Consider the following 115,343-nt stretch of genomic DNA (forward strand, 5'->3'; position numbering starts at 1 on the left):
AGAGAGGAAAAGCGAAAATAATTAACTCATAAGAGGCTCATGAGTTAAAAAGAGAGAGGAAAAACGAAAATAATTAACTCATAAAGGGTTCATGAGTTAAAAAGAGAGAGGAAATGCAAAAATAATTAACTCATAAAGGGTTCATGAGTTAAAAAAAGAGAGGAAATGCAAAAATAATTAACTCATAAAGGGTTCATGAGTTAAAAAGAGAGAGGAAATGCAAAAATAATTAACTCATAAAGGATTCATGAGTTAAAAAGACAGAGGAAAAGCGAAAATAATTAACTCATAAGAGGCTCATGAGTTAATAAGAGAGAGGAAAAACGAAATTTATTAACTCATAAAGGGCTCATGAGTTAAAAAAAGAGAGGAAATGCAAAAATAATTAACCCATAAAGGGTTCATGAGTTAAAAAAGAGAGGAAACCCGAAAATAATTAACTCATAAAGGGTTCATAAGTTAAAAAAAGAGAACTGGACACTAATTGACCAACTCATTGAAAAAGAATCTTCGTGATGAAGATTCTTTTTGGGCAACTCTATTAAATACTAACTAAATAGATAATCTCAGATTGGAAATCACCGGATCGTTTAGCAGTCTTTTTGTTAGGACCGTTGAATTCAGGTGAAAGCGGAATACCATTGTACATTAACTCATTTCCAAAAAAAGTTTGATTTTGGCCACTTATCAAGTAGTTGCGATTTGGATCTAATCCGACCAATTTTAATTTTGGAAACTTAGGTGGATTTGGAGTTGCAAGTATTTTATACCAGCCTATAATTGATTCGCTTTTGTCTTTACTAACTATCATCCAAGCAGCTTCATTTCCTTTGAACGGATTAATTAAACGATAAAAATCACCATTTCTGATTAATGATTGATGTTCTTTGTAAAACAGAATTTGATTTTTAATTTCTAATTTTTCTGCTTCGGAAAGTACAGTTAGATTCAATTCGTAACCAAATGTTCCGAACAATGCGACATTTGCCCTCGTTGATAATGGGGTATAACGTTGAGTTTGATGGTTAGGCGATGCGGATATATGAGAACCGATACTTGAAATTGGGTAGGGGAGTGATGTACCATACTGTATTTTAATTCGTTCGATTGGATCGGTATTATCACTGGCCCAAGCTTGTGGGGCGTAATAAAGTAAACCAGGATCAAATCGACCTCCACCGCCAGCGCATGATTCGAATAAGACATTTGGAAATTCAGTGATTAATCGTTCGAATAAATCATAAACCCCTAAAATATAGCGATGGAAAAATTCATCTTGTTGATCGGAATTTAGTGAATTTGAATAAGCTTCGGTAATATTTCGATTCATATCCCATTTTATATATTCTAAATTTGTTTCTCGTATAATACTGGCCATTTTATGATAGATTTCCTCTATGACCTCTTTCTTTGAGAAGTCTAATACAAATTGATTTCTTCCTAGTGTGACTGGCCGATTTGGTGTACTAATGATCCAATCAGAATGATATTTAAACAAATTACTATTTGCACTTACCATTTCCGGCTCAAACCAAAGTCCAAATTTTAACCCTAGTTCATTAATTTTTTGTGCAAAATTTTTAAAACCATTAGGGAATTTCGCATAATTTGGATACCAATCACCTAAAGAAGTAGAAGCATTATTCCTTTTCCCAAACCATCCGTCATCAAGGACAAATAATTCAATTCCTAATTCCTTTGCATCTTTAGCTAAATTAAGAAGAGTTTCTTCATTAAAATTGAAATAAGTAGCTTCCCAATTATTAATTAAAATAGGTCGATCAGCATTTTTCCATTTTCCTCTTATTAAATGGTTACGATATAGATCATGATAGGTTTGACTCATTCCGTTTAAACCATTTTCAGAATATACCATTACGACTTCAGGTGACTGGAAGTGTTCATTTTCAGATAGTTTCCATGTAAATCGATATGGATGGATTCCCATTAATACCCTTGTTGTATCATATTGATCGACTTCTATATTGGCTAAAAAATTTGAACTATAAATGAAATTAAAACTATATACTTCACCTTGTGTTTCTGTTGTTTCTTTTCTTTTAAGAGCTATAAATGGATTATGCTGATGTGAACTCGCCCCGCGTATACTAGAGATACTTTGGGTACCTTGCTCTAAAGTTCGTTCCTTTATATGTCGTTCTCTTGCCCAAGTACCACTTAATTGAATCATAGTGAATTCTTTGTCAGGAAAATCAATGGATGCACTCATAAATCGTTCTAAATAAAATGGCTCCACCGATTGATTACATATATAGGCACTTCTAGTAATGACAGATAAATTTTTAAAAATTGTATAAGATAATATAAGTTCGGCATTAAGGGTTGAATCTTCTAAAACAATTTGAATGGTTTCTGCATCTTCTTCATTCTCCGTATAAGTAGCTGGTAAACTTTGTAAAAGGGGTTTTCCTTTTGTTATTGAATAGTATTTATAGATGAAATTTGAAATATGGCTTCCATTAAGCTGACGGATACTAAGTGCAGGTTCCCGATAATCAGAAGTTCCATAGACTGGATATTCCTGTCTTAACGTTTCAAGACTAAGTGATCGGTCACCAAAATAATAAGAAGTATAGGTTGTCGGGGTATGATCATTTAGAATCTGTGAAAAATCAGAATGAATATCAATAGCCTTTCCAAAATATAATGACCCTAGATGACCGTTTCTCATTACATAGAACAAATAACTTATTTTTCCATTTGTAAGATGAAACTGTTTTTTATCTTCATCTACAAAAATAAGCATAATAACACCTCAAAGTTTTTTAATTTAATGTTTTTCAGTAAACGTAATTGACTACATTGAAAGGTAACTTTGTCAAATTGTTATGACACAAACTATTAAAAAATTAATATATTTTACATTTCTACGAAGAAAAATAGAAATTTAAATGAAATTTTATCCTAATTTTCATGAGAATTTCATATTAGGGTTTTATTATTAATTAGTCTTAAATTTTTTCGTTTCATTTTTATAGGATTATCGAATAGTAGTTGACTTTATAAAAGTAAGATTTAAATCGAAAGTTAATTTTTCGTGTGAAATTTAAATAATTAAAAATGAAATAAGTAATTGTAAAGTGGTGTAACAAATATGAAATTTTATTCAAGTTGGAGTCAAGAAAAAAAACATTTAGTATTAGCATTCATTTTAATGCTGATCTATCTTTCTCCATTATTCATTTTAGGAGAAAACGCTCATATAAGAGTTCATGATAATCTGGATTCAAATATAGCATGGTATAAAACACTTAAAAATTCTGGTCAATTATTTGGTGGTTTAAATTCTACAATCCCACAAATCATTAATGGATTACCAAGAAATGCATATGGAACAGAATTTAGTGGGATTCAGTGGCTAAATAATATATTTCCACCAATGCTAGCATACTCATTTGCCCAAGCAATCACTAGAGTTTTTGCATTTTTGGGTATGTATTTGTTATTAAAAAAACATTTTATAACATTAAAAGAAAACTACATGATTAGAGTATGGGTTTCGCTTGCGTTTGCACTAACTCCATTTTGGCCATCAGGGATGTTAAGTACATTGGGGATGCCATTAGCACTTTGGGCATTTTTAAATATAAGAAGCGGCAAACACAATTGGAAAGATTGGATTACTTTAATTTTATTACCATTCTATTCTAGTTTTGTATTAGGATTCTTTTTCTTTTTAGCATTTATGGGCTTTTTATGGCTAAGGGACGTAATTGTCAAAAAGAAACTGAATTTAGTTTTCTTTTTAAGTATTTTATTAATGACGATAATGTATTTAGGGATCGAGTATCGTCTAGTTTATTCATTGGTTTTTCCAACTGAACCTACTAGTAGAAATGAATTTGTAAGCTCAACTTTAGGTTTTTGGCATACGGTTCGATTAGTATTCAAGAACTATTTCTTAGGACATACTCATGTTTTGACTCTTCACACTTTAGTCATCGTACCTTTATCATTTATAACGTTTTGGATAATTAGAAATAAAAAGAGAAATATTAGTGAGCGAAGATTTTATTATTTATTTGTCTTAAACTTTTTACTATCTGTTTGGTATGCATTTTGGTTTTATAAAGGATGGAAGCCGTTAAAAGACCATTATCAACTATTAAATACATTTAATTTTGCTAGATTCCATTTTTTAAGGCCATTAATTATTTATATGATGTTTGCAGTTGGTGGCTATCTTTTATGGTTAAAAGGAAAAGGCTGGCAGAAGTTTGTAAAAATATGTCTCGTTGTTCAAGTTCTTGTTATGTTTTGTGCAAATGACGAAATCGTATATCGAGTAGCTGGTAAGCCGTCATATAAACAATTTTATGCAGTTGATCAATTTACAGAAATTGCAAAATACATTGGTAAACCGAAAAATAGTTACCGAGTTGCAAGTATTGGGATTCATCCAGCGATTGCACAATATAACGGTTTTTACACACTTGATACTTATAATAATTTTTATTCTTTAAAGTATAAGCATCAATTTAGAAAAATTATAGCTCCAGAACTTAAGAAAAGTCCCTTACTTGAAAATTACTTCGATCATTGGGGTGGAAGATGCTATATTTTTGTAGCGGAATTAGGGAAAAATTATGAATTCAAAAAGAACTCGAACGTAAGAATTCATCATCTGCAGCTAAATATGAGTGTGTTTAAGAAAATGGGTGGGCAATATATCTTTTCTGCAGTACCAATAGATAATGCAAAAAGTAATGATTTAGTATTGAAAAAAACCTTTGATAATAAAAATTCAGCATGGCGAATTTATTTATATGAAGTAAAATAACGGTTGAAATGGAAGGAATAATATATATGAAAAGACCTTTATTAACAATAGTTGTTCCTTGTTATAATGAGGAGGAAGTCTTTAAGGAAACTTCTAATCAACTTTCTCTCGTATTAGAAGATTTAATAGATGACCATTTGATTTCAGATGATAGTAAAATTCTATTTGTAGATGATGGAAGTAAAGATCAAACATGGAAATTAATCGAAAATGAAAGTAATGAAAATTATTATGTTAAAGGATTAAAGCTTTCTAAAAACGTAGGGCATCAGAATGCGCTTATTGCAGGTCTTGAAATTGCTAACAAGCATTCAGATTGTGTGATTTCTATTGATGCCGATTTACAAGATGATATTAATGTCATTCGTACATTTGTTGAAGAATTTATAGATGGTTACGATATCGTTTATGGCGTAAGAGATAGTAGAGAAACAGATACTTTTTTTAAGCGTTCAACTGCGCTTGGATTCTATCGATTTATGAGTAAAATAGGGATTAATTTAGTGCCCAATCATGCAGATTTTAGGTTAATGAGTAAACGAGCATTAGATGAGTTATTCAAATATAAAGAGATTAATGTTTTCCTAAGAGGACTAGTCCCACTCGTAGGTTTTCCGACCACAAAGGTCTACTATGATCGTAAGGAAAGATTAGCTGGAGAATCTAAATACCCATTAAAAAAGATGATTTCATTTGCATTTGATGGAATTACTTCTTTTAGTATAGCTCCAATAAGATTCGTTACATTGCTAGGATTTTTATCAATAATCTTTAGTTTAATTGCTGGAGGCTATACAGTTGCACAGCATATTTTAGGAAATACCATTATTGGTTGGCCGTCATTAATGGTCTCAATTTGGTTCTTAGGTGGAATTCAGCTTATGGGAATCGGAATAATTGGTGAATATATCGGAAAGATTTACCATGAAGTTAAAAAACGCCCAAGATATGCGATTGAAACGGATTTATACTCCACGAACAATTCTTTCGAGTTTCTAAAAGAAGTGGTGCATAATGGGATGAAAGATGAATAGAACCTTTTTTCGTTTTATTGCAGTAGGAGTTCTAAATACGATTGTCGGATTATCTGCAATCTATTTATTACTACATTTACTTGGCTTGTCATATTGGTGGTCTACTTTTTTAGGAAATACAATTGGAGCATGTGTAAGTTATTTATTAAATCGCAAATTTACATTTAAAAGTCAAAGCTCAGTCTCAAAAAGTGTTCCACTATTTATCATCGTCATTTTAGTAAGTTATTTTATTGCCTATAATCTTGGGGCAAAAATAATCGATTTCTCATTAAGCAATACAGATTTTATTTCAGATAAAATGAAAACTGATTTAGCAGTTTTAATTAGCACAGGTTTATACACAATCGTAAATTACTTTGGCCAAAAATTGTTTGTTTTCCATAATAAACGGGAAAATGAAAACTTGGTTGATGAAGAAGGAATATAATTTTATTGAATAGTAGTAATTACTGGGATTAGGAAAAGATCGTACAACTTTCTCTTCTCAGTAAAACTATTATGTTTAACAAAATCAAAAGTCACTTTAAGTGGCTTTTTTTTGTTTGTCTTCATTAGAAAATACATACTATATAATCATGTTTTTTTAGTAATTTTAATAGAACATAAATTTATATAAAATATACCGAACTATAAATTGGTTTTAAGTGTATATAAAGTAAAAGGTAAAAAGGGGGGGAGATCTAGTGGCTGAAAGTAATAAAAATAGTTTAGAAGAATTGTTTAATAATCACTCTTCTTTAGTGTTTCGTACTGCTTACTTTTTGACGAAATCAAAAGAAATGGCTGATGACATAACGCAGGAGACCTTCATTCGCATATTTAAAAAAATGGATTTATTTGATGCTACTAAATCAATTGAACCTTGGATTTATAGAATAACTGTTAATGTTACGCGTAATATGATTCGAAAACACAAGATAAAACATATTTTTAGTTTGAATTCTGCAATTTCAACTGACAAAATTGTAGAAAATTCAATTTTAAAAAATGAAATGGAAGATGAACTTTGGAAAGAGATTAACTTGTTACCTTATAAGAGTCGGGAAGTGATTGTGCTTCATTATTATTTAGAACTTAAATTGGAGGAAGTGGCAACTTCATTAAATATTCCAATAGGAACTTGTAAATCAAGATTAAATTATGCACTAGTAAAATTGAGAAATCGCTTATCCGACAATGAAATTCTTAAAGTTGATCATAGACTAAAAAGGAGTGAATCTAAATGAAGGAAAACGCTCCAATTTCTGAAATTAAAGAGACGCTTAAAAACAACTTGGATGTACATAACACTACAGTCACATTTCATCAGGTGTGGAATAAGGCGCATGATAAACGAGAAAATAAGCGAACTAGGATCACAATTGCTTTAGGTGTATTCGTTTTATTGTTTCTAACGTTTTCAATGATTAATAAACTTTCTTTTAAAAATTTATTTAATGATTCTAGTGACAGTTCATCTGTACACGAAATGGCTGATACAGTTCAAAATTCTACTATGGCTTATTTACTAATGAATGGAAATGAGTATGTATTTCAAGGGCATGTTGAAACTAATAAATTTACAATTAAAGAGCAATTAGGGGTTGTTCAAAAAGCAATTAGAGGTGAAGCAGTTTTAAAAGACAATTTTTCTTCTAATATATTAAATGTAGGCGATAAAATTTATTCTACAAATGAAAATACGAAAGTTCTAATTGTAGAGCAAATGGATGGGACAAAATTAAAATTTTTAGAAAAATAATTTTTTCTCATAAATTAAGTGTTACTTATTGTCCAAATAATAGATGGGAGGCATAGCAAATGTCCAAAAGGTTAATTGTATCTCTGCTTTTTATCCTTTTTACTTTTACTGCTTGTTCACAAAATGATAGCTTGAAAGGTGATAAACCTCCAAAAACACAGATTAAAGTAGGGAATCAAACATATGAAACGAAGCTAGGAACGTATTGTTGGGAGTCAAAAGGGCAAGCAGAGTGTGTTGATACGGCTGGACCAATTGAACTTTTAAAAGATGAAAAGAAGATTCCAGTAAAAGCGGGTGAAGTTGTAAAAATCGTAATGAATTATAGTCCAAAACCGGGAGAAATCCATCTAAATGAGATTGTCAATAATAAAGAAAGCGAAGTAATAATTGAAAATAACCACTTTACTGTACCAACCAAAAAAGGAATCTATTACTATTCTTACGGAGTATATTGGAGGGATAAAAAAGATAAACATGTTTCACATGGAGACGCATTTTATGCTTTTGCTTTAGAAGTGAAATAAGTAAAAAACATACGAGTTTCATTGAAAACTAACCTAATTTAAAAAGTTATTAACTGTTTGGAAAATAGTTAAACAAGGAAAAACAATAAAACATATAGAAATTAGAATATGAACACGACTACCTAGAGGTGAAAATTATGAACTTACGATTAGACAAAGCAACTATCGCAGATGCACAAATCATTTTTGACATGCAAGTAAAAGCCTTTTTGCCATTGTTAGAAAAATATCAAGATTTTGATACAAGTCCTGCAAACGAATCAATAGATCGGGTAATTAAGAGGATTAACTATCCTGCAGGAGGTTTTTATAAAATTTTGCACGATGATGTTCTTGTTGGAGCAGTCTGTGTTTATTGGAAGGAAAAAACGCAATTTTGGATTAGCCCGATGTTCATTTTACCAGAGCACCAAGGCTTGGGATTTGCACAAAAGGCAATTCAACTAATAGAGCAGCATTTTCCACAAGCAACTACTTGGGAATTAAGAACATTACTAGAAGAAAGACGAAACTGTCATTTATATGAAAAAATGGGGTACAAACAATCAGGCGAAACAAAACGGTTAAATGAACGCACAACACTTGTAGGCTATAAAAAAATAGTAAATAACGAGATGTATATTTGAACGTGAATTTGTATGGAAATTATTATTTCGGTAATTTCGATATAGTTCTCTGGAATTTCATTTTATGTTAGCTAATTATTTTATTATAGATCGTTTTTTTAAAACCAAATAATTAGGGAGTTTAATATGCAGAAATGGAAAACGCTAAATTCAGAATATATTTTTAAGACTCCATTTGGAAATTTAAGAAAAGATAGCTGTGAGTTGCCAAATGGAGAAATTATTCAGGATTATTATGTTAATGAATACTCAGACTGGGTTAATGCTATTGTTGTAACAAAAGAGAATAAAATAGTGCTAGTAAACCAATTTAGATATGCTGGCCAAGAGTTTTTTATAGAAATTCCAGCAGGTAAGGCAGAAGTAAACGAAACTTATACTGAAGCCATTTTAAGGGAAGTAAGAGAAGAGACTGGCTATATTACAGAAACTGAACCAATTTTATTAGGTGAGTTTTTTATTAATCCATCAACACAAAATAATAAAGTAATCTCTTATTTAATTTTAGATGCTAATCATGCATTTGAACAAGAACTTGATTCTACTGAATTTATTGAAATTAAATTAGCAGATATAGATGAAGTATTCGCTAAAATAAAGAATGGAGAAATAAATCAACTCTTTACAGTAAGTGCATTTTATTTAGCTTTGCAGCATTTAACGAATTTAAAATTAGTTTAAGTTTTCGAGGGGGCAATCCTAAAGGTCAGGAAAACTGACAAATGGGTGTCCCCTTATTTAAATTAAAAATGGTTGATTTTATAGTCAGTCTAAGAAAGCTTTATTTGCTTGAAAAGTTTGTACCTAACACCTCGGTCTAAAAATGAAATGAGGGGTATCTTAGAGATGAATTTTATTTTCAGTTGTATTTTTGATCCTTTTTCATAGATTTTAAACAGATTTCGTAATTATTTTAGTTGGTTTAGAAAGATTTAGAGAAAACTTACTAATTTTCTTTTTATCAGCAGTTAATTCGAACAGTATTTACGTGATAATACCCTAACCGGTATGGGTATTACCAAATTTTTGGGGAATACAAGGAAATTTAATTGCACTTTTCCTATTTTTAATTGCAGATTTGTAAATTTTAATTGCATTTTTCATAATTTTAATTGCAGTTTCACTAGTTTTATTTGCAGTTTACCGTTTATTTGCAATATCTTATCTGTTAATTGCACATTCCAAACACTTACTTGCATGATCCATGGTTTAATTTGCACATTCCACGTTTATAAGAACACGTTCTTTCACTTCAGTTATTTCTATTTTCACGTTTTGCGGTTTAATTTTTATTTCGACTTCTAAACCACTCTTCTTGTAAAAGACATTAAAAAGAAATCCCCTAAAAGTTATACAATTTGGAATTATTCTATTTATTTTGCAAACTAACAATTCAGTAGATTTACCGATGATATAATTAAAATAGATAAGCCATGTTTAATTTAAAATATGAGTTGTGAAAATTTTGGGAGGATGTATGAGTTTAAATAGGGGTTCTAGTCTTTTTAAAAGTCGTAATTTTTTGATGTATTGGTTAAGCTATTTATTTTCTGCATTAGGTGACTCTATTTACTATTTTCTAGTTCCTTGGATGATAAAGGAACTAACAGGTTCTGGTATTATGATGGGGACTTTTTTGCTAGTAGTAGGAGTACCTAGGATTGTGTTTATGCTTATTGGTGGAGTGATTGTAGACCGATTTGATGGAAGAAAAGTTATGATCTTGTCTGATCTACTTCGTTCAATCTTAATTTTAGTTATGTTTTTCCTTCTTATATTAAATAGTATTAATATGACTTATATTTTGATTTTAGGGTTTATTTTTGGAACTGTTGACGCATTTTATTGGCCTGCAGTTACTTCGATTCGACAGAGAGTAATAGAAGACAGTAAAAATGTTCAATCAAATAGTTTATTTGCCGGAACTTGGCAAATCACAGCCTTAATAGGACCAATAATCGGTGCTTATTTATATCAATTTGATAAAGGGAAAACATGTTTTATATTTATTTGTATTACGTTCGCTGTCTCAGCATTAACTTTGATTAAGCTGAAGCTAAAGCCAATAAAGAACGTTTCCAAACCTGATAAGCAATCTACCCTTAAAGGGGAACTTATTTTTGGATTAAGATTCATTTTACATAATCGTTTAGTTCTTACGTTAATCATTACAATGCTTTTTGCTAACGCCAGTTTTAGAATGCTATTTGTTGGATTACCTTTTTTAGCACAATCGTTCGGTGCAAATGAAAATGAGTTTGGCCTGATGCAGTCAATGTTAGGAGGCGGTGGGATCATTATGTCTCTAATTCTAGCTTTTGTAATTATATTAAAAAATCCAAGTCTTAAGCTAATTATGATAGCCGTTTCTCTTCAAGGTTTGGGGCTACTTTTATTAGGATTCGCAACAAATGTTTGGGAAGCAATAATTATTATGGGATTAATTGGCATTGCTTCTGCATTAGTAAGTACAATAGTACCAAGTGTATTTCAAAAAGTTATTCCAGTGGAAGTAATGGGAAGAGTTTCCAGTGTTAATATGATTGTTGCTCAGGGAATTGTACCAATAGCACAAGCATTAGGTGGCTGGTTTATTGAGGTTAGTAGTCCAAGTGCACTTTTTATAACTGCAGGACTCGTAGAAACTTTAACAGGCATTATAGCATTAATGATACCAACGGCTGTAGTCCTAAACAATCGAAATAAAAAACATACTGCATAACTGAAAAATACGATAAAAATAGGGGACCCATGGATAAAATATTAAAAGAAATAGCTAATTTAATAAATAGAGAAAATAAAAGAATCATAATAGGTATTTCTGGTCATGGTGCATCTGGAAAGACAACGTTTGCACATAATCTATTAAAGTTAATAGGACAAACAGGCGTAAATTATATAAATACTGATCCGTATATTATTGGTTCTAGTCTCAGAAAATACACAAGTATAAACTATGAATATAATAATGAGATACATCAAGATAAAATGACTGCTTGTCATCCAGCTGCTCATAATGTAGTGGTATTAGAAAGAGATATTCTAATGTTGAGAAATGGTGTAGATTTTTATTCGATAGGCACTCGATATGCTAAGAGTGAATTAATTTCAACAAAAAATAAAATTAATATTATAGAAGGTATGAGTGTTGCTTTTACTGAACCGAGTTTGTATGATTTGAAAATTTACATCTATACAGACGGTGAAACGGAATTAATGAGAAGAAGTATTCGCGATGTTACTGAAAGAGGAACTGATCTTGACTATTTAAAAAAATCACATGAAGAGCGGAGAATTCAATACGAATTATTTATGCATCCTTATCATGGGAATTTTGATTTAGTTTTAAAAAATACAAATACAGATTATATTGTTGAAAAAGATTCTTTTAATTTAATAAAAAAGGACAATACAAAATAAAAATGTATTGTCCTTTCATATTTTTTTATCCTAATCAAAAGGATCGTTATTGCTCAAAAATAAAAGTTTCTTTAAAATGTCTTACGTTATTTTGTTCAAGCACTTTTTCCCAAGTAATATCAATTTCTAATACTGTTGCCTTCACAGAAATAGGAAAGTTTTGATGATGAAAGTCGCTTTTCCTAGAAGCTAAAACATTCTTATCCTCAGATGTAAAAAGTTCGAACATAGTTTTGGAACCTGGTTCATTTCGAAAAGCTTCAACTCTTACGTTTTGGATCTTTTGATCGCCGATATTGTTAATTTTTAAACTATAAGTATTATATACACCGGGTTTAGCCTTTGTAAGATTAGGGCCTGTTATCGCTTTATCAATACTTAATTTCCACTGATTTGTATTCTCTGTAATAGGTAGTTGTTTTAAAGATGAAGCTTGAGATTTAATTGGAAAACTAATCAACATTACAAGGGCAATAATAATTGGAATTTTTTTCATTCTATACCTCCTTTTTTATGTAGGATGTACTAATTATTAATATTTATTAATTGAACGAAACAGATTTAATTATGGATTACGGTTTTAGGGATGGATAATTTTACCAGTAATCTATTAATTTGATAAAATAAAGATAATAATTTTTTAGAATAATAGGAGATTTACTATGAAAGATAATGAAATGACTGTTTATCATATTGTTACAAAGAAAGAAATGAAAGTAGGACAGATTATTGAATTCAACAATAATCAAAAAAACACGTTATATAGCTTTTTTTTTGAGATGGAGCAGTTAAATTCAAAGGGCGAAGATTTTATCAATATATTTTACAATCATTATACAGAAAAGGGGTTAAATTTGGATGTAGAAAATACTGAAGTTGCTAGGAAATATATTAGTCAAACAACTAGAGCAATTAGAGAAGTGATTTTAGAAATGGTTAGATTACAAGAATACCCAGGATATCCTTCAAGGTTATCTTGTTTATATGCTGCAAAAAGTTATGAGGATGCATTAAAGTGGAAAGAAATCTTTGATTCTTTCAACCGAAAAGTATTACAAATTGTTAAACTTCGAGTTAATGGAAGTTCGTTTTTAGGGGATGGTAATCTTTTACCGAAAGAAGATGGTGTATCATTTGCTCAGAAAATTAATCAAGCTAAGGAATATTGGAAGGGAAATGTTATAACTGAACTTCCCGAGCTTCTAATTAATGGGAAAATTGAAGTGATTGAAATTATTGATGATTTCATGGCTTAATTAATACTCTTATTAAGCCGAAAACTTGGCATAAATAGGTTGTCAAAATAAATAAACTAGTTATAGGAAGTACAATCATTGATGGTTTTTCAATGTTAGGAGTTATTTGCAGGAAGGGTTAATCTAAATTGAATAGTCTACTGAGCTCTCGATGCTTAAGCTTTGCTATTTAGAAAGTAGCTCGATCATAGGGGAGAAGGGGGATCAGTTATGCATTTTGAAATGTATACTTGGCCACATTACATCTTAATGATTTCTCCGTTTATTATGAGTTATATTTTGATCAAAGTGATGAGTGGAAAAAGAGTTGAAGCAAAGCATTTTGTTGGTAAAATTATTGCTTTTATTTTAATCCTTTTTATGGTCATTCGAAATATTTATAATTATTTTAATGGAAACGATCTATCCGATATCATACCTCTACAGCTTTGTCATCTATCTGCTTGGTTGATTGTACCTTGGGCGATTCTTACTAGAAATAGATTTATATCTTTGATTGCTATTACGCTATCATTGCCAGCAGGTTATATTTCATTAGTTTTTGCAGATTCTTTAGTTAATTACTCGAGTTTGTTTGAAGTGGGTGCCATTTGTTATGTAATTCTTCATGAATTTATCGTAATAGGTGTATTGTACTTACTATTTATTTATCGTCCAAAATTTAATTTCAATGTTTTTTTGAAGAGCTTTGCGATATTAGTAGTTTATTTTTTAATTACGATTATAATTAATAACTTATTTATTAATCACGGTGTGCCATCTTTTTATTTTTACAGTGTATTACCAGAACCAGGTACACCATTAGAAACCTTTTATAATATGGGATCAAACGATCATGTATTAGGTTTAACGATTAATCCAATCTATAACTTATTGGTACTTGCGGTCTCAACAGCAATAATGCTAACTATGTTTGGATTGTATTTGGTTTTACAGAAAAACGTTAAATCTTAGGCTTATATTCACCAGTATGGAACGATTTTTCGTTCCTTTTTTTGTTTAACTTGTTTAATAAAGATTAACTTTTATTACAAATTGTTCATTTAAATTAAAAAACTATTAACGCTAGTTAAACAATTCCTAAATATTCATCCTTTATATTGAAAGTAAGAAATATTTCAATGAGGAGTGTTATTGATGGGAAAAAAGAAAACATTTATTAGTGCAGCTTTATCATTTGCCGCTGTTTCAACACTTGGTTTAAATCATTTTGTCGATGCAAAAGGAAACTCTAATTCTGAGAGTAATCATCATGGTAAGGCAAAGAATGTGATTGTTTTTGTTGGGGATGGAATGGGCGCAGCACATCGCGAAGCAATTAGGCTTGCTACTGTAGGACAAAAAGGTCAACTAGCGATGGATGACATGCCTTATACTGGGCTTGTACATACGAGTTCAACTTCAGTTATTACAGATTCTGCAGCTGCTGCAACTTCAATGGCTTCAGGAGTAAAAACTTATAATGGAGCTATTGGTGTTGATGAAAACAAAAAATCAGTAAAAACAGTATTAGAAATGGCAAAAGACGCAGGTAAATCAACTGGCTTAGTAACAACTAGCCAAATTACTGATGCGACTCCAGCTGCTTTCGGTGCTCATGTTACTGATCGATCAAAGCAAAGTGACATTGCTAAGCAGTATCTTGAAAATAGTAAAGTAGATGTCCTATTAGGTGGTGGGGAAGATTTTTGGTATCCTGCTGGAAATGCTGGGAAATACGAAGATCATCCTGCAAAAGACACAACTGAACAGAGTAAAGGAACACAAGGTAATCTTGTTGACGAGGCTAAAAATCTTGGTTATAACTATGTGACAAATTCAAAAGAACTACAAAATGCAAAAAGCGGTAAGTTGTTAGGACTATTTGCAAACGAAGAAATGTTTGAGCAACGTCAAGAAGGTGAAGGGGATCTTTACGAACCAGTAGTATCACTTCCAAACATGACTCAAAAAGCAATTGATACCCTTTCAAAGAATAAAAATGGTTTCTTCTTAATGGTTGAAGAAGAAGGAACTGATGAAATGTCTCATGAAAATAATGCGGAAAAAATGATTAAAGCTGGTCAAGAACTAGATAAATCAGTTTCAATCGCAAAAGAGTATGCAAAAAAACACCCTGATACTCTAGTTCTAGTTGTAGCAGATCATGAGTGTGGTGGATTAACGATTGAAGATGTTGATAGTAAAGATGAGTCTGGAGATGGAATTTCAAAAGAAGACGGTCCATTTAAAGTAGCAAATAGTAGCAATCAATTTATGATTGATTGGACAACAAGTGGACATGGTGGTGTAACGGTACCTTTAACAGCAACAGGTGCTGGAGCAGAACAATTGTCAGGATCATACGAAAACACTCATATCTATGAAGTTCTTAAAAAAGTAATGGGTTTGAAAAAATAATTGTTGAATAGAAGTAAAACGGGGCGTCTCATAAGTCAGAATTTCTGACTCATGGACAGCCCTGTTTTGTTTGTTTTCAAGACTGTTTTTACAGTCTTATTATTTTGTTAAGAGTATTTTCTATAGAAGGAATACTAAGGCGTTTTCTTGAAATGTAGATTAAGATAATAAAATAAAGGGTGAGTTAAGTATGTATGAATATTTCAATGGATTCGTCATAAGGGAAGGTAATGAAGGTATTCCTGTTGACGATGTTGAAGCACTTTTTGAAGACGCTGGGTGGGTTAGAAACACTCCATTATGGCAAAAGGAAAAATTTACATTAATTTTTAAAAACTCTTCTTGGGCATTTACTGTATGGGATCAGAACAAAGTGATTGGGATGGTAAGAGTCATTTCAGATCAAGTTATGGTGGCCAATATATTGGATTTGGTTGTTTTATCGGAGTATCAAGGCAAAGGGCTCGGGACAAAACTAGTTGAACTTTGCGTTCAAAAGCTCCCGCACGGTGATTGGTTTGCTCATACTTCTTCTAATAATTTTGATTTCTATCGAAAATGCGGTTTTGATGTAAAAGACTTATCTCAAAATGGCACTTGTGTCTATTATGGCTATAAGCAGGCACGCATTGATGGACACCGTAAGTAATTAATAATTTATCAAACTACTTTAATTTTCGTTATAATATTAATGAATAAATTTATTTCTAGCATTAACAGGTTTTTGTAAAAACTACATAAAAAAATGGAGAGTAGGGGTGAGCCAGGTGACAAAAATTGCGATTATTTCAGATATTCATGGAAATAAAACAGCATTAGAAGCAGTTTTAAAGGACATTAGATTAAGGGGAATCGAACGAATTTTTTGCTTAGGTGATATAATTGGAAAAGGTCCTCAAGGTTCAGCCTGTATTGAGCTTATTCAAAAGAATTGTGAACAAGTAGTTCGTGGAAATTGGGATGTATTTATTCAGGCACCTTCTGATAATGATTTTATACAGTGGTTCAAAGAGAGATTAACAGAAAATGATTACCAATATCTTAATTCGTTACCATTTAATATAGATCTTGAATTAAATGGACAATTAATAAGATTTTTCCATGCCTCACCAAGAAGTGAATTCGAACGAATCTTACCATTTCATCCAATAGAAAAACGATTATCTATGTTTGAAAATAGTGAAATAACAAATTCAAATATAAGTGATCAATCACCTGATATCGTCTTTTATGGAGATATACATACAACATTCCTAGAAACTTTTAAAAACGGTATTTTATGTAATGTTGGAAGTGTCGGAAATTCACTAGATCTAACAACAGCTTCATATGCAATCTTAGATGGAACATACTCCACAAATTCAATCCAATTTGTAAGGGTAGAATACGATCAAGAAGCTGAAATTGAGATTGCAAAAGAGTTGGATTTACCTTATTTAGATAAATATTATGATGAAATTATGTTTGGAAAATATAGAAATTCATAATGTACATAAAAACCAGTGGGTAACTGAATTTTTCCTACTGGTTATATTTTTAATCTCACTTTTTGACACATTCTTAATTCAAATATAGAAAATGTAAGCAACTAACAAAAAAGCATACTAATTAAATTTTCAACAATACTAGATAAATGAATTAGTAATTGAATGAATTAGATTCATACGAACATTAATGATTGGAGTTTTTAATTTGGAAAACAAACGTAATATTATCTTATACGTAGGTACTTCAATTGATGGTTATATCGCAAATCCTGATGGTACTTTAGAATGGCTAGAAACAACAGAAGTAGAAGGAGACTCTGGCTACAATACTCTATTAGAAAGAATTGACACTGTAGTTATGGGAAAAAGTACATACGATGTCGTTCGTGGATTTGACATGGATTATCCATATAGCACATATAAAAATTATGTATTCTCAAAATCTACAACTGGATCAGATGAATATGCTTCTTTTATTGATGAAGATATTAAAACTTTCGTAGAAAACTTAAAACAAGCACCGGGTAAAGACATTTGGTTAGTTGGTGGAGGAAACTTAGCACGAGAATTTTTTAAAGAAAATTTAATTGATGAATTTCAGATAGCTATTGCACCAATAGTTTTAGGGAAGGGTATCTCCCTTTATAGCGGTGATAATATTACGCAAAGCTACAAATTAATGAAAGTAGAAAAATTAGGTCAACTTGCAATGCTTCATTATGTTAAGAAATGAAGAGTATCAATTTGATTTCTAAAATATAATTATTTTTTACCTAAATTAAGGGCTGATAATACAGCCCTTTTTTGGTGAATTAGTTGAGGGATTAATACTTAATTTGAAATAAAAGATGTATTGTATTAGATAAAGGAATCAATCTTAATTTACGGAATTTAAATAATATAAATTCTATTAAAAGGGTGATTATAAACTTGCGTATCGAACAAGAATTACAAATAAGACCAATAAATGAAGAAGACTTATATACACTTTGGACTTTAACTTTCAAAGAAAAAGCTCCAGAATGGAAAAAGTGGGATGCACCATATTATGAGCATAAATCTATGACTTTTGAAGAATATTTAACTACAAAAGATCGGGTTGTGAATCAAGATTCGATGTGGATTATAGAGGTGGAAGGAAAAATAATTGGAATTGTTAGTTATTATTGGGAACATAAACCTTCTAACTGGCTCGAAATGGGAATTGGGATATATGACCCTCAATACTGGAGCGGTGGATACGGTACTAGTGCATTAAAACTTTGGATAGACCACTTATTTAATACTTTACCATTGGTGCGTGTAGGTTATACTACTTGGTCAGGAAATTATCGAATGATCAAAGTTGGTGAAAAATTGGGTATGACTATGGAAGCGAGATTGAGAAAATGTCGTTACTATGACGGACATTACTATGATTCTATTCGTATGGGGTTATTAAGAGAAGAATGGGAAGATTTTAAAAAAGATAAGATCATCGAGTTGGATAGTCGGGTTTAATCGTTTAATTATCTGTTGGTTTTTGTAAAAAAAAGGAATTTTAAGTAAAAGCTAGAAACTCCTATGTAGTAGAGTATAGGGGGAGAATTAAATGGAAGATTATAAGAATATTAATGTTGAAAATATAAATATTGTCGATAAAAATGGCACGGTAAGAATGCGTTTATTTAATAATGATCATATTCCGCCAGCAATTATGGACGGGAAAGACATTCTTCCTGGGCATAGGCAAGAGGACCCGATTGCAGGATTGATGTTTTATAATGGGGAAGGCGATGAGTGCGACGGTCTTATATTTGGCAGTAAAAAGGATGATGAAGGAAACTATGAATCTTATGCTTCATTAACTTTTGATCAGTATAAACAAGATCAAGTCGTACAAATGCATTATATTGATGAGAACGGACAAAGACATTATGGGTTTTCCGTTTATGATCGACCGAACATGACATTACCAGAATTAATGGAAAGAACACGCGATATTCAAAACTCTGACCTAACTGATGAGGAACTAGAGAAAGAGTTAGAGACTATTTGGAAAGGTAATACACAGCGTGCATTTATGGGGAAAAATTCAAAAGGTGAAGTAACCATTCAGCTATCAGATTCAAAAGGTAAACCTCGGATCAGAATGGTAGTGGATGAAAACGATATTCCACGGATGGAGTTTTTAGATGGCGATGGAAATGTAACGTATAAAATTCCACCTGAATGATAATAGATTATTGAAGTTCGATACATAAAAGCTACAGTAAAGGATTTTTTAGGTAAGTAAGAAGGGAAAGTATTATATGGTTGAAAAAAAAAATTGGAAAACTAACGCTATTGGGCACAAATTTATTACATCTTTTAGTGGTGGAAAGGATAGTGTTCTCGCTTTATTTAAAGCTATGAAAGTTGGCGATCCGGTCGGTTTAATTGTCATGCTTGAAGAAGAAGGAAATCGTTCTAGGTCTCATGGAATGCCTCCTGAACTTGTTCGTGAACAAGCTAAGTCAATTGGTTTACCGATCTATAACGGAGTAGCAAGCTGGAGTGATTACGAAAAAGTATTTATCTACCTACTAGAAAATGCTAAAAATCAAGGGGCAGAAGTATTAGTTACAGGGGACTTGGATATGCCAACTCAAGATTGTTGGCACGACATGCTCACAAAGAAGGTAGGCTTAAAGCTTGGGATGCCATTATGGGGAATGAACCATCGTGAAGCAGTCGAAGAGTTTATAAATTTAGGATTTATTACCATTGTTGTAACCGTTAATTTAAAGTTAGGAATGAGAGAAGAAGATTTAGGTCGTACAGTAACACATGAATTTATAACTGAACTTGAAGCTCGTGGAATTGACCCGTGTGGTGAAAGTGGAGAGTTCCACACGACGGTAATAGACGGTCCTATTTTTAAATACGCCATCCAAGTCAGAAAATGTGAGATTAGTAAAGACGAAGAATATGCGTATTTGCCTTTGGAGCTTGTATAAATTTTGATCTTAGAAATAAATGTATGCTGCCGTTTAATTTTAAAATATTCAATTGAATGGACGAGGTTTTGTAAAAAAATGCTAAATTTGACGAAATTCCCCCAAATTACAAAATTTAAATGTTAAGGTAAAATTAGAAGAAAATAATATTTTGGTTTTTGTTTTGGGATAATAAAAGGGGGAGTTTGACATGGGAACAACAAATAGTAAATCTATTTCTTCACTAACATTAGGAGTTTTATCGATAATAATACCGATTATCGGCTTTATACTTGGAATTATTGGTCTTTTTATTTCTAAAAAAAGTATAACTGAAATTAAATATTCAAACGAAAAGGGAAAAGGTTTAGCTGTCTCAGGTAGAGTTTGCAGTATTGTTGGAATATGTATTCAAATAGTTTTTATTTTAATCTTAATTTTAGGTATAGTCGCTTTCAATTCAATGAGTGATACCATGACGTTCTAAGGAGTTTTGAACTACATAGTAATACTAAAAAATCAAAAATTCTATTCATAATTACATATTATTTAGGAGGGAACCTATGGAAGTTTTTGCAAAGTATTTAGCAGGTATTGATAACCCAGATCACCGAGAACGAACAACTGAAGTTTTGGAGTGGATTGCAGGTAAGTTCCCAAATCTAGAATCTCAAATCAAGTGGAATACACCAATGTTTTCTGATCACGGCACATTTATTATCGGTTTATCTACGTCCAAGCAACATATGAGTGTTTCACCAGAAGAAGCGGGCATTGTACATTTTGCCGATGATATTGCAAAAGCTGGTTACAGTGCTACTAAAGGCTTGTTTAGGATACCTTGGAAAAAACCTGTCAATTATGAGTTACTTGAGAAAATGATTGAATTTAATATTCAAGAAAAAGCAGAATTAACTACTTTTTGGCGGAAATAAAGTTACACAGATATTATCGCAATTATTTATTAGTAGTGTAATTAGAGATTTATCGCTATGGAAGTGGCAGAGCATACAGTTACGTACAAATAGGTTCCAAAAAAGGATATATTGTAAGTTCACATTTAAAATAAAAGAGCCAAATGTGTGTGATTATAAGACTTAATGATAGTTTTATAATTATTTTTGAAGTGTATTGGGATTTTCTATTCAAATATACTGAATGTATTTTTGAATAGAAGCATCCGTCGATTTTTCGAGAGCTTTCAGAAGCTCTCTTTTATTTTTGGAAATTTTTTCATATATTTTGTATACTTTTTGGTTTCGTATTCGTCTAGTAAGCAGAAAGGAGGACGATGATGGATGACATAAATAAAAATAGCGAGCTCAATTCAGAACTTAATGTCGTATTTAGGTACTTAATTAAATTAGGAGTATCTAAATCGGATGCTGAGGATCTTGTTCAGGAAACTGCTTATAAATATCTACTTTATTATGATTCTATTAAGACTTCAAAAATTCGTAGTTGGTTGATAAGAGTTGCATTAAACGATTATTATGACCAATGTCGAAAGCAAAAGCGATCTCAGTTGAATTTCAATGAGATCTTTCTTGAAGCAGATGAAGTTGAGAATCCAGAAAATATTTTTCTAGAAAAGGAGCGAAACGAAGGACTCTCGATAGCACTTTCTCGATTAAAACCATATTTTAAAGAACTGTTACTTCTTAAGTATCAATCAGGACTTTCATATGAAGAAATCTCATCGTTATTAGACAAAAGTGTGAATTCGATTAAGACAAATTTATTTAGAGCTCGTAAAAAACTTGAAAAAATTTATAAGGAGGCAAATTATGAACGATAAGGATGGAATTAATAAAGAGGAAGAAATAGATTTTATTACAAGTTCCTCATTACAGAAAGTCGTTAAAAAATCAAAAAGGAAACAAACGATTAAATATATCTTTATTACGCTTCTTACAACAATGATCTTATTAGCTGCATTACTATACGGTGGTAAGTACATATTAAATAAGCGTACAAACATATTAAACTCACGTTTAGAGGCGAATCTGGATACTGAATATAGTACAATTCATGGAGCAAATTTATCAATAAGTGGAGGAGTAAATAATTACGAACTTTTCAGTGTCACAACCGACACAAGGATATACAAGACAATAGGAGATCGTACAATTCTATGGGATAAAAAGATGGAAAGAATCCCTTTATTTGGAAGAGTCAAAACGCTTGATCAAGGAAGTGGATCTGTAGAAGTCATTACACTTAATGAAGAAGCTCATCGGTATGTACGTTATAACGAATTTAATAATGAAAGAAAAATAGATTTCTATTATCCAGGTCTGTCTTATGAATACTTACCTCATGAGTTAGATATTGCTACAGATTTAGATAAGAACAAATTAATTGAAGTAGCGCTTTCTTTTAATAAACCTATGACGATAGAGGAATTAAATAAGCAGTTAGGTTACAAAAACGTCAATTGGTTATGGGTTGATACATCATCCAAAAAGCAGATGGACTATATGGAAAATGTATTAGATAGTGACGACGTAAAAACTAAAGGCGGTGGTGGTGCTTTTGGAATTACATTTTCTGGGGGAGTACCGCTTTCAGCAAAATATGGCGTGAATTCTTTCCTGAGCACATTGAACGAATTAAGCAAAAAAGGCAGTCATAAAAGTTCTGTGAAAGAAGCACTTTTAGGAATTAAAGAAAATACGAAAGAAACAAATGGAGAAATTCGTTTTAACGGTGCTGTGGTTACAGGTACAGCGGAGGAATTAAAAAGATTTAAAAGTTTAAAATTTATCCGCGCTTCTGTACTTGGTGCAACGATTGATAAATATTAAGATAAATTAAGTTTATTAGCTATTGATTGGATCATTAAAAGTTTAATATTTAAAGTATCCAATTAATTCATATCAAACTAATTATTGCATCATTAAGTTACATAATAATATAAAAGAGTTAGATATAAAAATATTTTTAAAGCACTTATTTTTCTTTCATTTATTCTGTTATTAAGAAGTTCATTTTTCACAATCCATATTTAGAGGGAACATTGGATATTTTTCTTAATGTGAACCTTAGGAGGGATTTTTAATGTCAAACTATGAAAATGAAGAAAAGCTAACAGGTGGAAATGTTTCTAACGTTTATCGCTCAGGTAACACTGTGCGACGCGAATTAAAGCCTGAAAGTACAAAAATACATCAGTTATTAAAACATTTAGAGAAGAAGGGTTACATTTATGCACCAAAGTTCTTAGGCATTGATGAAAAAGGAAGAGAGGTCTTATCGTTTATTGAAGGGGAAGCTGGAAATGACCCTTTAAAGGAATATATGTGGTCTGATGATTCCTTAAAAGAAATAGCTAAAATGCTCCGTCTATATCAAAATGCTGTAAGTGATTTTCCAATTTCAGATGATTGGGAGCCGATTGACAATACTCCTAAGAACATGGAAGTAATATGTCATAATGACTTCGCTAGATACAATATTATCTTTAATAGAGAAAAACCAGTTGGAATAATAGATTTTGATGTAGCCGGACCAGGCCCGAGACTATGGGACATAGCCTATACTCTTTATACATGTGTTCCACTAAGTAGATTTTATTTATCAGAAAATGGTGAAGAAGTTTATAATAGCCATTTACATAATGCAGATCGCATAAAACAAAGGGTTAGCCTGTTTTTTGAGTCTTACGGTGAAAAAGAGGAAGTAGATTATTTAAAGATGGTATTGTTAAGGATAGAAGGTTTATGTAAAACAATTAAAAGAAAAGCAAATGAAGGTGATGTTGCTTTTCAAAAGATGATTGATGATGGTCACTTAGAGCATTATCTAAATGATATTAAGTTCATTCGAAATCACGGTAACGAGTGGAAATAAAAAGTGGATTCTTAGAATGAAGGATGGCGATTGCTTTACTATATATATAAATTAAAAAAGGTCATTTTAACTACTAAGTAGAATAGTATAGATTCAATGTTATTAAGATAAGTGGTGATCTAATTGGAAAATAATTTACCAAAGAAAATTCATATCATTGGTTCTGTTGGAAGTGGTAAGACTACATTAGCAAGAAAAATGGCTACTAGATTAAATATTCCATATTATGAGTTAGATAATGTTGTGTGGAAAAGGCAAAATGGGCATAAAGATATAATGCGATCTGAAAAAGAAAGAGAAATACATCTAGAACAACTCTTTAGTTCGGATACATGGATCGTAGAAGGCGTTCATAATGAAGAATGGGTTGCTAATAGTTTTGAAAATGCAGAGTTAATCATTTTTTTAGATACTAAATATTCCATTAGAACTTATCGAATAATTAGAAGGTTTTTATTACAAAAGCTAAGATTAGAAAAATCAAATTACAAGCCGACTCTAAAAATATTTTTCAAAATGTTTAAATGGAATCGATATTTTGAGGAAGTAGGCAAACCGAAATTTTTTAAAAATTTATATAGAAATTACAATAAAAAAATCTTGATTTTAACGAATAAAAATGAGATTGAAAATTACTTTAACTAAGTTTCATATCCATAAGGTCGTAAAAGAGGATGTTCCAAAAGTGTAAATTTGGGGTATCCTCTTTTTAAAATTAATAGAAGTTTATTTGAATAGGGATCGTCTTTGTGTTTAGTAAAGCTAATAAATAATTTTAATGAAGTGGAATCGGTACATTTTCAACAAGTTCAGATAAAAATACAAAAGTTGCTTCTTGTTTAATTTTAGGTATGTATTCTTTAATCGCATTTGAGGTCATTTCACCTGGTTCTCCTACATGCCCAATTGCAATCATAGTTGTTTCACTTTTTACTTTTTCTAATAGTAAACGAGTTTGTTTTTCAATGTGGCTCATTGTGTATAAATCATCAAAAAATAACTTGTTTTCAATGACTGGTACACCAATCTCATCTGCAATTTTTGAAACGACGCTGCGATAGTTTGTTTTACTATCGAAAAAAAATAATCCTCGCTCTTTACAAACCGCCAAAACAATGCGCATTACTCTTTCATCGGAGGTTGCTTTTGAACCCATATGGTTATTTATCCCAATAGCAAATGGAACGTTATCAATTGCCAATTCTACTCGTTTACGAATTTCTTGGTCACTTAAGTTAGTTAAAATAGCATTTGGACCTAACCAGCTTGCTTTACCTTTTTTAGGTTCCATTGGTAAGTGAACAATAACTTCATAGCCTTTTTTATGAGCAGCGGTTGCATCTTTTTGGGTTGAAGGTAAGAAAGGCATCACTGCGACTGTTAACGGGATCGGCAGAGAAAGCATCTGTTCAGTTCCTTTCATGTTATTACCAAAATCATCAATTACAATAGCAACTTTATGATTTTTTTCAGCAAATACAGAAGAGCAAGTTGTAGAAAAAACAACTAAAGCCATGAGAATAGAAGTAATCCAAATCTTCATCGGTAAATCTCCTTTACATTAATTACTACACCCTACTATTTTCTGTGATTAAATGGAAAATAACCGTAAAATGTTGAAAAGAGTACAATTTGATAAAATATTTATTAAGTAAAATTGCAAGTTTGAAGAATAAGCCCGTAGAAATGTGAATTTGTGCTCAGTAAAAAAGAGGAAAAAACAATTAAAATTAAATATTAGTAAGAATTATAAAAATAAATTTAGGGGAATGAACAAGGGTTATGGAACAAAAGCATGCTGGGTTTTGGATTCGATTATGGGCGTTTTTAATTGACTGGGCAATAATTAGTATAGTGATCTGGATTGCAAAGCTAGTTATTGAAAATATACTTGGATTAACATTTACTAGTAGTTTATGGCCATACTACATGTCGTTTTTTATTTATCGACTTGTACTACCGATTACTTCTTTACGGGGGACGATTGGGAAATTTATGATGGGTTTAGTCATTCAAAAATCAGATGGTGAAAACTTATCAACGATCGATTCTGTAGGCCGAATTTTAGCACAAGAATTATCTACAATTACATTCGGAATCGGTTATATAATGATTGCTTTTACACGTAAGAAAAAAGGGCTACATGATAAATTGGCTAAAACTTTTGTCGTATACAAATCTACTGATCAAAATACAGTAGAACTTTAATAGATTGAATACTACGGAATATAATGTATCATTTCTTGAGTAGCCAGTGGCTACTCAATTTAATTTGTCATGGGAATTCCTCTCTTAAAAGGAACAGCTATTATTATTACCGAATTTAATAAATTAAAGTTCTAAATTAGAATTAGGAGGATATATGAAAGATTTCCATTGCTGTGCTACATGTCAGCATTTCAAAGCGGAGAAAAAGATAGAAGGAATGAAATATTATTGCAGTCGATTGGGATTTGAGACTAAAACAAATTATAAATTTAACTGTTGGAGTCCAAATGAGAAAGTGAAAAAGTTAATAAATGATATAGGAAAAGATGGCACGAATTGAAAAAATGACCTTAATCAAGGTCATTTTTAATTCTCCAAATAACGATATAATGTAGATTTACTGATTCCTGTTTCTTGTTTTATTTCTTCAAGCGTATATTTTTTGCTTTGATACATGACGATTGCACGCTTTACATTTTCATCTGGCTTTTTAGGTCTACCTGAAGTTACACCTTTTTGTTTTGCCTCATATAAACCTTTTTTTGTATTTTCACTGATTAGATCACTTTGAAAAGTAAGCAAATGCTTGACGATATCAATAAAAGCGTAGCCAGCTTTAAGACTCGTATCAATTTTTTCTTTATATGACTGTAAATAAGCCCCTTTAGAATCGATCACTTCTAATATTTCTACAAGATGGCGGGTTGAATCTGCAATTGCAAAGAGTTTTGAAATAACAATTTTATCATCTTGTTTTAGGTTAGTTAAGATTGTCTCCAGTTGAGTTCTATTTTTTGCAGATGAATGGTCTTCTGATATTATTTTTTTACAATTTAATTGTTTCAATTGAACTAGTTGTTCTTCGCATGTTGGATCTTCTTGATTTGGTCGCATATATCCAATTAACATACATAATCTCCTAACTATTATGGTGTTTATCATATCATACCATACGATATTCCCAAAAAAGGTTCCTTTTTGGGAAAAATGGTGTTAGACTATTTTTTAGATAATCGGCATCGAACTTTAAGTGCAAAAATAGATATGGGGTGTACGTTAATTGATAGAAAAAATTAAGAAAGAATGGTTTTCTAATATTAGAGCTGATATTTTAGCTGGGATTGTTGTTGCTTTAGCTCTAATTCCTGAAGCAATTGGATTTTCCATTATTGCAGGTGTCGACCCAATAATTGGATTATATGCTTCATTTTGTATTGCTGTTGTCATTTCATTTGTTGGAGGCCGTCCGGGGATGATTTCAGCAGCTACTGGAGCTATGGCTCTTGTATTAGCTGGTTTAGTAAAAAAATATGGTATAGAGTATATGCTTGCAGCAACTATTTTAACAGGAATCATTCAAGTGATTCTAGGTTTTCTAGGAATTGGTAAATTAGTAAAATTTATTCCTCGATCCGTTATGACAGGCTTTGTAAATTCGTTAGCAATTTTAATTTTTATGGCTCAATTAACTTATTTTGTTGGTCAGTCTTGGCAAATGTATGCCATGGTTGCTGGTGGATTAGTTGTAATCTATTTGTTTCCAAAAATTACAAAGGTAATACCATCACCGTTAGTAGCGATCATTACAATTAGTTTAATTGCAATTTTTAGTGGAAGTGATGTAAATAAAGTTGGAGACATGGGGAATATTTCAGGTTCGCTGCCAAGCTTTATTTTACCGAATGTGCCACTTAGTTTTGAAACGGTTAAGATTATTTTGCCTTATGCAATTTCTTTAGCTTTAGTCGGTTTAATTGAATCATTATTAACAGCACAAATAGTTGATGATCTGACAGATACGACAAGTAATAAAAATTTGGAATCTAAAGGTCAAGGAATTGCGAATATTGTCAATGGACTATTCGGCGGAATGGCTGGTTGTGCAATGATCGGACAATCGGTAATTAATGTGAAATCAGGTGGTCGAAGTAGATTATCCACATTTGTCGCTGGTTCCTTTTTAATGTTTTTAATTATGGTATTAAACAAGTTAGTTGTTCAAATACCTCTTGCAGCTCTAGTTTCAGTTATGGTCATGGTATCGATTAGTACATTTGATTGGTCATCTCTAAAAACATTAACAAAACTGCCAAAAACAGATGCAGCTGTTATGGTTGTAACAGTTGGAGCGGTAGTATCAACTCATAATTTAGCAATTGGTGTTATTATAGGGATTATATTAAGTGCTGTTTTCTTTGCAGCAAAAATCTCAAAAGTAAAAATAACTACTCAACTTGAAGCAAATAAGCGAGTTTATAAAGTAGAAGGTCAACTATTTTTTGCATCAGTTACTGATTTTGTTGCAGCTTTTAATTTTAAAGATGAAGTGAAAACAGTAGATGTTGACTTATCTAAGGCACATATTTGGGATGATTCAGGTGTATCAGCAATAGATAAAATTGTGATTAAATTCCACGAAAATGATATAAAAACAAATATTATTGGTTTAAATCCCGCTAGTAAATCAATTGTCGATTCGATAGCTTTATTTAATAAACCAAGTGGAATAAACGAAAATATTGGGCAATAAGAAATGGCTTCTTCATTTTTGAAGAAGCTTTTTATTTGTTTATATTTGGCTTGTTTCGAAAAAATACTGTAAATCTATAAACCTCTAATTTGGAATGATTAATATAGTAGTGTAATCAAATTCTTTTTGTTAAAAGCTGTCTAATACAGCTTATTTTTTTGTGAAAAATCAGGTTAATGCTAGAAGGTAAGTAAGCTCGAAAGTAGAAACCTATAAATATGATTAAAAAAGGTGTGTTAAATATGAACTTTAGTTTAGTTAATAGCCAATTGAAAATATTAGATGAAATTAATAGAATCTGTCGATCTCACAACTATAAAATATGGTTACGTGGCGGGTGGGCAATTGATTTTCTACTTGGAAAAGTTACTCGTGAACACTCAGATATTGATTTAGTGAGTTTAATTCAACATCGCGAAAACATTGAGAAGTCAATGGTTAATGCTGGTTTTGAGAAAAAACCAGTTAGCCTACTTCAGACAGATTTTCAGAAGAACGATCTAGATGTAAATTTTATTTTTGCAAAAATTTCAAACGAAGGTAACGTCATTGCGAATGGTTTTCCAGACTGGGAATGGCACAAAGATTCTCTATCAGAACATAAGTATCAATTAAACGGGATTTCCATTGCTGTTTTAAATCCACTCCAGTTACTTGAAGAAAAAAAGGTTTATGAAAAAGGCACTGGACGCAAACTTCGACCAAAAGATATTGAAAGTATGAAAATTATTCAAGATATCATTGATTCAAAAAACTAAATAATTTAAGAAAAGGTGATGTAATTAATGAGTACTTCAGAAATAACAATGAAAAGCCCTACACCAATCCTCCGTATTTTTGACGAAGAAAAAGCAAAAGAATTTTATCTATCATTTTTAGAGTTTGCTATCGATTGGGAGCATCGATTTGAAGATGATTTTCCTTTGTATATGCAAATTTCATTTAACAATTGTATAGTACATCTTTCTGAGCATCATGGAGATTGCAGTCCTGGGGCTGCAATTAGAATTGAGGTAGGAAACTTAGACGTATATCACTCGAAACTATTATCGAAGAAATACAAATATGCACGTCCGGGAATCGAAACAACACCTTGGAATACTCGTGAGGTATGCGTAGGAGATCCATTCGGTAATAGGATTGTGTTTTTCGAGAACATAAAAGAATAGAGAGAAATTTTCAACATAAGCCTTATAAATAAAGAGGATTGGCTTAGAGATTAATCTAGCTAATCCTCTATAAGAACTCGGTTTGCACTATTTCATTGTCTTTTTTCTTGAGTTTAGTGATGACCAAATGAACTGTATTAAACTAGCAACTAGCACACCTACAAGCGTATCTCTCATTCGATCCATTGCATAATGATCTGATTTGTGTTCAAATGCAAACACAAATAGTATTGTTAGAGCAATCTGGTGAAGTACTTTTTTGTCTAATTTTAAGAATTTAGCAGTATACGTACCAATTAAAATTATTAGCCCTAAATTCAATCCAGTAACTTTTAAATGACTAGCAACTATTACTGTAATGATAATTCCAATCATTGTTCCAATAACACGTTTAAAGGATAAACTGACCGTTTTGTCCATTGTCGTTTGAATAGTAAGAATTAGAGAAACCGGACCTAAATAAGGATGTTCGGAACCGAAAAATTTTGAAATTTCCCACGCTAATGTTGAACCAATCGATAATTTCCAAATTAGAGATGTTAAATTATCTGATGGGTTCTGTGATTTTAATTCTTCCATATACACCAAGCCTACGCCATTTTTCTTTATTTTCTGCTCAAAAAACTTCCTTTATGTATGATTTTGAAAAGTATAAATTAGATTTTTAATACTTATAATACTGTTTAGTTATAAAACAATATTTAGAAATGGGTTGAAGAAATGATAACCGTTTTATTTGAGTATAAGTTTGAAAAAAAATACTTAGAGGATTTTAAATCAAGATTAAAAAAATCTGCTTCTTTAAAATTTCATTCAGAGCCATCAAATATTGGAATGGATTTTATGCAAAGAGAAGATGAGCAATTTTATTACATTAATTTATTTATTAAATATAAAAGTATTGAAGATTATGAAGAAAGGACAAAGTTTGAAAGAAGCCAAGATGAATGGAATGAAACCTGGTTTAGTGAAGACATTACACATGAACTATTGTCGGTGACAATTTGGACGGATTTTAGTCCAATGTCTTAACTTGGAATATCGTTAAGGCAAGCATTTTGTGAACTTGGCTCAATATACGATAGTTAAAACCCGCAAGGATCTATTTAACCTTGCGGGTTTCATCATTTATTCGTTAATGTAAAAACAGTTAGTTCTGGGACACTAAAAAATCGAAAAGGAATTCTAGTAGTACCAATGCCACGATTTACATATAATGACATCGGTTTTACGTGTTCCTTTAATTCATATAGCCCTTCAGTATAAATGTTTGCAAGCGGTGGGGTATAGATTGCCTCATGAAAAGGTAGTTTTACTTGACCGCCATGACTATGACCAGAAAGCTGTAAGTCGATTGGATATTCTTTCAGTCGGTCTGCTACATCAGGTTCATGAACGAGTAATAGGTTGAATGCATTTTTATCTATATCTTTAAATGCTTCGGTTGGATTGGGTCTTCCTAATAGATAGTCATCTAAACCAATAATGTTCATTTCAATATTCTTTAGTTTGATCTTCACATTGTTATTTTCTAAAACTGTAAAGCCAGAATTAACGAATACTGCTGAAGATATTTTCTTTCCTGCCCCGCCAACGTCGTGATTACCATATATTGCATATTTCCCATATTTAGCTTTTAATTGTTGAAGGATGGATGGAATTTGGTCGATCTTATTGTAGATTGAGCTATTATCAATTAAATCACCAGTAAATACAATTATGTCCGGTTTTTGTTTATTAATTTGATTCACTACATTTTTTAACTGCTTTAATGAAAAATGCTCTCCTAAATGGCTATCACTAAATTGGACAATTTTCAGTCCCTCCATTGATTTTGTAACGGATTTAGACGATATGCTAATTTGATTTAAATCCAACATTTTAGGTTCAATACTTTTTGAATAACTGTATATCATGATTGGGAAAATTAATAATATTAGGATAAAAACTATTAATCTTCTAATTAGTTTTCTAAATAGGATATATTTCATGTTGGTTAACCTACCTTTTGTTAATTTATAGATACTACATAAATCGCAAATAAAATGAATAGTGCGCTGACGAATATTTCAATAGTTCTCATGTTTTCACTCCTTGAAAGAAGTTTAAGCTCTTTTTGTTACACGAACGTGACAAAAAATATAAAAGTATGGGGGAATTAAAATCAATATATTAATCGCTGATGATGAACAAGATATGTTAAAAATTTTGCAAGCTTATTTTAAGAAGGAAGGATATAATGTTTTTCTAGCAGAAGACGGTGAACAAGCTATTGAGTTATTTTATAAAGAGAAAATTGATCTAGCTATACTTGATTGGATGATGCCGCTTAGTAGTGGGTTAACTGTATGTAAAGAAATTAAAAGAAATAGTGATACAAAAGTATTAATGCTGACAGCAAAGAGTGAAGACGAGGACGAATTACAAGCATTAAAAATAGGTGCTGATGATTATGTAAGGAAACCGTTCCATCCTGGGATCCTAATTACTAGAGCAAAAAAGTTATTGAAAGAAGAAAATCACATCATAATAGGAAACTTAAAGGTAGATTTTAAAGGGAAAATGGTTTTTAGAAACGATGAAAATTTAAATTTAACTAAGAAGGAAATAGATTTATTAAGCTGCTTAGTTCGAAATCGTGGCAACATTTTATCACGCGAGGATTTATTAGTGAATGTATGGGGGATCGATTATGATGGTGATGATCGAACTGTTGACACTCATATAAGGAGATTAAGAGAAAAAATAGGAGAAGATCTTATTCAAACACATCGAGGTTTAGGATATAGTCTAATAAAAGAAATATGAATCGATTAGGAAGAAAAATATCGATTGCGATTACAATCTGTATTCTCTTTGTTTTTATTTTTTATCTAATTATCAATTCCTACTTATTACCAAAGTATTACTTATATCAAATGAAAACTAGGTTGCATAATTTGACTAATGAAATAGATCAAATGTCGACGGCTGAATTCAAACAAGCAATTAGTAAATTTGAACAAAAAAATAATGTTACGATCGTTTATGAACCAATACAATCTAATTTGGATCAATTTAATGGATTAGTAAGAGATAAATTAAATCAAAAAAGAGTAACACTAAATAAATTTTGGGTAACGGATGAATCTTTAAATCAAGTTAAAAGTGGTAAAAGAATTAGTAAAATTTATGATCAAGGTAAATTAAAATCGAGTTTTTTAGTCGACTTTATCCAAAAAGATAATCTATTTATCGTGGTTGGTGTTTCAATTGTTTATTTAAGTGATGCTGTTCAAATCGTAAATAAATTTACCATTTATATAATGATTTCATTAATAATACTACTGATTGCAATGGTTTGGATTTGGTCAAAGAAAATAACTGATCCTTTAAAAGAATTAAAAGATATTTCCAAAGAAATTGCTCAGTTAGAATTTAAAAAAGCTACTATTTCGACGAATGATGAAATCGAAGAACTTGCAAGAAGTATTAATGAAATGAGTGACAAGTTGAGACTTGCACATGAAGATTTAAATCAACGAAATGCAAACTTGAAAACGTTCATATCAGATATTTCTCATGAACTTAAAACGCCGTTAGCTTTAATAAAAGCTTATTCTGCGGGAATTAAAGACGGAATTGACGATGGTACATATGTAGATACAATTATAAAACAAACAGATCAAATTAACCGATTAATTGATAAGTTATTAGAGTTATCAAGAATTGAAAGAGAAGTTTTGCAACTTGAACGTATCGATTTAATTCTCCTGATGAATCAGTGCATAGAAAGCTATGAAATTGAATTGATGCAAAATAGGATTGAAATAAAAATTAACCAAAATGGAATACGAGAGCTATTGATTGAAGCCGATCGTGATCAGATTGAGAAAGTCGTTACGAATCTAATTAGTAATGCGATTAAATACACAAAAAGTCCGGAAGTTTTAATTCAGTTTCAAGAAAATAATGAGGGATTTATATTCATAATAGAAAATGAGACACATCTAAATCATTCCACTCAAGTCGAAAAAATCTGGGAACCATTTTACGTAATGGAGCCATCTCGAAATAAACATTTAACCGGAACAGGTTTAGGATTAGCAATTGTACAGTCGATCTTAAATCGTCATCGGTTTCAACATAAAGTTAGATTAATTGATGGGAAAATACAATTTAGCATTCATTTTCCAAAGCCCTTACAATAGCGTAAGGGTTTTTAATTTTGTCCTTGGCTGTAACATTCGTGTCACAAAGCACCATTATGCTTACAACCAAGGAGGGAATGAAATGAAAAAAATAGTTATTTTATTTTGCACAAGTATTTTACTAATGAGCACTTTTTCAGGTTGTCAAAAAGAAAATAAAAAGTCTAAAATTGTTTCAACTTATAAGCCAAATGATTTTACTTTTGATGTTAATCCAGAAACGTTTGAGCTTTTTGTAGAGAAAGATGGAGTAAAGGAAAGTGCGTCAAGTCCAATGAAAAAGGAGAAAGTTACAAAACTAGTTAAATCAAAGCAGTCAGCTTCATGGAGTTATCCAGATCAACAGATTGATGTTGCGATTAAAAAGAAAGCGAATTACTTAGATGTAACTCTTAGGTCCAATGGTGCAAAGAGTTTTGAGTGGCCAAAGGTCAGCGCTAAAAGCTATATTATGCCTTTTGGAGAAGGGAAGTTGATTCCAAGTAATGATGAGAATTGGAAAAAGTTTTTATCTAATGAGGAGCTTTCATTCGCTGAAAGTTTTTCAATGAGATTTTTCACGCTAAATAAGGGCAAGTATTCGATTACTTACATTGCTAAAAATATGTTCAATAATACAGTAAAGTTTAAGTCGGCACCTTCAATTAATTTTGCATTTGAACATGAATTTCCAACGATTAATCCGGATAAAACATATGGTTTTCGTATTTATGTAACAGATCAAAATATTGTTCATATAGCAGAAGTTTACAAGGATTATATAGTTGAAAAGGGTGACTTTAAAACTCTAAACGAAAAAAGTAAAGAGAACCAAAATATTAAAAAGCTATATGGTGCACCACATATTTATTTATGGAATAGTGAAGCAATTACTAATGAAAACATAAAATGGAATTTACTTCAAAAGAAATTAAATGGACCTTTCTTCGACTGGACTAAGGCATTAATAAAGGATTATGCCCCAGAGGAATTTAATGAATATAGTAATGTATTAAATGATGCCAAAAAACAAACTTATCTTGATAATTATCAAAAAAACAATATCATAAATGCTTTAAATAGTGTCTTAAAATTAACCCAATTATATAAAGAATCAATTTTTCCAAAGTTAGATGAAGAATCAAATAAATTAATTAAAAGGGGTATTAAGAATTTAAGTGAACAAGAACTTTATTCTTTAAATAAGCATCTTTTAAAAATTTCTTTAGGGGATTCAATTGATCCGATTAATCAGTGGGCGAAAAAAGATTCGATTGATTTAGTAAATGATTTATATCACTCCGGTATTAAGAAAGCTTGGATTGGACTTCCGAATTGGGCGAATGGTTTAATGAATCCCCAAATGGTAAAACAAGCAAATGAACTAGGTTATTTAATTGGACCTTATGATTCCTATCATTCAATTCAAAAAGATGCATCGATTGATTGGAACACTGCGTCATTTCAAAATAAAAATTTATATCAAAATGCTACGATTACAAATAGAAAGGGCGAAAAAATTAAAGGATTTTTAGGTAGAGGTAGAAAGCTAAATCCAACATTATCATTACCAAGTGTTAAACAACGAGTTGGCGGGATATTACAAAATGATATCGACTTCAATACTTGGTTTATTGACTGTGATGCGACAGGGGAAATTTATGATGATTACACGACTGATCATCCAACAACACAAAAACAAGATTTAGCTGCACGCTTAAATCGAATGAATTATGTCGCAACGAAAAAGCACATGGTGGTTGGGTCTGAAGGTGGAAACGACTTTGCAAGTAAAACGATTGCATTTGCCCATGGGATTGAAACACCTGTAATACAGTGGAGTGATCCCGATATGAGAACAAATAAACAAAGTAAATATTATGTTGGAGGATATTGGTCTTCTACAAACAGTATACCAGATCGATATAGTAAGCAAGTACCGATTAAACAACTTTATAAGGATGTTTATTTAAATCCAGTTTATACATTGCCGATGTACAAATTAGTTTATAACAATTCAGTTATAACAACTCACCATTGGGAATTTGGTAGCTTAAAAATAAAAGATGAAGTAGAAAATCGCATGCTTTACGAATTGCTTTATAATGTTCCACCTCTTTATCATCTTGATTCGAAGGAATGGACTAAAAATAAAGCGAAGTTAACGAACTATTTAAAAATATGGTCGCCATTTCATGAAAAAGCTGTTCAAAAAGAGATGACAGATTTTAAAATCCTCTCACATGATCGCTTAGTACAATCAACAACATTCGGAAAAAATCTCAAAGTTATTGTTAATTTTTCGGATGAAAATTTCAAGTACCGTAATGTGACTATTTCACCAAAGACAGCGGTAATTTACGATGGAAATAAGAAGATTGTTTTTAATCCTTATAACTAAATATGGAGTACTCGTAACATAATTTAAAACACTATAACTCTACAAGAAGATCAGTTTTCTTGTGATTTGTAGTGTTTTTTTAGTTTACAGACATTTTCTGAAATTTTAAATGAAATTTAGAGGTTTTCATATTAGGAATATTTATCAGTTTTATTGATTGATCAACAAGTATTATTTCTACTAAACTCACTAAATTATTTACGAATTAGAACTCCTGTACCGATTGAAACCATTGAAGACAATTCAAGAACATCTTCATTGTACATTCGTACACAGCCATGTGAAACAAAGTGACCAATTGAGGCAGGGTTATCAGTTCCATGAATACCGTAATGTGGCGCTGATAAACCCATCCATAGGACTCCAAAAGGTCCACCAGGATTTGGATCTTTATTTATAATTGTATATGTTCCTGTTGGGGTTGGAGTTAGCATCTTTCCTACACCGATTGGATAAGTTTTAATTAGTTTGTTACCATCGAAAAGTTTAAGTTGTCGGTTTGAAGTAGAAATATCAATCCAATTAGTCAAATTCATCAGCTCCGTTTTACACATTGTATGTATGAATCAAAATAGATGTTAAATTTATATGGAATGGAAGGACTTGTGAGGGCTTAAATACTCAAAATATACGAAAATAAATACCATTCTATTTAAGATTTACTTATAAAAAAATTTCTTATAATCTACCAATGCTTATATCAAGTTCAAATCTATTGAATACACTATAGGACAAGCTTTCTAAAGGAGAGGATCAATCGATAGTGTCTAATACTGTTAAATATTTTCAACTTGCTCAAGAAGTTTCAAAGAGAATTGGTTGGTTAACTGAGGTAATTTATACTCAATGGCAAGTAGAAACAGCACATTTTACTTCTAATAATTTTAAGAAGAATAATAATATTGCAGGCCAAACCTGGTATCCGGGTTTACCACTTAGTATGAGAGGAACTGCTAGACCTAAGAGCGAAGGTGGATATTATATAAAATATGCTGATCCAGTTCAGGGTTATGTCGATTTCATATTAAGTAATCCGCGATATAGCAAAGTCAAAACATTCAAAACGGCGGATGAACAGTTTAAAGCAATTGCTGATGCAGGCTGGGCAGCTGACCCAAATTATGCAGATGTGCTCATTTCAGTAAATAATGCAAATATAAAAAATGGATTATATAAAAAGATTATGCAAATAGAATCGAATCCGTATAAGGGAATCTTAAAAAAAGGGTCAAGAGGAGTGCGAGTTAAAAAGGTACAAGAAAAAATAGGAGTAAAAGTGGATGGGATATTTGGTATCCTAACTGAAAAAGCCGTTAAAGAGTTTCAAAGTAAAAACGGTTTAGTAGTAGATGGAATTGTTGGAGTAAAAACATGGAGCAAACTTTTCTATCCATCGAATATATAAAGTGATTAGTAGTTTATAAATTGACCTTGTATTCATATAATACAGGTCATATTTTTTAGTTACTTATTTAAAGGGAAAAGCAATGATTTTAGTGAATAGTAATCTTATGGAAGGATGAGATTTTGTGGAAATTAGAAAAGCTTTAGTAAATGATTACGAATCAATCGTATTTATAGATTCACAAGTAATTGGAAGTCGAAAAAGGGAAAATAAAATACATAATTCAATTAAAGAAAATAGATGTATAGTTTGTGAGATAAATAAAAGTATAGGTGGATTTTTAATTTTTCATAAGTTTTTCTTCGGTCATCTATTTATTGATTTGATCATTGTTTCACCAAGAATGAGAAGATTAGGTATTGCTCGAAATCTTATGGAATATATAGAAAAAATAGGCGAAAAAAAAGTATTTTCTTCAACTAATCAATCAAATAGTTTAATGCAAAATGTGTTTTATACTTTAGGTTATATAGAAAGTGGAACTATTGAAAACTTAGATGAAGGGGATCCCGAAATTGTCTTTGTGAAAGTGATACACTAGTTTTTTCCAATTAAACTATGTAAAAGCTCATAAAAAACCTATTACTCAAATAGGATATGAATAATAGTTTTAATCTTTTAACAAGTAATTTTGAAAAGCGTGACATATTTATCAGTTCGATTAATGAAAGCATAAATCAAATTACATAAGTTTATGTTTTATTAATTACTTTAGTCTAATTTGTTTAAAAATTTTTAAATACCTTCTTCCTGTTATTCTATTTACCTATGCTATATGAATAGAAATAATATATAAATGCTCCAATTATATCAGTACAAGGAGTGGAAATATGGATTTTAAAAGGGAGTTTATATTAAGAACAAAAGCAATTTATAAAGAAACTGTTACAGAAAATATGGCCTATAATAAGATGTGCGAGAAGTTTGAATCATATTTTGTTGATTTAAAGGAGTCTCTGAAAAAGGAAATTGAGGTTTCAAATGGTGAATTTGATATAATGATTGATAAAAACAATGTGATTGAAGTTTTGTTAAATCAAAGAGAGTTACAAATCGTTATTGAAGATACTGAAGTCGTAGTCACTATTAAATACTTCGATGAATTGCAAAATGAACAGGTCGAAAGTAAGATTGATATAATTGAATATGATAGTGGGGCATATAAGAGTCAAGTATTTCAATCTCCAATTACAAGAAATATTATTGATAATTATTTAGCAATTGCTTTTAGAGATGATTTAGAAAAGACTTTTGAGAGTTATAGTGAATGATTGATTTAATAAAAAATATTGAACCTTAAAATGAAGAGCTTGGAATATCCAGGCTCTTTATTCTGTTGTAAATGAAAGCTGAAACGACCAATTACTAGAGTTTGATGGAAACTAGTTGCTAAAACATATTAACATTTAAAATTATTAATAAATCTTCAAAACACGATATCTTTATAATTAATTAATAGTACATAAAGTAATTGATCACTATAGAATTTTTATATTTCAACCATTTTGAAGAGCTTGTTTTTGCAAGCTCTATTATTATTTCTAGACTAAAGTTCTTCTACTTGAAACCTTAATATAGTTTTTAATTTTTCAGGTTGAGTTTTTCTTGCATCAGAAATATAGATTTCTTTATGTGTTTTTTGAACTCTTTGTAAACCATTCTCCATGCAAAACTCTTCCATTTGTTTAAAAGTTCGTGGTTCATCGTCATAGCTTCCGACATGCATCATTTGAACACATGAACCCTCTGTAATCGATTCGAATTTAACGTTTTCTAGTAGTGGATTTTTCTTTTTTTGTTTTAGTTGATCTAAGACAATTTGAGCTAAATTGTCTGTTACAAAGTCAGGTTGTCTGATCATTAATTTATATAGAAGATGATCTTTATTTAAATAGTCAAGCTTTCTACCTTCTTCATCTAAGTCCCAAACTCCTTCGAGCGGGAAAACAGTATAATCAAAGTATCCTTCTGGAACAATTCCCTTTTTAGGTAACATTTTAATTGCATATGCTAATGAATAAAGTGCTTCTACATTAACTTTAAATAATTCATTATTTGGATTACCTTGTCCTTCAATCGTTATGTAGTTAAATGAAGGTAAATTAATTTTAGAAGGCTCACTTTTAGGTAGATAAATTTCTTTTAAACTTTTTCTCCATTCAAATTTACTCACTAAAAAAACTCCCTTATTGATTACGTTGTGTGATGTTGCTTCTACAATTTAAAACAATTCTTATAAAAATAAAAAGCAATCACATAAAAATGTCATTGCTTTTAAAAGTTTCATTAATGATATGTACGGTAAACACCAATTACTTTTCCTAAAATTGATACTTGTTTTAATAGGATTGGATATAGTGCGTCATTTTCAGGTTGAAGTCTGAAATGGTCAGTTTCTTTATAAAAACGTTTAACAGTTGCTTCACTATCTTCTGTCATTGCTACAACAATTTCTCCGTTTTCAGCAGTAAATTGTTTCTTAACAATTACTAGATCATCATTCAAAATACCTGCATTAATCATACTATCTCCTTCTACACGTAACATAAACACTTGTTCGTTAGATGGAGCGACAGATGTAGGTAATGGAAAGTATTCTTCTACGTTTTCTACAGCAGTAATTGGAATACCTGCAGTAACCTTACCAATTACAGGGATGTTAATAATATCGTTATACACTTCACTGTATGGAGCTTGTGGTTCATTGACAACAGTAGTTGCATCGCCTAGAATCTCAATCGCACGCGGTTTTGTAGGGTCTCTGCGAATAAATCCTTTTTGTTCTAGTCTTTCTAAGTGTCCATGTACTGTAGAACTTGAAGCTAACCCAACAGCCTCAGCAATTTCCCGAACTGAAGGTGGATAACCTTTAATCTTTACTTCATCTTTAATATAAGCTAGTATCTCTGCTTGCCTTTTAGATAATTTGTTCATCCTAATTTCCCCCTTGCTATATAAAGTAGATAATACGTTCCTCTTTATTTTTTTCATTATATCATGATAGGATATGATATACAAACGTTAGTTCTATTTTTTATTAAAGTAGTTTTCATGTTCGTATGGAGGGAACAGTTAATGAATGCAATAATTTATGCAAGAGTAAGTACTGCCAAGGATTCGCAAGAGACATCATTACATAGACAAATAAGTGAACTAACCGAATTAGCAAACCGGATGGGAATGTGTATTCTAGATTCAATTAGTGAACAAGCAAGTGGATATGAAGTAGAACGTGATGGTTTATATCAGTTATTCCAAGTTATAAAGGAAAATCAGGTAGATGCTCTACTTATACAAGATGAAACTAGACTAGGTCGAGGGCATGCTCGAATTGCGCTATTACACTATTTGAAGAAAGAAAATATTAGATTATTTACATCTTCTCATAATGGACAATTTCAATTAAGTGAAAGTGATGAAATGGTTTTAGAAATTTTAAGTGTTGTAGAGGAATATCAGCGGAAAATTCATAATATGAAAATAAAAAGAGGTATGAGAAAGGCGGTTGAAAACGGATACAAACCTCAAAAAAACTTAATCGGTAGTGTAAATGCGGGTGGAAGAGATAAGTTAGAATTACCTATATTAGAAATAGTAAGATTACGTCAAAATGAACTTACTTTTGAAGAAATAGCAGCTACCTTAAGGGGTTTTGGTTATAACGTTTCAAAGGCAACAGTTAATAGAAGATATAATGAACATATGAAAGAAAACTCCAATATTGAAAGCTAAAGCAATTTATTGTAAGATGAGATACATTGAAATGATTTTAGCTACTTTGTCTATATAGAACAATGAATAGATAAGATTTAAATAAAGGAGAGGTTGAAATGGTTACTAAAAAAACTTTAGATAGAATAAATGAATTATCAAAAAAGTCCAAAGAAGTAGGATTAAATCCTGAAGAGAAAATCGAACAAGATCAATTGAGAAAAGAATATTTAGCAGATTTCCGTTCTCGTATGGTCGATGAATTAACTTCGATTAAAATTGTCGATGAAAAAGGAAATGACATAACACCTGCAAAGTTAAAATATGAAAAAGCGATGCGTAAAAGAAATTTACATTAAAAGAAATTAATATTTTATATTTAAGTAAATGATAACAATTGAAAGCAGATGAAATTTCTGCTTTTTTCTATTTCTTGGAAAGAATTCCTTAAAAATGTCAAAACTAAGTGTTAGTTATTGTAATAAATCATGGTAAATTATATGATAATATTTATGAATAAGCTAAAGGAGCGAAATTTATGACTACTAATATTGAACAATTAGCAATTAATACGATTCGTACTTTATCAATTGATGCAATCGAGAAATCAAATTCTGGTCACCCAGGAATGCCAATGGGTGCTGCACCAATGGCGTATGCATTGTTTGCAAAATTCATGAATCATAATCCAAAAAATGCAAAATGGTTTAACAGAGACCGATTTGTATTATCAGCAGGTCACGGTTCAATGTTACTGTATAGCATGCTACATTTATCAGGTTATGAAGTATCTATTGAAGATATTAAGAACTTCCGTCAATGGGGAAGCAACACTCCAGGACATCCTGAATACGGACACACACATGGCGTTGAAGCAACAACAGGTCCATTAGGACAAGGTATTGCTATGGCAGTCGGTATGGCTTTAGCAGAGCGTCATTTAGCTGATACATATAACAAAGAAGACTTAAATGTAGTTGATCACTTTACATATTCAATTTGTGGTGATGGCGATTTAATGGAAGGTGTTTCTGCAGAGGCAGCATCATTAGCAGGACATTTACAATTAGGACGTTTAGTAGTTCTTTATGATTCGAATGATATTTCATTAGATGGAGAATTAAATCGTTCTTTCTCTGAAAGCGTAGAAGACCGTTTTAAAGCGTACGGCTGGCAAGTTATACGTGTTGAAGATGGTAATAACCTAGATGAAATTTCTGCAGCTATTCAAAAAGCTCAAGAAGAATTATCGAAACCAACATTAATTGAAGTTAAAACAACAATTGGTTATGGTTCTCCAAACAAATCAGGAAAATCAAAATCACACGGTGAGCCACTAGGTAAAGAAGAAACAATTTTAACAAAAGAAGCATATGCTTGGAGTTATGAAGATGCATTCTATGTACCAGAAGAAGTTTATGCTCATTATAATAAAGTAATCGTTGAAGCTGGTGCAAAAAAAGAAGCAGAATGGAATGCTACTTTTGCTAAATACGAAGAAACATACCCTGAATTAGCAACTCAATTAAAAAATGCGATTGAAGGTAATATTACTGTAGATTTAGAATCAACATTACCAAAATATGAAGTCGGCAAAAAGATTGCTACGCGTTCATCTTCAGGTGAAGCGATTAATGCAATTGCTAATGTTTTACCAAGCTTCTTTGGAGGATCTGCTGACTTAGCTGGATCAAACAAAACTTATATGAATGGTAAAGGTGACTTTACGAGAGAAAGCTACGATGGACGTAATATTTGGTTCGGTGTACGTGAATTTGCAATGGGTGCTGCATTAAATGGTATGGCTCTTCACGGAGGTGTACATGCATTTGGAGCAACGTTCTTTGTATTCTCTGATTACTTGAAACCTGCAATTCGTTTAGCTGCTCTAATGAATTTACCAGTTACTTATGTATTTACACATGATAGCATCGCAGTTGGAGAAGATGGCCCTACTCATGAGCCAGTTGAGCAATTAGCTGCATTCAGATCAATGCCAAATATTAATGTAATTCGTCCTGCAGATGGAAATGAAAGCTCTGCAGCTTGGAAAGTAGCAGTTGAAGCTAAAGATGCACCAACAATGTTAGTTTTATCTCGTCAAGATTTACCAACTCTAGAAGGCACTACAACTGATATTTATAATAAAGTTTCAAAAGGTGCTTATGTCGTTTCACCTGCAAAACAAGATAAAATTGATGTTGTACTAATTGCAGCAGGTAGTGAAGTGCAATTAGCAGTTGGAGCTCAAGAAAAATTAGCTTCTGAAGGAATCTCTGCTTCAGTTGTTTCAATGCCTTCAATGGACTTATTTGAAAAGCAATCTGAAGAATATAAACAATCAGTATTACCAAAAGAAGTTACAAAACGTGTAGCAGTAGAAATGGGTTCTTCATTCGGATGGCATAAATATGTTGGATTCGATGGAGAAGTTATTGCAATCGATACTTTCGGTGCATCTGCTCCTGGTAACTTATTAATGGAAAAATTCGGATTTACTGTAGATCATGTAGTATCTGTAGCAAAAAAAGTATTACAATAAAAGACTGAAAAAGGGAAAAAAGGAAAAGAAAGTTAAAATCTTTTCCTTTTTCCTAAAATTTTTTCTATATAATGCTTTTTTAAATATTTTTCGACAAAACTAGTTGGTTTTCACTCCTTTAAAGTGACAAATATTTTGTAAGGAATTATATATAATCTTCCATACAGATAGTTGTTGGGAGTGGACAAGATATGAGAGAGTATAAAATTTTTTTAATTCGAGAACCACTGTCTATAGAATTTTATGGTAAAGAGCATAAAATATATCAACTAGTATATGAGTATTATTATTCAACCTTTGAACTAAGGAAAATAATCGAAAAACAATTAGAATATATTACCGAACCAATACCTTTATTTGAGCTACACACTTTTTTTCGCAAAATTAATCCAGAGCAGATCTACCTATATGAAGAGACTGGAGAATATCTTCTAGAACTTACTGATGGTGCAAAGGCTCAGCTAAAAATATATCCTAACGAACTGATATTGTATGCAGATGGAACACTTGAGGCTGAAACAATCTTTTTCGAGTTGTTAAGAAAATTTCGTTCAACATTTATAGCGATTGATGTAAAGGATCAGCGATTTGGCTGGCTTAGACCGATTGCCTATCAAAAGTATATTTAACGATTAAATTGCAGAATGCTCTTGTATTAACTGGTTAGTTTTAGTAAAATTGTTTCTAGATGATTTTAAGGAGGAAGCAATAAGTATGTGGTATTATTATGTTCTAGTCGGAGTACTAGCATTAATTGCTGGTGTTGCGATTGGATTTTTCATAGCTCGTCAGTACACAATGAACTATTTAAAGAAAAATCCACCAATTAACGAACAAATGTTAAAAGTAATGATGGCTCAAATGGGACAAAAACCTTCACAAAAGAAAATTAACCAAATGATGAAGGCTATGAACAACCAAACAAAATAATAAATCTTTCTTAGATTTATTGAATGTATAGAAATAATTGCAAGACACAATATGAAAATCACTCAAATGTGAATCATTCATAAAGAATGTGAAATCACTTACTTCATACAATAATCTACAAAAATGAAACCACTTTCTATTGGACTATTGCCAATTGAAAAGTGGTTTTTATTATCCAGATAAACAAAGGCCTCCGATTATTTATCGGAGGCCTTTTAAATACCGAGCTATTTTTCATATTAATGTACTACCATAGAGAACAAGCCTAATTATTTTAAAAAAAGGGAAACTTTTATTTATCATTTTTGAAAATGATAAATGCTAAGATAAAACTTAAAAAAGTGATTAATCCAGCAACTATTCCAGCAATATAGCGGTTACTATAATGTAAATAACTTTCTAATACTGTAATCGCAATTGAAGAAAAGGCGCACGCAAATAATCCTTGCGTAATACTCATGTTTCCTTTAAAAATTCTCTTCATGAAAAATCTCCTTTGTAAATTCCTACTTATTAATTCTATTTAAGGAGGATATAGTCCTTTCTAAATGAAAAAACATCATTTCAAAATTGATATTTAAACAACAAACTAAGAAAATACTGTCCTTACTTTGTTTTTTAAATTTAATATTAAACGATCTTCTTTAGAAAGTTTTGGTATAGTACCAGTAGGCTTGAAAAAGGGCTGTTTTACTTTTTATCTCTTATTCTATCGTCGCCTGTGACCCCGCAGGCACAGTCGAGGAGGCAAAAGAATCTCGTCCCATGGAAGAGGCAGCCTGTAGTGGAAATCAACATCATCGGGCTACCTTTACAAAAAATTTGATCATAAATTGACAAGATGTTTTTATATAAGATTTTATGAGAAATACTACTTTTAATCTTAATAATAGTTATTAATATCAAGTTAAAGTTGCCTGAATTTAACAACCAGAATAATTAAGCAAATTATTAAAAAATATTAAAACTTTATGCTATAATGGACACTGTGTTTTGAGTTTTCGAAATATTTTAAAATTATTTTATCAGCATTGCGGGGGTGAAGGAATGTCAGTTTTTAAAGATTTGTTATGGTTTTTTAAGCAGGAAAAAAGAAGCTATTTATGGGGAATTTCACTATTAGTCGTCGTTGCAATTTTAGAGCTACTACCTCCGAAGGTTATTGGATATGTAATTGATGGAATGGTTAAGAACTCACTTAATAGTAAAAACTTACTATTTTGGGTAAGTTTAATTTTTATTAATGGGTTACTTCTATATGCATTTCGTTATTGGTGGAGAAGATTAATATTTGGTTCTTCTTTAAAATTAGCTAGACAACTTAGAGATGATCTATATAATCATTTTACTAAAATGTCTCCTTCTTTTTATCAGAAAAATAGAATAGGAGATTTAATGGCTCATGCAACGAACGATGTACAAGCAGTGCGTGAGACAGCGGGTGCAGGTATCTTAACTTTTGTTGATTCCATTATTTTAGGTGGTTCAGTACTAATTATGATGGCAGTTTCAATTAGCTGGAAATTAACGCTTATAAGTCTATTACCACTACCAGTTATGGCTATATTGACGCAGTATTATGGTAAATTATTACATCAACGCTTTCATTTAGCCCAAGAGTCATTTTCTGAATTAAATAATAAGGTTCAAGAAAGTATGAGCGGTTTAAAAGTTATAAGAAGCTTAGGACAAACGAAGGAAGATGTAGGTGCTTTTAAAAATCAAGCAGATTTAGTCGTGAAATATAATATGAGAGTTGCTAGAATTGATGCACTATTTGATCCAACAATCATGCTGGTCGTTTCGATTTGTTATATTATTGCAGTTGTTTATGGATCTAGATTAGTTATTTCTGATGCAATAACGGTGGGGCAATTAATTACTTTTGTTACTTATTTAGGAATACTAATTTGGCCAATGCTAGCGATTGGCTGGCTATTCAATATTGTTGAAAGAGGTCGCGCTTCATATGACCGAATTCGTTCTTTATTAAGTGTCGAACCAGAAATTAAAAATAAAGAAAAAGCATTAGAAAAGCTTTCGATGGGTGAGATTACTTATTCAATTGATTCGTTTAAGTTTAATGATGAATCAAATTTTGAATTAAATGATATTTATTTTAATGTTCAAGAAGGTCAAACAATCGGAATAGTTGGTAAAACCGGTCAAGGTAAAACAACTCTATTAAAACTACTATTGAGAGAATATGAAGTTGCTAATGGGGGGATCTCTGTAGGTGACATAGATATAAAAGATACAACTTTATTATCTCTTAGATCACATATTGGCTATGTGCCACAAGAGCATTTCTTATTTTCAACATCGATAAAAGAAAATATTGCGTTTAGTCAAATTGATTCCTCAATTGAAACAGTTTATAAAGCTGCTGAAATAGCTAATATACATGCCGATATTTTGGAATTCCCATTAAGGTATGACACGATCGTTGGAGAAAGAGGAGTATCTTTATCAGGTGGTCAAAAGCAAAGAATTTCAATCGCAAGATCATTAATTAAAAATCCTAATATTTTAATATTAGATGATTGTTTATCGGCCGTGGATGCAAAGACGGAAGAAAAAATATTACGCTCATTAAAGGACGAAAGAAGTGGAAAAACAACATTTATTACTTCGCATCGTATGAGTGCTGTTATGCACAGTGATTTAATTATCGTAATAGATGAAGGTAGAATTATTCAACGAGGAATGCATGAAGAATTAGTTCAAATAGATGGCTGGTACAAAGAAATGTTCGAAAGACAACAACTAGAAGAACTAGTAGAGCAAGGAGGGAGAAAATGAATCCGGAAATCGAAATCGACGCTAAAAGGCAGAAAAAAGATTTAATTCGCCTTCTTTCATTTCTAAAAAAATATAAAGTTTTACTTACTTTTGCATTTATTTTCTTATTCCTTGCAACAGCATGTGAAATGTATGGTCCAATTTTAGTTAAAAGATTCCTAGATGATCATTTAATGAAAAGGTATTTTCCTAAAGATATAATCGTCAAGTTGTTTACGCTATATGTTGTCATAACGGTTGGTAAAATCATTTTATCTTATTTACAGTTATTAATGTTTCAACAAATCGCTTTTAAAGTTGTTCAAGATATAAGAATGAAAGTTTATGAGCATGTACACTCATTAGCTTTTTCATTTTTTGATAAAACGCCAATCGGAAGTATTGTTTCTAGAATTACGAATGACACAGAAGCAATCAAAGATTTCTACGTTAGTGTTTTAGCAACCTTCATCCAGCAAATTGTCTTCTTAGTAGGGATCATTATTGCAATGTACTCATTAGATGTTAAATTAGCAACGATTTGTGTTGGATTAGTTGTAGTTGTTTATTTTATTATCCTTACTTATCGAAAAAAGAGTTTTCCATTTTTCATGGAAACTCGAGGACAGCTAAGTAATCTTAATGCTAAATTAAATGAGCACTTACAAGGAATGTCGATCATTCAAGCATTTAATCAACAAAAGAGATTACAAAATGAATTCGAAGGTGTAAATAAGTCTCACTATAATGCTGGAGTAAAAACAATACGATTAGATTCATTGTTTTTACGACCTGCAACAGATTTAATTTATACAATTGGTATTATGTTTGTACTAAGCTTCTTTGGAGTTACATCATTTAGTAATCCAGTTGAAATTGGTACTGTATATGCGTTCGTTAGTTATTTAGAAAGATTCTTTGAACCAATAACTCAAATGATGATGAAATTATCTTTACTACAACAAGCTGTAGTATCATCATCAAGGGTTTTTGATTTAATGGATGAAGAACAAAAGGCACCTACAAAAGAAGGTACCGAATTACCGAAAGTAAGTGTAGGAAGTATTGATTTTAAAAATGTTTCATTCGCATATGACGGAGTTCACAATGTAATCCATGATATATCATTTTCAGTTAAACCGGGCCAATCAGTAGCATTTGTCGGTCATACAGGTAGTGGTAAGTCAACAATTATGAATTTATTATTACGCTTTTACGATGTGAAAGACGGAGAAATTCGGATCGATGAACAAAATCTATCAACCTTTGAAGAAAGTGAATTACGAACTAACATCGGATTAGTTTTACAAGACCCTTATTTATTCGTAGGAGATATAAAAGGTAATATCTCAATGTATAACGATAAAATTACAGAAAAAGAAATTAAAGAAGCGTCTGAGTTAGTAAGAGCGAATGAGTTTATTGAAAAACTGCCTAATGGATATAATGAACCAGTAGTGGAGAGAGGTTCTACATTATCAAGTGGTCAGCGTCAATTAATTACGTTTGCAAGGACGATTGCTGCAAAACCTACAATTCTAATTTTGGATGAAGCAACGGCGAATATTGATAGTGAAACAGAAGAAGCAATTCAAGATGCCTTAACCGAAATGAGAAAAGGAAGAACTACTGTGATCATCGCACATCGATTATCTACTATTCAAGACGTTGATTGCATTTATGTGTTGCATAAAGGAAAAATCGTTGAAGAAGGCAACCATCAGCAACTTCTTGCAAAACAAGGATTGTACTACAATATGTATTTATTACAAAATAAAGGGTCACTTTTGTTGGCTGAATAAAAAAAAGTAGCTAGATTTTTCTAGCTACTTTTTAATTTGATATAAGTTTTTTGAGGATATTAGTAAAAATTAATTCATTATTAATAGATTCATAAAGTGCTCATTTGAAACCAGAACATATAGAAATAGTTTTTATACGTAAAATTATTCTAGTAAGAAGTAGTAGATTTAAGTTTTTAAAGTGCTCTTATTAAGATTAATTTAATTCATCATAGATTTAGTCGCTAAGTGGGAGGATCTTTTTAGTGTTAAAGTTTAAATTTACTAAAATATACTTAATATTTCCTGTTATTAGTATTTTACTATAATTAATTTTAGGTTAAATTACATAAAAATTAGTAAAATATTAGTTAATTTATTTTAATTCGATTCGATTGATAGAGGTTTCAAAAAGGAAAATATTACTAATAAAATTACATAAAATGTTGAAATAGTTCGGATATTGATGGATTTTAAAACTTTTTATCGAATAATATTTCTTTTGTTAGACTATTTCGAGAATTATAATCGGTTACAGAGAATGAATTTAGTATTTTGCAATTTATTAATAAAAATAAATAGATATTAAATTTATTATTCTGATATATCAGTATTTTGAGATAGAAATTATACATATTTAAAAGGAGGAAATTACATTGAAAAACTGGAAAATACCATTGATGTCTGTAGCAGCGGCGAGTTCTTTATTATTTATTAACACACCAACTTCTAAGGTAGCAGCAGCGGTAAATCAGGAAGTTGCACAAGGTACTGGGGCTGCTGTACTTGACGGAACTAATTATTTTGGCGACATGGATCCTAACACTACTTTATCGATTGATTTTGTTATGAAACTTCAAAACAAAGCTGAATTAGAAAAATTTATTAAGGAAACGACTACACCATATTCTCCTCATTACCGAAATTATTTAAATGTGAATGAATTCAAAGCCAAATATGCACCGAATCCAGCTTATATCCATTCTGTTACATCTTACCTGCAAGGATTTGGTTTAAAAACAGATGTTCATGCAAATAATTTAACGATTACTGCAACGGGAACGGTAGCGCAATTAAACAAAGCATTAAATGTAGAATTAAAATATGCTAGTTTTAAAGGAAAAAGAATTCATGCTACTAAAAAGAATCCAACTTTACCAAAAGTAATTTCAGATAATATTTTATGTGTTTTAGGTTTAAATAATTATTCAAATTTAGAATCAAGAGCTGTTAAACAACCAACAGTAATTGATAAGAAAGATGTACCAGCTGGCCCGCTTAGTTTAACACCACAAGATTTACAAAATCATTACAATGTGGACCCACTTTATAAAAAAGGCGCTACTGGAGCAGGACAAACACTCGGTATTGTTACATTAGCCGAATTTAATACTGATGATGCTTATAAATTCTGGGATAATATGGGCATTCAAACTAAGCCAAATCGTATTAAAGTAACCGATGTAGATGGTGGTTCTGGTTGGGATGGTTATGAAGAAACTACATTAGATGTACAACAATCAGGTGCAATTGCACCACAAGCAAATATTAATGTGTATGTAGGACCAAACTCTGATACTGGATTTGTAGATGCATTCTCTAATGCAATTAATGATAATGTAGCTAAACAAATTTCAGTAAGCTGGGGATCAAGTGAATTAAGTATTGATTCATACGTACAACAACAAATGGAAGCACCAGAGTATGAAGAAACATTTAATCAATTATTTATGCAAGCTGCAGCACAAGGTATTTCAATGTTTGCCTCAGCAGGTGATGCAGGTGCTTATGATGAAACTAGAGGAGATAATAAAGTATTTAAATTAACAGCAGATTTCCCAGCCGCAAGCCCATATATTACTGCAGCGGGTGGTACGACATTACCTTTCCAATTCCATTCTACTTCTACTGGACTTGATGTGAAAGTAAACGAAGAACGTGCTTGGGGATGGGACTATTTACATGACTATTTCAAAGCAAGAAATATTGACGATGTCAATTTAGTTAATGGTGGCGGGGGAGGCTTTAGTACGTATTTTGATACCCCTGATTATCAAAAAGGAGTTAGTGGAGTTAACAAATATACTGCAGTAGATGAGTTTAAAATTTCATCTGATTTATCAAGTGTTACTTATAAAAACCCAACTATTATTACAGGCAAAGATTCGGGCCGTAACATTCCAGATGTATCGATGGCTGCTGACCCATACACTGGATATTATGTATATTTAAGTGATCCAGGCCAACCGGGAACAAATTCAGGTTATGCTGTTTATGGAGGAACTAGTCTCGTATCACCACAATTAAACGGTTTAACGGCGTTAATAAATAGTGCAGAGCATACACAAGTAGGTTTCTGGAATCCACAAATTTATCGTTTCGCACAAGAAAATTCTTCACCTTTCACACCGTTAAATAAAGCAGGCGATAAAAACGATAATTTATTTTACTCTGGAACACCAGGTACGCTTTATAACCAAGCTACTGGTCTTGGAATTCCAGACGCTGCAAAATTAGCTGATAAATTTGGATCACCAAACAAATAAGCATTTACTTAAAAAGTCGCATTTTTAGCGACTTTTTTTGTTTTTTAATTTTGTGTTCGAAACACGGCGAATTTAAAAAAATACATAATCAAGAAAGAATATGAGTAATTAAAAAGCATGAAGTCGATAAATACATTCTCATGAGGTTTATGAGTTAATATGAGAGAAGGGATAGAAGTATTCTTAACTCATAAGGTGTTCATGAGTTAAAAAAAGAGAGAGAATAAGCGAATTCTTAACTCATAAGGGCTCCATGAGTTAAAAAAAGAGAGGAAATCTGAAATTTCTTAACTCATAAGGTGTTCATGAGTTAAAAAAAGAGAGTGAATAGGAGAATTTTTAACTCATAAAGGGTTCATGAGTTAAAAAAAGAGTGGGAATAAGGAAATTCTTAACTCATAAGGTGTTCATGAGTTAAAAAAAGAGAGTGAAAAAGGGGATTCTTAACTCATAAGAGGTTCATAGGCAATAATAAACGTACTCATATCAGGTTCATGAGTACGTAAATAAGCAAAATTATGAACAACCTCTTCGCATTACCACTACAACCAATATTACTTAACCTATTTAATATTGGAAACTAATTAATAAACTAATTTTTAAACACTATGTACGAGTAAAGATGTTAATAATGTTTAAATAAAATAAAGCTTCAATATTAAAACAGTTCCAATTGCACCAAATACAACAAAGATAATATGTAATCTTAATAACGATAAGATAATTGCGACGGCTCCGCCAATTAAACCGACGCTCATATTTCCTTTTTGAACACTAAGTATGCCAGGGAAAATTAATGCACCTAATGCAGCATACGGGACCCCTTTTAGCCACGATGTTACCCAATTTGGAAACTGAATCCGATCAACTAAAAAAACAGGAATAATTCGAGGAATCATCGTGACTAAGCACATTCCTAATACAAGTAAAAAGATAATCATTCTTTGGAATCTCCTCTCATTAAACCAATTGCAAGGAAACTAGCAAGGATTGATGACAAAATTAATGACCAGCCTTGTGTTAATATTGTTGAAAAAAAGAAATTTAAAAGCATACTAACTAAAACAATTAAACATGCTCGCCAATTTGTACGAATGGCTGGTGTTAATAAGCCAATAAACATAGCGTATAATGAAATACCCATACTTTCACTAATGATTTTAGGGATTAGCTTTGAGAAAATAACTCCTAGTATAGTCCCACTTATCCAAGTAATGTAAGCAATTGTATGTAAAGTAATTAAATAAGTAGATGAATAACTAGTTTTACTGTTTTTTTTACCTAAAGTTGTAACAGCAAAATTTTCATCTGTTAGTGTAATAGATAAGTAGACTCGATCCCAAAAGGGTAGCGTTTTAAATTGATGATTAAATGATAGACTCATAACAAAGTTTCTAAAATTTAAAATAAAAGTAGCGATATAAATTTGAAAAAAGCTCACGCCTGCTAAATACATTGATAACCCCATAAACTGACTTGCACCAGCATATACTAGCGCACTGAATGAAAGAGTATTTACTACATCAATGTCTGCTTGCTTTGCGATTAATCCAAATGTAAAAGCTACAGGCAAATATCCAATGATTAATGGAACAGCTGCTAAGAATCCTTCCTTTATTTCTTTAGTCCGATTAGCTTTCGATTGCGTCGGTTTTGATTGCTGCAAAACAGTAGACATATAAAAAAAGAACTCCTTTCAATAAAAGTATCCAGTAGAGCTTAGAACGTAAGCTTATTAATTATTCCTAATGCCATAAAAGATTGTCATATGATTATACTATAAATAGTTTAGAATTTTCGTAATAATTAAATTTAATTTCAATAAATTTGAAAGCATTTTTAAATTTTACAATTACTATTGAAGTTAAAAAGTAGAAATTTTAAACAATGATATAACTGAAGCATCATCCGTGAAACTTATAAATATAAGGTAATATTTCCACGTAATAAATGATCAGGACTACTATTAATAATAAAGTTGGCCATATTTTTTTAAACATTTTCCCACCCAATTAATAAAATTGTTTATTAAAAAGTGTGCCGAAATTTAAGTAAAATTATTCCATATAAATGAAAATCTAAAGTTATTATTGCGTGCATTCGTGTAAGTTTCTAAAAAATCTAGAAGATTTTATGTTAAAGCTTAAAATTTTTCTAAATACATTTTCTATTTGTATTCATAAAAACAAGCGTGAATTAATAATTTGTACCAATCGGTGTATTAACTACTTTTAATACTAAATAAAAAACAATTCTGTTATAATGTTAACTAGAATGTAAGTTGAGAAGGGATGTAAGTTGATGGGGGATTTAAATATTGGTATTGCATTTGGAGCGGGATTTCTCTCCTTTATTTCTCCATGCTGTTTACCGATTTATCCAGCGTTTTTGTCGTATATAACAGGGGTATCTTTAAGTGATTTGCAAAATGAGAAAAGAATACATAAAAGTAAAACTTTACTACATACATTGTTTTTTTTACTAGGTTTTACGTTAATTTTCATTGTATTAGGGTTTAGTACTTCAATAATTGGTTCTTTTTTTATGAGATATCAAGATTTTATTCGTCAAGTTGGAGCGATATTAATTGTATTTTTAGGTTTAGTTGTTACAGGAATTTTTCAACCGAAGTTTTTAATGAGTGATCGACGAGTTCAATTTTCAAAACGTCCATCTGGATTTCTAGGTTCTACTTTAATTGGGTTAGCATTTGCAGCAGGGTGGACACCTTGTACTGGACCAATTTTAACTTCAGTATTTGCATTAGCAGTGAGTAATCCTGGTTCAAGTCTATTTTATATGTTAGCGTATACACTTGGATTTTCAATCCCATTTTTTGTATTGTCATTTTATTTAGGTTCATTAACTTGGATTAAAAAGCATTCACATAAAATCGTAGTTTTCGGTGGATATATAATGATTATTATGGGAATCATGTTATATTTTGACTGGTTAACTAAAATTACAATTTATTTCACTAGATTTTTTGGCGGATTTACAGGTTTTTAATGATATTTAAAGTTAAAACTGAAATGTCAAGTGATAAAAATATGCAGGTTTTGAAGTTAATGGATTTGCAACAGTAAAGAAGAAACTGTATTATATAATCAGTTTAAATAAGGAAATATTTTTCTTAAAGATATAGATAAAAGGTAGTGAAAAAATGAGTAAAAATATGAGTATAATATTTAGTACAGTTATAGCAACTTGTATGGCATTAGGCGTAATTGTAGTTAGAATAAAAGCTGCTAAAAAGCCTACAAACTTAAGAAAAATAATTTTACCTCCATTTTTTATGAGTTCTGGAGCATTAATGTATTTAGTACCGGAGTTCAGACTAACAGGAACTGAAGTTTTAGAAGCTGTTTGTATGGGGATTTTCTTTTCGTTATTCCTTATTAAAACGTCTAAATTTGAAATTGTAGACAATGAAATTTATTTAAAAAGATCAAAATCATTCGTATTTATCTTACTTGGTTTATTAGTTGTTCGTATCGTTATGAAGTTATACTTAAGTTCGTCAATCGATGTAGGCCAATTAAGTGGTATGTTCTTCTTACTAGCTTTTTCAATGATTGTTCCTTGGAGATTAGCAATGTACAAATCATATCAAAAGTTGAGAAGACAACTTCCTTCAAATACAATTATTACATGATAAAACGTGTACCGATTCGGTACACGTTTTATTTTTGAAAAAAAGATTTTATTTTGCAAGTAAATGCTTATAATCCGTGAAATCGATTTCTTTTTTCTTTAAAGTTTTAACTAAAAAAGCATGATCTCGTCTCGGTGTTGCTTTAATATAACCTTCAATAATTAAACCTTGTGTAATTTGTGTTGCGTTATTAAGTAGTGCTAATTCACCGATTTTACCTGCAATTTTATCTCGAGCAATATCTCTAAATAAAGATGGTACAGGTTTTACTAATTCTTCTAGTAAATCTTTTTGTTCAGATGACCAAAAATCTTTTGTTTTTAGTAAATATTCTTCCTGCCAATCTAAGATTGATTTTCCATCCTCTTTCGGCATTCGTTTTAAAAACTTTCTGAACATAAAGTATCCGCCTATTGACATCATTCCTAATAAGAAAATTGTCCATAAGACAATCATAATTTGTGAAAAGAATGAAAACATATGTATCCTCCTTGTATTAGGTAACATAACACTATTATAGTAAGAAAATATGACAAGTATCAAGCTAGTACATAGGATTTTTGTCAAAAAATGACCATTTATTTTTAAGTACTAGTTTCATTTTAGGTATTTGAATCATATAGTAGATAAAACGAAGAAAAAAGTCGTAGAGGAGGCTAAAGATGTGAAACAAACTAAATTCTCTTCTCACTTTACTTTTTTAAGTGTTTTATTTTACTTGGCCGCAAGTTCCATCTTCCTTATCGTACTGTACAAGTTAATTTCAATGTTACTTGGCAATGGGAATGATTTAAAAACTTATTTACAAATTGCGGTTGTAATCATTGTTTTAAGTATTACAGCTTTCCGGTTAATAAGAAGTGATATTGTGTTAATTCAAGATGATATTATTATTCATAAAGGTATTCTTACTCTTAAATTTAAAATTCATGATATTACAGAAATTAAACAATTAGTTGAAGTCTATGGAAAAAATAAAGAACTTATTACATTATTAATTCATATAAATGAATCGATTCAACCGATTATTTTAACACTTGAAAATCCAAAAGCTTTTATTAGAGAGCTATTAAAATTGAATTCAGAAATAAAATTTGATGAAGAATTGATTGTTCTAGTAAATAAAAACAATTAAAAATAAAGGGGTCGTCCACTCATGGGCGACCCTATTTATATTCGATAAATATTGTTGAGTTGATTTTATGTTCCATTAGTCGTAAAAAATGAATTATTGTCTAATGTGAGTGTTATGAATAGTTAGGATAAACCCTTTATGTTACAATATTGAATAGTACATAAATGTAGGGGGAATAAAGCACTAATGAGTAAAAAGAAGAAATCTAATAGTAATCAAACTTTTGCTATTTCTGTGTTTATTGGTATCGTAGTTTTAGTTGGAGCGTTATTCTTAGTTTCACATCTACAAAAGAAAAAAACGGAAGAAGTTTACCCAACTATAGCTGGAGTAAGTGATGTAAAGGTTGATGGTTTTGATACAAAGGATCAGCCAACATTTAGTAATAAAGACGCAAAGGTTGAAGTAGTTGAATTTGGTGACTACAAATGTCCAATCTGTGCACAGTGGAATAAAATCGTATTTCCACAACTTAAAGCTGATTATATTGACAAAGGTTTAATCAATTTTTCATTTATTAACTATCCATTTATTTCGAAGGATTCAAACTTAGCAGCTCTTGCATCTGAAGTTATCTATAAAACGCACAAAGATTCATTTTGGAAATTTCAAGAGCAAATTTATTTAAAGCAAGAAGATGAAACAACAACTTGGGCTACACCAGATAAATTAGCAAGTATTGCGAAATCTGTTATTCCGGATTTAAATGTAAAACAATTTAAAAAAGACTTATATAAAAAAGACGCAATGAAACAAGTTGCTAATGATGTTGCGATTGCTGGCCATTATGGCGTAAACGGTACTCCTACAATTTTTGTAAATGGAAAAGCAGTTGATAATCCAAGTTTAGAATCAATAAAAGCAGCTATTGATGCTGAGGTAAATAAATAAGATTAAAAGAGGTATGCGAGCATAATCGCATACCTTTTTTGTACAAGTTTATTGTTTCTTTTTCACACGTGCATCTGCTTGAGCTGAACGCTCTTGCGCTTGCATATCCTCTTGGTCAGCTAATTCTGCTGAGTACTCAACATCTAGTCCATCTGGTGTTATATTCTGATTAATTTTATTCGTTCCATTACTTTTTTTCTTCAACTTAAAAACCCTCCATTAAATTAAAAATTACATATCGTGACTACTATGTTTTTTCTGTCTAGAATGATTTTGATTCTTTACTTTATGAGAACCACTTAATGGTTTTGGTTGCCCACTTTCATGATCGATTGGGCTATTTCGTTTTGACGATTTGTTTGTCATTCTTGTCACCTTCCTTTATTAATAGCTTTAGTTGTATTGAAAAAAATATGCCACAATGAAAAATTTACTAATTCTAAAATGTAAGCGTTTTAATCAATTTTTCCTACTAATTTTTGATAACCATTTTCCATATAATAAATAAATTAATGAAAGGGAGGAATTTATATGATTTAATTCAGCTTTGAATCATTAATAATAGAAAGTTTGAGAAAATTATTTTTCATAATTTTAAGATAAAAAAACGACAAACAATTTTTAAATATATATTTTCTAAGAAATTACTAGAGTAAAAGTTAATTTTTTTAGTTTGTCTGACTCTTTTGATGTATGAAACAAGTAATTTGACCAATACTAGTAATAGTCAAAATGAAAGAGGAGACTGATACTGATTATGCAAGTTCTAGCGGTTTGTCTTATATATTCGGGTGTGATCGTACTCTATCTCTTGTTCAAGAAAGTTCAATATAATAAGAGACAAAGAAACGTGATTAATTTTTTCCTATACTATAATCGAAGAAAAAGTAATGTTAATAGAGAGACAAAAAGAACTGGTGACATTATTTATTTAATGCCGCAATCGACAATGAACAGAGGTATTCTAAGAAAACGTAAAGATGATTTTGAGTAATGATCAAAAAAAATTTAAAAATAGCAAGCAATTTGGCGATTGCTTGCTATTTTTTTTGTTCATAAATTGGCGACGGATTAAGTAGTGGATAACTACCAATATTTCTTTGCCAATCGTCGAGTTTATTTTATTGTCTTTTTTTAGTCTTTTTATTGTTTAATTTATAATCTGCTGAAAGTGGCTCTTGTGCAGTTTCTTCATTGAAACCAGCAGCTTTTCCTTGCTCAACGGATGCAGACATACCACTACCTGAATTATTTTTACGTCTAGACATGTAAATTCCTCCTTAAATATAAGGCTCTATGATTTATTTTCTGTATATCTTCATAAAAACGCCTGAGAATTAATTGAACAAAGCCTTTTATAAAAAATAGTCTTTCCTTAATTTTTTTAAGTAGCCTAATTATCTTTATGGTAATTTTTGTGAGGAGAAAACAATCTGTATACATAAAGGCATGGTTAATTAAAAAAACATTGGTCTTTTAGACTAATATTACAAACCGTTTTCATTGTTTGTAAATATATTGACATAAGTCTTCTATTTTCTGATTGAACTAAATTATTGTGAAAAGTCTTCCTATTAGAATGGCTTTTTTTAATTTATTAAAAAGGAGAAATGATTAATGACAAATCCAACTTATCACGAAAGAAATTTATCAAATTTAATTAGTTAGCTCCAGATACAAAGCAGGCAGCCTTAAAATGGTATAATTACTGCGAAAAAAACAATATAAATGTTTTGATTTACGAACCTACCCGCACAAAGGAGCGTCAAGAAGAGCTTAACCTTGTATTTGTGTATACAGGGTTTGTTTGCGTGGTGAGAATAAAACATATTCAATTTTGAAAATGAAAAAATCATACTGATTAAGATTCATGAGTAAGAAAAAAATGTATGCCACTAATTAACAACTAATATTTTAATCACTTAACCCTAATAAACCATTAAATAAATGAAGATCTACCAAGTAATACATAAGTATATGGTAGTTTTGCCATTGATTGGAGTATAGTGTGAAATGCTTAGTTATTGATATAATAAAGATATATAACGTCTCCCGAATTGATTTTTAAGGGAGGTTATTGAGTAAATGCTTTAATTTTTTTATAACTAAAAAATTAAATTTTCCTCAAATGACATTTGTTAATCCAAGATAAAAATTTAAATTTTTTGTACGCCAAATTGGTATATTAGTAAAAGATTATTAAATTTCCTATTCGATAAATTTAGTCATAAGTAATTCTTATTGCAAATGATAAGTTACTTCTTATTTACTTATGATATACATTGTAATAATATATTATTGTAAGGTATTGAAAAGTTTGGATATAAAATATATTCAGACATTTTTTGCTTAATAGGGGGAAGAACAATGGGGAAAAATGACGTTTTCCAATCTCGTTCGACATTTACTGCGAACGATAAAACTTATCATTATTATCGCTTAAAAGCAATTGAGGAAGCTGGAGTAGCTAAAATCGGTAAATTACCTTATTCGATTAAAGTGTTACTAGAGTCAGTTCTTCGTCAAGTAGATGGAAGAGTAATTACAAAAGATCATGTTGAAAATTTAGCAAAATGGGGAACAAGCGAGCTACAAGATGTAGATGTTCCGTTTAAACCTTCTCGTGTAATTTTACAAGACTTCACTGGTGTTCCAGCTGTAGTTGACTTAGCTTCATTACGTAAGGCAATGGCAGATATGGGTGGAGACCCTGAAGTAATTAATCCTGAAATTCCAGTAGACCTAGTAATTGACCACTCTGTAATGGTTGATAAAGCTGGTTCAGTTGATGCATTGGATTTCAATATGGATTTAGAATTTTCTCGTAACGAAGAGCGTTACCAATTCTTAAGCTGGGCTCAAAAAGCATTTAATAACTATCGTGCAGTACCACCAGCAACTGGTATCGTACACCAAGTTAACTTAGAATACTTAGCTAACGTAGTTCAAGCAGTTGCAAATGCAGATGGTGAAGTAGTAGCATTCCCAGATACATTAGTAGGTACTGACTCACATACTACAATGATCAATGGTATCGGTGTATTAGGTTGGGGTGTAGGTGGTATCGAGGCTGAAGCAGGAATGCTTGGTCAACCATCATATTTCCCAGTTCCAGAAGTAATCGGTGTTAAATTAACTGGTTCTTTACCAAGTGGAACGACTGCAACTGACGTAGCGTTAAAAGTTACTGAAGTTTTACGTAAAAAAGGTGTAGTAAATAAATTCGTTGAGTTCTTTGGACCAGGTTTACAAAGCATGCCTCTAGCAGACCGTGCAACAATCGCAAACATGGCTCCTGAGTATGGTGCAACATGTGGATTCTTCCCAGTTGATGTTGAAGCACTTAACTACTTACGCTTAACAGGTCGTAGTGAAGAGCAAATTCAATTAGTAGAAGCATACTGTAAAGCTAATGATTTATTCTATACAACAGATCTAGAAGATCCTACATTCACTGATTTAGTTGAAATCAATCTTTCAGAAATTGAATCAAATCTTTCTGGTCCAAAACGTCCACAAGATTTAATTCCATTATCAGAAATGAAAAAAGCATTCCAAGCAGCAGTTTCTGCTCCTATGGGTAATGCAGGTTTCGGTTTAACTGATGAAACATTAAATAAAGAAGTAAATGTTAAATTCGAAAACGGTACTGAAACAACTTTTAAAACTGGTGCAGTAGCAATTGCAGCAATCACAAGTTGTACAAATACTTCAAACCCATACGTAATGTTAGGTGCTGGTTTAGTAGCTAAAAAAGCTGTTGAAAAAGGATTAACTGTGCCTGCTTATGTAAAAACTTCATTAGCTCCTGGTTCTAAAGTTGTTAGTGGATATTTACAAGAAGCTGGTTTAATTCCTTTCTTAAACCAATTAGGATTTAACATTGTTGGTTACGGATGTACTACATGTATCGGTAACTCTGGTCCATTAGCACCTGAAATGGAAGAAGCAATTGCTGATAATGATATGTTAGTAACATCAGTACTTTCTGGTAACCGTAACTTTGAAGGACGTATTCATCCTCAAGTTAAAGGTAACTACTTAGCATCACCACCATTAGTAGTTGCTTACGCGTTAGCTGGTAATGTAAATATCGACTTCTCTGTTGAACCAATCGGTCAAGACAAAGATGGAAACGATGTATTCTTAAAAGACATTTGGCCAACATCTGCTGAAGTACAAGAAGTTGTTGCTGCTACAGTTACTCCTGAATTATTCAAGAAAGAATATGAAAGAGTATTTGAAGATAACAAACGTTGGAACGAAATTCAAACAACTGATGATTCATTATACAAATGGGATAGCGAATCAACTTATATCGCTAATCCTCCATTCTTTGAAGGTTTATCAAAAGAGCCAGGCGTAGTTAAACCATTAGCTGGTTTAAAAATCGTTGGTAAATTCGGTGATTCAGTAACAACTGACCACATTTCACCAGCTGGTTCAATTGGTAAAACAACTCCTGCAGGACTTTACTTACAAAGTAAAGATGTTAAACCTGTAGACTTTAACTCATATGGTTCTCGTCGTGGTAACCATGATGTAATGATGCGTGGTACATTCGCTAACATCCGTATCCGTAACCAAATCGCACCAGGTACAGAAGGTGGATACACTACTTACTGGCCAACTGGCGAAGTTATGTCAATTTATGATGCAGCAATGCGTTATAAAGAAGACGGTACTGGACTAATGATTTTAGCTGGAAATGACTACGGTATGGGAAGTTCTCGTGACTGGGCTGCTAAAGGAACAAATCTTTTAGGCATCAAAACAGTTCTAGCTGAAAGCTTCGAACGTATTCACAGAAGTAACCTAGTATTAATGGGAGTTTTACCACTTCAATTTAAAGCTGGTGAAAATGCTGAAACATTTGGATTAACAGGTAAAGAAATCTTTGCTGTTACTGTAGATGAAAATGTTAAACCACGTGATCTTGTAAAAGTAACTGCAACTAAAGAAGACGGAACAACTGTTGAATTTGATGTAGTTGCTCGTTTCGATAGCGAAGTTGAAATTGACTACTACCGTCACGGTGGTATCTTACAAATGGTATTACGTGATAAATTAAATAATTCTAAAGTAACTCATTAATTAGATGAAAAACACGGTCCTTTTTGGATCGTGTTTTTTTGTTGTTTGAATATATTATGGGATCGCTTTTAAAGTTGGGCATCACACTTAAAATCCGGGAGTCGCAAATAAAAAAGGAGAATCGCAAATAAATTGGGGCAATCGCAAATAAAAAAGGAGAATCGCAATTAAAATCGGGTAATCGCAAAAAAATCAGGGAAACGCAAATAAACTAACCGATTTTATGATTTTTAGGAGAAATCTGAAAGAAATTAGATGAAATTCATCAAATTTCATTGAAAAGTGGTGTTCATTCTACTGATTTTATAAAAAAATATCGTTTTTTTACCATTTTTTTAAGAATCGCATTTAAAATACGGGATTGTATTTAAAAGTACAATCCCAAACACAGCTACAAATCAATGGATTGGTGGTCGCCCTATTGTCATTACAAATTCCTCTAAATAATTAATTAAAATTACGAATTAATAAACCATTCATGTAAAAAATATAAAATGAGATAAAAAGTGGGATTTATTTCGAAATAATTTTAGAAAAAAAGAATTAATATTAAAAGTCATTATGTAGTGCGTAAAAAAATCGCTTTGAAGATATTCGGGCTTGTTCCACTTTTGTATTTATTATGGTTAAATAGAGATAGTTAATTAAAAGGGTGATTTGTATGAGAAAAGTAATTCCTTTGTTAGTGCTTTTAGTTGCGTTAGGCTATTCATTTTTTCAATTATACGAGAAAAAAGAAGCAGAGAGTAAGGTTACTAGTAATAATGATGCGTATATTGCTTCGATTCAAAAATTGGGTGTACAAGTTGGTCAGCAAGCACCTGATATTCAATTGATGACTTTGGATGAGAAGAAGGTTAATTTATCTTCGTTCAAAGGCAAAAAAGTAATCTTAAATTTCTGGGCTACATGGTGTCCTCCGTGCCAAGATGAAATTCCGGCATTAGAGAAGTTTCATCAAGCACATAAAGATATTGAAATGATTGGTGTTGCAGATTATATTGGTGAGAAGAAAGATTTGAATTTTATTAAGAATTTTGTTAGTAAAAATAGTATGAATTATAATATCTTAATTGATGAAAATGGAGATAATTTTCGGAAATATGGTGTGATTTCAATTCCTACTACATATTTTATTAATGCGAATGGCGAGATTGTTTTTAAGCAAATAGGACCAGTTACTGAGAAACAATTAAATACATTTTTAAAATAAGAAAAAATTTACTAAAATGTAAGAAAACTCTTTTTTTTGTCAATACTAACATAAAAAGAAGAGGTGATTGTTATGAGAAAGAAGAGACATAAATCGTTTCAAGAATTAATTAATGAAAATAAAAATTCTCTATTAAATGATGCGGAAGCTTTAAATAAAATATATGATCGTTTAGAAGAACGTTTAGAAAGAAAAGCTAAAGCAGAATAGACAAGAGTAAGAAGGAATTTATCCTTCTTTTTTTGTTTTTTAAAATCGATTTTTTTTACATATTTAAAGTAACAAAACTCATACTATCGCTAGGGGGCGATAAAATGGGAAATCCTAAAAAACATCCTAAAGATTTTGTACCAAATCATGTTGGTACTCAAAACAAAGCAGCTGGCGGGAATAAGGGTAAACAAATGCAATATAAAGATCCTACTGGCAAACAACCAATCGTTGATAACGGGTAATATTCAAATTCCAAAACACAATTTTGAATTGGAGTGATTAATGATGGAATACAAATCAAAGCCAGATGATCGCAGTGATAATGCTGATAAAATTCAAGATATGATTAATAATACGAAGGAAAATATTAAAGAAGCAGAGACTTCAATGCAGATTGGTAATGAACAGCAAAAACAAAATGCAATAGAAAAAAATCAACGTCGTGAGGAATCACTTTCAGCATTAGAAAGTGAACTAAGGGACGAGCAGGCATTTAATAATACGAATGACTGAATAAAAAAGAAGCTAGGTACTCTGAGTCTGACTCATAAATACCTAGCTTTTTTTTATGCTCTTTTTACGACATTAAAGTTAGCCTCTAGAAGTTCCCAATTTTGGATAAACGGTAAACCTAACTTCCAATAGGAAATACCGCGGATATTTTCTTCTTTTATTAAGTTAAATTTCGCCTGAATCGATCTCGCATCTTCAAACCAGACTTCATGTTTTTGCCCGTTTGATTCTGTGTAACGGAAATATGGTGCTTTTGCTTTGTTATCAAAAAGAATTTCATTTGTCATTTGAATTGCTAAATTTGTAGCTGCTTCTGCGCTTAAGGCTTTTGCCATCGTACCTTGTTTAAAAGGAACTTTCCAGTCAAAGCCGTATAAGTTTTGCCCCATCATAATTTTAGGTACTGGGATAACAGTTTTTGCGTAATTGATTACTTTACGAACTTGGTCGATAGGAGATACGGCCATTGGTGGACCACCTTGCCAACCCCAGTCATAAGTCATGATAACGACAAAGTCTACAACTTTCCCAATATTTGCATAATCATGTGCTTCGTAAAATCTTCCTTTTTGAGTTGAGCTTGTTTTAGGTATTAATGTAGCACTTAAGATGAATCCTTGAGGGAGTCTAGATTTTAATTTATTTAAAAAGTTAATATAAGGGACTCGATCTTTAGAAGCAACGTCTTCAAAGTCTACATTTACTTCTCTAAAGCCGTATTTATTTGCTGTGCTAATGATTGTGTTTATTAAACGATCTTGAACGGCTGTACTTTGTAAAATATCAGTTGCAAGTGATGTGGAGAATTGGCCATTTTCAAGATTTGATACAACCATCATATAGATATTACGGTTTTCCTTAGCGATTTGTGGAATATTACCTAATGGTGGCTCTGTTAAAGAACCATCCCTTTTTGCATCAAAGCTAAAATGTGCTAAATAAGTTAAAAACTTTCCTTCCTTGCGTGCAGCATCTTCTAGAGCAGGCTTAATTGGGTTTGAAGTAGGTTGTAAGTAGCCAATTGATTCAACATTTCTTTTTTTACGTGCTGGCAAATGTAGCTTTTGGCCGACATTTAAAGATGCATATGGACTAATCCCACTATAGGTAGCAATTTGACTTGCTGAAACTCCATACGTTAAACCAAGATCGTATAAATTATCTCCAGGTTGGACAATATATTCGTTTCCTGTAGTTGGTACAACAAGCGCTTGACCTTTTATTATTTTATAAGGAGCTACTAGAGCATTTGCATTTATGAGTGATTGCCTTTCAACTCCATAAAAATCTGCAATACTCATGACTGTTTCTCCGCTTTTCACTACATGAATTTGCATTTTTTGTCTATCTCCTTTCATCAAACGTAGATATTCGTCTCTATTAAATATATGCCCTAGAGTTTGGATTAGAAGAGAATAGGTGGAAAAGCAAATCAATTTCATTTTAAAAAGAAACAAACCTAGCCATAGACTAGGTTTTGAAAATATAATCATTATTTTGTTTCATTATTACTATTTGGATCAATAGGGAATTGAATGATATTAGCATCGCTTCCTGAAACAGTAGGTAGTTTACCATCCCATTTTTCTGCTTTTTTATATTCAATTAATTCTTTCGTTAATGAGTGCTGAATGACTTGGTTTGCTTTTGCTTGACCTTGAGCACGAATTAGCTGTGAATCAGCGTCGGCATGAGCTTCTACCTTCTTTTTCTCAGCTTCAATTCGAGCAGTTTCAAGTTCAATTTTTTTACGATCATTTTCTTGGGCTGCTTGGACTCTTGCATCAATTGCATCTTGTGTTTTTGCATCAGGTTTTGGTGTTCCTAAAGTTAAATTTTCAACAAAAAATCCAAGTACTTTTACATCATCTTTATAAATTGTCTCAATATCTGCAGAGGCGTTACTTGATTTCTCTCCATATAATTGTAAAACTGTGTATTTCGAAACTGCAATTCGCGCTGCATCTTGTAATCGTTTCTTTAAATATGTATCTTCTATTTCTTCGATAGCAACTGGACCAAACTCATTAAACATTGAGACAACTTTTGAAGGATCAATTTTATATGTGTAAGATAAATCCATTTCAATTCTTTTTCCGTCTGAAGTAGCTAGGGCAACATCTTTATATTCTACTGTTCGTAAGCGGACTGGATATTCGGTGACTTTATCAAATAAACCAACAAAATTCCAACCTTGTGAAAGTGTATTTTTTTGTATTCCTCCATTTGGTGAATAAACAACCCCTACATAACCAGGTGTTATTTTCTCAATAAATAAAGTAGGAATTGTAACAATTAAAATAAGTGCGATACCAGCAATGATCCCACCAATAACTTTACGATTCATAAATGATTTTTTAGTTTCACTTGGACGAATTTCCATTTTGCTTTTCCTCCTTCTCCTTCAAAATATTTTTTACTTTTACTGTTTTGTCACCGATTTTTTCAAAGGTCGGTGAGAGAAGTAGCCATAAACCGAATAATAAAAGAAGGATGATGATAATTGACCCTAATATGACCTTCAATAAAATCTGCCTCCCAATTTTAGAATATTAGAAAATGATTAATTAATTATAAGAAAATTATAACATTTAGTGTATGTTAAAAAATAGAACAATTATTAATTTTTTGGTAAAGTATTCTGTAGAAGAAGATGAGGTGAAATTATGTTTATATCAGAGAAATTAGTTGAAGTAAGATATGCAGAAACAGATGCAATGGGTGTAGTTTACCATGCAAATTATTTAGTTTGGTTCGAGATTGGACGAACTCAATTAATCAAAGACTTAGGCTTTAATTACGCAGAAATGGAATCACAAGGAGTGATTTCACCTGTTATTGATTTGAATGTATCGTATAAGAAAAGCCTACGATATGGACAGACTGCTAAAGTTAAAACAAAAGTAAAATCGCTTACACCACTTAAAGTTATATATGAATACGAAATTATAAACGAAGAAGGAGATCTATGCTGTGTCGGGAATTCGACACATGTCCTTGTTCATAAAGAAACATTTAGACCGATTAAATTTAAAAGAATGTTCCCTGATTGGTATGAAGCTTATGAGAAAGCTTTAGAGTAGGGTTAAAAGTAAATAAAGGTAGTAGAGCAATGGGGTTAGTTAAAAAAAGGTAAAATGGCAATGGTTAGGTAATGAAACGGATTTAGAAATATTTACGGTAAAGGGTAAATAAAAAAGATTAGAGATGAAAGGTGTTTAGACCTTTATTTCTCTAATCTTTGAGTTTTTCTTAAGCTTGTGATGAGCTTTTAGAATTTAACTTTTGGTTCAGTTTTGTCTTTGATTCTTTTAATATTTGCGCGATGTCTATATACGACAAAGATTGTTAATACGATTAGGATATAAGTTAGTATGTAGTCCTCGCCTTTTTTAAATTCAATGATGAATGATAAAACTGTGGCAATTACTGCTGTTAACATTGAAGATAATGATACGTATTTTGATATTTTTAAACTAATCCCGAAGATTATAATTATGGCAACAAAAAGGAGTGGAGATGCGTATAATAAGATCCCAGCTGAAGTCGCTACTGCTTTTCCACCTCTAAAACCGGCAAAAATCGGATACATATGTCCAATTACAGCGATTAGTCCAATGATTAGAGGGTTAATTCCATGATAATGGAATATTACAGGTAATGAAGCTGCTAGTGTTCCTTTTAAAATATCTCCAAGTGTTACAATAATACCTGCTTTTTTACCTAATGTGCGGAATGTATTTGTTGCACCTAAATTTCCACTACCGTGTTGACGAATATCTACTCCGTAAAATAATTTTCCAACTACTAAACCGAATGGTACAGATCCGATTAAATAGGCTAGTACTATAATGACCAAGCTCATGTTCTAGCTCCTTTTCAAACTAATATAAAATAGTGCAGTATCGTATCATTCTATCACAATTTTAAGCGAAATTATAGATAAATAAAATAGAATATTGACTTAAATAGCAGGATTAAGAGAAAGAAAAGGGAAGTAAGGTTATGTAAATCAAAGAAGAAACGTTTATGGCTAGAATCTGTCAATTTTAACATCATAATCCCTAATTCTGTCTTTATTATTATACTTAATGGAAGGAAAAAATTATGAATCCGACAGTTTTATTAATTGAAGATGAAAAAAGATTAAGAGAAATTGTAAAAGATTTTTTTGAAAACGATCAGTTTATCGTCATCGAAGCAGGTGATGGAGAAGAAGGAATTAAGAAGTTTAATGAGAACCAAGTAGATTTAATTATTTTAGATTTAATGCTACCTAAATTAGATGGGTGGAAAGTATGTAAGTTAATTAGGGAGCAATCTAATATACCTATTATTATGATTACAGCCCGCTCAGAAGAAGAGGATCAATTATTAGGATTTGAATTAGGTACTGATGAATATGTGACAAAGCCATTTAGTCCTAAAATACTTGTTGCAAAAGCAAAAAGTGTGCTTAGACGAACAACTGATCTAAAAGAAGACGATAAAGATACGAAAATGATTTGTGGAATTACAATAAATACTTCGTCAAGGACTGCTTCTATTAACAATGAAGCACTGCAGCTTACGAATAAAGAATTCGAGTTATTGTGTTACTTAATTGATAATAAAGGCATTGTTTTAACCAGGGATCAACTACTGAATAATATATGGGGTTTTGATTACTTTGGAGATGGTAGAACAGTTGATACGCATATAAAAAAACTGAGACATAAATTGGGAGATAAGGCAAAGCATATAGCTACAGTTATAAGAGTGGGCTATAAGTTTGAGGAGTAGATGATGAAAAAGAGTATTGTTCGTAAGCTTTTTTTATCGATAACTTTGTTGTTAATCATTTTTTTAATCATTGTTTTTGTAGGTCAGTCAGTCTTTATGCAATCCTTTTATACGAATAAAAAAGTAAATATTGTTTCACAAGAATTGACTAAATTTGCAATGGCGTATAAAGCAGGAAAGTATAACAATACCCAGTTTCAACAGGAATTATCTAAGCTTTATTCAAAATATAACACGACTTTAGCGGTATTGGATAAAAGAGGTGTTCTTAAAGCTGAGAATAATTTTGATTTAACGGTACGTACAGACGCAGGGAAAAAAGTATATGTGCCTTTAAATAATCTACTGTATTCTGACCAAATAGATAGTATTTTAAGATTAAATATTAAAGAGAATTCAAGTATTACAATTCGGGGTTTTGTTCAAGACGATTATTTTATTCCGCTTTATATAAAGACGAATATGGGGGTGTGGGAGGAGGAAAATCAACCTACTAATCCTATACAATTATCAACTAAAAACAGCATCCAGGAAATGGTAAATGTTGAAATTAAAGGGAAAGTTGTTACTTTACATCTACCTATTGCAAATCAATATACCTATTCTGCTCAAATGAATTCATTGATGGGTGCAATTACTGATTGGACCAAGAGTGATGAGGATTTTTCCGGCCACACAGAAAACGATTATCCATTAATTTATCGCTATTTTGATAAGGCAAATGGATTAGAAAACAAAGTGTTTATTTACCCAATCAATACACATAAGGGGTCTAAGGAAGTTATTTTTGCGATTACATCCCTTCAACCAGTAGATGAAGCAATGTATGTTTTAAAAGATTTTTATATTTATGCTTTTATTGTTGCTTTATTATTGATTGTGATCATTTCTTTTTACTATTCAAAACTGATTACAAAGCCTTTAATAAAAATGAACGCTGTTACAAATCAATTAGCAAAGCTCAACTTTAACGAGAAAATTGATATTGAATCAGAAGATGAAATTGGACAATTGTCAAAATCGATTAATTCATTATCAGAAAATTTGGCTAGCACAATCGACAATTTACAACAAGCAAATCATAAATTAATGCAAGATATTGAAAAAGAGAAACAGTTAGAAGAAATACGAAAAGAGTTTATAAGCGGTGTCTCACATGAGTTAAAAACTCCTTTAAGTATTGTACAAAGTTATGCAGAAGGTTTAAAAGATGGATTAAATATTGAAAAAAATGGTTATTATGCAGATGTAATCCTTGAAGAAGTTGATCGCATGAATGGTCTTGTAGTAGATATGTTAGAGCTTTCTAAACTTCAATCAGGTACATACACACTTAAAAGTGAACCTTTCTTAATTGTGGATTGCATAGAAAATGTAATTATTCGACTGTTTGAAAATAGTTCGAATGATAATCCGTATAAATTTGATTATAATCTTGATGAAGAAACGCTAGTAATCGGTGAAAAAAGAAAAATAGAACAAGTAATCATTAATATCCTTTCAAATGCAATCCATTATGGTAACCCGGGAAGTGTCATAAAAATAAATTTATTAAATGAAGGTGAATATGTAAAAATTTCAATATTTAATGAAGGCAATCATATTCCAGCTGATAAGATTGATAAAATTTGGGATCGCTTCTATCGAATTGATGAATCTAGAAATAGACAAAATGGTGGGACAGGGTTAGGTTTAGCAATCGTAAAAACAATTCTTGATTTACATCATTCAACTATTAAAGCTCATAATAAAGAAGATGGCGTTGAATTTACTTTTAATTTAAAAATTTATTCAAATTATGTTTAAAAGTTCACAGCAAATACACACGGGTGGGTTAAATTAATATCAATTAAAGATACTTACATATTGGAGGAAAGAATTATGGGATACTATGATGAAACAGATTTAAACAATGAAAATCCAAACAATCATAAAAGGCAAACGAGAAGTAGACGAGGTGGTTATCCGCTTGTAACGGGATTTATCGGAGCTATTATCGGTGCTGTGACGATCTCAATTGTTTCACCCGATGTTTTTAACTTAACAAATAAACCTGCAAATTTATCAAATGATACAAATACAGTACCAACACAAGTTATTAATGTCTCTCGTGAAGACTTAACAACTACAATTCAAAATGCACGCAAATTCGTTGTTGGTGTAAACAATTATCAATCTTCAAATCCATTCTCAATGGAAACTGAAGAAGCTGGATCTGGTTCAGGTGTTGTTTATAAAAAAGTTGGAAATAAAGCATTAGTTGCTACAAATAATCACGTTGTAGCTGGTGCAAAACAGTTAAAAGTTAAAATGGCAGATGGGCAGTTAATTGATGCCAAACTTGTTGGTACAGATGAATTATTAGATTTAGCTGTAGTAGCAATTGATGCAAAATACGTAACAAATATCGCTAAATTAGGCGACTCAGAAAAAATTAATGTTGGAGAAACAGCCATTGCAATTGGTAATCCATTAGGATTTTTAGAAAGTACTGTAACAGAAGGTATTGTAAGTAGTAAAGCACGTGAAATACCACAAGATATTGATGGAGATGGGGTTGCTGATTATCAAACACAAGTAATTCAAACTGATGCAGCAATTAATCCTGGGAATAGTGGTGGTGCTTTAATTAATGCAAAAGGTGAAGTAATCGGTATAAATTCAAGTAAAATAGCAGAACAAGCTGTTGAAGGTATTGGATTTGCGATTCCGATTAATATTGCTAAACCGGCGCTAGATCAAATTGAAAAATTTGGTGAAGTAACTAGACCAGTTATGGGTGTTGGCTTAAAATCACTTGATGAAATTCCTCAATACAATATCGAAGAAACATTAAAATTACCGAAATCAGTTACTAAAGGAGCAGTTGTGACACATGTTGATCCAAACACACCTGCTGCAAAAGCTGGCATGAAACAATTAGATGTAATCGTTGCACTTGATGACAAACCAGTAACAGATGTAATCACAGTAAGAGAATACCTGTATTCTCACAAAAAAGTAGGAGATCAATTGAAGATTACTTACTACCGAGATGGTAAGTTGAAAAATTCAACTTTAACATTAGCTTCTAGTCAATGATTGACAGATAAATGATTTTAGAAATATGATAAAAGAAGATTAAATAAGCGAAAAGTTGTTCTTTTCGCTTATTTATGTAAATTGTCAAATTGAAAGGGTGATTCGTATTGAGTAAATACCCATCAAGAGAAGAAATTGGACAGATTCTAAAATCAAGTAAAGTAATTGCAGTAGTTGGCTTATCAAAAGATCCATCAAAGACGTCCTATATGGTGAGTAAAGCAATGCAAGATGCTGGATATAAAATTATTCCAGTTAACCCTACTGTTGATACTGTGTTAGGAGAAAAAGCGGTATCAAGTTTAACAGAAATCAAAGAAAAAGTTGACATTGTAAACGTATTTAGAAGACCTGAACACCTGTTACCTGTTGCACAAGAGTTTTTGAAAATTGATTGTGATGTTTTCTTTGCACAACTTGGCATTGAAAATGAAGAAGCATATCAATTGTTAAAAGAGAATGGTAAAACTGTCATAATGGATCGTTGTATAAAAGTAGAACATGCAATGACCAGATAGTCCGTTAAAAAAACTCACTGTAAAAGCAGTGAGTTTTTTTAACGGAAGGCATGGAGCAGGTATAGAAAGATTAATGAAATTTTATAACTTCTTCTCCCTTTTTTTCACCATGCTCTATAAATTTTTTTCGTGTTCGACTTGTAAGTTAGGAAAAAAACCATTAACATGAACGATTAGAAGAAACATTTTATTTATATTATGATATAATGGAACGGATGTTCTTATATAGGTTTTTAGTTAGAAAGGAGAAATGGTGTTGGCAAAGAATGAAACAACATATAATGAAGATGCGATACAGGTACTAGAAGGTTTAGAAGCTGTACGTAAACGACCTGGAATGTATATTGGCAGCACTGATAGTAGAGGTCTGCACCATTTAGTTTATGAAATCGTAGATAATTCTGTAGATGAAGCATTAGCTGGGCACGGGACTCAAATAGATGTGATTATTCATAAGGATCATAGCTTAAGTGTTAGAGACCATGGGCGTGGGATGCCTACTGGTATGCACAAAATGGGAAAACCGACTCCTGAAATTATTTTAACTGTTCTACACGCTGGCGGTAAATTCGGACAAGGTGGCTACAAAACTAGTGGTGGCCTACATGGGGTAGGTGCATCAGTTGTTAATGCATTATCAGAATGGTTAACAGTAGAAATTCACCGTGAAGGAACAATTTTTAAACAGCGTTTTGAAGATGGTGGGAAACCTGCCACTTCACTAGAAATCGTTGGTAAGACGAAAAGAACTGGTACGACGATTCATTTTAAACCGGATCCAACAATTTTTAGTACGACAAATTTTAACTTTGATACTTTATGTGAAAGACTTAGAGAGTCTGCCTTTTTATTAAAAGGCTTAAAAATAACAATTAAAGATGAGCGCCATGATACTTTCGAAGAGTTTTATTATGAAAACGGTATCGAAGCGTTTGTAGCGTATTTAAATGAAGAAAAGGAAGCACTGCATCCAGTTGTATTCTTTGAAGGACTGCACCATAAAATTGAAGTGGAATTTTCGTTCCAATTTAATGATGGATATTCAGAAACGATGCTTTCTTTCGTAAATAATGTTCGTACAAAAGACGGTGGTACCCATGAAGTTGGTGCAAAAACAGCTTTAACAAGAGCATTTAATGAATATGCAAGAAAAGTTAATCTATTAAAAGAAAAAGATAAAAATTTAGATGGAGCGGATATCCGAGAAGGATTAGCTGCAATTGTATCTGTACGAATTCCTGAAGAAATCCTTCAATTTGAAGGACAAACAAAGGGTAAATTAGGTACTAGTGAAGCAAGGTCAGCGGTTGATTCAGTTGTGTCTGATCAACTAGCATATTTCCTTGAAGAAAATCCAGATATTGCGACTTCATTAGTTAAAAAATCTATAAAAGCTTATCAAGCTAGAGAAGCAGCAAGAAAAGCGCGCGAAGAAGCAAGAAGTGGTAAAAAGAGAAAGCGTTCAGAAACATCATTAAGTGGTAAGCTTACTCCTGCCCAGTCACGTAATCCACAGAAGAATGAATTATACTTAGTTGAGGGTGATTCAGCGGGTGGAAGTGCAAAGCAAGGACGAGATCGCCGCTTCCAAGCAATTTTGCCTTTACGTGGTAAAGTAATCAATACTGAAAAAGCGAAATTAGCGGACATAATGAAAAATGAAGAGATTAATACAATTATTCATGCAATTGGAGCAGGAGTAGGTAGTGATTTTGAGATTGAAGATGTTAATTATGACAAAATTGTCATTATGACCGATGCTGATACAGATGGAGCGCATATACAAGTACTTTTATTAACATTCTTTTACCGTTATATGAAGCCATTAGTAGAAGCTGGTAAAGTTTATATTGCCTTACCTCCTTTGTTCAAAGTAAGTAGAGGTACTGGAAAAAAAGAAGTAATCGAGTATGCTTGGTCAGAAGTAGACTTACAAGATGCAATCAAAAAAGTTGGTAAAGGTTATATGATTCAACGTTACAAAGGACTTGGCGAGATGAATGCTGACCAACTATGGGATACAACAATGGATCCAGAAACTAGAACGCTTATTCGAGTGAAAATTGATGATGCAGCAAGAGCGGATCGTCGTGTAACTACTCTAATGGGTGATAAAGTTGAACCAAGACGTAAATGGATTGAATCAAATGTAGTATTTGATTTAGATGAAGAGGATAAAATTTTAAACAATGAGCAAGTTGAAGTAGAATCAGAAGGGAGCAATGTCTGATGCAATCATCGGAAAAATTATATAATATCCCTTTAGAAGACATATTAGGTGACCGTTTCGGTCGTTATAGTAAATATATTATTCAAGAGAGGGCTTTACCTGATGCCCGTGACGGATTAAAGCCTGTACAAAGACGTATATTATATTCAATGCATGTTGAAGGTAACTTACAGGACAAACCATACCGTAAATCGGCTAAAACGGTCGGTAATGTTATTGGTAATTATCATCCGCATGGTGACACATCTGTATATGATGCAATGGTAAGACTCAGCCAAAATTGGAAATTAAGAAATGTTTTAGTCCAAATGCATGGAAATAACGGTAGTATTGATGGAGACCCACCAGCGGCTATGCGTTATACCGAAGCTAGATTATCAGCAATTGCAAGTGAATTGTTAAGAGATATTGATAAAGAAACAGTCGAATTTGTACCTAACTTTGATGACACGAGTATGGAACCAGTTGTTTTACCATCTATGTTTCCAAATTTACTAGTTAACGGTAGTACAGGAATTTCAGCCGGTTATGCAACTGAAATACCTTCGCACCATCTTGGTGAAGTAATCGATGCGACAATTATGCGTATTGAGAATAAAAACTGTTCAGTAGATGATTTAATGACCGTAATACACGGACCTGATTTTGCTACTGGTGGTATTATTCAAGGTGTAGATGGGATTAAAAAAGCATACGAAACTGGAAAAGGTAAAATCATCATTCGTAGCCGTGTTCACACTGAAGATATTCGCGGTGGAAAACAAGCACTTATCATTACAGAAATTCCTTCAGAAGTTAATAAAGCGAATTTAGTAAAGAAAATGGATGAAGTTCGCCTTGATCGTAAAGTAGATGGAATTACTGAAGTGCGAGATGAAACAGATCGTACTGGTCTACGCATTGTTATCGAATTAAAGAAAGATGCAAATAATGAAGCAATTTTAAATTATTTATATAAAAATACGGAGCTTCAAATACCTTATAACTTTAATATGGTTGCGATTTATAATCGTACACCTAAACAAATGTCGTTACCTGCTATACTCGATGCTTATATTGAGCATCAAAAAGAAGTAATTACAAATCGTTCAAAGTTTGATTTGAAAAAGGCGAAAGCTCGTCAACATGTTGTAGAAGGTTTAATGAAGGCACTATCAATTTTAGATGAAGTTATTTCAACAATCCGTTCTGCAAATGACAAACGAGATGCAAAAGACAAGTTAATCGTTCAATTCGATTTTACTGAACTACAAGCTGAAGCAATTGTCATGTTACAGTTATACCGTTTAACAAATACTGATATTACTGCATTGCAAGAGGAAGCTGACGAGTTGGATAAGAAAATTAAACAACTTGAAGCAATTCTAAACAGTGAAACAAAGCTATTATCCGTTATAAAAACAGACTTAAAAAAAATCAAATTAAAATATGCAGACGACAGACGTTCTACAATTCAAGCAGCGATTGAAGAAATTAAAATTGCAAGAGAAGATATAATTGCTCAAGAAGATGTCATCGTAACAGTAACTAGTGAAGGATACGTTAAACGAACAAGCCCAAGATCTTTTTCTGCCTCAAATGGAAAAGATTACGGTATGAAAGAAGGCGACCGTTTAATATATCAAGTGGAAAGTACAACAACAGATACGCTGATTCTTTTTACTTCAAAAGGTAATTATTTATACTTACCAATTCATGAAATGCAAGATATCAGATGGAAAGATATGGGGCAACACGTTGCGAACATTATTCCAATTGAACGCGACGAATCAATACTTTCTGCAACAGTTGTGAATAATTTTGAAGAAAATAAAGAGTTTATTCTATTTGTAACAAAAAATGGAATCGTAAAACGTACAAGCATACAACAGTTAAAAGTTCAACGCTACTCGAAACCACTAGTCGGAATGTCGATTAAATCCGATGATGCATTAATTTTTGCAGGAGTTACTTCGGAAACAAACCGAGTATTATTGGCGACTAGCGCTGGATACACATTGATATTTAATGTAGAAGAAATAAGTATTCAAGGCTTAAGAGCTGGCGGAGTTAAAGGAATTAACTTAAAAGAAAATGATATTGTTATATCAGCAGACATTATTAGTGAAGAAGTGAAAGAAATATTCTGTGCAACACATCGAGCAGCCATTAAAAAAATGAAACTCGATACAATTCCTCAAAGTTCAAGAGGTACACGAGGAGTAAAAGTTTTAAGAGACTTAAAAAACAATCCACATTTATTAATTGGCGTATACGCAGTTAATCAAAATGATATGTTTGCATTGTTAAGTAAGTCTGGACAATTTGAAACGATAGACCCAACTGATCTAAGAAACAGTGATCAGTATAGCAATGGATCATTCATTATGGATACAGATGATTCTGGTGATATAAAGACCATTATTCGATACAAAAAAGAAGAAAATAATTAGATAAGAAGAGGATGTCCTAGAAGTGTTACTTTGGGACATCCTTTTTTTATTTGTAGATTCTATTTAAAGGAAGAGTAGATGACATAATGGTCGGAGTGCAAATAAAACTGTGAAAAGTGCAAATAAAATTAGCGAAACTGCAAATAAAATTAACAAAACTGCAAATAAAATTAGTGAAACTGCAATTAAATTGACTATCATCTCAAATATGATAAGAAATTACCTATACCGGTAAGGGTATTCTACCTTACAAATGCTTCAAATGCAGATGCACAAAATATAAAATTAATAAATTTGCTCTAATTTTTTCAAAACCGGATAAAAAAAGGAAGAAAACTATTAACTATTTAATGAAGTTGATCAGAAAATCTACTCTAAGTGAATCCCCCACTAAAATACCGCATTGCTGTTTATAGAGAGTTATAGACCAGCAATCTGCCATAATTTAAAGAATGTGATCGCATATTTGTCAATTTTAATGACTACAAACCACTACTTTTTTTGTCGAATTTGTCGAAAAATAGAAAATGATTTTAGAAAAACAATTTTATCTTAGTAAACTAGCAAAACGCATTAAAGGCTTTTAATTTTACGTTATGAAAATAAGAAAAAATCAATTTTAATGAAATTTTAATGGTAATAATTGTCTAAAAAAATAGTTAATCGACAGAATTGTCGAAATATTTTGAATAAAAAGAACTTGTCTAACGAAAAAATATAGCTTACTATTTTCTTAAGTATTTTAAATTTTCAAAAAAAGGTTATTAAGGGGGCGTACATATGGTTTTTAAGAAGGGTTTTGCAATTTTAGCTTCAGTTTCGTTAACGGCTGGTATTTTAGCAGGTTGTGGGAATAGTTCAAAGGATGGGAATCAGGTTATTAAAATTGCGACAAATACCCCATTATCTGGGAATAACGCAATTTTAGGGGAGTCTATTAAGCTTGGAGCTCAACTTGCTTTAGAGGATCAAAAAGCAGCTTTCAAAAAATTGGGCTTTGATTTAAAGATTGTTCCTTATGATGATCAAGGAGATCCAAAGAAAGGTGTAGCGAATGCAGAGCAGTTAGCTTCAGACAATCAAATCCTTGGTGTTGTTGGACACTTAAACTCGGGTGTAGCAATTCCATCTTCTTTAAAGTATGAGAAAGATCATATCGTAATGGTTTCACCTTCAAATACTGCAAATGAAGTAACTGACCGTGGATTAGGAGTAGTTAACCGAATTTGTGCTCGTGATGATTTCCAAGGTCCTGCTGGTGCAAATTTTGCTGTGAATACATTAAAAGCTAAAAATATTTTCATCATTCAAGATAAAACGCCTTATGGAACAGGTTTAGCAAATGAATTTAAAACTGCTGCTCAAAAATTAGGCGCGAAAATCTTAGGTGAAGAGGGTATCTCAGTTGGTGATAAAGATTTTAACGGTGTATTAAATAATGTGATTGCGAAAAAGCCTGATTTAGTATTCTTCGGTGGACTTTATGCTGAAGGAGGAATTTTATTAAAACAAGCTCGTGATAAAGGATTAAACATCCCATTCATGGGTGGCGATGGAATGGACTCTTCAGGTTTAGTTGATATTGCTGGAGATGCAGTTAAAAACTTCTATTATACTTCAGTAGCTGGTGACACGTTAAAAACAGATAAAGGGAAAGCATTTGCAGATGCTTATAAATCTAAATTTAATAAAAATATTGAATCTTTCTCATCATACGGATATGATTCTGCTGGCGTATTATTGGAAGGATTAAAAAATGCAATCAACGATAATAAAGGAAAAACTCCATCTCGCGAACAAGTTGAAAAGGCCGTACGTGCGATCCAAGATTATGATGGTGTAGTAACAAAGGTAGGTTTTGACGATAAAGGGGACAACAAATACGCGAAAGTATTTATCTATACGTTTAAAGAAGCTAAATATCCTGGTACTCAAGAAGGCGAAGTAACTAAACCATAATTAGTAACATAGCCTACTAATACTAGGGAAGCAAAGTGGTGAAAAAAAAGAAAAGAGTATCACGTTTTACGGGATACTCTTTTCTTCTCAATAAGATGAGAAAATTGTAAGATTTTGGAAGTTAATAAGAATTAAACTACATTATTTATAGGAGGTCTCATACATGAATGAAGTAATCCAAACACTCCCTCAAGTACTAATAGACGGTCTTGTTTTAGGAGCAGTTTACGCAACCGTTGCACTCGGTTATACGATGGTTTATGGGATATTAGAACTAATTAATTTTGCACATGGTGAAATATTCATGGCGGGTGCGTTTATTGGTACTGCGGTATTAATTACTTTTACTGGATTAGGTTTATTAAGTAGTTTACCTGCAATTATCGTATTAGCAATCGTTTTAATTATTGCATCTGTAGCAACTGGATTTCTAGGCATGGGGATCGAGAGAGTGGCGTATCGCCCATTACGAAAAGCACCAAAGTTAATTACATTAATTACAGCAATTGGTGTTTCATTTTTACTTCAAGATATCGTCCGTTTTATTGCTGAATTAAAAGAAGGAAATTACATTATTACTGGCCCATCACTATTTTCAGGACAACACCAAATTAAAACTAGCTCAATCTTTTCTTCATTTGGGAATGCACAAATTAAATCAGCATCAATCATTATTTTAGTCGTTGCAGTAGTAATGATGATTTCATTAGATTACTTCATCAATAAAACAAAATGGGGTACAGCAATGCGTGCAGTTGCTCAAGATCGTGAAACTGCTTCATTAATGTCTGTAAACGTAAACAAAGTCATCTCGTTAACATTCTTTTTAGGTTCTGGATTGGGTGGTGCAACTGGTGTGTTATTCGCATTACAGTACAACACAATTGATCCGTACATCGGTTTTATTTTAGGTCTAAAAGCATTTACAGCAGCAGTATTAGGTGGTATTGGAAATATCCGTGGTGCAATGTTTGGTGGTTTATTAATCGGTGTAATTGAAGTATTTGCAGCGACAAATTTATCAACTTTGACACATGGCATTTTCCCATCAGAATATAAAGATGTATTTGCGTTTGGAATTTTAATTCTAGTTCTAATATTCAAGCCAGAAGGTTTATTAGGTAAACCTGTAGCTGAGAAAGTGTAGGTGAATTAGATGAAGAGCTTATTAGAAGGGTTGAAACAATCAAATAAACTACAAGGAATTTTCTTAGGAGCGTATATCGTTGTTACATCATTAGGATTATACTTTTTGCAAGAATCCGTAACAGCATTTCTATTAATCCTGTTCTCACTTTATTTATTATATAAGACTAATTTTCCAGTCAAATTAAAGTGGAGCATTGGAATACTAGTTTTAACAGTGATTATGCCATATGTTGCATCACAAGGTACAGCATTTGAATCATATATGGGTGTAGCCACTTTAGTTGGAATCTATGTTGCAATGGCACTTGGATTAAATATAGTAGTTGGTTTAGCAGGTTTATTAGATTTAGGATTCGTTGCATTCTTTGCAATCGGTTCATATACTTATGCAATTTTTTCTACGAAACAAGTAACAAATTTCTTGCATTTTGATTTTCTTCCTTTTTCAGGAAATTCATTTTGGGTGTTCATTCTAATCGGCGGAATTATTGCAGCAATAGCGGGTGTATTATTAGGTATTCCTGTACTTCGAGTAAAAGGTGATTACTTAGCAATTGTAACACTTGGTTTTGGAGAAATTATTCGTATTGTATTTAATAACTTAGATCGACCAATAAATATTACAGGAGGAGCACAAGGTATATCTTCTATTCCAGCACCTACTATTTTTGGATTTGAGATTAATAATTCAGGGCAATTTTATTATGTCGTACTAGTTGTCTTAGCAATCGTCATTTTAGCTGTTACTAGATTACAAGATTCTAAGCTTGGACGTTCTTGGAAAGCAGTACGTGAGAATGAAATCGCAGCACAAGCGTCTGGTATCCACTTAGTACGTACGAAATTAATTGCATTTGCAATTGGAGCATCTTTCTCAGGAATGATGGGTGTAGTATTCTCTGCAAAGCAAATGTTCATTGACCCTACAAGCTTTACATTACTTGAATCAATTACGATCCTAGTAATGGTAATTCTTGGTGGAATGGGTAGCGTTCCAGGCGTAATTCTTGGAGCAGCACTTGTTACAATTTTAAATCTACAAGTTTTAACAGAAGTTACAAACTATTTAAACCAATTAACATTAGATGGAGTAATTAACCTACCACCTGCTCTATCACCTTCTAAAATGCAACGCATGATTTTCGGGCTAATTTTAGTACTTGTAGCAATCTTTAGGCCTAAAGGATTATTACCTGCCAAAAATAAGATTGTTCCAAAAGAGGATGTAGTAGATCTAGATCAAAAAGTAGTCGAAGAAAATCAACGCTCAGTTTCATTTTAGGAAGGAGGTTATCAAATGTTAAAAACAACGAATTTAACGAAAAACTTTGGTGGTTTAACTGCCGTTAATAATGTAAATATTGATATAAAAGAGGGTTCAATAACAGCTGTAATCGGGCCAAATGGGGCTGGAAAAACAACATTTTTCAATATGATTACAGGTGTATATACTCCAACAAGTGGTGAAGTTTTGCTAGGTAATGAGAGTTTAGTAGGGTTAAAACCACATAAAGTAAATAAAAAAGGTATAGCTCGTACATTCCAAAATATTCGTTTGTTTAGTAGTATGACTGCTTTAGAAAATGTTATGGTCGGGATGCATCAGCATTTAAAATATGGTGTTTTTTCAACACTATTCCATTTACCTAGCTTTAAAAAAGCAGAGAAATCGGCGATGAAAGAAGCATATAAATGGTTAGAATACGTTGGATTGGCTGATGTTTATAATGAGGAAGCATCAAGTTTATCATACGGTGCACAAAGACGACTTGAAATTGCTCGTGCATTGGCATCTCAACCAAGAATCTTGCTTTTAGATGAGCCGGCTGCAGGTATGAATCCGAAAGAAACGAAAGAATTGACTGATTTAATTTATCAAATGAGGGATGATTTAAACTTAACAATCGTATTAATCGAGCATGATATGAAGCTTGTTATGGAAATTTCGGAATATTTATTCGTACTTGATCATGGCGAAAAAATCGCTGAAGGCAAACCATTAGAAATTCGAAATAATCAAAAAGTAATTGAAGCTTATTTAGGAAAAAGTGCAGTGACTAATGCATAGTGAAAGGAGTAAAGAAAAAAATGACGCTATTACAATTAAAAGATATTAACTCTTTTTACGGTGGTATTCAAGCACTGAAAAATATTAACATAGAAGTAAATGAAGGTGAAATTGTAACATTAATCGGAAGTAACGGTGCTGGAAAATCTACTACTTTAAAAACAATATGTGGGCAAGTTAAACCAAAATCAGGCAATCTGATTTATAAAGGTGAAGAAATTGTTAAGCTACAATCTCATGAAATCGCTTTAAAGGGGATTGCACATGTACCAGAAGGAAGAAGAATCTTTTCTAAACTTACTGTAAAAGAAAATTTAGAAATGGGTGCCTTCTCAGTTAAAGACAAAAAACTAATCGCAGCCCGTATGGAAATGGTATTTGACTACTTCCCAAGACTCAAAGAACGCCTAAGTCAAAAAGGTGGTACGATGAGTGGTGGAGAACAACAAATGCTTGCAATTGGTAGGGGACTTATGATGGGACCATCATTACTAATGCTTGATGAACCTTCAATGGGCCTTGCACCAATTATCGTTGAACAAATATTTGAAATCATTGAGCAACTAAACAAACAAGGAATGACCATTTTACTTGTTGAACAAAATGCTTACCAAGCTTTACAAATCGCACATCGAGGTTACGTAATCCAAACAGGTGAGATTCAAATGGTTGGTGAAGGTAAGTCATTAATGAATAATGAAGAAGTGAAAAAAGCTTATTTAGCTTGATAATAAGGTAAAATAGAAGGAAAAGGGGCTATCTCAGGTAAACTGATAAAGATAGCTCTTTTTTGTTTTGAAAATGAAACAATCATTTGTTGATAGTTTGAGTAAGTAGCGATCTAAACTAAAATTTAGTCGTTTTTATGAAAGTGTGGTTGTAAGTATGATATTTAATATTTGTATGCAATAAAAGCGGTCATTTTGATAGAGAATGACCAGATGTTTATTTAATTTAGAAAGAATTATTGCCATTTCGCTAGTTTTCAATTAAAATCTACCAATTTTGGATCAAATATAAGTGTTGAATACCACAACCGGTATGGGGAATGTTTTATTTTATTTGCGATTCTTAGGGTTTTAATTGCAGATTTACTAATTTTAATTGCAGTGCGGACATAATTAAACTCCAGCACATAATTGCAGTTTTTTGTTTTTACGGATAAATAAAAAAGAGGACCCTAAAAATTACATTTTTAGGATATCCTCTTTTTACTATTAACTATTATTTGTTCGAAATAAATTCCGAAATTTTTAATTGATCTTCATTTGAAGCATTGTTAATTGAAGATTGAAGTGATTCCTCTAGTAAACTACGATTCTTGTAAAAATCTTCATGTTTACTATTATAATAGTACTTCACTGCTTCTAAATCTGAGAAAAACTCTTTTCCAAGCTTTAGAAGAAATGTTACTGGAAGTCCTTCGATCACTACATTACTTACATTTTCAGAAATTTCATTTACCGTACTGTTTGAAGTTGAAATCATTTCTTCGTTTAATTCTTTAACTAATAACTGTTCGAACCCTTTTATTTTGTTATTTCTTTTGTTCACGATTCGTTTTTTGTTCGTCTTTAATAAACGAATGGAATGATGTTTATCAAGCAATACTGCTGAACGTTTCTTTGTCTTTAGAAAAATGCTGCTACTCAAAACTAGCACTCCCTTCTGGTAGTATAGGTATATAAATAAAACAACTTTTCTATCATACCAATTATTGTTCATACTGTAAAGGTTTTATCTTTACATGAATATTCCTAAAAATATTCGAAAAATTCGACGTATTTTTTAATACTAAATTGATCATAATAATATTTGACTTACTAGTTGTCACTTTGTTAAAATAACAACATATTATTTATTACATATAACGTTGACGGAAAGAAGTAACTAAAGATTATTTTGCTTAGCGAATTGAGGATAGTGGGAGCTCAATCAAAACCTTTAGCGAAAGGCATTCCTGAGTTAATTCTTAAAGTGGACAATTTTTTTAATTGTCAACTAGGGTGGAACCGCGGGTGCATATACAGCTCTCGTCCCTAGGCTGAAAATGCCTAAGGATGAGAGCTTTTTTATTTCATTCTTACATTTTCAAAAAAACAATTGAAAAATGGAGGCAAATGAAATGTCAGAAAAATCGATGGATGTCGTAGTAAGTCATGCTAAACACAGAGGATTTGTATTCCCAGGTTCTGAAATTTATGGTGGTTTAGCAAATACGTGGGATTATGGTCCACTTGGTGTAGAATTAAAAAATAACGTAAAAAAAGCTTGGTGGAAAAAATTCGTTCAGCAAAGTCCATATAACGTTGGATTAGATGCTGCAATCTTAATGAACCCACGTACATGGGAAGCTTCAGGTCATATTGGTAACTTTAATGATCCAATGATCGACTGTAAAAATTGTAAAGCTCGTCATCGTGCTGATAAATTAATTGAAAATGCACTTGATGAAAAAGGAATGGAAATTATCGTTGATGGTCTTCCATTTTCAGAAATGGCGAAGTTAATTGTAGAACATAAAATCGCATGTCCTGATTGCGGTAGCCATGACTTTACAGATATTCGTCAATTTAACTTAATGTTTAAAACATTCCAAGGTGTTACTGAATCTAGTACAAATGAAATTTTCTTACGTCCTGAAACAGCTCAAGGTATTTTCGTAAACTTTAAAAATGTTCAACGTACAATGAGAAAGAAAGTTCCATTTGGTATTGCTCAAATCGGTAAAAGCTTCCGTAACGAAATCACTCCAGGAAATTTCACGTTCCGTACTCGTGAATTTGAACAAATGGAGCTTGAATTCTTCTGTAAGCCTGGTGAAGAGCTAGAGTGGTATAACTATTGGAAAGAAACTGCTAATAATTGGCTTTTAGCTTTAGGTATGAATGAAGAAAACCTTCGTTTACGTGAACATAGTGCAGATGAATTATCACATTATAGTAATGCGACAACTGACTTTGAATATAAATTCCCATTTGGTTGGGGCGAACTATGGGGCATCGCGTCTCGTACAGATTATGATTTAAAACAACATATGGAATATTCAACTGAAGATTTCACTTATCATGATGCTATCACAAATGAAAAATACGTTCCATATTGTATCGAACCATCATTAGGTGCTGACCGTGTAACATTAGCATTCTTAATTGATGCTTATGATGAAGAAGCGTTAGAAGATGGTACGTCTCGTACAGTAATGCGTTTACATCCTGCATTAGCACCTTATAAAGCAGCGATTTTACCATTATCTAAAAAATTATCTGAAAATGCACAAGAAGTATTTGCTGCTTTAGCAGAAGACTTTAATGTTGACTTCGATGAAACTGGTTCAATTGGTAAACGCTATAGACGTCAAGATGAAATCGGTACTCCTTTCTGTATCACTTACGATTTCGAATCAATTGAAGATGGAAAAGTAACAGTTCGTGACCGTGACACAATGGAACAAACCCGTGTTGCAATTAGTGAACTACAATCATTCTTAGCAAATAAAGTTAAATTTTAATTTAATTAATTGAAATCTGATGTCCTTTTGGGCATCTTTTTTCATATATTTTACTAAAGCTTGTTTAAAGTTTAAGAAATTTACTAAAAATGGTAAAATAAAGGTATAAAATAAAGGAGGACTTTAAATGAGGAGTTCAAATCCTATCTTAAATTCTGAACGTTTATCAAAATCAAGATATTCAGCACAAGCAATGACACTAGGCGGGACAATTAGTAAAACAATCATTGCATTAGTATTATTAATCGCAACAGCTGGATACTCTTTTTATTTAACTTCTACAGGTACACTTAATTCAAAAGTGTTTATCGGTTGTTTAATCGTTGGACTAATACTTGGATTCGTAACATCTTTTTCACCAAGAATTGCGCCAATTACTACACCAATTTACGCAGCAGTTGAAGGAATATTAATTGGAAATATCTCAGCAGTCTATGAAGCAACTTACGGAATGATAGTATTACAAGCAGTCTTATTAACGATTGCGATCATTGCTGGAACGTTGATCTGTTACGCTACTGGACTTGTAAAAGTAACACATCGCTTTAGATCAATTGTATTTGGCCTAACGATTGGTGTTCTATTATTTTATTTAATGACAATGGTTCTACAGCTTTTCCATGTTCCGATTCCATATATCCAACAATCTGGACCAATTGGAATATTTGTAAGTTTAGCTATTCTTGTGATTGCTTCACTTAATTTATTTTTAGATTTTGATTTAATTACGAGTAGCGTTAAACAAGGTGCACCAAAAGAATTTGAATGGTACTGTGCATTTGGTTTATTAGTCACTGTAATTTGGGTTTATATTGAAGCACTCCGATTTATATCAAGGCTTCGCGATTAATTGTAGTCATATTAAACCTTACTCTCAAATGAAAGTAAGGTTTTTTACTATATTAAAAGTCTGATGTTTAATATGATAAGAAAGTAGGGAATTAAATGAGTAAGAAAAAATTTGAAGTATTTGAAAACGAAACAATTAATGATTGTATAGAAAGAATGCAAAAAGAAGGGTATACACCGGTTAAAAGAATGGAAGTTCCAATCTTTTCAGAGCAAATGGTAAATGGAAAAGTAGAAATTGAACCAACCGGAAGAAGAATCGTATTTGAAGGAAAATTAAGTGCAAATTAAAATGCATAAAAAAAGTAAATTATTGGAAAAGTAACCTTATATGAATAAAATATGAGGTGAAAAATATGCATAAATTAGCATGTCCACGCTGTAAAACAAACAAAAGTAGATTTTATTTAATTGAACAAAATCCAAAAGCAGTTAAATTAAATGCTCAAAGCGGAGACATTGAACAAGAAGAGTATATTTCAGGTGGACTTGATCCATTTTTTGTACCATATAAAGGACCTGAGTATTTAGTTCAATGTGGGGCTTGTGGTTTAATTGAGCAAAGTGTAATGTTTGAGAAAACTGCTGATTCACTGTAGTTAAATTGTAAAAATGACAAAACTTAAGTATCCTGAAGAAATTTCCTGCTTTTTAATAAAAATGCAAAAGAGTTATTCAGACTATTTAAGAAAAATGCCCTTGAAAAATTAAGCAATGATATAAAAGCTTTGCAAGTGAAGAAGAGGCTAGTAGATTTTACTTTTAATGTCGGCATGAGACAAGATTATTTAGATGTTTTAATGGCATCAATCAATGAGTAAAAGTAGACTTCAGCTTTAAAGTAAAAAGACGCAAGAATACTGTTAAGTCAGCATTCTAGCGTTTCTAATTTGATGATTTTTAATCAAATAGGGCTATTGAGACAGAACTCATTTCGTCATTTTTTTGGCTTAAACAATTGTAGATCGATAATAACGAAATAATCTAATCAACTATTTCAAAATCTCCTTCACCAAAACTTTTGCCATCTATTTTTATTCTTACTGAATACAGTCCTTTCTCCCACTTACGTATGTCATTATAGCCCCAACCATCAGCATACCAGGCATTGTCCCATCCTCTTTCTAAATTGAAGCTGGATTTCTCTCTAGCAAGTACGGTATTATCAGATTTTAGATAGTCAAATTCCAAGTCAATCCTTCTTCTCTTTGAAACCGTAGTCATAGAAAATTGTAATTCCCAGAATATAAATGAAGCAGTTTCCCTTGAAAATTCCCTTTTGTAAATGCGATTCTTTTTTTCTACACCATCGATATTAGTATTGTAAAAGCGTAGTGAATTAAATGTAAGCGTTGGAAGGTTTACTACGTTTGTGTTTATTATTTCAAATTCTCTTTCACCAAAGATTTTACCATTAAGAAAAATTACCATTCTATATTTTCCACTTGCCCATCTTCCTTTTTTGCCGGATCCCCAATTTAATTCGAATTTTGAAGTATTTGAACCCTCTAATAATATTTTTTCGTGTTGTTCTTTTGCCAATACTTCACCATCTGAATAATAGATCAGCTGCTCAATAATGACTCGCTTGTCTATTTCTAATGTTGGGTATGAGAAATCAATTTCACAAGTAATTCCACCTGTATCTAGTTGTGGGAATTGCGTTATATATTCCCTATTTTCTTTTTCAGTTAGATTAATAAAACTAGATTGAAATAATCGTATGGGATTCATGTCCACTTTGTCTAAAAAATTTTCTTTAGGTTCTACTATTGAAAATGATTTTACTGCAATTTTTTTCTCATCTAAAAACATGACAACTTTATACTCACCATGTTTCCATCGATAAAATTTGTCTAATCCATTTCGAAACGACTCGGTAACGGTACTTATCCCTTCTTTTAACTCTACTTTTAAATTCTTTTTATCAATGACCGTTCCATCTTGGGAGTGGTATTCATATTTTAAATTAACAAAACGAGTTTGATCTGTAATAGGGTACGTAAGTATAACATCTGCATAAACAAATCTAGTTTCATCAATTAAAAATTGTGATCGATACTGTTTATTTTTATTTGGTTTTGTAAATCCACCCTCATAAAATAGTATTGAATTAATATTTATTCCCGGTTTTACTAGTCTTAACATTACTGTTCACACCCATCTAGAAAATGAAAAAAGTCTTTACTATAAAAATATCATTAACTGACAAATTTGAATACAGCATTTACGACTGAATCTAAATCTAAAAATACAAGCGGTAGTTGCGTAAGATGAAAAAATGGGAAAGGAGTACCCAATGCGTTGGTTATTGTTTTTTATATTAATTTGACACTTTTTATTGAAGTTCATATGGAAACTGTAAAGTGGAGTATGTTTTAAGAACAGCTTATATTTCCAAGTAAAAGTAGAACTTTTTTAAAGATAGTGGGTTTAAGGGTAAAGTGGTAATACTTCAGGTAGATTTTCTTTTTGAATTACTACACAGGTGCCAAGGGGATTAGGGAAGTCTTTAATATTGGTAGTCACTAAATAATCAGTTGCTTCTTTTATTGAAGAAACCATGATGTGTAAATCGTATATATCACCTTCGTTTCGATCAAATCTAGCAAGGTCTATTCCTTTGTTTCTTAAGTATTCCAGGCATTGCCGAATATCCATTTGATAAGCTGAATGTTTTACTTCTTGTGAAAGTTGGGTTTTATAAGTTGACGGATCATCCAATTTCGCTCCGTCCAATTTGTTCATATAATCTAAATTAAATATTTCTTTATAGACAGTAGCGATTTTCAATATCTCATGGTGTTCTAACACGAGAGGCACTTTAGTTCCGTTTTTTAGTTTCCGTTTCATACGACCTGAGCGTAATACGCCATAAATTTCGGCTTGTGTCGTTGTTGGTAGTGAGAGGGTAATGATATTCTTACTTTGCATATAAATCAAAGTATCGAGCCAATTAAATTTATTTTTTGATTTACTGCCATGTAGAATACACGGTGCAACAAAATTCGTATCTAAAGCAAATTTTGGATTTATCATTTTAGAAATACTCCTATTCGTCATCTAGTTCAAATTCTGCATCATCTTGTGCGTCATCAAATTTGTTGTTTAAGATTTCATCAACTATCGTATTTCGAGCTTCGCGTTGCGTTTTGAAAAACTCAAATGCATCACGAGGGATTTGAAACTTTCCTCTTGATCCAGCGATTTGTTGACCTGGAAGAATCTTTTTATGAATCCAATCCCGAACAGTTTCCGGTGTGATACCAAAATAGTTTGCGACTGTTTTTGTATCGACAAATTCACTTTCGTTCATATTCTGGTTCGATTGAATGGGTTCGATTGAATCTTCTGGTAATAGAAAGACAAATTTCCCGTCTAATTCAGCAGTTCCTTTAATGGAATAAATAATTTTTTGAATAATTTCCTTTCCTTCGCCTTTAGATAACAAAGGATACGTTGCACTAATTTGTGCAATTAAGTCATCTTTTGTGAAAAATACGTTTGACTGATTCGCTGGCATTGAAAACACCTCCTATTTTTATTATAGCTTGTTTATTACAAGTTAAACAAGATTTGCAAGATTGATTTCGTTATACAAATTTCGCGGTTCAAAGTAAGAAGTAAAAAAAGGGAATATAACCGTTTGGTTGGAAGATCGTATTCTTTGATACCTAGTTTACATTTAGATACACAAAAAAGATGAANNAGAGTTCATCTTTTTTGTGTTGGATAACCTTTTTCTAGAGTGTGGGGATAGCTTAAAACTAGCTTTTCGATTCCCTTTATGACTCTCTTAATAACCTCAAGCAAATATTAGAACCAATCTTTTTTCTTAAACCACATCACTAATCCAATCACGATAATTAGCATGATTGCCCAACAGTAATAATAACCATACTTTAACTGAAGTTCAGGGATGTGAATAAAATTCATCCCGTAAACACCGACGATGAATGTTAATGGCATGAAAACAATCGAGACAGATGTTAACATTTTCATCGTTTTATTCATTTTGTGTGAGTTAGTGGAAATATAACTTTCTCTGATGTCATTTGCCATTTCTCTGTTATCTGAAATGTCATCTAATAATTTCAATAGGTGATCGTAGACAATACGTAATTTCTTTGTCGTTTCTTTGTCTATTTCAACATGTGTTGAATTTAAAATACGGTAAATTAAATCCTTTGTTGGTTTAACAGTTTTTCTTACTTTAGATAATTTACTTACTTGTGTTTTGATTCCATCGATCATACTAAGGTCGGAATTTGTTCCTAATTCATCAATGTCTTCAATGTCATCCTCGATTTTTTGGACAATTGGAAAGAATTTATCTGCTATTTCATCGCAAATGTGGTATAGAATTTGTTCTGGCTTCAGTCCTTTTATACTCTTTAATCCTTTTATTTTGTTCCACACAATTTGCAATACACTTGTCGTTTCCCAACAAAATGAAACGATGTACTTGTGAGACAAAAAGAGATCAATTTCAGTTTGTTCCATGTTCTCGTTCAATGATTGTAGAACGATAAAACGATAGCCTTCATAATAGTCCATTTTCGGTCTTTCTTTATAGCTTACACAATGTTTAATTGCTATTTCATCGAAGTGGAATTTGGTTCGCAATAAGTCAATTTCTTCTGTTTTAGGATTTTCAAAATCGACCCAAACCCAATCAATTCGTTCGGAATTTAATTCTTCAATTGATACATCAAATGCAATTGTTCCGTCTTTATATACAGCCATTGTTTTGATCATATCTCGCACTCCCTATTTCTCGTTAACTTTCTCCAAAAACAGTTTAACACAATATTTCTGTTTCGTTTTGAAAAAAATTATGTAGAAGTTTTCACGATATAAACATGACAACTAAGTTTGAAATCAAGAAATTAGAAACAGAATAGAATAATTAAAAACATTTAAGATTGAACGTTATTTTAGCATTTTTAGCGTTCTCACATTAAAAAAGTATAAGAAAATTTGTAACAATGATCTAAAATAACCAAATTTGAATTAACTAAAAAATAAATTTAAGAAAACTTTGACTTTTTATTTGTCGATGGATATAATAGATAACAATAAAAGCACACAAATTAATTCAATGACGAGATAAGTAATTTTTGTAACTGTTCTACAGAGAGCTGGGGTAGCTGAAAACCGGTGAATAGTACTTAAATGAAGATCCTCTCCGAGAAGTCAAACTGAAATTAAAGTAGGTTTGAACGGGTGTCTACCGTTAAAAGGAACGCGTATGATTGTACGTGACTGAGTGCTATTGAAGAACGGACTTTTTCAATAGAATTAGGGTGGTATCGCGGTTAAACCCGTCCCTTACTTTAGGGACGGGTTTTTTGTGTGCTTTAAAAAAATAAGAGAGGCGATATCAATTATGAAAGAATCAGTTCAAAATCGTGAAAAAAGAATCAGTGAATATTGGTTAAAAAATAACACATTTTTAAACTCAATTGAACAAAGAGAAGATCATCAATCATTTGTTTTTTATGAAGGCCCCCCAACTGCAAATGGCTTGCCACATGTTGGTCATGCTTTAGGTCGTACAATTAAAGATGTTGTAGCTAGATATAAAACAATGGCAGGTTACCAAGTTATTCGCAAAGCCGGATGGGATACTCATGGATTACCGGTTGAACTTGGCGTTGAAAAGATGCTTGGAATTTCAGGGAAAGCAGAAATTGAACAATATGGAGTAGAAGCCTTTCTTGCTAAATGTAAAGAAAGTGTATTTACTTATGAGAAACAATGGCGTGAATTTACTGAGCAATTAGGTTACTGGGTAGACATGGATGATCCTTACGTAACATTAGACAACTCATATATAGAAAGTGTTTGGAATATTCTTGGGACAATACACGAAAAAGGGTTATTAGTAAAAGGGCATCGTGTTTCTCCTTATTGCCCTAGCTGTCAAACTTCTCTTAGCTCGCATGAAGTAGCGCAAGGCTATAAAGACGTGAAGGATTTATCAGCTACGGTTAAATTCAAATTGCTAAACGAGGAAAATGTCTCTTTTCTAGGATGGACTACAACTCCTTGGACACTTCCTGCTAATGTAGCATTAGCTGTTAATCCACAAATGGAATATGTCCGTGCCAAAAAAGGGGAAGAAGTATTTATACTTGCTAAAGCTTTAGTAGAAAAGGTATTAAAAACTGATTATATGATCCTATCTGAATTTTTAGGAGCGGACTTAATCGGGATTGAATACTTAGCACCATTTAATTTTGTACGTGTTGAAATTGGTCACAAAGTCATTAAAGCAGATTTTGTTACTGAAAATAGCGGTACTGGAATTGTTCATATCGCACCTGCATATGGAGAAGACGACTATAAAGTTGCTCAAGAAAATGGTTTATCATTTGTAAACGTAGTGAATGAAAAAGGTCAATATACTGAAGAAGTGACTAATTTCAAAGGAAGATTTGTTAAAGAATGTGATGTAGACATCGTAAGGTATTTAGCAGAAAATGAGCTTTTATTTAGTAAAGAAAAATATGAGCACAGCTATCCGCATTGCTGGCGATGTGATTCTCCATTACTTTATTATGCAAATGAAAGTTGGTTTATCAAAACTACAGCATTAAAGGATCAATTTATTAAAAATAATGAAGAAGTAACATGGCATCCAGATCATATTAAACATGGCAGATTCGGTAATTTTTTAGAACAAATGGTGGATTGGAACATTAGTCGTAAACGATATTGGGGTACTCCATTAAATGTTTGGGAATGCGATTCGTGTAATCATCAAATAGCACCAAAAAGTATAAATGAATTATGTAGCTATTCGGAAAAAGAAATTTCGGATTCAATTGAATTGCATAAACCTTATGTTGATGAAGTGAGTCTAAAATGTCCAAAATGCAGTGGTAAGATGACAAGGACACCTGAAGTCATTGATGTTTGGTTCGATAGCGGATCAATGCCATTTGCTCAGTATCATTATCCATTTGAAAATCATGATAAATTTGAAAAACAATTCCCCGCTGATGTTGTAATTGAAGGTATCGATCAAACAAGAGGTTGGTTTTATAGTTTATTAGCAGTATCTACTTTATTTACTGGTAAAGTACCATATAAACGAGTTTTATCACTAGGTCATGTATTAGATGAAAATGGACAAAAAATGTCTAAGAGTAAAGGAAATGCACTAGATCCAGTAGAGTTAATTCAAAAATTTGGAGCAGATTCTTTAAGATGGGCTCTATTAGTAGACAGTGCTCCTTGGAACCCTAAACGTTTTTCTGAAAGAGCTGTCCTAGAGGCAAAGTCAAAACTAATTGATACATTCGATAATGTAAATAGTTTTTACAATTTATATGCAAATTTAGACGGATTTGAAGCGAGTAAACAATATGAGTATGAAACAAATGCGTTAGATAAATGGATTATTTCACGTTTGCATAGCACAATTAAAAATGTAAATCACAATTTAGATGGGTTTCAATTTACAAATGCTGCCAGAGACATTGCTAAATTAGTAGATGAAATTAGTAATTGGTATGTAAGAAGGTCACGAGAACGGTTTTGGTCAAATGGAATGAATAAAGAAAAGGCGGCTGCTTACTATACACTGTTTGAAGTTTTAACGAAAGTTAGTCAATTATTGGCTCCATTTACGCCTTTCTTAGCTGAAGATGTTTATTTTAATTTAACAAACGAAAGTGTTCACTTATCTGATTTCCCAATTTTCAATGAATCACTAATTGATCTCGAGCTAGAAAGAGAAATGGATGCCGTTTTAAAAGTTGTGGAGCTTGGAAGAAGCATTCGTAATACAAATTCATTAAAAATTAAACAGCCTTTATCAAGTTTAACTATAGTAAGTACCAATGAAGAAATCGAATGGGATTTATATAAAGAGATTGTATTAGATGAGCTAAACGTAAAATCATTCCTACAAGTAAACAACGAAAACGAGTTTTCAACTTTAAAATTGAAATTAAATTTTAAAAAATCTGGTTCAAAATTTGGAAAGAATTCTAATTTAATTAATAAATCACTGCAAAAATTAACAAATGAAGAAGCGAAAAATGTGATCGATAACGGAAGTTCTGATTTATTACTTGATTCAGGTGAAACGGTAAAAGTCGATACTGAGGATATTTTAATCGAAAAAAGTGCAAAAGAAGGATACGCATCTGCAACCAATGGTGAATTTACTGTTACTCTTGATACATTATTAACCGAAAGTCTTGTTCAAGAAGGTACCGTAAGAGAATTCATTCGATCAATTCAAGAATATCGAAAAGAATTAAATTTACCAATTAATATGCGAGTAGATATTGGAATAAAAGCCGATACAGAATTTATTGAAATCATTGAAAAGTTCAAAGGAATGCTTGAGGAAAACTTATTAATGAGGAATCTAGTTGTTAAAAATCAATTAAATGGAAAAGAAATTCAAGTTGGTGACAATCAAGCTGAAATTGAATTATTTGCTTCAAATTAACTTGATTTTTAGATGGTTTTTATAAGGTGAAAATTGATATGAAAAAATAAAGAAACCCCACAAAGTATGAAATTTACTTGTGGGGTTTTGTTTTGTAAAATAGTTAGCTCGATTCAAGTTCTAAGGAAGGATGTTTATCAGATTGCACCGTCATGTCGAATGGATTATGCAAAAAATGCATGTAAAATGACGCACTAAAGTACTTTACGCACAAAAAAGATTGTTATATGATCAAAACTCTATGATTTACGCACAAGACCAAAAAATAAGGAATTCTAGTGGTTCATTGAATAGTCGCTTCAAATTTCAAGCTTTCAAATCCACGAAAAGCAACGTTTGCCCGTCGAGTCGGCTCCTCTATGAGAACAGGATTAAGTAAATGTTTTGTCAGTTTTTCAAATGCAATTTGTCCTTCTAATCTAGCAAGCGGGGCACCTAAACAAAAGTGTGGGCCCGAGGAAAAGGATAAATGTTTTATATTCTTTCGAGTAATATCAAATGTTTCTGGATTTGTAGTGACTTTCGGATCGTAATTTGCTCCTCCTAAGGATATCATAAAATAATCGCCTTTTTTAATCGAATTTCCAGCGAACTCAAAGTCTTCTCTAGCCCATCTAGACGTAAAAATAACAGGTGATTCATATCTTAATATCTCTTCAACTGCTGCAGGAATAAGCGATAAGTCATTTTTTAATAATTCAAATTGCTTTGGATGTTTTAATAATAAATAATATCCATTTGTAATTAAGTTGACGGTCGTTTCATGGCCAGCAATTAATAAAAGCAGGCAGCTTGCAATCATTTCATCTTCGCTTAATTTATCACCAGATTCCTCGGCAACTATTAAATTACTGATTAAATCTTCTTTCGGTACAGTTCTTCTTTCAGTTATAAGATTTCTAAAATAATTAGACGCATCAACAATATGCTTCGTAACTAATTCTAAGTCCTCTATAGTCGTATTAAAATCAATGAATTTAATAAATGCATCAGACCAATTACGAAATAAGTCCCGATCTTCTTTAGGAACACCTAATAAATCGGTTATGACAAATACAGGTAATAAATATGAAAAGTCACCTATTAGTTCATGGGTAGATTTTCCCTTCATATTTTCGATTAAATAATCTGCAATTTCATTTACCGTAGCCCGTAAATTTTCAACCATTCTTGGAGAAAAGGCTTTGTTCACAAGATTTCTCAATCTTGTATGATCAGGTGCATCTCGAAAAAGCATCATTTTTCGATTTAAAGTAACTGCAGGCATAATACTTTCTGGTAATTTCTCAGGTGGTGTCACTTTCGTTTCTTCTTTAATAAAGCGGAGGTCTTTTAAAATTAGTTCAGCTTCTTTATAACCCGTCACTAACCAACCCGTCCTCTGAAAAAGCTCTGTGTAAAGTACAGGGCTTATTTTTCTGGCGTTACTAAAATACGAGTATGGGTCTTTGTAAAAATCCAGTGGATTAATTTTTAATTGATTGTTCATTTAATTATTCTCCCTTTTGTAAATGAGTCTATTTATTTCTATTACTGTGAAAATGGATTATTCCCAATTTCTGGATAGTACAAAAAAAGAATACTTTTGTTTAGAAAAGATTTCATGAGGAATACGTATAAAAGTCGAAGAGGTAAATCGAATGAATAGTAAGAAAAAAAGATTAGGTTATGGTAAAATAAGGTATTTCAAATTATCGATATTAATTTGATTCGCTTATAAAGAAAGGGGAAAGTTTATGGAATTTCCGATTTTAGAAACAGAACGATTATTTTTAGTACAAATTACACAAAAAAATGTGGATGAGATTTATTCAATCTTTTCGAATAAAGAGGTAATTAAATACTATGGTATGGACCCCTTTACTGAAAAGGACCAAGCGGTTAAAATGATCGACTCATTTCAAACTAGATTTGAAAACCAACAAGGAATGCGTTGGGGAATCGTTGAAAAAGAATCAAAAAAATTAATCGGAACAATTGGATTAAATAATTTAGTTTTACATGCTAGAAGAACTGAAATTGGATATGATTTATTACCAACTTTTTGGAGAAAAGGATATATGTCTGAAGCAATAAAAGAAATTACAGCTTATTGCTTTGATAAACTAGGACTTTATCGAATTGGAGCGAATATATTTCCGGATAATACAGGTTCATCAACTTTAGTTGAAAAGTTAGGCTTTAAAAAAGAAGGTTTACTTAGAGGGTACTTAGTACAAAATGAACAGTCACATGATTTAAACGTATTTTCTCTGATAAAACCTGATTGGGTAAATTGAAGATCCAAAACTAAAAATAACTTAAACTTAAAAAATTATAAATTAGTAAATTAAAAAGGAGAAATGGAATGATTAAAGCAGTAATATTTGATTTTGATGGATTAATAGTGGATACAGAGTCGGTTTGGTATGAAGCATATAAAGAAGTTTTAAATCGGTATAAAGTAGAGTTAACCCTTCAAAAGTTTTCGGAGGTAGTCGGAACGAGTGATGAAATTTTATTTGAATATATCAATTCAAATTTAAAAGAACCAATTGAAAAAGAAATCATCGAACAAATGGCTAAGGAACTAGTTGATGAAAAACTACTAGAACCAGTTCTAAGAGAAAGTGTAGAGGACTATTTAATTTCAGCCAAAAACGCGGGATTACAAATTGCTTTGGCTTCTAGCTCTTCAAGAGAATGGGTTCAAAGCTTCTTGGAAAAATTAAATATTTATGAATACTTTTCAGTTATTAAGACGAAAGAGGATGTGGCGAAAGTGAAGCCAGATCCTGAATTATATTTAAAAGCAATTGAGGAAATAGGCGTTGATGTAACTGAGGCGATCGCATTTGAAGATTCACTAAACGGATTAATTGCTGCAACGAAAGCAGGCTTACAATGTGTAATTGTTCCAAATAGTGTAACTTCACATTTAGCGTTTGAGAATCATAGTTTAAGAATATCATCAATGGCTGAAAAGTCTTTAGAGGATGTAATTGAGCAATTATCAAAAAACTAGATTAGTTTTTTAGATTAAGTTAAAGAGGGGTATCTTTTTTATCGGGAAGGCAGAACTGCAACTATGGATTAGAGAATCCAAATAAACAGTATATCTGTGCATATAAACAGTGAACTGCAAATAAAATTCGAGAATAGCAAATAAAATTAGCCTAATCGCAATTATTTTTGTAAAACAGCAAATAAAATCTTAAGAATCGCAAATAAACTAAAATGATACCCATACCCGTTATGGTATTTTGGGGTAATATTGATAAATTCATACAATAATACTAATAAAATATGCTTTAATTTATTTCAAACAGAAAAAAGTAGATGAAATTGGCTAATATTTCATAAAAAAGTTCAATTATTTCTACTAGAAATGAAAGAGATGTTGAGATACACTCGATATGTAGGGGAAGCGACCACCACGCTTTTTTCATGAACCGTTTACGATTCTAATCGTTTTTAATCTACAAGCATGTTCAAATTGTATATAAAAAAAGGGCGTCCATCTGTCAGTTACCTGACCTATGAGACAGCCCTTTTTTAATTAAATAGAGGTTACTTCCTTAACTTCACTTGTTTCATCCTTCTTTATAAGAATCTCTTTTTTCAGACCCCAACAGATTAAAAATGTTAAAATTGCTAGAACAAGAGATACCCAATATAAATCTTGAAAAGCGTGAGTGAAGACTGTTTTTACTTTTTCAAGTAAAGTAGGCTCAAGATTAGTAGGAATCGTACCGTTTTGTACATTTTTTAATTGAAGTAATTGATCCATCGTAAGACTGCCAGATAGTGATTTCATCCCTGATGTAATTTTAGAGGCTAATAGAGAACCAAATAAACTAAAGCCAATTGTCATACCAATGGATTGAAATAGCATAACAGCAGATTGGGCAATTCCTACATTATCTTTTTCAACAGATTCCTGTACGATTAATGCATTGTTAAATAGTGCACCGAATCCAAGGCCAAGAATGATGAAATAAATAATAAATGTAGTAACTGAAGTGTGCGCCGATATACCTGTAAGTAAGTAGAAACCAATCATTGGAATGATAAATGAAAAACCATAAATATTTCGATACGGGAATTTATTCATTACTCGACCAGCTATGACACTTGCACCGATTGCCCCAACCATAATTGGTAAATTTAAATAACCAGATTCAGTTGGTGTAAGACCCATTACGTTTTGTGAAAAGAATGGGAATGATGAAAGTGAGCCCATGATCGCAAGAACGAATACAAATACTAGTGCGGAAATAACAACAAAATTTCTATTTTTAAATAAGTGTAAAGGTATAATAGGCTCTTTTGCTTTTGATTCTACAAATATAAATAAGCCTAGTAAAATGGTTCCTAATATTAATAGTCCAATCATTTGAGGTTCACTCCATGCATATCCTTCAGTTTGATGTAGTACCGGAGTGAGTAGATAACTGATTAATGTTGTGACTAATAAAATTCCACCAAACCAGTCAATACTAATCTTTTTATCTACTTTCGTTTCGTTCAAGCCTAAAGCAAGTAAGATTGCCGCTAAAACGCCAACTGGAATATTGACTAAAAAGATCCAATGCCATGAAATATTCTGTACAAAATATCCACCAATTAATGGGCCCAGTAACTGAGGAATAAACATGACTGCTCCGAAGATTCCTTGTAGTTTAGCACGTTGTTCTACTGGGAAACTGTCGCCGAAAATAACCATCGCTAGTGGCATTAGACCACCTGCACCAATTCCTTGAATCCCACGACCAATTAAGAGAACTTCCATCGAATGGGCTGTACCACTAATAATGGAGCCCGCCATAAATAAGCCCATGCTAAATAAATATATTTTTTTTCGGCCATACAAATCCGCAAGCTTGCCGAGTATCGCCATAAAAGAGGTCATCGAAAGCATATAAACTCCACCAACCCAGCCGTAAAGAGCTAAACCTCCTAAATCCTTAATAATTGTTGGCATGGCTGTGGAAACGACTGTTTCATCTAGTTCTGAGAAAATGACACCAATCATTAGTCCTATTAAAATAAGAGTTTTGTTATTTTCTTTCATTCATTCTTTGCCTCCTTATGACCTTTCAATATTATTCAATTCAATCATTGAATACCTTTTCTTACTGAACATCTAAACTCTTGAATAACACTCAATAACCAAGCATAGTCTTTATAAATATGAATAACTTCATCATACTAATAAGCCCTTTTTTGATTTTTAATTTCTAAAATGAAGTAATGAAAAATGTTCTAAATAAATAGGCTATTTAATTAATTCTTTACTTCAATTAAAAATCCTTTAGGCAGTCAATATCTTCTTTGATTGTATGAAATATTTTAATGAATATTCACGAGCATGCATCAAATCGAAGTATTATAAAAAATTAATATTGTTTATTATTGAATATTCAGAATTTATCTTGTATTATCAAATTAACAAACATACCGACTGGTTAGTATCATCTAAATGTTGGTTAAATGATAGGGTAAGTTTAAGTGAAAATATCAATTTATAAATAATTACAAACTTTAGGAGGATTTTGCCATGCATGTAAAGGAATTATTTAATCTAACAGGAAAGGTTGCAATTGTAACTGGTGGGGGACGAGGTCTTGGTGAACAAATTGCAAAAGGATTCGCTGAAGCAGGAGCAAATGTTGTACTTTGTTCTCGGAATGTAGAAGCCTGTCAAGAAATAAGTGAAGAATTGAAAAGTTTAGGTGTCGATTCTTTGGCATTAAAGTGTGATGTGACTAATAAAGAAGATGTACAAAGAGTTGTAGACTTAACAAAAGAGAAATTTGGTCGAATTGATATTTTAGTAAATAATAGTGGTGCTTCTTGGGGGGCTCTTGCTGAAGAGATGCCGTTAGAAGCATGGAATAAAGTGATGAATGTTAATGTAACAGGTACGTTTTTAATGACTCAAGCAGTAGGGAAAATCATGTTAGAACAAAGGTCCGGAAAAATTATTAATATTGCTTCAATTGCTGGTTTAGTTGGAACGAATCCAAAAGTGATGAATGCAGTTGGATATAGCGCAAGTAAAGGTGCAGTGATTAGTTTGACGAAAGATTTAGCTGCGAAATGGGGTTCTAGTGGTATTTATGTAAATGCATTAGCGCCTGGTTTTTTCCCTACTAAAATGTCTAAGGATGTTATTTCTCATGGAACGGATGAAATTTTAGATTCGATCCCATTAAAGAAATTTGGAAATGAGGACGAGCTAAAAGGAGCAGCTCTATTTTTAGCAGCACCTGCTTCTAATTATGTTACTGGTACTGTTTTAGTAGTAGATGGTGGAGCATCAAGCGTGTAATATTTCAAATTTTGCAATCAAAAAGGAGTTAAGTAGATGGGCAAACTTCATCTTTTGATGAAAAAAGAAGAAATTGATGATCAAAAATTAAACGATGAAAAGATAGTAATCGTTTTCGATGTATTACTTGCTACTTCAACAATTACAGCGGCCTTAGCCTTCGGTGCTAAAGAAGTTATACCTGTTATGAATGGACAAGATGCACTTCAATTCACAAATGAAAATAAGAAGAAAGAATATGTATTAATTGGCGAATATGAAGGAAATACAATTGAGGGTTTTTTAGCCCCAAATCCATTAAATTTAAAAGAAATTGTTGCGGGTCATTCGATTGTTTTATCAACAACAAATGGAACCGTCGCATTAAAAAAATCTCAAAATGCTAAGAGAGTATATGCTGCATCGATTTTAAATGCTAGTGCAGTTGCAAATCATTTAAGTCAATTCTATAAGGACGAGTCGATTATTTTAGTATGTTCGGGATCGTCAGGACAATTTAATATGGAAGATTTTTATGGAGCAGGTTATTTTATTGATTGTTTATTAGATGAATCATGCAATATTGAATTATCAGATGCAGCTAAATCTGCACATTATTTTTATTTAGGATTAAAAGAGAAATGTAATGTAGTACTTGAAGAATCAAATGTTGGTAAAATGTTAATTCGCTATGGTTTTGAAGAGGAATTAAAATTTGTATGTAATAAAAGTATCTTTCAAGTTGTACCAATTTTTGAAGAAGGTAAGAGCGTAGTAAATGCCACAATTTCTTTAGAAAGCTAGCTAATTAGTATACTAAAAAATAATTTACTTGCTAAATGAAAATTAAATAAGTGAAAGGGATGATTGGATGGATTTTTTATATTCCCCGAAAGTTCAAGAGCTTCAAGCTAAATTAACTAAATTTATGGAAGCTTATGTATATCCTAATGAACGAATTTATGAGGAACAATTGAATGCACAAGAAAATCGTTGGAGTGATGTTCCGCCAATTATGGAAGAATTAAAGCAAAAGGCAAAGCAAGCAAGATTATGGAATTTATTTTTACCTGAAAGTGATTTAGGAGCAGGATTAACGAATTTAGAATACGCTCCATTATGTGAAATTATGGGACGATCATTAATTGGACCTGAAGTATTTAATTGTAGTGCTCCAGATACAGGGAATATGGAAGTGATAGAAAGATATGGTACGACGGAGCAGAAGGAAAAATGGTTGGTGCCGCTTTTAAATGGAGAAATTCGCTCATGCTTTTCAATGACAGAACCAGAGGTTGCTTCTTCTGATGCTACAAATATTGAAGCGAGTATTAAAAAAGACGGAGATTATTATATCATTAATGGACGGAAATGGTGGTCATCAGGAGCAGGCGATCCTAGATGTAAAATTGCTATATTTATGGGGAAAACAAACCCAGATGGACCAAAGTATGAACAGCAATCTATGATTCTAGTACCATTAAATACACCTGGCGTAAAAATTGAAAGAGTATTACCAGTTTTCGGCTACGATCATGCTCCACATGGACATGCAGAAATTACATTTACAAATGTAAGGGTACCTGCAACAAATATTTTGTGGGGAGAAGGTAAAGGATTTGCCATTGCGCAAGGTAGACTAGGACCGGGGCGAATTCATCATTGTATGAGATTAATAGGTGCTGCTGAACGTGCTCTTGAAGAAATGTGTAAGCGTGTTCAAAGTCGAGAAGCATTTGGGAAACCGATTGCAAATCAAGGCGTTATTCAAGAATGGATTGCGAATTCTAGAATTGAAATTGAACAAGCTAGACTACTAACTTTAAAGGCAGCTTATATGATGGACACGGTTGGAAATAAAGAGGCAAAAGCTGAAATTGCAATGATAAAAGTAGTAGCACCGTCTATGGCTTTACGAGTAATTGATCGAGCTATTCAAGCTTTTGGTGCTGCGGGTGTTTCTAATGATTATTCATTAGCAGCACAATGGGCAAATGCCAGAACGTTAAGGTTAGCTGATGGTCCAGATGAAGTACATCGAGCACAATTAGCAAGATTAGAATTAAAAAAACATATAACGGAAGAATTCTCTACAATAAAAAACTAATGATATGAAATCATTTATAGATTGAGAGAGGATAAAAATGAGATTAAAAGAAAAAATCGCAATTATTACAGGCGGTGGTAGTGGTATTGGGCGAGCGACAGCGATTCGCTTTGCGAAAGAAGGCGCAAAAATTGTCATTGCTGATCTAAACGAAAAAACGGGTGAAGAGGCACTAGGTTTAATAAAAGAACTAGGGGCAGAAGCAATTTTCGTTAAAACTAATGTTGCCGACAGTAAAAGTATTCAAAATTTAATAAACAAAACTGTTAATCATTTTGGCGGAATCGATATTTTATTTAATAATGCCGGTATTGGTAACTCAGAAGTAAGAAGCGTTGATTTAGATGAAGCTGAATGGAATTCTGTTATCGATACAAATTTAAAAAGTGTATTTTTAGGGATTAAATATGCAATACCAGAGCTAATTAAATCAGGCAATGGAGTAATTATTAATACAGCTAGTTTACTAGGTTTAAAAGGCAAAAAGTTTGTTAGTGCTTATAATGCGTCAAAGGGTGGAGTAATCCTATTAACGCAAAATGCAGCACTTGAGTACGGTAAATATAATATTCGAGTAAATGCTATTGCTCCTGGCATAATTGATACAAATATTATTGAACAATGGAAAAATGATGAACGAAAATGGCCGATTATGTCTCGTGCAAATGCTCTAGGTAGAATAGGCAGTCCTAACGAAGTCGCATCAGTAGCTTTATTTTTAGCATCTGAAGAAGCATCATTTGTCACTGGAACAACTTTATCAGTAGATGGTGGAGGATTAATATTTTAATTAATTAAATTTAAAAAATAGTTTAACACAATATATATGATAAGAAATGGAGAGTTAATTATGTCAACAAATAAAGTTTGGTTATCTCACTATCCAGAATATATTGCAAAAGAACTATTAATCCCAGCAAAATCAATTCCAGAAATGTTTAACGAAGCTGTAGAAAGTTTCTCAAGTCATTATTGTTTATCATTTTTTGGTAGAAAAAAGACATATAAAGAAGTTCATACCGCAGTAACATCCTTAGCTTCTGCTTTACAGCTAAATGGAATTCAAAAAGGTGATCGAGTAGCAATTATGCTTCCAAATTGTCCACAATATGTTATTTCATTTTATGGAATTCTTACAGTAGGAGGTATCGTAACGCAAGTAAATCCAATGTCTGTTGAAAGAGAGCTAAAAGATTTACTAAATGACTCTGGAGCAGAAACGATTATTGTTTTAAATAGCTTGTATCCTACAGTTAAATCAATAATGGATGAAACGAAGTTACAAAACATTATTGTGGTGAGTTTTACAGAATCACAAGAAAACTACGATTCTGGTATATCATTTGAAAAATTTTTACAAAGTGGTGGTCCAGATGTGAAGGACGTAAATGTTAACTGTGAAGAGGATGTTGCAATTCTACAATATACAGGTGGAACTACTGGGCGATCTAAAGGGGTAATGTTAACGCACAGAAATTTGTATGCAAATATTTTGCAGCAAAAAGAATTTTTTAAAGGTGCATTTGATCAAGGACGTGAGCGCGTCTTATCGATCATCCCATTTTTTCATGTTTATGGTATGACAGTATGTATAAATTTAAGCGTTTTCATGGGGAATGAAATGATTATTCTTCCTCGCTTTGAAGTACAAGAGGTATTAAATACAATAAAAAGTGAACAACCTACATTATTTCCTGGAGTTCCAACAATGTATGTTGCATTAATAAACCATCCAGATTCAGAAAAGTACGGGATCGATACAATGAAAATTTGTAATAGTGGTAGTGCACCAATGCCAGTAGAGTTAATGAAACAGTTTGAAAATAAAACAGGTGCGATGATTTTAGAAGGTTACGGTCTATCTGAAGCGTCCCCAACAACACATTGTAATCCAGCGTTTGCAGTAAGAAAGCCAGGAACAGTTGGGATTCCATACCCATCGACTGATTCAAAAATCGTTGACCTAGCAAACGGTGTAGATGAAGTACCAGTTGGTGAAATTGGCGAATTAATTATCAAAGGCCCTCAAGTGATGAAAGGATATTGGAATTTACCAGAGGAAACAGCTAATACAATCAAAGATGGTTGGTTATATACAGGCGATATCGCAAGCGTCGATGAAGATGGATATGTCACGATTTTAGATCGAAAAAAAGATATGATCATAGCAAGTGGCTTTAATATATATCCTCGTGAAATAGAAGAAGTAATATACGAGCACCCCCTCGTGAAAGAGGCAGTTGTAATAGGTGTACCAGACAATTATAGAGGGGAAACTGTTAAAGCTGTAATTGTATTAAAAGACGGTATGAATGTTAGTTCAGTAGAAATGATCGAATACTGCAAAAGTAATTTAGCGGCTTATAAAGTTCCTCGAATGATTGAATTTAGAAATGAACTACCTAAAACAAATGTTGGAAAAATATTAAGAAGAGCGATTAGAGAAACCGAAAATCCGATTCACCAGCGGTAAGTAAGATCCCTGTTCAGAAATAATTAATATTTTTCTTTTTTTTAAGTTGACCCAAGCAAGGATACTCGACTTCAGGAGGCATAGAAGCTTAAAGGCCTCACAGGTGATCCAAAAAGATTCAAGTCCCGCCCCAAGAAAATCGAGTATCCTGTAATAGAAATTGGCAAACACATAGATTTATTAATTACTTTATTTAAAATCAATCATTTTTCTAAAGGAAGGTCTATATATTTTGTAAGAAGAGATGTCCTTTTACTTAATTAATTAGATTATTATAAAATCTTCCTTTTAGCTATGATATAATTCTATTGAATTTTTAAGATTGCGAGGACATCTAATGAAACAAAAAATAAAGGAATATTCAATCCAGCTATTTGACCAAAAAGGATTTAAAAGTACATCTATTCAAGATATCGTCGAATCGATTGGCGTTACGAAAGGAACATTTTACTACTATTATACGAGTAAAGAACAGCTTCTAATGGATATTCATCTTCATTTTATTGATGAAGTGCTAAATGAGCAGGAAGAAGTAATTAATGATTCTGAAAAAAGCTTTTCTGATAAGCTTTTTGAAGTAATCTACTTAAGTTTATTAGATATTAAAAAGCAAGGTGCCAGTGCAAAAGTGTTTTATAGAGAAATGAGACATTTAAGCCCTGAAAGTTTAACTGAAATTAAAGCCAAAAGGGATTTATATCGATTTAATATTGAAAAGCTTCTAAATGAAGGAATTAAAAATGGAGACTTAAGATCCGATTTCGACGTACCGATAGTTTCATTTGCTATTTTAGGTGTGATGAACTGGAGCTATGAATGGTATAACCCAGAAGGTACAAAAAAAGCATTAGAAATAGCGAAGACATTTCAAGAAATGATTTTAAAAGGGATTAATTTAAAGTAAGGAGAATTAGTTTAACTCTCCTTACTAATTACATACCGACTAGTTAGTATTTATGAGCTGCAAAAATTTGAATCATAAAGGTAGGTAGTTCTATGATGAAATTCACAGTTACTCCAAGATTTTGTGAAACCGATGCATTAGGTCATATAAACAATACTAGTTACTTCATTTATTTAGAGGAAGCACGAATAAAATTCTTCGAGTCGCTTGGTTATTCTATGAATCTAGAAGATTGGAAGTTTATTCTGGCGTCTACAAAGTGTGATTTTATTAATCAAGGTCGTTTTAACCAAAAATTGATTGTATCGAGTTATATTTCAAAGATTGGAAATAAAAGCTTTCATCTTGAACATGAAATATGCTGTGAAGAGACAAACAAAATGATTGCTACTGGTAATGCAATAATTGTATTTTTTAATTTTAAAGAGCAAAAAAGTGAAGAAATTCCTGAATTATTTAGAGAACAGTTAGAGAGACATTTAGTTGTGAAATAAACTGAATTTTCATAATAAAGGAGGGGCAAAATGACTGGAAAAATAGAATTAGAAACGAAACGAGTTCGCAAAGGTGAAGAGTTAAACCATCTCGTACTACATAAATTTTTAAAAGAAAATATTGTAGACCTCCCTGAAGGAGAATTAATCATTCGTCAGTTCTTTGCAGGTCATTCAAATTTAACTTATTTACTAAAAATTGGGGAGTGGGAAGTTGTGTTAAGAAGACCACCACTTGGCCCAGTTGCTCCTAAAGCACATGATATGAAAAGAGAATTTCGTATTTTATCAGAAATACATCCTCATTTTTCAGCTGCACCAAAACCGATTTTATATTCACAAAACGAAGAAATCGTTGGTAGTCCATTTTTCATTATGGAAAGAAAAAATGGCGAAGTATTTGACTCATCATTCCCTCCACATTTAAACGTAACGGTTGAAGATCGAAGAAATATATCGAATGTAATGGTAAATAAGTTAGTTGAATTACATTCTATTGACTATTCAAAAACAGCACTCCTTGAAATAAGTAAACCTGAGAATTTTATGGAAAGACAAGTTAATGGTTGGATTGGACGATATAACAGAGCTAAGACTAGTGAAATTGCAGAAGTTAATTGCTTAATGAGTTGGTTAATAAATAATGTACCAAAAAAACATGACTCATCCATTATTCATTATGATTTTAAATTAAATAATTCAATGTTTAGCAGTGATTTAAAAGAGATGATTGGACTATTTGATTGGGAAATGACAACGATTGGTGATCCTTTAGCTGATTTAGGAGTTGCTTTAAGCTATTGGATTCAAAATGAAGATCCCGATTTATTAAAAAATGGATTAGTTAAGCCTCCAGTTACGATTCAAGAAGGATTTTTTACAAGACAACAATTTATTGAAACATATGCAAAAAGAAGTGGAAGAGATTTATCAAATATAAACTATTATATGGCTTTTGCTTATTTTAAATTGGCTGTAATTGTTCAACAAATATTTTATCGATTCAAGGCTGGACAAACAAGTGACGAACGTTTTTCAAAATTTGATCAATTTACAGAAAATTTGATTAGGATTGGCCATAATTTAGCAGTTAAATAGATTCGCATAAAAGGAGTGGATTATATGAGTAATCAACACTTATTAGTGGAAGTTAAGGACCGAATTTTAACATTAACGTTAAATAGACCTGAAAGTCTTAATTCATTTAGTCATGAAATGTTAAATGGAATCGTTGAAGCACTTAATCAAGCTAGAAATAATCCGGAAATAAAAGTAATTGTATTATCTGGTGCAGGTCGTTCGTTTTCAGCAGGTGGAGACGTTAAGACGATGGGACAGGTTTCTCCAAATGATGTATACGAACATATTGGGGTATTAAATACAGTGATCAAATCGATTCGAGAACTAGAAAAGCCCGTCATTGCTTCTGTTCATGGTTTTGCTGCAGGGGCTGGTTTTAACTTAGCTTTAGCTTGTGACTTAATAATAGCGGCTAATGATAGTAAGTTTGCTTTAAGTTTTTCTCAAGTTGGTCTAATTTCAGACGGTGGAGGGTCGTATTTTTTACCGAGGTTAATCGGTCCGTATTTAGCAAAACAGTTTTTCTTTACTGCAGAGCCTGTATCAGCTGAACGAATGTATCAATTAGGGGTCGCGAATTCACTTGTACCCGTTGAAAATTTAGCAGAAGAAACAATGAAGTTTGCAAACAAAATTGCTGCAGGACCTGGCAAAGCAACTGGAATGATGAAAAAACTAATTGATCAGTCCTTTACGTCAACATTAGACGAAATGCTTGAACTAGAAAGAATTACACAGCCGTTAATGGTTGCAACTGAAGACCATCAAGAAGGCGTTACAGCTTTTAAAGAAAAAAGAAAAGCTATATTTACTGGAAAATAAAAATTGAAAGGAAGAATAGAATGAAATCAATTCAATTCAAACAATTTGGCGGACCAGAAGTACTAGAAAAGGTTGAATTAGAAAGACCTGTTCCAAAAGGGAAAGAAGTATTAATTGAAGTACATGCTGCTGGTGTTAACTATGCAGATACTGCACGACGAGAAAATCAATATGTTGTTAAGACCACTTTGCCTTATGTCCCTGGTGCTGAAGTAGCTGGAATAGTCGTTGAAATTGGAGAAGAAGTTACTTCGGTTAAAGTTGGAGATCGTGTAGTTTCAATGCTGGAATGTGGTGGTTACTCAGATTTTGCCATTACTGATGAGCGATCTATTATTCATTTACCAAAAAATATGGACTTTAAAATAGCTGCAGCATTACCCGTTCAAGGGCTAAGTGCTTACCATATTTTAAAAACAATGGGTATGTTAGAGCCTGGTGAAACGGTGTTAGTTCATGCTGCTGCAGGTGGGCTAGGTACTTTAGCTGTGCAACTAGCAAAACTTTTTGGAGCCGGAAAAGTGATTGCTACAGCAAGTACTACGGAAAAATTAAATTTAGCTAAAGAAATGGGTGCAGATGTACTCATTAATTATACAGAAGAAGGCTGGCATAAAAAAGTTATTGAAGCAACGAATGGTAAAGGGGTAGATGTTGCTCTGGAAATGGCTGGAGGAGATGTTTTTTATAAAACATTAGATTGTTTAGCATATTTTGGTAGATTAGTCATTTATGGTGTAGCAAGTGGTCAACAAAGTAAATTTTACCCTTCTTCCTTAATGGCCAAAAATCAATCTGTCATCGGATTTTTCTTACCACCGCTATTAAGAAGAAAAGCTTTAATTCAACAAAGCCTTGAAGAATTGTTCACATATCTAGCTGAAGGAAAATTGAAAATCACGATTGGAGAAGTTTTTCCATTAAGTGAAGCAGCGAATGTTCATACGATCCTACAATCAAGAAAGACAGTAGGTAAAGTGATTTTAGAGCCGAAAAACTAATCAACTTTAAAAGTGAAAATATTGATGATCGGGAAACTAAAAACGGGGGAGATTATATGCATTTACGCCTGACTGATGAACAAAAAATGATTCAAAAAACAATTCGAAAATTTGTTGAAAAAGAATTAATTCCGTTAGAGAATGATGTACTTCGAAATGAGCGTGAAGGTAGACCGAGTTTAGATCCTGCAGTTTTAGAAGAACTCCAATTAAAAGCTAAAAAAGCTGGGTTCTGGGGAATAAATACGCCTGCCGAATACGGTGGTGCTGATTTAGGACAGATGATGCTTGCGATTATTTACATGGAAATTTCAAAAACATTTGTTCCTTTTAAATTTGGAGGTTTTGCGGATAATATATTATTTTATTGTAATGAAGAACAAAAAAAGAAATATTTAATTCCAACAATTAATGGCGAAAAGAAATCATGTTTTGCCATGACAGAGCCTAATGCTGGTTCTGATACTCAAAATATTAAAATGACTGCTGTGAAGGATGGAAATGAATGGTTATTAAATGGTGAAAAAACATTTATTACAGGCGGAAATGAAGCGGATTTCGTAATGGCCATTGCAATTACCGATAAAGAAAAACATCAAAAAACAGGTGGTCGTGATGGGGTAACTTGTTTTATTGTCGATCGTGAAATGGGATGGAAATCTGAATATATTCATACAATGGGCGAATGGGGACCTGCTGGTTTAGTTTTTGATAATGTACGAGTACCTGAAGAAAATATTTTAGGTGAATTACATGGAGGATATAATTTAGGACTTGAATGGATTGGATTTGCAAGATGGATCGTTGGGGCAAATGCGGTTGGAGCAGCTGAGCGATTATTACAAATGGCAATTGACTATTCAAAAGAAAGAGAGACATTCGGAAAACCAATTGCCGAGCGACAGGCGATACAATGGCAAATTGCAGATTCAGCTGTCGAAATTGAAGCAGCAAAATGGCTCGTTTTAAATGCAGCATATACGCTTGATCAAGGAGAAGATAATAGACATTTAGCGTCGATGGCTAAACTATATGGTTCAAATATGGGCAATCGTGTCGTTGACCGTGTACTTCAAATTCACGGAGGTATTGGTTATACAAAAGAACTTCCAATCGAAAGATGGTACCGTGAAGCTAGACTTTGGAGAATTTATGATGGCACTGATGAAATTCAACGACTAATCATTTCACGTAATTTATTAAAAGGTCATGTGAAATTAGGCCAATTCGTATAAATTAGACAAAAAGGGGCGAGGAAAAATGGCTGGAAGATTTGAAGGAAGAGTAGCCTTTATTACAGGTGGTAGTCGTGGTATTGGAAAAGGAATCGTAGAATTATTTGCAACAGAAGGAGCAAAAGTAGCTATTATTGATGTAAATGAAGAAGCACTCAAGCAAACGGCTACAGAATTTAAGCAATATGAACTCTACACAAAAGTTGCCAACGTAACAAATGCGAATGAAGTTGAAACGGCGATGAAAGAGGTTAATGAGACTTTCGGTTCAATAGATATTGTCGTCAATAATGCTGGCGTTATTCGTGATAATTTACTATTTAAAATGACTGATTCAGACTGGGATACAGTCATGGATGTTCATTTAAAAGGTTCATTTAATGTCGTACGTGCTGCTCAAGTATTTATGGTAAAACAAAAATATGGAAGAATTATTAATATTTCTTCTACATCTGCACTTGGAAATCGTGGACAATCAAATTATGCAACTGCTAAAGCAGGGTTACAAGGATTAACGAAAACGCTAGCAATCGAGCTAGGTAAATATGGTATTACATCAAATGCTGTAGCACCAGGTTTTATCGAAACTGAAATGACAAAAGAAACAGCACAGCGGATAGGGATTACATTTGAGCAATTAGTTGAAGCAAGTTTAAGCCAGATACCTGCTGGAAGAACTGGCAAACCTGAAGATATCGCAAATGCTATTGCATTTTTTGCTGATGAAAAATCATCTTATGTTAACGGTCAAGTTTTATATGTTGCTGGTGGTCCTAAATCTTAAAAAAATGAGGTGAATGATATGTTTCAAGCTTTTATTGGAAAAAGGTCTAAACATGTAAAAAATATTGTTGAGCGTGGTGCAGTAAAAAAATTCGCTGAAGCAATTGGAGATTTGCATCCAATCTATCTTGATGAAGACTATGGAATGAAATCGAGATTTGGACAAAATATTGCTCCACCTACATTTCCAAGAGTGTTTGATTATGGGAAAATAGAAAATTTTAACTTACCAAATGTCGGTTTGATTCATGGAGAACAGACGTTTGAATACAAAAGACCACTTTTAGTAGGTGAAACAATTAACTGTTATACAGAAATAAAGGATTATTATGAAAAACGTGGTGGTCAAGGATATATGGGTTTCTTAGTTCTTTCTGATCATGGTGAAGACCAATCTGGAAATAGTATATTTTCTGCTAAATCAGTTGTCATTATTACTGAAGAAGTTAGGAGAGTGTTGACTGTATGAGTGTTCTTTTAGACTTACAAACAGGTGATTCTCTAAAACCAGTTGTACTTGACCCAGTTTCACGAATTGATCTGATTAAATATGCTGGTGCTTCAGGAGATTTTAATCCGATTCATACAATAGATGATGAAGCGAAAAAAGCTGGCTTACCAGGCATAATCGCACATGGTATGTGGACTATGGGGAATTTAGCGAAACTTTTTTCGGATTATTATGAAGTTGGATTTATTGAAAATTACTCGATTCGATTTAAAAATATGGTATTTCTAAATGATGTGATTACATTAAGTTCAATTCTAGAAAAAACAGAAGAAAACAGCTTGTATTTTAAAGTAAATGCAAAAAATCAGAATGATGTAACAGTACTTACTGGTAAAATTTTATTTAAAATACATGAATGATAATAGTTGTAAAAGGGACTTCTAAGAGGAGTCCCTTTTATTTTTTGTTAAATTTACATTAAGGAGCAAATAGAAGCTTATGTTTTTAGATGATTTACACATAATAGTAAAAAACGAAATAGGTGAGGAAAATGGATCTTTCATTTGATAAATTATTAGAGCAATTTGATTTGAAAAAAAATGAACATCAAAAAAATATGCATAAAGTTAATAAAAGAATAGATGAAATTGAGTCTCATATGGAGAAGATCAAAAAGCAATTACATAATTTTGATCATCAAATTGTTAATATAGAAAAAGAACTTAAAACTACTTTATCGATGATTAATGAAAATGAATCAAATTCAAATCATCATGAAAATCACGAACGTCAAGAACACCAGGCACATCACGAGAATCAAGGCCATCATGAAAATCACGAAGGTCATGAATATCAAGAACACCAAGAACACCATGCACATCCCGAGCAAAGTGAACAAAAAGAAAATAGAGAACATCATGACCATAATTACGCTCATAATTGGGCTCAAAATCTTTTAAATAATGTAGAAGAATTTTCAGCAAGTATTTTTGAAAGCAATCACAAAGAGCATGATCATAATGAACATGATCATAAAGGGCATAGAGATCATAAAGAAGAAAATGAACACGAAGAGGCAAATACGAAAAACTCTAGAGTTGCTGCGAATAGGAAAAAGTATAATAATCAAAACAATGATAAAATGGATCAGCTTACTGCTAGTGTAATCGATGAAAGTCAATCGCTATATTCCTCAGCAGATATAACGAGTTTAAATCAAAAAAATTATACAGAATTAGCGTCTTCAGATACACATAAACATGTAGCGGAACATCAACAATACGAACATGAAAACAACACTACGCAAAAAACATCTGAACAATTATTAGAAACAAATTTTTCAGATTTATCAATTGATGACTGGGAAGACAAGACGACAAATTTATCAATGTCAGAATGGTTTGAAGTCGACCCAAATAATGAGAGATAAATATCCTATATCAAAATGTAAATGCATTACTTCTGTAAAAAGAGGTAATGCATTTTTTATATGGTTTATACAATTTATTGATCGTGAAATTAGAAACACGATACTTTATCAAAATAAGCATTTTTTAACTAAAAAGAAACATAAAGATAGTTAGGAGATCTATCGAACGACGAATAAAAGAGGTGCAGAAATGATCATAAGAGAAGTGAAAGAAACAGATGTACAAGATCTA

116 protein-coding genes and 2 other annotated features (1 of these 118 running past the window's edge) are annotated in these 115,343 nt (G+C 31.9%); of the genes, 89 read left to right on the forward strand and 27 right to left on the reverse strand.

Annotated features, from left to right (window positions below; all coding sequences use genetic code 11):
- Window positions 1-541: 541 nt before the first annotated feature.
- Complete coding sequence (locus CN692_RS13445) at window positions 542-2,767, reverse strand: alpha-galactosidase (RefSeq protein WP_098119682.1); 2,226 nt, start codon at window positions 2,765-2,767, stop codon at window positions 542-544.
- 348 nt (window positions 2,768-3,115) lie between these two features.
- On the opposite strand from CN692_RS13445, the gene CN692_RS13450 reads away from it, so the two are divergent.
- The 10 genes from CN692_RS13450 (at window position 3,116) to CN692_RS13495 (ending at window position 12,152) form a co-directional block, all read left to right on the forward strand.
- On the forward strand, window positions 3,116-4,801 hold the full coding sequence (locus CN692_RS13450; RefSeq protein ID WP_098119683.1) for a DUF6044 family protein: 1,686 nt from the start codon (window positions 3,116-3,118) through the stop codon (window positions 4,799-4,801).
- A 26-nt stretch (window positions 4,802-4,827) separates the two neighbouring features.
- Window positions 4,828-5,835 (forward strand): glycosyltransferase family 2 protein, encoded by a 1,008-nt coding sequence (locus tag CN692_RS13455; protein WP_098119684.1) that lies wholly within the window; start codon window positions 4,828-4,830, stop codon window positions 5,833-5,835.
- Complete coding sequence (locus tag CN692_RS13460) at window positions 5,828-6,265, forward strand: GtrA family protein (RefSeq protein ID WP_098119685.1); 438 nt, start codon at window positions 5,828-5,830, stop codon at window positions 6,263-6,265. Before CN692_RS13455 ends, CN692_RS13460 begins: the two co-directional genes overlap by 8 nt.
- 256 nt (window positions 6,266-6,521) lie before the next feature.
- Window positions 6,522-7,064, forward strand: coding sequence for an RNA polymerase sigma factor (locus CN692_RS13465; protein WP_098119686.1), 543 nt, complete (start codon window positions 6,522-6,524; stop codon window positions 7,062-7,064).
- Window positions 7,061-7,579, forward strand: a complete 519-nt coding sequence (locus CN692_RS13470) for a hypothetical protein (RefSeq protein ID WP_098119687.1) — start codon at window positions 7,061-7,063, stop codon at window positions 7,577-7,579. The genes CN692_RS13465 and CN692_RS13470 overlap by 4 nt, the downstream gene beginning before the upstream one ends.
- 59 nt (window positions 7,580-7,638) lie before the next feature.
- Window positions 7,639-8,106, forward strand: coding sequence for a hypothetical protein (locus CN692_RS13475; RefSeq protein ID WP_098119688.1), 468 nt, complete (start codon window positions 7,639-7,641; stop codon window positions 8,104-8,106).
- Between the two features lie 137 nt (window positions 8,107-8,243).
- Window positions 8,244-8,732: a GNAT family N-acetyltransferase gene (locus CN692_RS13480; protein WP_098119689.1), complete on the forward strand. Its 489-nt coding sequence runs from the start codon at window positions 8,244-8,246 to the stop codon at window positions 8,730-8,732.
- A 126-nt stretch (window positions 8,733-8,858) separates the two neighbouring features.
- Complete coding sequence (locus CN692_RS13485; protein ID WP_098119690.1) at window positions 8,859-9,413, forward strand: NUDIX hydrolase; 555 nt, start codon at window positions 8,859-8,861, stop codon at window positions 9,411-9,413.
- Window positions 9,414-10,209: 796 nt separating this feature from the next.
- Window positions 10,210-11,454 (forward strand): MFS transporter, encoded by a 1,245-nt coding sequence (locus CN692_RS13490; protein ID WP_098119691.1) that lies wholly within the window; start codon window positions 10,210-10,212, stop codon window positions 11,452-11,454.
- Window positions 11,455-11,483: 29 nt separating this feature from the next.
- Window positions 11,484-12,152, forward strand: coding sequence for a uridine kinase family protein (locus CN692_RS13495; protein ID WP_098119692.1), 669 nt, complete (start codon window positions 11,484-11,486; stop codon window positions 12,150-12,152).
- Window positions 12,153-12,198: 46 nt separating this feature from the next.
- Here CN692_RS13495 and CN692_RS13500 read toward each other — a convergent pair whose 3' ends face one another.
- Entirely contained in the window at window positions 12,199-12,648 is a 450-nt protein-coding gene (locus CN692_RS13500) for a hypothetical protein (protein WP_098119693.1), read from the reverse strand.
- A gap of 166 nt (window positions 12,649-12,814) precedes the next feature.
- Here CN692_RS13500 and CN692_RS13505 point away from each other — a divergent pair, with 166 nt between their 5' ends.
- From CN692_RS13505 to CN692_RS13575, 15 genes are all read left to right on the forward strand, one after another.
- Window positions 12,815-13,408, forward strand: a complete 594-nt coding sequence (locus tag CN692_RS13505; RefSeq protein ID WP_098119694.1) for a DUF2441 domain-containing protein — start codon at window positions 12,815-12,817, stop codon at window positions 13,406-13,408.
- Window positions 13,409-13,618: 210 nt separating this feature from the next.
- Entirely contained in the window at window positions 13,619-14,362 is a 744-nt protein-coding gene (locus CN692_RS13510; RefSeq protein WP_098119695.1) for a TMEM164 family acyltransferase, read from the forward strand.
- 183 nt (window positions 14,363-14,545) lie between these two features.
- Entirely contained in the window at window positions 14,546-15,808 is a 1,263-nt protein-coding gene (locus CN692_RS13515) for an alkaline phosphatase (RefSeq protein ID WP_098119696.1), read from the forward strand.
- A 190-nt stretch (window positions 15,809-15,998) separates the two neighbouring features.
- The gene (locus CN692_RS13520) at window positions 15,999-16,457 is read left to right on the forward strand and encodes a GNAT family N-acetyltransferase (protein ID WP_098119697.1); all 459 of its coding nucleotides are present in this window, start codon (window positions 15,999-16,001) and stop codon (window positions 16,455-16,457) included.
- Window positions 16,458-16,575: 118 nt separating this feature from the next.
- On the forward strand, window positions 16,576-17,295 hold the full coding sequence (locus CN692_RS13525; protein ID WP_098119698.1) for a metallophosphoesterase family protein: 720 nt from the start codon (window positions 16,576-16,578) through the stop codon (window positions 17,293-17,295).
- Window positions 17,296-17,500: 205 nt separating this feature from the next.
- Window positions 17,501-18,028, forward strand: a complete 528-nt coding sequence (locus tag CN692_RS13530) for a dihydrofolate reductase family protein (protein WP_098119699.1) — start codon at window positions 17,501-17,503, stop codon at window positions 18,026-18,028.
- A gap of 197 nt (window positions 18,029-18,225) precedes the next feature.
- A complete protein-coding gene (locus tag CN692_RS13535) occupies window positions 18,226-18,795 on the forward strand; it encodes a GNAT family N-acetyltransferase (protein WP_098119700.1) in 570 nt (189 codons plus the stop codon).
- 91 nt (window positions 18,796-18,886) lie between these two features.
- The gene (locus CN692_RS13540; RefSeq protein ID WP_098119701.1) at window positions 18,887-19,510 is read left to right on the forward strand and encodes a hypothetical protein; all 624 of its coding nucleotides are present in this window, start codon (window positions 18,887-18,889) and stop codon (window positions 19,508-19,510) included.
- A 76-nt stretch (window positions 19,511-19,586) separates the two neighbouring features.
- Window positions 19,587-20,273, forward strand: coding sequence for a diphthine--ammonia ligase (locus tag CN692_RS13545; RefSeq protein WP_098119702.1), 687 nt, complete (start codon window positions 19,587-19,589; stop codon window positions 20,271-20,273).
- 190 nt (window positions 20,274-20,463) lie between these two features.
- Window positions 20,464-20,739, forward strand: coding sequence for a DUF4190 domain-containing protein (locus CN692_RS13550; protein WP_098119703.1), 276 nt, complete (start codon window positions 20,464-20,466; stop codon window positions 20,737-20,739).
- Window positions 20,740-20,815: 76 nt separating this feature from the next.
- On the forward strand, window positions 20,816-21,187 hold the full coding sequence (locus tag CN692_RS13555; RefSeq protein WP_098119704.1) for an iron chaperone: 372 nt from the start codon (window positions 20,816-20,818) through the stop codon (window positions 21,185-21,187).
- 359 nt (window positions 21,188-21,546) lie between these two features.
- Window positions 21,547-22,050: a sigma-70 family RNA polymerase sigma factor gene (locus CN692_RS13560; protein ID WP_098119705.1), complete on the forward strand. Its 504-nt coding sequence runs from the start codon at window positions 21,547-21,549 to the stop codon at window positions 22,048-22,050.
- Window positions 22,040-23,059, forward strand: a complete 1,020-nt coding sequence (locus tag CN692_RS13565) for an anti sigma factor C-terminal domain-containing protein (protein WP_098119706.1) — start codon at window positions 22,040-22,042, stop codon at window positions 23,057-23,059. Before CN692_RS13560 ends, CN692_RS13565 begins: the two co-directional genes overlap by 11 nt.
- A gap of 253 nt (window positions 23,060-23,312) precedes the next feature.
- Complete coding sequence (locus CN692_RS13570; protein WP_098119707.1) at window positions 23,313-24,104, forward strand: phosphotransferase; 792 nt, start codon at window positions 23,313-23,315, stop codon at window positions 24,102-24,104.
- A gap of 123 nt (window positions 24,105-24,227) precedes the next feature.
- Window positions 24,228-24,749: a shikimate kinase gene (locus CN692_RS13575; RefSeq protein ID WP_098119708.1), complete on the forward strand. Its 522-nt coding sequence runs from the start codon at window positions 24,228-24,230 to the stop codon at window positions 24,747-24,749.
- A gap of 130 nt (window positions 24,750-24,879) precedes the next feature.
- On the opposite strand, the gene CN692_RS13580 is transcribed toward CN692_RS13575, so the two are convergent.
- Window positions 24,880-25,620, reverse strand: a complete 741-nt coding sequence (locus CN692_RS13580; RefSeq protein ID WP_373604951.1) for a divergent polysaccharide deacetylase family protein — start codon at window positions 25,618-25,620, stop codon at window positions 24,880-24,882.
- Window positions 25,621-25,886: 266 nt separating this feature from the next.
- Between CN692_RS13580 and CN692_RS13585 the strand changes: the two genes are divergently transcribed.
- Window positions 25,887-26,312 carry an RDD family protein gene (locus tag CN692_RS13585; protein ID WP_098119710.1) on the forward strand — a complete coding sequence of 142 codons (426 nt, stop codon included), beginning with the start codon at window positions 25,887-25,889 and terminating at the stop codon, window positions 26,310-26,312.
- A 154-nt stretch (window positions 26,313-26,466) separates the two neighbouring features.
- Entirely contained in the window at window positions 26,467-26,652 is a 186-nt protein-coding gene (locus tag CN692_RS13590) for a hypothetical protein (RefSeq protein WP_098119711.1), read from the forward strand.
- A 26-nt stretch (window positions 26,653-26,678) separates the two neighbouring features.
- On the opposite strand, the gene CN692_RS13595 is transcribed toward CN692_RS13590, so the two are convergent.
- Window positions 26,679-27,221, reverse strand: a complete 543-nt coding sequence (locus CN692_RS13595; RefSeq protein WP_098119712.1) for a recombinase family protein — start codon at window positions 27,219-27,221, stop codon at window positions 26,679-26,681.
- Window positions 27,222-27,372: 151 nt separating this feature from the next.
- Between CN692_RS13595 and CN692_RS13600 the strand changes: the two genes are divergently transcribed.
- From CN692_RS13600 to CN692_RS13610, 3 genes are all read left to right on the forward strand, one after another.
- A complete protein-coding gene (locus CN692_RS13600; RefSeq protein ID WP_098119713.1) occupies window positions 27,373-28,842 on the forward strand; it encodes a SulP family inorganic anion transporter in 1,470 nt (489 codons plus the stop codon).
- Window positions 28,843-29,084: 242 nt separating this feature from the next.
- The gene (locus tag CN692_RS13605; RefSeq protein ID WP_257144031.1) at window positions 29,085-29,600 is read left to right on the forward strand and encodes a nucleotidyltransferase domain-containing protein; all 516 of its coding nucleotides are present in this window, start codon (window positions 29,085-29,087) and stop codon (window positions 29,598-29,600) included.
- A 27-nt stretch (window positions 29,601-29,627) separates the two neighbouring features.
- Window positions 29,628-30,011 carry a glyoxalase superfamily protein gene (locus CN692_RS13610; RefSeq protein ID WP_098119715.1) on the forward strand — a complete coding sequence of 128 codons (384 nt, stop codon included), beginning with the start codon at window positions 29,628-29,630 and terminating at the stop codon, window positions 30,009-30,011.
- An 87-nt stretch (window positions 30,012-30,098) separates the two neighbouring features.
- On the opposite strand, the gene CN692_RS13615 is transcribed toward CN692_RS13610, so the two are convergent.
- On the reverse strand, window positions 30,099-30,590 hold the full coding sequence (locus tag CN692_RS13615) for an FUSC family protein (RefSeq protein ID WP_098119716.1): 492 nt from the start codon (window positions 30,588-30,590) through the stop codon (window positions 30,099-30,101).
- Window positions 30,591-30,731: 141 nt separating this feature from the next.
- Between CN692_RS13615 and CN692_RS13620 the strand changes: the two genes are divergently transcribed.
- Window positions 30,732-31,043: an antibiotic biosynthesis monooxygenase gene (locus CN692_RS13620; RefSeq protein WP_098119717.1), complete on the forward strand. Its 312-nt coding sequence runs from the start codon at window positions 30,732-30,734 to the stop codon at window positions 31,041-31,043.
- A gap of 92 nt (window positions 31,044-31,135) precedes the next feature.
- Here CN692_RS13620 and CN692_RS13625 read toward each other — a convergent pair whose 3' ends face one another.
- Complete coding sequence (locus tag CN692_RS13625; protein WP_098119718.1) at window positions 31,136-32,002, reverse strand: metallophosphoesterase; 867 nt, start codon at window positions 32,000-32,002, stop codon at window positions 31,136-31,138.
- A gap of 172 nt (window positions 32,003-32,174) precedes the next feature.
- Between CN692_RS13625 and CN692_RS13630 the strand changes: the two genes are divergently transcribed.
- The 3 genes from CN692_RS13630 to CN692_RS13640 all read left to right on the forward strand — a co-directional run bounded on the left by CN692_RS13630 (window position 32,175) and on the right by CN692_RS13640 (window position 36,581).
- Complete coding sequence (locus CN692_RS13630) at window positions 32,175-32,819, forward strand: response regulator transcription factor (RefSeq protein ID WP_098119719.1); 645 nt, start codon at window positions 32,175-32,177, stop codon at window positions 32,817-32,819.
- Window positions 32,820-32,950: 131 nt separating this feature from the next.
- Window positions 32,951-34,201 (forward strand): sensor histidine kinase, encoded by a 1,251-nt coding sequence (locus CN692_RS13635; protein ID WP_179874441.1) that lies wholly within the window; start codon window positions 32,951-32,953, stop codon window positions 34,199-34,201.
- A gap of 82 nt (window positions 34,202-34,283) precedes the next feature.
- A complete protein-coding gene (locus CN692_RS13640) occupies window positions 34,284-36,581 on the forward strand; it encodes a glycoside hydrolase (RefSeq protein WP_098119721.1) in 2,298 nt (765 codons plus the stop codon).
- 194 nt (window positions 36,582-36,775) lie between these two features.
- On the opposite strand, the gene CN692_RS13645 is transcribed toward CN692_RS13640, so the two are convergent.
- On the reverse strand, window positions 36,776-37,111 hold the full coding sequence (locus CN692_RS13645) for a L,D-transpeptidase (RefSeq protein WP_098119722.1): 336 nt from the start codon (window positions 37,109-37,111) through the stop codon (window positions 36,776-36,778).
- 233 nt (window positions 37,112-37,344) lie between these two features.
- On the opposite strand from CN692_RS13645, the gene CN692_RS13650 reads away from it, so the two are divergent.
- From CN692_RS13650 to CN692_RS13660, 3 genes are all read left to right on the forward strand, one after another.
- Complete coding sequence (locus tag CN692_RS13650; RefSeq protein ID WP_098119723.1) at window positions 37,345-37,986, forward strand: glucosaminidase domain-containing protein; 642 nt, start codon at window positions 37,345-37,347, stop codon at window positions 37,984-37,986.
- Window positions 37,987-38,110: 124 nt separating this feature from the next.
- Window positions 38,111-38,527: a GNAT family N-acetyltransferase gene (locus CN692_RS13655; RefSeq protein ID WP_098119724.1), complete on the forward strand. Its 417-nt coding sequence runs from the start codon at window positions 38,111-38,113 to the stop codon at window positions 38,525-38,527.
- 289 nt (window positions 38,528-38,816) lie between these two features.
- A complete protein-coding gene (locus CN692_RS13660; RefSeq protein ID WP_098119725.1) occupies window positions 38,817-39,257 on the forward strand; it encodes a hypothetical protein in 441 nt (146 codons plus the stop codon).
- 275 nt (window positions 39,258-39,532) lie between these two features.
- Here CN692_RS13660 and CN692_RS13665 read toward each other — a convergent pair whose 3' ends face one another.
- Window positions 39,533-40,159, reverse strand: a complete 627-nt coding sequence (locus CN692_RS13665; RefSeq protein WP_098119726.1) for a GyrI-like domain-containing protein — start codon at window positions 40,157-40,159, stop codon at window positions 39,533-39,535.
- 113 nt (window positions 40,160-40,272) lie between these two features.
- The gene (lexA, locus tag CN692_RS13670; protein ID WP_098119727.1) at window positions 40,273-40,920 is read right to left on the reverse strand and encodes a transcriptional repressor LexA; all 648 of its coding nucleotides are present in this window, start codon (window positions 40,918-40,920) and stop codon (window positions 40,273-40,275) included.
- Window positions 40,921-41,061: 141 nt separating this feature from the next.
- Here lexA and CN692_RS13675 point away from each other — a divergent pair, with 141 nt between their 5' ends.
- The 5 genes from CN692_RS13675 (at window position 41,062) to CN692_RS13695 (ending at window position 45,169) form a co-directional block, all read left to right on the forward strand.
- Window positions 41,062-41,718 (forward strand): YneB family resolvase-like protein, encoded by a 657-nt coding sequence (locus tag CN692_RS13675; protein ID WP_098119728.1) that lies wholly within the window; start codon window positions 41,062-41,064, stop codon window positions 41,716-41,718.
- A 98-nt stretch (window positions 41,719-41,816) separates the two neighbouring features.
- Window positions 41,817-42,056, forward strand: coding sequence for a DUF896 domain-containing protein (locus tag CN692_RS13680; RefSeq protein ID WP_098119729.1), 240 nt, complete (start codon window positions 41,817-41,819; stop codon window positions 42,054-42,056).
- A gap of 179 nt (window positions 42,057-42,235) precedes the next feature.
- The gene (tkt, locus tag CN692_RS13685) at window positions 42,236-44,239 is read left to right on the forward strand and encodes a transketolase (RefSeq protein ID WP_098119730.1); all 2,004 of its coding nucleotides are present in this window, start codon (window positions 42,236-42,238) and stop codon (window positions 44,237-44,239) included.
- Window positions 44,240-44,430: 191 nt separating this feature from the next.
- Window positions 44,431-44,868, forward strand: a complete 438-nt coding sequence (sirA, locus tag CN692_RS13690; protein WP_098119731.1) for a sporulation inhibitor of replication protein SirA — start codon at window positions 44,431-44,433, stop codon at window positions 44,866-44,868.
- Between the two features lie 85 nt (window positions 44,869-44,953).
- Window positions 44,954-45,169, forward strand: coding sequence for a YneF family protein (locus tag CN692_RS13695; RefSeq protein ID WP_373604949.1), 216 nt, complete (start codon window positions 44,954-44,956; stop codon window positions 45,167-45,169).
- Window positions 45,170-45,461: 292 nt separating this feature from the next.
- On the opposite strand, the gene CN692_RS13700 is transcribed toward CN692_RS13695, so the two are convergent.
- Window positions 45,462-45,653, reverse strand: a complete 192-nt coding sequence (locus CN692_RS13700) for a hypothetical protein (protein WP_098119732.1) — start codon at window positions 45,651-45,653, stop codon at window positions 45,462-45,464.
- 563 nt (window positions 45,654-46,216) lie between these two features.
- Here CN692_RS13700 and CN692_RS13705 point away from each other — a divergent pair.
- The 3 genes from CN692_RS13705 (at window position 46,217) to CN692_RS13715 (ending at window position 52,277) form a co-directional block, all read left to right on the forward strand.
- A complete protein-coding gene (locus tag CN692_RS13705) occupies window positions 46,217-47,971 on the forward strand; it encodes an ABC transporter transmembrane domain-containing protein (protein WP_098119733.1) in 1,755 nt (584 codons plus the stop codon).
- Window positions 47,968-49,752: an ABC transporter ATP-binding protein gene (locus CN692_RS13710; RefSeq protein WP_098119734.1), complete on the forward strand. Its 1,785-nt coding sequence runs from the start codon at window positions 47,968-47,970 to the stop codon at window positions 49,750-49,752. Before CN692_RS13705 ends, CN692_RS13710 begins: the two co-directional genes overlap by 4 nt.
- A 635-nt stretch (window positions 49,753-50,387) precedes the next feature.
- The gene (locus tag CN692_RS13715; RefSeq protein WP_098119735.1) at window positions 50,388-52,277 is read left to right on the forward strand and encodes a S53 family peptidase; all 1,890 of its coding nucleotides are present in this window, start codon (window positions 50,388-50,390) and stop codon (window positions 52,275-52,277) included.
- A 635-nt stretch (window positions 52,278-52,912) separates the two neighbouring features.
- On the opposite strand, the gene CN692_RS13720 is transcribed toward CN692_RS13715, so the two are convergent.
- Together CN692_RS13720 and CN692_RS13725 are read right to left on the reverse strand one after the other, a co-directional pair.
- Complete coding sequence (locus CN692_RS13720) at window positions 52,913-53,218, reverse strand: AzlD domain-containing protein (protein ID WP_098119736.1); 306 nt, start codon at window positions 53,216-53,218, stop codon at window positions 52,913-52,915.
- Window positions 53,215-53,955, reverse strand: coding sequence for an AzlC family ABC transporter permease (locus CN692_RS13725; RefSeq protein WP_098119737.1), 741 nt, complete (start codon window positions 53,953-53,955; stop codon window positions 53,215-53,217). The genes CN692_RS13720 and CN692_RS13725 overlap by 4 nt, the downstream gene beginning before the upstream one ends.
- 623 nt (window positions 53,956-54,578) lie before the next feature.
- Between CN692_RS13725 and CN692_RS13730 the strand changes: the two genes are divergently transcribed.
- Together CN692_RS13730 and CN692_RS13735 are read left to right on the forward strand one after the other, a co-directional pair.
- The gene (locus tag CN692_RS13730; RefSeq protein WP_098119738.1) at window positions 54,579-55,286 is read left to right on the forward strand and encodes a cytochrome c biogenesis CcdA family protein; all 708 of its coding nucleotides are present in this window, start codon (window positions 54,579-54,581) and stop codon (window positions 55,284-55,286) included.
- A 166-nt stretch (window positions 55,287-55,452) separates the two neighbouring features.
- Window positions 55,453-55,932 (forward strand): CcdC family protein, encoded by a 480-nt coding sequence (locus CN692_RS13735; RefSeq protein WP_098119820.1) that lies wholly within the window; start codon window positions 55,453-55,455, stop codon window positions 55,930-55,932.
- Window positions 55,933-55,980: 48 nt separating this feature from the next.
- Here the strand turns inward: CN692_RS13735 and CN692_RS13740 are convergent, their stop codons facing one another.
- Complete coding sequence (locus CN692_RS13740) at window positions 55,981-56,412, reverse strand: DUF2621 family protein (protein ID WP_098119739.1); 432 nt, start codon at window positions 56,410-56,412, stop codon at window positions 55,981-55,983.
- Between the two features lie 184 nt (window positions 56,413-56,596).
- Between CN692_RS13740 and CN692_RS13745 the strand changes: the two genes are divergently transcribed.
- Both CN692_RS13745 and CN692_RS13750 read left to right on the forward strand, forming a co-directional pair.
- Entirely contained in the window at window positions 56,597-57,067 is a 471-nt protein-coding gene (locus CN692_RS13745; protein WP_098119740.1) for a hypothetical protein, read from the forward strand.
- Between the two features lie 186 nt (window positions 57,068-57,253).
- On the forward strand, window positions 57,254-57,958 hold the full coding sequence (locus tag CN692_RS13750) for a DsbA family protein (RefSeq protein ID WP_098119741.1): 705 nt from the start codon (window positions 57,254-57,256) through the stop codon (window positions 57,956-57,958).
- 48 nt (window positions 57,959-58,006) lie between these two features.
- Here CN692_RS13750 and CN692_RS13755 read toward each other — a convergent pair whose 3' ends face one another.
- From CN692_RS13755 to sspO, 3 genes are all read right to left on the reverse strand, one after another.
- Window positions 58,007-58,162 carry a YfhD family protein gene (locus CN692_RS13755; RefSeq protein ID WP_098119742.1) on the reverse strand — a complete coding sequence of 52 codons (156 nt, stop codon included), beginning with the start codon at window positions 58,160-58,162 and terminating at the stop codon, window positions 58,007-58,009.
- A 27-nt stretch (window positions 58,163-58,189) separates the two neighbouring features.
- Window positions 58,190-58,324 carry a small acid-soluble spore protein P gene (locus CN692_RS13760; RefSeq protein WP_098119743.1) on the reverse strand — a complete coding sequence of 45 codons (135 nt, stop codon included), beginning with the start codon at window positions 58,322-58,324 and terminating at the stop codon, window positions 58,190-58,192.
- 755 nt (window positions 58,325-59,079) lie between these two features.
- Window positions 59,080-59,226: a small acid-soluble spore protein O gene (gene sspO / locus CN692_RS13770; protein WP_098119745.1), complete on the reverse strand. Its 147-nt coding sequence runs from the start codon at window positions 59,224-59,226 to the stop codon at window positions 59,080-59,082.
- Window positions 59,227-60,325: 1,099 nt separating this feature from the next.
- Here sspO and acnA point away from each other — a divergent pair.
- The 5 genes from acnA (at window position 60,326) to tlp (ending at window position 64,991) form a co-directional block, all read left to right on the forward strand.
- Entirely contained in the window at window positions 60,326-63,052 is a 2,727-nt protein-coding gene (gene acnA, locus CN692_RS13775; RefSeq protein WP_098119746.1) for an aconitate hydratase AcnA, read from the forward strand.
- Window positions 63,053-63,713: 661 nt separating this feature from the next.
- The gene (locus CN692_RS13780; RefSeq protein WP_098119747.1) at window positions 63,714-64,265 is read left to right on the forward strand and encodes a TlpA family protein disulfide reductase; all 552 of its coding nucleotides are present in this window, start codon (window positions 63,714-63,716) and stop codon (window positions 64,263-64,265) included.
- 72 nt (window positions 64,266-64,337) lie between these two features.
- Entirely contained in the window at window positions 64,338-64,475 is a 138-nt protein-coding gene (locus tag CN692_RS13785; RefSeq protein WP_098119748.1) for an FbpB family small basic protein, read from the forward strand.
- A gap of 104 nt (window positions 64,476-64,579) precedes the next feature.
- Entirely contained in the window at window positions 64,580-64,720 is a 141-nt protein-coding gene (locus tag CN692_RS13790; RefSeq protein WP_069032371.1) for an acid-soluble spore protein N, read from the forward strand.
- Window positions 64,721-64,763: 43 nt separating this feature from the next.
- Window positions 64,764-64,991: a small acid-soluble spore protein Tlp gene (tlp, locus tag CN692_RS13795; protein ID WP_373604960.1), complete on the forward strand. Its 228-nt coding sequence runs from the start codon at window positions 64,764-64,766 to the stop codon at window positions 64,989-64,991.
- 53 nt (window positions 64,992-65,044) lie between these two features.
- On the opposite strand, the gene CN692_RS13800 is transcribed toward tlp, so the two are convergent.
- From CN692_RS13800 to CN692_RS25855, 3 genes are all read right to left on the reverse strand, one after another.
- Window positions 65,045-66,328 carry a glycosyl hydrolase family 18 protein gene (locus CN692_RS13800; protein WP_098119750.1) on the reverse strand — a complete coding sequence of 428 codons (1,284 nt, stop codon included), beginning with the start codon at window positions 66,326-66,328 and terminating at the stop codon, window positions 65,045-65,047.
- 155 nt (window positions 66,329-66,483) lie between these two features.
- Entirely contained in the window at window positions 66,484-67,374 is an 891-nt protein-coding gene (locus CN692_RS13805; RefSeq protein ID WP_098119751.1) for a prohibitin family protein, read from the reverse strand.
- Window positions 67,355-67,516, reverse strand: a complete 162-nt coding sequence (locus tag CN692_RS25855; protein WP_179865468.1) for a hypothetical protein — start codon at window positions 67,514-67,516, stop codon at window positions 67,355-67,357. Before CN692_RS25855 ends, CN692_RS13805 begins: the two co-directional genes overlap by 20 nt.
- A 141-nt stretch (window positions 67,517-67,657) precedes the next feature.
- Here CN692_RS25855 and CN692_RS13810 point away from each other — a divergent pair, with 141 nt between their 5' ends.
- Window positions 67,658-68,074, forward strand: coding sequence for an acyl-CoA thioesterase (locus CN692_RS13810; RefSeq protein WP_098119752.1), 417 nt, complete (start codon window positions 67,658-67,660; stop codon window positions 68,072-68,074).
- Between the two features lie 188 nt (window positions 68,075-68,262).
- On the opposite strand, the gene plsY is transcribed toward CN692_RS13810, so the two are convergent.
- Complete coding sequence (gene plsY, locus CN692_RS13815) at window positions 68,263-68,856, reverse strand: glycerol-3-phosphate 1-O-acyltransferase PlsY (protein WP_098119753.1); 594 nt, start codon at window positions 68,854-68,856, stop codon at window positions 68,263-68,265.
- 242 nt (window positions 68,857-69,098) lie between these two features.
- Here plsY and CN692_RS13820 point away from each other — a divergent pair, with 242 nt between their 5' ends.
- The 11 genes from CN692_RS13820 to CN692_RS13870 all read left to right on the forward strand — a co-directional run bounded on the left by CN692_RS13820 (window position 69,099) and on the right by CN692_RS13870 (window position 83,938).
- Window positions 69,099-69,773 (forward strand): response regulator transcription factor, encoded by a 675-nt coding sequence (locus CN692_RS13820; protein ID WP_098119754.1) that lies wholly within the window; start codon window positions 69,099-69,101, stop codon window positions 69,771-69,773.
- A 3-nt stretch (window positions 69,774-69,776) separates the two neighbouring features.
- A complete protein-coding gene (locus tag CN692_RS13825) occupies window positions 69,777-71,579 on the forward strand; it encodes a sensor histidine kinase (RefSeq protein WP_179874442.1) in 1,803 nt (600 codons plus the stop codon).
- Between the two features lie 75 nt (window positions 71,580-71,654).
- Window positions 71,655-72,854, forward strand: a complete 1,200-nt coding sequence (locus CN692_RS13830) for a S1C family serine protease (protein WP_098119756.1) — start codon at window positions 71,655-71,657, stop codon at window positions 72,852-72,854.
- Between the two features lie 107 nt (window positions 72,855-72,961).
- Window positions 72,962-73,372, forward strand: coding sequence for a CoA-binding protein (locus tag CN692_RS13835; protein WP_098119757.1), 411 nt, complete (start codon window positions 72,962-72,964; stop codon window positions 73,370-73,372).
- A gap of 256 nt (window positions 73,373-73,628) precedes the next feature.
- Window positions 73,629-75,602 carry a DNA topoisomerase IV subunit B gene (gene parE / locus CN692_RS13840; RefSeq protein WP_257131619.1) on the forward strand — a complete coding sequence of 658 codons (1,974 nt, stop codon included), beginning with the start codon at window positions 73,629-73,631 and terminating at the stop codon, window positions 75,600-75,602.
- The gene (gene parC / locus CN692_RS13845) at window positions 75,602-78,034 is read left to right on the forward strand and encodes a DNA topoisomerase IV subunit A (RefSeq protein ID WP_098119759.1); all 2,433 of its coding nucleotides are present in this window, start codon (window positions 75,602-75,604) and stop codon (window positions 78,032-78,034) included. Before parE ends, parC begins: the two co-directional genes overlap by 1 nt.
- A gap of 780 nt (window positions 78,035-78,814) precedes the next feature.
- Window positions 78,815-79,993 carry a branched-chain amino acid ABC transporter substrate-binding protein gene (locus CN692_RS13850; RefSeq protein ID WP_098119760.1) on the forward strand — a complete coding sequence of 393 codons (1,179 nt, stop codon included), beginning with the start codon at window positions 78,815-78,817 and terminating at the stop codon, window positions 79,991-79,993.
- A 163-nt stretch (window positions 79,994-80,156) separates the two neighbouring features.
- A complete protein-coding gene (locus CN692_RS13855) occupies window positions 80,157-81,140 on the forward strand; it encodes a branched-chain amino acid ABC transporter permease (protein WP_098119761.1) in 984 nt (327 codons plus the stop codon).
- A 9-nt stretch (window positions 81,141-81,149) separates the two neighbouring features.
- On the forward strand, window positions 81,150-82,424 hold the full coding sequence (locus CN692_RS13860) for a branched-chain amino acid ABC transporter permease (RefSeq protein WP_098119762.1): 1,275 nt from the start codon (window positions 81,150-81,152) through the stop codon (window positions 82,422-82,424).
- A 15-nt stretch (window positions 82,425-82,439) separates the two neighbouring features.
- Complete coding sequence (locus CN692_RS13865; RefSeq protein ID WP_098119763.1) at window positions 82,440-83,210, forward strand: ABC transporter ATP-binding protein; 771 nt, start codon at window positions 82,440-82,442, stop codon at window positions 83,208-83,210.
- A 20-nt stretch (window positions 83,211-83,230) separates the two neighbouring features.
- Window positions 83,231-83,938 carry an ABC transporter ATP-binding protein gene (locus tag CN692_RS13870; RefSeq protein WP_098119764.1) on the forward strand — a complete coding sequence of 236 codons (708 nt, stop codon included), beginning with the start codon at window positions 83,231-83,233 and terminating at the stop codon, window positions 83,936-83,938.
- 496 nt (window positions 83,939-84,434) lie between these two features.
- Here the strand turns inward: CN692_RS13870 and CN692_RS13875 are convergent, their stop codons facing one another.
- On the reverse strand, window positions 84,435-84,863 hold the full coding sequence (locus tag CN692_RS13875) for a hypothetical protein (RefSeq protein ID WP_098119765.1): 429 nt from the start codon (window positions 84,861-84,863) through the stop codon (window positions 84,435-84,437).
- 211 nt (window positions 84,864-85,074) lie between these two features.
- Window positions 85,075-85,254, forward strand: a binding site (T-box leader).
- Window positions 85,255-85,335: 81 nt separating this feature from the next.
- On the opposite strand from CN692_RS13875, the gene CN692_RS13880 reads away from it, so the two are divergent.
- The 4 genes from CN692_RS13880 (at window position 85,336) to CN692_RS13895 (ending at window position 88,169) form a co-directional block, all read left to right on the forward strand.
- Window positions 85,336-86,721, forward strand: coding sequence for a glycine--tRNA ligase (locus CN692_RS13880; RefSeq protein WP_098119766.1), 1,386 nt, complete (start codon window positions 85,336-85,338; stop codon window positions 86,719-86,721).
- Window positions 86,722-86,848: 127 nt separating this feature from the next.
- Entirely contained in the window at window positions 86,849-87,571 is a 723-nt protein-coding gene (locus tag CN692_RS13885; protein WP_098119767.1) for a Bax inhibitor-1/YccA family protein, read from the forward strand.
- Window positions 87,572-87,666: 95 nt separating this feature from the next.
- Window positions 87,667-87,861: an NETI motif-containing protein gene (locus CN692_RS13890; RefSeq protein WP_098119768.1), complete on the forward strand. Its 195-nt coding sequence runs from the start codon at window positions 87,667-87,669 to the stop codon at window positions 87,859-87,861.
- A 65-nt stretch (window positions 87,862-87,926) separates the two neighbouring features.
- Window positions 87,927-88,169: a DNA alkylation repair protein gene (locus tag CN692_RS13895; protein WP_098119769.1), complete on the forward strand. Its 243-nt coding sequence runs from the start codon at window positions 87,927-87,929 to the stop codon at window positions 88,167-88,169.
- Between the two features lie 385 nt (window positions 88,170-88,554).
- Here the strand turns inward: CN692_RS13895 and CN692_RS13900 are convergent, their stop codons facing one another.
- The 4 genes from CN692_RS13900 to corA all read right to left on the reverse strand — a co-directional run bounded on the left by CN692_RS13900 (window position 88,555) and on the right by corA (window position 92,328).
- Window positions 88,555-89,718 (reverse strand): hypothetical protein, encoded by a 1,164-nt coding sequence (locus CN692_RS13900; protein ID WP_098119770.1) that lies wholly within the window; start codon window positions 89,716-89,718, stop codon window positions 88,555-88,557.
- Window positions 89,719-90,003: 285 nt separating this feature from the next.
- A complete protein-coding gene (locus CN692_RS13905; protein ID WP_098119771.1) occupies window positions 90,004-90,609 on the reverse strand; it encodes a hypothetical protein in 606 nt (201 codons plus the stop codon).
- A 13-nt stretch (window positions 90,610-90,622) separates the two neighbouring features.
- Window positions 90,623-91,093, reverse strand: a complete 471-nt coding sequence (locus CN692_RS13910) for a helix-turn-helix domain-containing protein (RefSeq protein ID WP_098119772.1) — start codon at window positions 91,091-91,093, stop codon at window positions 90,623-90,625.
- 293 nt (window positions 91,094-91,386) lie between these two features.
- On the reverse strand, window positions 91,387-92,328 hold the full coding sequence (corA, locus tag CN692_RS13915; RefSeq protein WP_098119773.1) for a magnesium/cobalt transporter CorA: 942 nt from the start codon (window positions 92,326-92,328) through the stop codon (window positions 91,387-91,389).
- 334 nt (window positions 92,329-92,662) lie between these two features.
- Window positions 92,663-92,905, forward strand: a binding site (T-box leader).
- A 54-nt stretch (window positions 92,906-92,959) separates the two neighbouring features.
- Between corA and ileS the strand changes: the two genes are divergently transcribed.
- Entirely contained in the window at window positions 92,960-96,040 is a 3,081-nt protein-coding gene (ileS, locus tag CN692_RS13920) for an isoleucine--tRNA ligase (RefSeq protein WP_098119774.1), read from the forward strand.
- Window positions 96,041-96,323: 283 nt separating this feature from the next.
- Here the strand turns inward: ileS and CN692_RS13925 are convergent, their stop codons facing one another.
- The gene (locus CN692_RS13925) at window positions 96,324-97,529 is read right to left on the reverse strand and encodes a cytochrome P450 (RefSeq protein WP_098119775.1); all 1,206 of its coding nucleotides are present in this window, start codon (window positions 97,527-97,529) and stop codon (window positions 96,324-96,326) included.
- Between the two features lie 247 nt (window positions 97,530-97,776).
- Here CN692_RS13925 and CN692_RS13930 point away from each other — a divergent pair, with 247 nt between their 5' ends.
- Both CN692_RS13930 and CN692_RS13935 read left to right on the forward strand, forming a co-directional pair.
- The gene (locus CN692_RS13930) at window positions 97,777-98,319 is read left to right on the forward strand and encodes a GNAT family N-acetyltransferase (RefSeq protein ID WP_098119776.1); all 543 of its coding nucleotides are present in this window, start codon (window positions 97,777-97,779) and stop codon (window positions 98,317-98,319) included.
- Between the two features lie 68 nt (window positions 98,320-98,387).
- The gene (locus CN692_RS13935; protein ID WP_098119777.1) at window positions 98,388-99,044 is read left to right on the forward strand and encodes an HAD family hydrolase; all 657 of its coding nucleotides are present in this window, start codon (window positions 98,388-98,390) and stop codon (window positions 99,042-99,044) included.
- Between the two features lie 534 nt (window positions 99,045-99,578).
- On the opposite strand, the gene CN692_RS13940 is transcribed toward CN692_RS13935, so the two are convergent.
- Window positions 99,579-101,093 (reverse strand): MDR family MFS transporter, encoded by a 1,515-nt coding sequence (locus CN692_RS13940; protein WP_098119778.1) that lies wholly within the window; start codon window positions 101,091-101,093, stop codon window positions 99,579-99,581.
- A 486-nt stretch (window positions 101,094-101,579) separates the two neighbouring features.
- Between CN692_RS13940 and CN692_RS13945 the strand changes: the two genes are divergently transcribed.
- The 16 genes from CN692_RS13945 to CN692_RS14020 form a co-directional block, all read left to right on the forward strand.
- Window positions 101,580-102,353, forward strand: a complete 774-nt coding sequence (locus CN692_RS13945; RefSeq protein WP_098119779.1) for an SDR family oxidoreductase — start codon at window positions 101,580-101,582, stop codon at window positions 102,351-102,353.
- Between the two features lie 36 nt (window positions 102,354-102,389).
- The gene (locus CN692_RS13950; protein WP_098119780.1) at window positions 102,390-103,136 is read left to right on the forward strand and encodes a 2-phosphosulfolactate phosphatase; all 747 of its coding nucleotides are present in this window, start codon (window positions 102,390-102,392) and stop codon (window positions 103,134-103,136) included.
- A 67-nt stretch (window positions 103,137-103,203) separates the two neighbouring features.
- Window positions 103,204-104,439 carry an acyl-CoA dehydrogenase gene (locus CN692_RS13955; protein ID WP_098119781.1) on the forward strand — a complete coding sequence of 412 codons (1,236 nt, stop codon included), beginning with the start codon at window positions 103,204-103,206 and terminating at the stop codon, window positions 104,437-104,439.
- Between the two features lie 37 nt (window positions 104,440-104,476).
- Entirely contained in the window at window positions 104,477-105,229 is a 753-nt protein-coding gene (locus tag CN692_RS13960) for an SDR family NAD(P)-dependent oxidoreductase (protein ID WP_098119782.1), read from the forward strand.
- 60 nt (window positions 105,230-105,289) lie between these two features.
- The gene (locus CN692_RS13965; RefSeq protein WP_098119783.1) at window positions 105,290-106,912 is read left to right on the forward strand and encodes a long-chain-fatty-acid--CoA ligase; all 1,623 of its coding nucleotides are present in this window, start codon (window positions 105,290-105,292) and stop codon (window positions 106,910-106,912) included.
- Window positions 106,913-107,249: 337 nt separating this feature from the next.
- Window positions 107,250-107,816, forward strand: coding sequence for a TetR/AcrR family transcriptional regulator (locus tag CN692_RS13970; protein ID WP_098119784.1), 567 nt, complete (start codon window positions 107,250-107,252; stop codon window positions 107,814-107,816).
- A 92-nt stretch (window positions 107,817-107,908) separates the two neighbouring features.
- Window positions 107,909-108,310 (forward strand): acyl-CoA thioesterase, encoded by a 402-nt coding sequence (locus tag CN692_RS13975; RefSeq protein WP_373605037.1) that lies wholly within the window; start codon window positions 107,909-107,911, stop codon window positions 108,308-108,310.
- 30 nt (window positions 108,311-108,340) lie between these two features.
- Window positions 108,341-109,408, forward strand: a complete 1,068-nt coding sequence (locus tag CN692_RS13980) for a phosphotransferase family protein (protein ID WP_098119785.1) — start codon at window positions 108,341-108,343, stop codon at window positions 109,406-109,408.
- Window positions 109,409-109,432: 24 nt separating this feature from the next.
- Window positions 109,433-110,212 carry an enoyl-CoA hydratase/isomerase family protein gene (locus CN692_RS13985; protein WP_098119786.1) on the forward strand — a complete coding sequence of 260 codons (780 nt, stop codon included), beginning with the start codon at window positions 109,433-109,435 and terminating at the stop codon, window positions 110,210-110,212.
- Between the two features lie 20 nt (window positions 110,213-110,232).
- Window positions 110,233-111,213 (forward strand): quinone oxidoreductase family protein, encoded by a 981-nt coding sequence (locus CN692_RS13990; protein ID WP_098119787.1) that lies wholly within the window; start codon window positions 110,233-110,235, stop codon window positions 111,211-111,213.
- 56 nt (window positions 111,214-111,269) lie between these two features.
- Complete coding sequence (locus tag CN692_RS13995) at window positions 111,270-112,448, forward strand: acyl-CoA dehydrogenase family protein (protein ID WP_098119788.1); 1,179 nt, start codon at window positions 111,270-111,272, stop codon at window positions 112,446-112,448.
- Between the two features lie 25 nt (window positions 112,449-112,473).
- On the forward strand, window positions 112,474-113,232 hold the full coding sequence (fabG, locus tag CN692_RS14000) for a 3-oxoacyl-ACP reductase FabG (protein WP_098119789.1): 759 nt from the start codon (window positions 112,474-112,476) through the stop codon (window positions 113,230-113,232).
- An 18-nt stretch (window positions 113,233-113,250) separates the two neighbouring features.
- Window positions 113,251-113,700, forward strand: a complete 450-nt coding sequence (locus CN692_RS14005; protein ID WP_098119790.1) for a MaoC family dehydratase N-terminal domain-containing protein — start codon at window positions 113,251-113,253, stop codon at window positions 113,698-113,700.
- On the forward strand, window positions 113,697-114,101 hold the full coding sequence (locus CN692_RS14010; RefSeq protein WP_098119791.1) for a MaoC/PaaZ C-terminal domain-containing protein: 405 nt from the start codon (window positions 113,697-113,699) through the stop codon (window positions 114,099-114,101). The genes CN692_RS14005 and CN692_RS14010 overlap by 4 nt, the downstream gene beginning before the upstream one ends.
- A 131-nt stretch (window positions 114,102-114,232) precedes the next feature.
- Window positions 114,233-115,111 (forward strand): hypothetical protein, encoded by an 879-nt coding sequence (locus CN692_RS14015; protein WP_098119792.1) that lies wholly within the window; start codon window positions 114,233-114,235, stop codon window positions 115,109-115,111.
- Between the two features lie 190 nt (window positions 115,112-115,301).
- Window positions 115,302-115,343 carry the start of a GNAT family N-acetyltransferase gene (locus CN692_RS14020; protein WP_098119793.1) on the forward strand. 390 nt of this gene lie beyond the right edge of the window, so only the first 42 of its 432 coding nucleotides appear in the window; it begins with the start codon at window positions 115,302-115,304; the stop codon falls past the right edge of the window.

It is taken from the genome of Bacillus sp. AFS002410 (assembly GCF_002556365.1).
Taxonomy (GTDB): Bacteria; Bacillota; Bacilli; order Bacillales; family Bacillaceae_G; genus Gottfriedia.

What these genes read in the sequence shown, in the direction of transcription:
- CN692_RS13445 (WP_098119682.1), bottom strand. Translation starts at nt 2,767, where the DNA reads ATGCTTATTTTTGTAGATGAAGATAAAAAACAGTTTCATCTTACAAAT.
- CN692_RS13450 (WP_098119683.1), top strand. Translation starts at nt 3,116, where the DNA reads ATGAAATTTTATTCAAGTTGGAGTCAAGAAAAAAAACATTTAGTATTA.
- CN692_RS13455 (WP_098119684.1), top strand. Translation starts at nt 4,828, where the DNA reads ATGAAAAGACCTTTATTAACAATAGTTGTTCCTTGTTATAATGAGGAG.
- CN692_RS13460 (WP_098119685.1), top strand. Translation starts at nt 5,828, where the DNA reads ATGAATAGAACCTTTTTTCGTTTTATTGCAGTAGGAGTTCTAAATACG.
- CN692_RS13470 (WP_098119687.1), top strand. Translation starts at nt 7,061, where the DNA reads ATGAAGGAAAACGCTCCAATTTCTGAAATTAAAGAGACGCTTAAAAAC.
- CN692_RS13475 (WP_098119688.1), top strand. Translation starts at nt 7,639, where the DNA reads ATGTCCAAAAGGTTAATTGTATCTCTGCTTTTTATCCTTTTTACTTTT.
- CN692_RS13480 (WP_098119689.1), top strand. Translation starts at nt 8,244, where the DNA reads ATGAACTTACGATTAGACAAAGCAACTATCGCAGATGCACAAATCATT.
- CN692_RS13485 (WP_098119690.1), top strand. Translation starts at nt 8,859, where the DNA reads ATGCAGAAATGGAAAACGCTAAATTCAGAATATATTTTTAAGACTCCA.
- CN692_RS13490 (WP_098119691.1), top strand. Translation starts at nt 10,210, where the DNA reads ATGAGTTTAAATAGGGGTTCTAGTCTTTTTAAAAGTCGTAATTTTTTG.
- CN692_RS13495 (WP_098119692.1), top strand. Translation starts at nt 11,484, where the DNA reads ATGGATAAAATATTAAAAGAAATAGCTAATTTAATAAATAGAGAAAAT.
- CN692_RS13500 (WP_098119693.1), bottom strand. Translation starts at nt 12,648, where the DNA reads ATGAAAAAAATTCCAATTATTATTGCCCTTGTAATGTTGATTAGTTTT.
- CN692_RS13505 (WP_098119694.1), top strand. Translation starts at nt 12,815, where the DNA reads ATGAAAGATAATGAAATGACTGTTTATCATATTGTTACAAAGAAAGAA.
- CN692_RS13510 (WP_098119695.1), top strand. Translation starts at nt 13,619, where the DNA reads ATGCATTTTGAAATGTATACTTGGCCACATTACATCTTAATGATTTCT.
- CN692_RS13515 (WP_098119696.1), top strand. Translation starts at nt 14,546, where the DNA reads ATGGGAAAAAAGAAAACATTTATTAGTGCAGCTTTATCATTTGCCGCT.
- CN692_RS13520 (WP_098119697.1), top strand. Translation starts at nt 15,999, where the DNA reads ATGTATGAATATTTCAATGGATTCGTCATAAGGGAAGGTAATGAAGGT.
- CN692_RS13540 (WP_098119701.1), top strand. Translation starts at nt 18,887, where the DNA reads ATGGAAGATTATAAGAATATTAATGTTGAAAATATAAATATTGTCGAT.
- CN692_RS13545 (WP_098119702.1), top strand. Translation starts at nt 19,587, where the DNA reads ATGGTTGAAAAAAAAAATTGGAAAACTAACGCTATTGGGCACAAATTT.
- CN692_RS13550 (WP_098119703.1), top strand. Translation starts at nt 20,464, where the DNA reads ATGGGAACAACAAATAGTAAATCTATTTCTTCACTAACATTAGGAGTT.
- CN692_RS13555 (WP_098119704.1), top strand. Translation starts at nt 20,816, where the DNA reads ATGGAAGTTTTTGCAAAGTATTTAGCAGGTATTGATAACCCAGATCAC.
- CN692_RS13560 (WP_098119705.1), top strand. Translation starts at nt 21,547, where the DNA reads ATGGATGACATAAATAAAAATAGCGAGCTCAATTCAGAACTTAATGTC.
- CN692_RS13565 (WP_098119706.1), top strand. Translation starts at nt 22,040, where the DNA reads ATGAACGATAAGGATGGAATTAATAAAGAGGAAGAAATAGATTTTATT.
- CN692_RS13570 (WP_098119707.1), top strand. Translation starts at nt 23,313, where the DNA reads ATGTCAAACTATGAAAATGAAGAAAAGCTAACAGGTGGAAATGTTTCT.
- CN692_RS13580 (WP_373604951.1), bottom strand. Translation starts at nt 25,620, where the DNA reads ATGGCTTTAGTTGTTTTTTCTACAACTTGCTCTTCTGTATTTGCTGAA.
- CN692_RS13585 (WP_098119710.1), top strand. Translation starts at nt 25,887, where the DNA reads ATGGAACAAAAGCATGCTGGGTTTTGGATTCGATTATGGGCGTTTTTA.
- CN692_RS13590 (WP_098119711.1), top strand. Translation starts at nt 26,467, where the DNA reads ATGAAAGATTTCCATTGCTGTGCTACATGTCAGCATTTCAAAGCGGAG.
- CN692_RS13595 (WP_098119712.1), bottom strand. Translation starts at nt 27,221, where the DNA reads ATGTTAATTGGATATATGCGACCAAATCAAGAAGATCCAACATGCGAA.
- CN692_RS13605 (WP_257144031.1), top strand. Translation starts at nt 29,085, where the DNA reads ATGAACTTTAGTTTAGTTAATAGCCAATTGAAAATATTAGATGAAATT.
- CN692_RS13610 (WP_098119715.1), top strand. Translation starts at nt 29,628, where the DNA reads ATGAGTACTTCAGAAATAACAATGAAAAGCCCTACACCAATCCTCCGT.
- CN692_RS13615 (WP_098119716.1), bottom strand. Translation starts at nt 30,590, where the DNA reads ATGGAAGAATTAAAATCACAGAACCCATCAGATAATTTAACATCTCTA.
- CN692_RS13620 (WP_098119717.1), top strand. Translation starts at nt 30,732, where the DNA reads ATGATAACCGTTTTATTTGAGTATAAGTTTGAAAAAAAATACTTAGAG.
- CN692_RS13625 (WP_098119718.1), bottom strand. Translation starts at nt 32,002, where the DNA reads ATGAAATATATCCTATTTAGAAAACTAATTAGAAGATTAATAGTTTTT.
- CN692_RS13640 (WP_098119721.1), top strand. Translation starts at nt 34,284, where the DNA reads ATGAAAAAAATAGTTATTTTATTTTGCACAAGTATTTTACTAATGAGC.
- CN692_RS13660 (WP_098119725.1), top strand. Translation starts at nt 38,817, where the DNA reads ATGGATTTTAAAAGGGAGTTTATATTAAGAACAAAAGCAATTTATAAA.
- lexA (WP_098119727.1), bottom strand. Translation starts at nt 40,920, where the DNA reads ATGAACAAATTATCTAAAAGGCAAGCAGAGATACTAGCTTATATTAAA.
- CN692_RS13675 (WP_098119728.1), top strand. Translation starts at nt 41,062, where the DNA reads ATGAATGCAATAATTTATGCAAGAGTAAGTACTGCCAAGGATTCGCAA.
- CN692_RS13680 (WP_098119729.1), top strand. Translation starts at nt 41,817, where the DNA reads ATGGTTACTAAAAAAACTTTAGATAGAATAAATGAATTATCAAAAAAG.
- tkt (WP_098119730.1), top strand. Translation starts at nt 42,236, where the DNA reads ATGACTACTAATATTGAACAATTAGCAATTAATACGATTCGTACTTTA.
- sirA (WP_098119731.1), top strand. Translation starts at nt 44,431, where the DNA reads ATGAGAGAGTATAAAATTTTTTTAATTCGAGAACCACTGTCTATAGAA.
- CN692_RS13695 (WP_373604949.1), top strand. Translation starts at nt 44,954, where the DNA reads ATGTGGTATTATTATGTTCTAGTCGGAGTACTAGCATTAATTGCTGGT.
- CN692_RS13700 (WP_098119732.1), bottom strand. Translation starts at nt 45,653, where the DNA reads ATGAAGAGAATTTTTAAAGGAAACATGAGTATTACGCAAGGATTATTT.
- CN692_RS13705 (WP_098119733.1), top strand. Translation starts at nt 46,217, where the DNA reads ATGTCAGTTTTTAAAGATTTGTTATGGTTTTTTAAGCAGGAAAAAAGA.
- CN692_RS13710 (WP_098119734.1), top strand. Translation starts at nt 47,968, where the DNA reads ATGAATCCGGAAATCGAAATCGACGCTAAAAGGCAGAAAAAAGATTTA.
- CN692_RS13720 (WP_098119736.1), bottom strand. Translation starts at nt 53,218, where the DNA reads ATGATTATCTTTTTACTTGTATTAGGAATGTGCTTAGTCACGATGATT.
- CN692_RS13725 (WP_098119737.1), bottom strand. Translation starts at nt 53,955, where the DNA reads ATGTCTACTGTTTTGCAGCAATCAAAACCGACGCAATCGAAAGCTAAT.
- CN692_RS13730 (WP_098119738.1), top strand. Translation starts at nt 54,579, where the DNA reads ATGGGGGATTTAAATATTGGTATTGCATTTGGAGCGGGATTTCTCTCC.
- CN692_RS13735 (WP_098119820.1), top strand. Translation starts at nt 55,453, where the DNA reads ATGAGTATAATATTTAGTACAGTTATAGCAACTTGTATGGCATTAGGC.
- CN692_RS13740 (WP_098119739.1), bottom strand. Translation starts at nt 56,412, where the DNA reads ATGTTTTCATTCTTTTCACAAATTATGATTGTCTTATGGACAATTTTC.
- CN692_RS13750 (WP_098119741.1), top strand. Translation starts at nt 57,254, where the DNA reads ATGAGTAAAAAGAAGAAATCTAATAGTAATCAAACTTTTGCTATTTCT.
- CN692_RS13760 (WP_098119743.1), bottom strand. Translation starts at nt 58,324, where the DNA reads ATGACAAACAAATCGTCAAAACGAAATAGCCCAATCGATCATGAAAGT.
- sspO (WP_098119745.1), bottom strand. Translation starts at nt 59,226, where the DNA reads ATGTCTAGACGTAAAAATAATTCAGGTAGTGGTATGTCTGCATCCGTT.
- acnA (WP_098119746.1), top strand. Translation starts at nt 60,326, where the DNA reads ATGGGGAAAAATGACGTTTTCCAATCTCGTTCGACATTTACTGCGAAC.
- CN692_RS13780 (WP_098119747.1), top strand. Translation starts at nt 63,714, where the DNA reads ATGAGAAAAGTAATTCCTTTGTTAGTGCTTTTAGTTGCGTTAGGCTAT.
- CN692_RS13785 (WP_098119748.1), top strand. Translation starts at nt 64,338, where the DNA reads ATGAGAAAGAAGAGACATAAATCGTTTCAAGAATTAATTAATGAAAAT.
- CN692_RS13790 (WP_069032371.1), top strand. Translation starts at nt 64,580, where the DNA reads ATGGGAAATCCTAAAAAACATCCTAAAGATTTTGTACCAAATCATGTT.
- tlp (WP_373604960.1), top strand. Translation starts at nt 64,764, where the DNA reads ATGGAATACAAATCAAAGCCAGATGATCGCAGTGATAATGCTGATAAA.
- CN692_RS13800 (WP_098119750.1), bottom strand. Translation starts at nt 66,328, where the DNA reads ATGCAAATTCATGTAGTGAAAAGCGGAGAAACAGTCATGAGTATTGCA.
- CN692_RS13805 (WP_098119751.1), bottom strand. Translation starts at nt 67,374, where the DNA reads ATGGAAATTCGTCCAAGTGAAACTAAAAAATCATTTATGAATCGTAAA.
- CN692_RS13810 (WP_098119752.1), top strand. Translation starts at nt 67,658, where the DNA reads ATGTTTATATCAGAGAAATTAGTTGAAGTAAGATATGCAGAAACAGAT.
- plsY (WP_098119753.1), bottom strand. Translation starts at nt 68,856, where the DNA reads ATGAGCTTGGTCATTATAGTACTAGCCTATTTAATCGGATCTGTACCA.
- CN692_RS13820 (WP_098119754.1), top strand. Translation starts at nt 69,099, where the DNA reads ATGAATCCGACAGTTTTATTAATTGAAGATGAAAAAAGATTAAGAGAA.
- CN692_RS13825 (WP_179874442.1), top strand. Translation starts at nt 69,777, where the DNA reads ATGAAAAAGAGTATTGTTCGTAAGCTTTTTTTATCGATAACTTTGTTG.
- CN692_RS13830 (WP_098119756.1), top strand. Translation starts at nt 71,655, where the DNA reads ATGGGATACTATGATGAAACAGATTTAAACAATGAAAATCCAAACAAT.
- parC (WP_098119759.1), top strand. Translation starts at nt 75,602, where the DNA reads ATGCAATCATCGGAAAAATTATATAATATCCCTTTAGAAGACATATTA.
- CN692_RS13850 (WP_098119760.1), top strand. Translation starts at nt 78,815, where the DNA reads ATGGTTTTTAAGAAGGGTTTTGCAATTTTAGCTTCAGTTTCGTTAACG.
- CN692_RS13855 (WP_098119761.1), top strand. Translation starts at nt 80,157, where the DNA reads ATGAATGAAGTAATCCAAACACTCCCTCAAGTACTAATAGACGGTCTT.
- CN692_RS13860 (WP_098119762.1), top strand. Translation starts at nt 81,150, where the DNA reads ATGAAGAGCTTATTAGAAGGGTTGAAACAATCAAATAAACTACAAGGA.
- CN692_RS13865 (WP_098119763.1), top strand. Translation starts at nt 82,440, where the DNA reads ATGTTAAAAACAACGAATTTAACGAAAAACTTTGGTGGTTTAACTGCC.
- CN692_RS13870 (WP_098119764.1), top strand. Translation starts at nt 83,231, where the DNA reads ATGACGCTATTACAATTAAAAGATATTAACTCTTTTTACGGTGGTATT.
- CN692_RS13880 (WP_098119766.1), top strand. Translation starts at nt 85,336, where the DNA reads ATGTCAGAAAAATCGATGGATGTCGTAGTAAGTCATGCTAAACACAGA.
- CN692_RS13885 (WP_098119767.1), top strand. Translation starts at nt 86,849, where the DNA reads ATGAGGAGTTCAAATCCTATCTTAAATTCTGAACGTTTATCAAAATCA.
- CN692_RS13890 (WP_098119768.1), top strand. Translation starts at nt 87,667, where the DNA reads ATGAGTAAGAAAAAATTTGAAGTATTTGAAAACGAAACAATTAATGAT.
- CN692_RS13895 (WP_098119769.1), top strand. Translation starts at nt 87,927, where the DNA reads ATGCATAAATTAGCATGTCCACGCTGTAAAACAAACAAAAGTAGATTT.
- CN692_RS13900 (WP_098119770.1), bottom strand. Translation starts at nt 89,718, where the DNA reads ATGTTAAGACTAGTAAAACCGGGAATAAATATTAATTCAATACTATTT.
- CN692_RS13905 (WP_098119771.1), bottom strand. Translation starts at nt 90,609, where the DNA reads ATGATAAATCCAAAATTTGCTTTAGATACGAATTTTGTTGCACCGTGT.
- CN692_RS13910 (WP_098119772.1), bottom strand. Translation starts at nt 91,093, where the DNA reads ATGCCAGCGAATCAGTCAAACGTATTTTTCACAAAAGATGACTTAATT.
- corA (WP_098119773.1), bottom strand. Translation starts at nt 92,328, where the DNA reads ATGATCAAAACAATGGCTGTATATAAAGACGGAACAATTGCATTTGAT.
- ileS (WP_098119774.1), top strand. Translation starts at nt 92,960, where the DNA reads ATGAAAGAATCAGTTCAAAATCGTGAAAAAAGAATCAGTGAATATTGG.
- CN692_RS13925 (WP_098119775.1), bottom strand. Translation starts at nt 97,529, where the DNA reads ATGAACAATCAATTAAAAATTAATCCACTGGATTTTTACAAAGACCCA.
- CN692_RS13930 (WP_098119776.1), top strand. Translation starts at nt 97,777, where the DNA reads ATGGAATTTCCGATTTTAGAAACAGAACGATTATTTTTAGTACAAATT.
- CN692_RS13935 (WP_098119777.1), top strand. Translation starts at nt 98,388, where the DNA reads ATGATTAAAGCAGTAATATTTGATTTTGATGGATTAATAGTGGATACA.
- CN692_RS13940 (WP_098119778.1), bottom strand. Translation starts at nt 101,093, where the DNA reads ATGAAAGAAAATAACAAAACTCTTATTTTAATAGGACTAATGATTGGT.
- CN692_RS13945 (WP_098119779.1), top strand. Translation starts at nt 101,580, where the DNA reads ATGCATGTAAAGGAATTATTTAATCTAACAGGAAAGGTTGCAATTGTA.
- CN692_RS13950 (WP_098119780.1), top strand. Translation starts at nt 102,390, where the DNA reads ATGGGCAAACTTCATCTTTTGATGAAAAAAGAAGAAATTGATGATCAA.
- CN692_RS13955 (WP_098119781.1), top strand. Translation starts at nt 103,204, where the DNA reads ATGGATTTTTTATATTCCCCGAAAGTTCAAGAGCTTCAAGCTAAATTA.
- CN692_RS13960 (WP_098119782.1), top strand. Translation starts at nt 104,477, where the DNA reads ATGAGATTAAAAGAAAAAATCGCAATTATTACAGGCGGTGGTAGTGGT.
- CN692_RS13965 (WP_098119783.1), top strand. Translation starts at nt 105,290, where the DNA reads ATGTCAACAAATAAAGTTTGGTTATCTCACTATCCAGAATATATTGCA.
- CN692_RS13970 (WP_098119784.1), top strand. Translation starts at nt 107,250, where the DNA reads ATGAAACAAAAAATAAAGGAATATTCAATCCAGCTATTTGACCAAAAA.
- CN692_RS13975 (WP_373605037.1), top strand. Translation starts at nt 107,909, where the DNA reads ATGATGAAATTCACAGTTACTCCAAGATTTTGTGAAACCGATGCATTA.
- CN692_RS13980 (WP_098119785.1), top strand. Translation starts at nt 108,341, where the DNA reads ATGACTGGAAAAATAGAATTAGAAACGAAACGAGTTCGCAAAGGTGAA.
- CN692_RS13985 (WP_098119786.1), top strand. Translation starts at nt 109,433, where the DNA reads ATGAGTAATCAACACTTATTAGTGGAAGTTAAGGACCGAATTTTAACA.
- CN692_RS13990 (WP_098119787.1), top strand. Translation starts at nt 110,233, where the DNA reads ATGAAATCAATTCAATTCAAACAATTTGGCGGACCAGAAGTACTAGAA.
- CN692_RS13995 (WP_098119788.1), top strand. Translation starts at nt 111,270, where the DNA reads ATGCATTTACGCCTGACTGATGAACAAAAAATGATTCAAAAAACAATT.
- fabG (WP_098119789.1), top strand. Translation starts at nt 112,474, where the DNA reads ATGGCTGGAAGATTTGAAGGAAGAGTAGCCTTTATTACAGGTGGTAGT.
- CN692_RS14005 (WP_098119790.1), top strand. Translation starts at nt 113,251, where the DNA reads ATGTTTCAAGCTTTTATTGGAAAAAGGTCTAAACATGTAAAAAATATT.
- CN692_RS14010 (WP_098119791.1), top strand. Translation starts at nt 113,697, where the DNA reads ATGAGTGTTCTTTTAGACTTACAAACAGGTGATTCTCTAAAACCAGTT.
- CN692_RS14015 (WP_098119792.1), top strand. Translation starts at nt 114,233, where the DNA reads ATGGATCTTTCATTTGATAAATTATTAGAGCAATTTGATTTGAAAAAA.